Here is a 114,779-nt window from a genome sequence, read left to right as displayed (position 1 = left end):
GGCATCGGTCGTAGTAGTAGGTGCGGGGGGCGGGATCGTGCAGGGCGGCGAATGCGGACAGGAACATCGCGCGTTTCAGTTGCCTCTTGCCGCCTCTGGGCGCGCGTTCGCCGTGGATCGAGGTTCCCGACGACTTCGTCGTCGGGGCCAGGCCGGCGTAGGAGGCGAGGTGGGCGGCGCTGGGGAAGCTGGTGGCGTCACCGACGGTGACCAGCAGCACTGCGGCGGTCATGACCGCGACCCCCGGCATCGAGGTCAGGACCTTGGAAAGAGGGTGCTCCTCCAGCAGGGCTTTGATCTGGGCTTCCAGGGCCCGGCGCTGTTCGTGAACGGCGGCGAGGGATCGGGCCAGAGACGGGATCACGACGTCGAGGGTGCCCGTGCCGGGGACGACGACGGTCTGTTCGTCGAGTGCGTCGAAGACGTCGTCGATCAGCCGGGCGGCCATGCGTGGGGCCTTGGCCGGATCACCTCAACCAGCCTGCGTCGACCGGCCTTTCGCAGCGCGGCCGGAGAGCCGTAGCGTTCCAGCAGCCAGGTCACCGCGGGGTGGTCCAGGCGGGAGCCGAGGACGCGTTCCAGCGAGGGGTGGAACTGGGTGAGCAGACCGCGTATCCGGTTGGAGGTGCGGGTGGCCTCGGCCGCGAGGTCCTGGTCGAAGCCGACGAGCACGGTCAGCTCGGCGGTGATCTCATCGGTCAGTTCCAGCGATCGCAGGGTGTGCGGCATGGTGCAGGCGGCGTCCGCGATCACCGCGGCGTCCTTCGCGTCGGTCTTTGCCTGGCCCGGGTAGAGGTCGGCGATCCGCCGCATGGACAGGCCGGGCAGGTAGGCGACCTTGCAACCCGCATCCCGGGCGACGGCCAGGGGCAGGGCTCCGATCGAGGCCGGCTGGTCCACAATCACCAGCACGGTGCCGAACTTCGCGGCCAGCTTGTCGAAGACGGCGCGCAGCTTCGGCTCGCTGTTGGGCACCTGCTTGTCGAAGACCTTCTTGCCGGCCGGTGTGAGCCCGTGGCCGTGATGGGCCGTCTTGCCGACGTCCATGCCGAGGAAGACACACACGTCGATGTGGTCCAACCCGTCCTCCCGAGCGGGGTTCGTGCGGTGCTGGCCAGGGCTTCGGCGCCGTACGCGCATCCACGTTATGCAGACCTGCCGCCCGAAGACGGCCAGGCATTGCGCCTGGCCAGGCGGTAGTCGGACCTCTCATCAGCGTCTCCAACGGCACCCTCGGTGACACCACCCCCCAGGTCATCCCTTCGACAGGGGGGAACAGCCATGCCGGGCCCGGAGGCCAGCAGCCCTCTTGCGGGACCGCGAAGAAGATAACGGGGGGTGCGGTGTACCGCAGCAGAGGCGGCATGATCTTCAGGTGCTTCCGTCAGTCCTGCAGCAACCAGACCGCGGCGTCTGAGGCAGCAGTCCACCCCTGTCCAGCGGTCCTGATACCAGAAGAGGGCCTCCGGAGTCGGCGAGCGGGACCGGCTGGTCGGAGAGGTGCAGGGCTGAGCGGCTGCCGACCTGGAACGCCGCGACTTCCGGCTGGGATCTATGTGCGCGGTCGCGCTCGAGGTACTGGGCAAGCGGTGAGCGAAGCTCCTCGCCGACCCTCTGAACATCAGCGTCGATGGCGTAGTGACCATGGATCTGCAGGAGAACTTGCGCGGCATCGAGCGGCACATCGAACAGGTCCGACAAACCCCGCTCCCGACGGCACTGACGAGGAAGAGAACGGGGACGAGTCGATTGCGGTGGCATGCCTGACCGCCGCCCGCCGCTACCGTAGCCCTCAGCTTTGAACGCACCCCCGCCCGGACGCAGCGTGAGTCGACTCACAGAGCTCTTTCAGCGGTGTCGCTCCAGGGTGAGGACGGCGGCGGAGATTGACGACATTCGATTCGGGCTGCATCGAGCCTTGCGGAAGATCCGCCAGGACTTGAGTCGTGCGACGCCGCGCTCGACCGGTGCGCGTGCAGCGGAGAGCGCGCGGTTGACGGTTCGCTGGGTTGGTGTGAGGTCGCCGCCCGGCGGCCGCCTGAGGGGCGTCGTCACCCACGGGCCGGCTCCGATGTAGGCACGGTCGGCGAGGACCGGGACGCCTTGGCGTTCGCAGATCCGGATGATGCGGTGGGTGCGGGCTGCGGTCAGATCGTGGGCGCGGCCGGGCAGTGCGGGTGAGGTCCACAGCAGCCGTCCTGCTGGATCGGTCACCAGCTGCACGTTCACTCCGTGTCGGCGGTGCTTGTGGGAGTAGTCGGCCCGGCTGTCGCCGACTCGGTCGCATTCCGCGAGAGTTCCGTCGAGCAGGACGTAGCGGGGATCGGTCTCACGCAGCACCTTGAGCAGGCCCGGTGCACGGTCGGCGAGCACACTGACCACCGCGGTGGTGTAGGCGTGGGCGGTGCCCACCGAGATACCGAAGCCGCTGGCAATCTGCGCGAGGGTGTCGTGCTTGCGCAGGTACGTCAGGCCGACAAGCGCACGCTGGTGCGGCGGGAGCTTGCAGCGGCGGTCACCCTCACGGGTGACGATCAGCATCGTGACCCACTCGACGAGCTTGTGAGGCAGGTCGAGTGCGGCAGGATAGGCAACCAACGAGGCTCCTGTGCCGGTGGGTTGAGACTTCGAACACCTCCCTCAACGGCACGGGAGCCTCGGGCGTTGTGGGCACCCTCACCATCACCTGATCAGTGGCCACGCTGAAAAGGCTCACAGAGTGGCGTCTTCACTCGTGACCTGCGCGGGAATGCCCACGAAGTGCGCCTTGATCAATTGGCGCGATTGCTCGGGTGACCGGGCGCTTGGTTTCTTCATACGTTTCGGATGTGACCACCAGCGGCCTGGATGTAGATCATCCCACGCGGGCCGTGCCTGCTTGTCAAAGCGGCCGACCCCCGGATTGTGGTTGCCGAAGCCGTCGACGACAGTGTTCCAAACAGGGCGATAGTGCCGGATCATAACGCGCTCCGCGAGGCTGACGAAGGCTTCGATCGCTACGAGGTAACGCGCGTGAAAGAACTGGATATCAAGATCGCTGTCGAGCCGAGCGACTTGTTCTATGGAGTCCTTATGCTCTTCTAGGCGATCAAAGAGGGCGCGCGTTGGCGCGTTCAGATCGGTTGTGCCTTTGCGTTCCCCCTCGCGGCGAGCTTGGCCCACGTAGATAGGGGTGCCCCCAAAAGGCTTGACGATCGGCTTGTAGAGCGGATGAGGGCCCGAGTAATAGATGGCGTAGACACCGGCGCCGAGGGTGGGCGCGATGGAAGCCAGCGGCTCGATCGGGCGGCGCAGCAATTGCGCCTCGACGCTGCGGCCGAGGTTTTCCAGGTCGAGAGGGTTGTACTCTTCGTGCCGCTGTGCGCCATTCATCCAACTGGCGGGCTTGGGCTTCCTCCGTGGGGGAGCGGGAGGCGGTTCGGCCTCGAGCCAGAAGGACAGGGTGCTTGGCGTGGTCATGAGGGCTCCGGGATGTGAGCAGCGTTTGACGACGAGTGCGGCCGTCGAGTGCTCGCGTGGCTACTCGCGGTGTACACCCACGCCGCCTGGAAGCGGCTGTGGGTCGAACTGGTTGACTACGCGTCTTCGTCGGTTTCCTCGGCCTCGTCGATAGGGCCGGGGGGCTCAGCCTCTGGCGCCGTCTCGAACGACTCCGTGCCGCGGTAGTAGAGCCAGGCGCTCGGATACTCGCGGGGGCTGTCGTCGTACATGATCACGTAGCCCATCAGGGCGACGATCTGCCAGGAGTCTGGTATCTCCTTCGCGAGCAATCTGAAGACGGAGTCCGCCGTCATATCCGCTTCAGGGATCGTCACCAATCGCTGCTTGAAGAGAGGCGACTTCTGATACCTGAAGTTGTACGGAAGGCCCGTCTTCATCTCGTCCAGCAACTTCTGAAGGGTTACGACACCTGGTGTGAGCCCATCGACCGTACGTTCCAGGTCGATGGGGAAGAGCATGTCGAAGTGGTTGGCCTTGAGGACTGTGCTGTCACGATTCCGGCCAGGGTCCTTGTTGCCGAAGCCGTTGTTGTTCCATGGGATCTGGCCGGCTTCTTTGTGGTGCGTGATGAGCAGCTGCTCCGGCGCGAGGGCGGAGAAGTCCTCCGCGACGTAGAGGCAAGAGAACTCCACGTCTCGCAAGAAGATGCCGCGACGTCCGCCGATCTTGCGGAGGTGCTGACGTAGCCTGACAGGTATCGATTTGTCCGCCTTGCCCACGTAGACGAACTCGCCATTGAGGTAGAGCTGGTAGACCCCGGGCTTCTCCTTGAGGTCGTCGATGCTGTCCTCGGCCAATGGGGCCCGGTCCAGTCCCTCAAGCGCGTCCGCGAGCTGATCGCCGAGGGCCTTGGTGATGCTCAGGGTGAAGTCTCTGTGGTACTTGGCCCCGTCATCGGACTCGACTGCCGGCGTCATCCAAGCGTCCTTTCGCTCAAGTGATCACCGGCACCCTATCCGCGATCGGGAAAGCGAAGAGAAACTTCTCGCCATACCCGCAGCAAGATCGACAACTCCGCGGTATGCTTTCGCCATGCCTGATCAGCTTGGAGAGCAAACTAGGGACCGCACCAGCGTTGAGCTGTTCGCGGGCGCTGGCGGCTTGGCGCTGGGCGTTCAACGCGCGGGCTTCCGTCCGCTCCTCTATAACGAGTTCGACAAGCGAGCGGGCGAGACCCTGGAGGCCAACGGGGCCAAGCCCCGCGGCGACGAGGAACGGATCCCCAAGCCCGGCGAGCCCTGCCCCTTGGTCGTGGGCGACGTCCGAGAGCTGTCCATGGAGTACCTGCGCGACGCCGAGGTCGACGTCCTCGCGGGTGGTCCGCCCTGTCAGCCCTTCAGCCTCGGTGGCGCCCACAAGGGTACCGAGGACGCGCGCAACATGTTCCCCCAGATGTTCAGGGCGGTTCGGCAGATCAGGCCCAAGGCCGTGATCTGCGAGAACGTCCGTGGGTTGCTTCGCCCCTCGTTCAAGCGGTACTTCGACTACATCCAGCGGGAGCTGGAATTGCCTTTCGAGGAACGCGCGGACGGGGCGTCGTGGGAAGAGCACGACGAGATCCTGAAGCGACGTCGGGAGGAAGAGCCTCGCGATCCATCCGAGAGGTACGAGGTCATCATGACCCCGGTGAACGCCGCTGACTACGGCGTGCCGCAGATCAGGCACCGGGTCATCCTCGTCGCGTTCCGGGCGGACTTGAACGTCGATATCGAGGCCTTCAAGAGGGCGGTGCGTCCCCAGTACTCGGAAGAGGCGCTGATCCGCTCCATGCTGGACGGGTCCTACTGGAAGCGCCATCGAGCCATCCGGGAGGTGCCGGACCACGTTGTAGAACGCGTCCACGCGCGACTGCCGAAGGAGCTGCCGCAGGAGCTGCCGCAGGACGAGGACGGCGAGAAGAAGCCCTGGCGGACCCTTCGCGACGCGATCGCCGGAATCGATGGGAACAAGCCCCTACCCCCCGTCCCCGAGGAGCTCTTCGATCGCAAGGAGCACTACTTGGGGGGCTTTACCTACCACATCGGCTGGCCCGGTGCCCGTATCTACGACGGCCACACACCCAACGAGCTGGACAGACCGGCGAAGACGGTCAAGGCCGGCGTGCACGGTGTACCCGGTGGGGAATCGGTCATGCTCCTGGACGACAGAGAGCCGGACCCCGAAGCCCCTAACGGCTGGAAGTACAAGCACCGCTACATGACCGTTCGAGAGACCGCTCGCGTTATGACATTCCCGGATGACCACAAGCTAGAAGGCCCTCGCGGAGAGAAGATGCGGCAACTCGGCAACGCCGTCCCCGTTCTACTCGGCGAGGTCTTCGCAAAGGCCGTGGCCGCCGCCCTGGACGAGGCGGAGAGCCGTAGGTGACCGGTATGGCATCAAACGAGCCAAGCCGATGGAAGGACAAGCCGCCACCCGCCCGCGCGTGGAAGGGCCGAGAGGGACGAAGCCGTGAGGCGCTGGCGGCCGAGCAGGACCGTGCCGCTGGTGGACGGCACCGGCGCATGGTCGACCTGGGCGACGGACGCTTCGCGCGCGCTTCCATCGAGCTGAAGGTCCTCCCCAAGACACGCCGTATCCGGGCTTATCTCCGGTGGTCCGACAAGGGCCGCTCACCCGCTGAGTACGTGGGCGAGGTCGCGCACGACACACGTGGTGCCAACCTGGCTCAGGCATGGGAGATGGCGAGGGACGCCGGGCTCCTCGCCGAGGAGTCGCCGCCCGAGCGGTCCTGGGCCACTTCGCCGGCCGTCCGGTCTGTTATGAGGGGTAACCGCGGCAGGGACACCAAGCCAGAGATCCGGCTTCGCTCGCTCCTGCATCGGGCGGGCCTGCGCTATCGCGTGGGCGTCAGGCCCCTACCTCAACTGCGCAGGACGGCCGATGTCGTCTTTCCCAAAGCGCGTGTCGCGGTCTTTGTGGATGGCTGCTTCTGGCACGGCTGCCCGAAGCACCACCGACCCGCCACGAAGAACATCGATTTCTGGCGCGAGAAGATCGAGGGAAACCGCAAGCGAGATGCCGAGACTGACGGCCTCCTGCGCCAAGCTGGCTGGACGGTCCTCCGTGTTTGGGAGCACGATGACCCAGTCGACGCGGCTAACCGAGTCATCGCGGTTCTTCGCCCAGAGCGCGCGACGGCTGAACGGGCAGGGCTACAAACCATGCCCACCCAGTAGGTCCTCGACCGAGTCATCAAAACGACGCAGCACGATCCGGCCGTCCCCGTCGCTGAAGGCGAGCACCTTGGAGCCCGGGTTTAGACCGGCCTCGGCCAACAGCCCCATCGGCAACTCAACGGTTCCGTCCGCTTGGACGGTCAGCTCTGCGGGTTCGCGGATCATGCGGCTGAGTGTGCCACGCGCGACCCCTTCGCCTCCTGCCTTCCTGACTTGAGTCGCAGACCTTAAATCGTAGGAGTGCCCTCTCGGATAGCGGAGTCGGCCCGCCCCGCCCCCTATGGGTTTGACGCATGACTTCCCCCGGCCCTGACGCCCGTTGGGCAGGCCCGACCGGCAGGCCGGGCCCTTCTGCCTGCTCTCGGTCACTAGCTTGTGCTGATCGGTGGCTGACCCGCTGCGATCAGTTGATCTCCCCGAATGGATGACCTGCGGAGAACGGATCTAGCGCCGGGCTGGGCCGGCACCCGCTCGACCTTCCAACGGCATCGAGCGCCGGGGCACCCGTCCACCAGTAGCACTACCCGCAGTGCGCCCTCACTCAGCAGTCGTAGCTCTTGAGCGTCTTCGAGGCACCGGTGGCCGACTTCAGGTAGTCGTTCTCCGACTTCAAGCTCTCGTTTTCCGCCGTCGACTCCGCCAACTGCACGACCAGTCCGGCAGCCATGGACAGGAGCCCCTCGTGCTTCGTCTGGAGCTCCTCGTGCTCTTCCTGAAGCCCCTTGTACTTCCAGGCGAGGACCCCGATGGTGGTGGCAGCCAGAACGCTGGCGCCGGCCTTAACCACAACCCTGGCCTTGCCGAACCTACCTCCGGCTGGCCCGGCGCCGTCCTTGCCGATGCAAACGTGGCCCGTCTGGTGCGAGTGCTGTTGAGCCTCGCCGAGATGGTCGCTCTGATACGAGCACGATCCGCATTGGTAGTGGGTCATCAGTCGTTCCTCTCCCCCAGGGAGATGAGCTTGCCACGGGTCACCTGCTTCCGGCGACCACTTGGTCATCCTCCGTACGCCCACCGACGCTGAGGGAAGGACGCGCACCTACACGGGCGTGTGCGCCCGCTGGTTGTGGGCTATGCCGTCAACGCTCCCTGGAGGGCCCATGGCGCGCCACGGGTAGCTCGTTCAGGTATCTGGCCAGCGGGGATGCGTCGGTTCCAGGCCGAGGAGGTTGAGGAGATGGAACTGGACGCCGCGGCTAGATGACGATGATCGGCGGGTCCGTGGCGCCGACGACGCGTAGCCGCAGGCCGGAGAGATGGTAGAGATCATTTCGCTGTACGAACAGACACTCGCCGACAGCGCCCGCATCCTGGGCGAACAGCACCCCATGAGTCAGGGTATCCGGAACAACTTCGCTTACTGGCGGGAGAAGACACGATCCGAGCACGTTGATACATCGACCGATTCCTGAAGTACTCGCGAGCTCGCCCAGCTCGTCCAGCCGGCATCGCCACACCATCGAGGACTGCGAGTCCGCAGCTACCTGCATACCTAATGGGAGACCAGACGCACAGCACAGCCCTTCACCACCGCGCCATGGCTCAGGGCGCTCTTATCTCGCACCAACACTCGCCACTTCGCGGGCCTGCGACTGCTCTTCAAACCGAACGACAGTGGTTCTTCGTTCTCAGCTACACGGCCAACGGCAGCAGGGCATTGAAGAGGTTTACGCGAGTGACCTTCGTATGAGCTCATCAGCCACCACATGGAGCCAACGCGAGAGCGACCTAACCCGTCTTCCTCGCAGCAGCACGCCTGCTTCTGCATGTGACGAAGTGCCTCCAGGCGTGAGGTTGGCGGATCCGACGTACGCCAGATGTTCGTCCGCGAGCAAGACCTTGAAGTGGACACCTAGGCCAGCTTCGTCCCACGAGCAGATTTTAAGGTGACCACCGTTTGCGCCTGCGGCCTCACGCAGAATGGACACAGAGTCGACGTTGGTTTCAGAACGCTTTGGTGCGGAAACACCCAACGCCCTCGTGATCACGACCGCGCGTCCTCCGTTCGCCAACAGATCGGCCATAGCGGGCGCCAGCGCGGAGACGAAGGAGGGGTGCAGATAAGGCGCGGCCATCACCAGTCGGTCCTTGGCGCTCTCAGCGACCATGCGGAGCGTACGCTCCGTATCGAGAGGAAGCCCCGGGCCGCCGTTGTCTCGGGACATCGAGTTCAGTGACTCACGCAAGAAGGTCGGAACGGTCAAGACCAAGTCCCAGTTGTCCTCGACTGACATCGCGACCATGGCGTGGGCTTGCGCGAGAAGCAACGGTGCGGCCTCGGTAAGGCGGCCGTCTTCCCGGAGCACGCCGGCGTGGAGGAGGGCGTGGGGCACCAGGCGTTGATCCGTCACCGCGTTGGCGACCTGCTCGATCACTTTCGCCGCGGTGGCGCCGGCGGCCGCGAGACTGGTCGCGGCCGCCGTGACGCGGACAGGGTCCGCCGCTTGCTGGAGAAGGGACACAAGAGGTCTCAGTGGCTCCAGTACCCGCGCCACCGCCGCTCTTCCTCTCGTCCAGACTTAGCTGGTGTGCTCGCGGGGGAGGCGGACAGCGGCAGTGTGCCGAAGAGCAGGTTGCGGTCCAAGACGGTGTTGAACCTCGCGCAAGCGACCTCGGAGATGTGAAGGCAGGCGGCGCACGCTCCACCGAAGTCCCGCCGACACGGGGGGTCGAAGACGCAACGGGTCTCCGCGTCCAACTCACGCAACGCGTCCTCGAGGTCGAAGCGATAGACATGCTCCAGCCCGCCGAGGGTGAATTCGCTTCGAGTGTTCGCGTAGATGAGGTAGGCGCAATTTGCCGGGAAGAGGTACTCCGCCAGCGAATCGACATTTAGCCCGCACCTGCTGGCCATGGCTTTCATGGTGCGATGCGCCATCGAGTGGACGAGGCCGAGTAGCGCCCGGCTGATCGGGTTCTCGGGGGCGTTGAAGACATCGACTACCGGGTTGGCCACCGAGAAGATCCAACGCTGAGCGTCTTCCTGCGTACGCACGCCCGGATCCGCGACGAGACCGGAGTCGACGAGCCACTTCACCACGGCGAGTTTGTCCAGCTCGAACAGCAAGCCCTCGGTCTCCGTACGGACGCCATACATCGGGAACTTGCTGTCCCGGCCGGCGGGGAAGAATCGGAACTGCTGCGTAGTCTGGGTTCCCCGACGGGTCGTCGCGACCGCCTTGCTGCTGATCCTGGTGTATCCGGCGACGATGTAGGCGATCGGGAGCTCTCGCAGCAGGGTCACGTCGGCGAACCCGTAGTGGGTGAAGAGCTTGCGGTACCGCCGGTAGATGGGCTCAAGCTCAGTTCCCTCGTCGCCGTCCAGCAGCTCCTGCGACGTCAGGGGCTTGGCGTCCCAGGCCAGCCCAAGTTGACGGCACTCCTCACCGAACTCCTCAATCGTGTCTAGGTTCCGTCCGAGGGAGTCGACCTGTGCGTCCCACGCCGGCGCGTCTCCCTCCTTCTTCTTGGCCTCAGCGATGAGTTGGTTATAGAGATCATCGCCGGTCTTCAGGCCGAGCGTCGCGGCCATCTCGCGTGCTTGTTCCACGGCACCTCCCGTGGCGGTGGAGCCTCCTCCCCGTCGTAGACCTTCCGCGCCCTTGGGCAGGAGGCCAAGACTCTGAGCCACAGCGGCCGCGTACACGCGCTTGTGGGCCAGGGCACCATAGTTGCCCCGAGTCGGCGGGTTGATGACCGTGATCTGCTGTGGGTAGTAGGCCGACGTCTGTGGCACACGCATCACCTGGGGGCGACCCTCGCGACAGGTAGAACACCACTTGACGATCGGCTGGTCGGAGCGCCTTTGGCAACGACCGCACATCCAGTACCAGCGGTACGTGTTCAAGTCGCGGGTGTTGCAGAGCCGCATCGCGCCCTGGCAACCGGAGGCACACCGCGGCACCGAGAGCTCCTTCAGGTGGCCGCACTCATGCACCTCACCCCAGGAGAATTGGGCCATACCTCCATGGCTCGGCACTGCGCAGGTCGGTCCCGGGTCACTGGATCTGACGGTCTTGAAGAGGCCACACGTACGGCAGATAAAGGTGTTGGGGAAGCGCGTGGCGCGCAGGTCCTCTGCCTTCACGAGCCTGAACTGTCCGCGATCGATCGCGTGCAGCTCGCTTCCCGACCTGGAGCCGCCCTTCGCCGCGGCGGTGAACGGCAGGAGGAGGCGAGTGAGTTGCGGAGCGACCCAACCCTCGGGCACATCGAGGGCGGTCACCTGTCGGGGTTGCTGGCCGATGACCGATCCCTTGGAGGACCAGTTGTATGGCTGGCCGGGCATGTAGCGCCAGAGGGCTTGAATGTTACTGCGACTGAGCTGTTCGAAGGCCATGACGGACTCTCTGGAGAGACGTGATTGAGAACGGCTGTTGCGGCACGCTGACTTGCGCGGCTGACTACAACTCGCCGTAGATGATCAGAGGTTCCTCGATATCCCGGAGAGACCGGGGCACGGACGGGTTCAACAGGTTGGGGAGCCTGTTACCAGCCTCCGCCCGCAACGGGACCGTAGTCAGGTGTTCGTCCACCCAGGAATCGATGGCCTGCCGGTGCATCCGGTGGTAGACGCTGGTGTCGTTGATGCCGAAACCGTGACGCAGAAGTGAGACAAGCAGCTTCTTGTCGATAGCGCCGGCGTTCACGGCGTCACGGAAGGCCGTCGAGTCCGCCAACGAGCGTCGCCTCGGCGCTCCCGTAATCCAGGCACGGTCGAGCACCTGGAGCAGCCACGCCATCAATCCGCCTGGCAAGACTCGCTTGAGTACGGGTACCGACTCGCGGTTGACGGGAACCTTGTGGACGAGCCTGTCCAGGTACCTGATCCACTCGGGGTAGTAGCGAAAGACGCTGGCGTCCCGGTCGCGACTCGGGTTGATCACGTTCACGACCAGGCCCGGGTGTCGTCGCCCGACACGCGCGGACGCTTGGATGATCTCGGAGGCCTGAGTCGGGGTTCCCATGACGGCCATGACGCCGAGTCGTGAGACGTCGAATCCATGCCCGATCGCCTTCGTGGCAGCGATGATCTTGACACGCTCGGATTCGTCCTCAGGACGTTCAACCAGCCGGGTAACCGCCCCGCGAATGGCCGAGGGACTGGCGTCGCCGTTGATGATCACGAGGTTGTCACGGCTGACGAGGAGGTCACTCACCGCGGGGTCCCGGGTGAAGCTCGTCAGGTCCTCATTGCGCAGACAGTAGGTGACCAGCACCTCGTAGAGGTCTTCGCCGGCCTTTCGAGCCTCTTCGACGATGTCGGGGTCGTTGGCGTCCAGGCCGGCTTCCGCAACGACGCTCTTGGGATTGGCGCACAGGTCACGTACCCACTGGTCGTGTACGACGGCGACCTCTCGGGTGGCGGTGACCATCGTGCTCGCCCGTGAGCGCACGCCAAGGTAGCGGCGCAGTGGATCGCCAATCTCAGTGGTGGACCAGAAAGTCTCGCCCGCCTCCGGACCGTTGACGGGGAAGCGCCTCGCGTCCCGGTCGTAGAGGTGGCGGACCTGGTTCTCGTATCCCTCGATCGTCGCGGTAGCCCCAACGATCTGGAACGGATCGTTGTTCAGGTGCTCGCTGATCTTCTGAAGTAGTGACTCGTACATGCCGTCGAGAGCGCCAAGGCTCTCATCGAGCAAGTGGAGCTCGTCCGCGATCTCCAGACGCACATGCCCGAATCCCTTTGGCACGGGGAGCCGGTTCTCACGGCACCCGTACACCGCACACCAGTTGGGATTGGAGGAGTATCCGTGCTTAGGGCAGACGGAGTGAGGCCGTCCGAGCAAGATCTGGAACGCCTGATTTTGGCCGAGTTGCGCAAGTTTGTCTACAGTGCCTACAAGGACGGCGGGTGCCCGGCGATAGATATCGTCGTCCACGCCCCACACCGGCAACACCCCCGAGAGCCGACAATCGTCGTTCTCACAAATGTGACGCATGGTGTGGCTGGGATCGTCCCACCGCACCGCGAGCGGGCAGCCGCACAACGGGCAATCGTCCAGCACCCGACAGGCCTCCGCTGTCTCAGGCGACGTGGGGTCAGGCCCGTGATAGCTGTTGTTGCCAGGTTTGTAGAGCTTGTTCGGTGTGTTGCCGCCACCAACGAAGTACCCGATACCGAACGCCCCCGTGTGGCGAATGCGTGGGTCTTTCTGCCGCAGGACCTCCGCGTGCAGCACCATTTTCGCGAATCGCTCTGTTTGCTGGAGGGCCAGCAGGCGCAGGGGGAAGCGAGCCCACACCTGCGTCCCGCGCGTGACGCCGGTGTACCTGCCGTAGAACAGAGTGACCAGCATCAATCCGAGGTAGGCCTCCGACTTGCCACCACCTGTCTGGAACCAGACGATGTTGACCTCGCGGTGCTTCCTGGGATCGACCATGCCGGGGAGGCAGCCCACGATCCAGGCGATCTGGAAAGGTCGCCAGGCCGTGTACTCGTTCTCCGCGGCAGCTTTGACCACCTTATTCGCCGCCACGAAGGCGGCCAACACATCCGGGTTGGCGCGTAGGGTCTCAAGCCCAGCGCGTACCCAGCTGGCCTCCGCGCGGGCGGCCAGAGCACCCTCCTCGGCCTCAGCGCGCGCCTCGTCATTCCAACCGCGCGCCTTGTGGAGGGCATCGAGAGCGGACGCGCCCCAATTGTCCTCAACCCACACGTCGAGGAGATCCACGAGCCTCGCGACTGTCCCGATCGGATCCGCGATGAGCGAGTCGAAGGTGGTGTCAATCAGGGTCTCTCGTCCGTCGGCGTCCTTGGACTTCGTCCTGGGATGCGCGCGCCAGGTCGGTTGTTCAGCCGCGAACTCCGTACTCAGGATCGTACGTTCCCCGCGTGTCTCGCACGTGACCGGAGAGGCATGTCCGAATGCTGAGACCGTTCGCTCGTAACGATGCGACTGGGCTACCTGCTCCAGCTCGTACGGTACGACGGGCGCGTCAACGGTCGCCGAGAGGACGACCTCGTAGAGACGAGTGTCCAGGTATGCCTCGTCGTAGGGCCGATTGCCGTCGACCAACTGATCTCGCGGAGCGGGCGTGGTGTTCACGACGGCGACGAAGATCTCGTAGAAGCCGTCTACGGGCCTCACCTCGACCTCAACAGCGGCCCGATGCTCAGGTGGAGTGAGGTCATCGGGAGCCAACAAGTTCTGAGCTTCGTAGGAGGCCCACGTTCGTTCGTCGATAAGGTCGTGATCGCGTGGCAGGGAGCCAACGGGCGGGCCGGCCAGGCGCTGCCGGTAGAGCTCCCGCTGATGTCGAGCCGTCGCCGAGCGCATCGCCGTAGCGATCTCGCTCTCCCCCGCCCGAACCGAACGCGCCTCGCCTGAGACCAGGGGAATCGTGACCTTGACCGAGGTCATCGAGATCTTCGTCCACACCTGAGCCAGCGGGTATCCCGGAGTCTGGCCGTTCCCGAAGGTGGACACTCGTGTTCGCGGCGAACGAGCGGTGGCGGGGACATCGCGGGCGTGGTCCGCCGCCGCGGAGCCAAGCTCATCAGCGACGTCGGACCCGTGCGTACTCGCCTCTGTTGCCATAGACGCGCGTTGCTCGTCGACCGTTGGGTGCAGCGCGAGGAAGGCGGACGCGCTGACCTCGACGGTCAGCTCGCTTGGCAACTTCCGTACACGGAAGGTGAAACCTTGCGCGGGAGGGGTGATCTGGAGGCCGCGAAAGCCGGCGTTCGTCTCCTGGATCATCTTCGCCTCGCTCGCGAGCATGCCGAGCCACAGGCGTTTCTGAGGCTGGTCGGAGAGGCGGGTGCCGCTAGGGATTGAAGTGCCTACAGCCTGACTTACGACGCGGCGCGAGAGGCTCGCGAGTAGGGCGTCGTATCGCTGGGCAGGCGTATTGGCCGGTGCGGACGCACGGCCATGAGGGAATGCCGACATGGCGAAGCTCCTGTGGTGTGAACGGTAGGCGTATAGCCGGTTGGCCCGTCCGGGGGGAGACCCCCTCGCGTGACCCTCATGTGGTTTAAGTCGAGAAAGAGCTGAGTGCGTGACTGCGTGGCTTTAGTTGGGCGACACTCTAGCGCGACGCACTGACCGCTGTAGGCCGAACGGGCCTAACTAGTGCTTTTTTTAAGCCAGTTGAGTGACGCGCTCACTCGTCCGTTCGAGGGAGCAGGCGCCCCACCTCGTGCGCCGCGACGGTGCGCGGGCTTCGATCGACCGCCCCGACGGTATGCGCCGTCACGCTATCCAGCAGATCCGAGACACGGAGCCCCAGGTTCACGTCGATCAGCGTCTCGTTGGGGCGCGGGTCGGCCCCGCTGATTTGGGAGGACAACCAGCGTCCCGCCTTACGGTGCACGATCTGCAGCGTCTTCAACGCCCAGCCGACTCTCTCCGCCTGTGCGAGCAGTACCCGGTCCTGCACGGCGATGGCGAACCGCCGTACATCGGCCGGATCCTGCGGGCCGTTGACCTCTCCTCTCACCCATGAGCCAATCGCCTGCTCCGAGGTGATCGACGTGCCGTGCATTCGGCGGAGAATGTCGCGGTATGTCATTCCGGACCGCGCGACGAGCCTCGCTCTGCGGTGCCAAAAGTCGACCAGTACCGCCAACGGGGCATACGTGGCTGTCTCCGACAGCTTTGCAATAACCGCACCGAGAAGGTCGCGTCGTGCGTCGTGATCGACCAGGAAGATGAAATCCCCTGCGAGAAGCGACTTGGCGGCGACTCTTTGCAGCTCCATCCCTCTCCGCCGTGTCAGCACGTCGTTGGGGGCGGCAAAGAGCAGCCCGTCGCGATCCCCGCCGTGCAACTCGAAGGCCAGGACCGGCACTTCCGCCTGGGCCAAGCCGCCGACGACGCGAGTGGGGGCTGGCGCGTCATCCTCGTCGCGCCCTGGGCCACGTTCATCGACGACCCGCCGTAACAACTCTGGGATGCGCGCGTCGAACGGGTCCCACTGGCCAGTGTCGCCGGGCAACCGCGGCCAGGACATCGGCAGAACCTCGACTTCCCCAGCGAGGAGCCGCACGTCCGTCTCAGGAAGGTGTCTAGTGGAGGCGGTCACCAAGGACAGGCGTGGCGCTGAACACGTCGTCGTCTCCTCACGGATACTCCTCAACGCCGAACGTGCCCACCTAGCCTGTCTCAGTGCCCGCTGGCATTCGAAGGGGCCGGTCGTCAGTACGGACAGCAGAGGGGCGGGCGGTAGCGCCAGCAGTCCCGCTCGGGCACGCGGCAATGGCCCCGGCACCCGGATCTCACGTACATCGGACGTGTCGAGCCGTCCAGCCACGAGTTCGGCCATGGTGGCTACTCTGACCCAGTCGCCCCAGCCGAGCGGCGTCTCCAGCGCCTCGTTCATGGCGTCGACCAAGGCCACTCGTGCGGCCGAGTTGCGGACGAGCAGGAGCGATCGTCGTCCTTCAGACACACACGTGGCAGCCCAGCGAATGAGATGTGTCAGCCGTTCCTCACGTGCCGCCGCCACCAATGCGTTGGAAAGGGCGTCGGCGACCCCGAACCAGTGGCCGGCGGCCTCTCGACCGGTATGTCGAGCCAGTGCCCTGGCCGTTGATACGGCCTCGCCGAGGCGGACGGCATAGGGGCCGTGTCCAGTGTGTTTGTCGTATCTGGCTGGCGATATAGGGAGCATCGACAACGTGTTGAACAGTCCTCGTGTCCAGCGCAGTCCGTGGCCCTGTGTTATTGAGGTCTCCACACCGCTGACGGCGCTCAGGCGCGCGATGCGTTCCCACAGGGCACTCAGCGCGGTGTCCAAAGTAGAAGTCTCGCCTTCCGCCGGAGCCACGACGACAACCTCCGACCGCGAGGCATGCCGCAACACCGCCGCGCTGGTGACGAGTGGACCAGCGTTCGCGTACTGGGATGGAACATCACGGTCGAGTGCGGCCACGAGGCTCCCGGCGTCCCAGCCCCAAACGACCCCGTCCGCTTCCCGTACGTGTTCCAGCCCCGGGTCGCCAGGGTCGGCGGTGAGATAGACGAGCGGCACAGTTGCGTAGGTCACGAGGAACTTCCGGAGCTCGCCGGGAGCGACAGCCGCGCCATCGACAGCGATTCCCGAAAGGCACGCCGCCCAGCCGGATAGGCGAGATAGATCACTGACAAGGTGAAGACGCCCACCAGCATCGCGACGTGGCTTGCCGACGACTCGGGGCCGACCGTCGACACTGACCGCTGTGCGGGGTATGTAGTCAGCCAGGCGCTGATCCTTAAAGAGCAGCTGGTCGTAGAGAATGCGGGAAGCCAGATGCGGGGACACCACAGCCGCCTGGGACGTGAGTGATCGCTCGCGCATCACCGCCCCAATGAGCGCGGCGGCGCCGAGCAGCAAAGGAGCCGCCGTGCCCGGAAGCGGAAGGACTATAGCGATCGGGACGAGGCTGGCGGCCGCAGCCTCAACCGCTCTGAGAAGCTCTACGTCCAACCCTGTTGGCGAAAAGGGTAGGGCTCGCCCGCCTGTACGTCGTTTGAGGACGCCACGAGTCACCGCTCCCGCAAGACCGCCGTGATCACCCGCCATCACCGGGTCGACCGCGCTAACCATGCCCGTACCGTAGTAGCCTCCGCGCACCAATCGTGGCCCAACCACCATTTTGTCCACCGATGGATAGCCCCTCCTCGCGGTGTTCCTCCTGCCTGCCTGGGATGAACGCGACAATGCCGGCAACACGCTGACGTCGTGGGAGGAGAAGTCGACCGGCAACGCCCCATGGGAGCTGGGGACCGGGGCCATCGCCATCGCCCACGCGGCACTCGGCAACCTCGATGCCGCACGCCATCGTGCAAGCCGACTGGCGCGTTGTCAGCGCGGCGCCTCATCTGCGTATACGCGCTGGCCTGCGACGACGGCCACAAGGCTGCGCCCCGAGTACCTGGGGCAGATTTTCTGGGTGTTGGAAGGGGAATCCGCTGCGGGCAGATTCGAGATCCCCCTCCGAGCTGGCGCGATCGCATGTCAGCCTCCTGCCATTTTGCTGTGCGACGGAGTTGGGGACGCATTGGGGACGCAAGGATAGGAACAGGCTGACAAAGGCAGGGGGGTGTCGACAGAGGTCACGTCATCTGACCTGCGGAAACGCCACAGATCGGCGTAGAAACGCAAGGGCCGCCAAGATCCTCAAAGGACTCATAATCCGTCGGCCGTGGGTTCGAGTCCCACCCGCCCCACCAGCAAGTTCCCTGACCTGCGGAAACGTCTCTTCCTGGCAGGGGGATAGGGAACTCTGACTCAACGGAGAGAATCCGCTGCTCAGGGGCGCTGTTGGAAGCCGCAGAGAGTGACCTGCCCTGATCCGGGCATGGCCCCTACCTGCAGTGAGCGGTGTAGCCCGAGCGGCGCGGCCTACAGGTCGTTGGGCAGGAGCCGGAAGGCGGCGACCGCTGCGGAAGAGTTCCGTCCGTGAGGCGGCGTCATGCCGATGCGCCGAGCACGGATCACTTGGCCGGCGGTGCGGTGGGGGGGCGAGCGCCGACCACGCGAGGTCGTGCTCCTGATGACGATGCTCCGGGATGGGTGCGGTCGCCTCGCATGCCCTGGGCCGCCGCCCGCGTTGCGCCGGGGGCATCACACCGTGGATCCGCGACAGTGTGAACACCCGCTCCGCATCGCGCAGATGCTGGGCGGACAAGGCGCGCCAAGGGGCCTGCCCGATCCCCGCCCCCTTGTGCGGGCCACGGCTTGCGCGGCGGCGCTCGCGCCCGGATTCACCGTGCCGGCTGCAGGCGCCACCCTCGAGGGCCGGCGCCTGCTGAGAGTCTGCCGCAGAGCCGACCGCGCCACCGCGATCGTCGAGGCCGGTCCGCATCCTCTACTACGTTCCCATGTCCGGCTGGAAAAGGATCACTGTCTGAGGTCGATCGTGCGTACCGGCTGTCCCGTGGTCCGGGTGATGGTTTCGAAGTCGCGGTCGTAGTGGAGCAGGGTGAGGCCCGCTTCTTCGGCGGCGGCTGCGACGAGGAGGTCGACCGGGCCCGCGCTGCGATGTTCGCCCTTCGCGGTGAGCTGCTCCTGGACCACGCGGGAGCGGCGATAGATGCCGTCCGGCATCGGACACCAGACGTAGTGGGCGTCGAGTGCCGCCTTCAGTCGAGCGCGGTCCGCGGAAGAGCGGGCGGAGTAGAGGACCTCAAGTTCCGTGAGGTCGCAGATCGCGACGAGGCCGGCGGCGATCCTGTCGTCCCACTCGGCCGTGTTCTGGGCGAGGAGGACGCGGGCGAGGGCGGAGGTGTCGATGAGGTAGTCGGCGACGGTCACGGCCGGTACCGGGTCTTGTCCAGGAGGATGTCGATGTCCAGGGCTCCGTCGGCCACCAGCTGCCGGGAGTTCTCGAGTGCGCGCAGGCGCCGGTAGCGAGCGGTGATCTCGCGCAGGGCGGTGTTGATCGTGTCGCGCTTGGTGGTGGTGCCGAGTTCTCTGGCGGCTGCTTCCAGTGCCTCGTCGTCGAGGTCGATGACAGTTCGGCTCACGGCAACTCCCTGTGTACACGGCGGCGTGTATCAGTATATCTAATCGATTGTATATCGAGGGGCGGGTTCCAGCCTGCCTGATCGGTGGGCTTCTCAGCCGAAGGGCGAGGCCGGCCGAGGCCCGAGAGCAGGCGCCTCGCGCGCAGCGAGGGCGACGACCTGCCCCACGCCCGGTGCGTCTGGCGTGAAGCTCCCGACGCACTTGGCTCGGAGTACGGCGACCACCCGGCGTGCACCGTCCCCTCGCTCGGGGCCGCCCATCTCGCTGATGCGCCGTACGTCCCGCTGCTCGATGGGGTGCTCAGTCGTCGCGTGCGGCCGCACGTGTGGACTGCCGGGGCCGCGGTCTCCAAGAGCTGCCGATCCGCGGTTGAATGCCGGTGTGGCACGGAAAGTGGTGGGATTCGGCGAGGACGATCTGAGGGTGCTGGCCGGGGCTCGGTCCTTCGAGCGGGGGCTGGCGTACCTGGACGCGGTGAGTGGGCTGGAGGTGGGGGAGGGCTCGGTCACCGCCGTGGTGCAAGGTACGGATGTCTACGAGGTGGAGCTCACCCTCGGCGGGGATGACGGGATCTCGGGATGGTGCGATTGCCCGTACGGGCAGGAGGGCAACTTCTGCAAGCACTGTGTAGCGGTCGGGTTGACCGTGCTGCGGCGGGCGAAGACGATTCCGCAGCAGCGGGCCGCGGCGCGGGCACGGTCCTCCGGCTTGGCAGCGTGGCTTTCGGGGCTGTCACGCGAGCAACTCCTGGCGCTGGTGCGGGAGCAGATCGCCGAGGACCGGGAACTGCGCCGACGCTTGGAGCTGCGGGCCGCGGCAACTCGTCGTGACCTCGGTACGGTCCGGGATCGGATCATCGCGCTGATCGATCCACGGCCGTTCGCCCAGTACGGGTACATCGAGTACCCGGATGCCTCCGGGTACGGACGACAGGTCGCCGAGGCGGCGAGTGCCCTGCGCGCCTTGACCGCCGGCGGGGAGGCCGCGCAGGCTGCCGCTCTGGCCGAGGAGGCGCTGCGAGTGCTGGGAGAGACGTACGGGGAGATCGACGACTCGGACGGCGTGGTCGGGGAGGCCGCCGCCGCGGTGGCGGAGGCCCATCTGGAGGCCTGCGGGGTCGCACGCCCCGATCCGGACCGGCTGGCGGAGTGGCTGGTAGAACGTCTGCTCGCCGACGACAGCGATGTGACGGAGCTGGATCCGCTCGACTACGCCGACGTGCTGGGGCCGAGCGGACTGGCCCGCATGCGGCAGCTGGCGGCTGAGGCACTCAGGCGCAGGCCGTCCGGCTGGGCGGAGCGGTACCTGATGGAGCGCCTGATCAAGGCGGAGGGCGACGTCGACGCACTGGTCGCCCTGCACGCGCAGGACCTCGATCCGTCCGGTGCCACCCATCTGCTCATCGCCGAGGAACTGGAAACGGCGGGCCGCACGGAAGAGGCACTCGCCTGGGCCGAGCGGGGACTGCGGGACTGTGCCGCCGAGACGCACATCGACAGCCGTCTGGTCGACCATGTATGCGTCCGGTACGCGGAGACGGGGCGGGTGGCGGACGCGTTCGCGGTGCGCTGGGACCGGTTCCGTGTCGAGCGGTCCCTCGCCGCGTACCGGCAGCTGCGCTCCGCCGCCCGGGCGGCAGGCTGCTGGAAGAGCGAACGCGCGGCCGCACTGGCCGTTCTGAGCGAGGACGCCCGTCGTGAGCGCGGCCGGCCCGGCGGGCCCGTGCTGATCGACGCGCTGCTCGACGACGGCGACCTGGACGCCGCCTGGCTGGAGGCGGCCGACCGCGCGGACGATCGGCAGTGGGAGCGACTCGCCGGCCTGTCGCGCGAGACACGTCCGGCCGAGGCGCTCGGCGTGTACCTGCGGCTGGTCGAGCGGTCGAAGGAGCCGACCGGGGACCGGGCCTACGAGCGCGTGGCCGGGTTGCTCCTGGCGGCCCGTGACTGCCATCGCGCGCTGGGGACCGAGGACGCGTTCACCGGGTATCTCGCCGGCCTGCGGGCGGAACTCAAACGCCGGCGCAAGCTGATGAGCATCCTCGACCGGCACGGGCTGTGAAAGGGCTCCGGCAGAGACCTCGCCACCGTCTTCCCCGCGCGAGGCCCGCACCGGCTGCCGTGCGCCCGGCGGGAGGGGCCCCACCCCGTCAGTCGCGGGGGCGTCCGACCGTGCAGCGGAAGTCGTCCAGGCGCACGGCGGGGCGCGGTGAGTCGTCGGTGAGGAAGGCCAGGGTCCCGGCGGGGTCCGCGGTCATGCGGAGCCGGCCGTGGGTGAGCCGGCCGCTCAGGGCCACGGGGACGTCGACCACCTCCGCCCCGCGCCACTGCACCAGCGTGGCCCGCAGGGGCCGGCGCACGGGCACGGTGACGCGGCCGGCGGTGAACTCGCCGGAGACCGACCCGGGGCCCGGGGCGCGCAGCCGGAAGCGGCCGGCGTCGGCGCCGAGGTCGCCGAGTTCCTTGGGGATGCCCCACAGGGCGCGTCCGCCGGCCCGCGACGCGGGGCTGTCGACCCATACGGCCACCGCGGTGGCCCGGATCCGCCGGCGGTGCACCACCGCCGGCGCCACCAGCAGTTCCCGGTAGGCCAGTACGCCGTCGGGCCGGTAGTCGACCCAGAAGACGAGCAGCGTGCACCGGCCCCCGACGATCAGGGGCCGGGCCCCGGGCGGCAGCCGCCACCGGGGGAGCCGGTCCGGCGCGACGCGCCGGACCGAGACGTACATACGGCCGCGCAGGTGCCAGGGCTCGGGCGGGTAGGCCGGTTCCTCCATGGCGGGCCTCACTGGTCCGGAACGGTGCGGTGGACACGGGCGCGCGGCGACGGGCGCGCCTCCGCCTCCATCGTCGACCCGAACGCGGGCCCCGGGAACCCCCGCCACGCGGGCTGATCCGGCCGGTCCCCGTGCCGCGTCACCCACGGTCGCCCCGCCCGCACCGCTCGGTCCGCGCCCCGGCTGCCGCCGGCTGCTGGACGGCAGCGCCGAGGCCGCGGTCCGGTGGCGGCAGGAGGCCGCCTTCCGGGACGTCGAGCGGGCCTCGGCGGCAACGCCCCGAGGGCGGGGGCGCAGCCACCGGACGGACGTCCCCTCTCAGCTCCACCGGAGGGTCCAACCGACCGTTCCTCTTCATGGATTGACTGGTTCGCATCGGGGTACGAGCGACGATGACCAGGTACAGGGGGAGACGACTGTGACCATCCAGTACCCCGTTCCCACCGGTGCCGGCGGCGTGGCGGCACAGCTCACGGTCGCCCCGCTGGCCGGCCGGTTCGGCGTACGCGCGGTGGGGGAGGTGGGACTGACCACGCGCGGGATCTGGGAAGGCGCACTGGAGGCGGTCGTGCGGGACAGCAGCGAGGTGTGTCATCTGGAACTGGCCGCCGTGACGTTCGTGGACGTCGGCGGCGCCGGGATGCTCGTGGACGCCGTGCGACGGCTGCCCGTCGGCCGGCGGGTCGTGTTGCACCGGCCGCCGCCCACCCTGTGCCGGACACTGGAGTTGTTCTGGCCCGATCTGTCGGCGATCGAGGTGTCGATGTCATGAGTGCCGCAGCGGAGTCCTTCGCGCACCCCGCGCTGTTCTACGCCGACGAGCAGGAGTACCTCGACGGCACCCTCCCCTTCATCCGCGAGGGTCTCGCCGCGGGGCACCCGGTGGCGGTGGCCGTGCCCGGCAAGAACCTGGCGCTGATCCGGGACGGGCTCGGCGACATCGCCGGAGCGGTGCGGCTGCTGGACATGCGCGAGGCCGGCCGCAACCCCGGGCGGATCATCCCCGGAGTGCTCCGGGCGTTCGCCGACGCCCAGCCGGCCGGCCGCCGGGTGCGGATCGTCGGCGAGCCCGTCTGGGCCGGCCGCAGCCCCGCCGAGTACCCGGCCTGCGCCCAGCACGAGGCGCTGATCAACGCGGCGTTCACCGGCCGCCGGGTGACCGTGCTGTGCCCGTACGACGTCCGGGCGCTGGACGAGCGGGTGCTGGCCGACGCCCGCGCCACCCATCCCACGGTCATCGCCGCGGGCCGGGAGCGGGACAGTGCGGCGTACGACTGGCAGGGCGTCGTCGGCCGGTACAACGAGCCGCTGCCCGTGGTGCCGGACGCGCTGTGCTTCGCCTTCGCCGCCGAGACCCTGCCGGCGGCCCGGCACACCGCCACCCGGGCGGGGGCCCGGTGGGGGCTGGCCGGGACGCGGCTGGCGGACCTGGCGCTGGTCACCGCCGAACTGACCACCAACAGCGTGGTGCACGGCGGGGGTTCGGGCGTGCTGCGGGTGTGGGCCGAGGACGGGCACGTGGTGTGCGAGGTCCGCGACGCGGGCCGGCTGACCGACCCGCTGGCGGGCCGCCGTCCGGCCGCCCGCGACCAGCGCGGCGGCCGGGGACTGCTGCTGGTCAACCTGGTCGCCGACCTCGTACGGCTGCACACCGGCGAGGAGGGGACGACGGTCCGCTGCTGGTTCACCCGGTGAGCCGTCCCGCCGGGCCCGGCCGTCCGGGCGCGGCTCAGGTGTCCCGCGGGTCCCGCGGGTCCAGCGCCAGCGGCTCGATCCGGCCCTCCAGCATGGTGCCGAGGCCCTGTACGGCGCACACGTCGGGCCGTTCGGCGATGTGCACCGGCATGCCGGTGGCCTGCCGCAGCATCTGGTCGAACCCGGGCAGCAGGGCGCTGCCGCCGACCATCATGATCCCCCGGTCGGCGAGGTCGGCCACCAGGTCCGGCGGGCAGTCCCGCAGCACCCTGCCGATGCCGTCGAGCACGGCGGTCAGCGGCGTCTGGATGGCGTTCCGCACGGCGGCGGTGTCGACCCGCACACTGCGGGCCAGGCCGGTGGCGACGTCGCGCCCGTGGATCTCCGTGGAGGCCGGTCCCCGCGGGGTCAGCCCGTTGCTGGACAGGGCGAGTTGCAGCGGCCGTACCGACTGGCTCGGCAGCATCAGCTCGTGCGCGTGCCGCAGGTGCTGCACGATCGCGTGGTCCACGGCCTCGCCCCCGACCGGTATCCGGGCGGCGGTCACGATCGAGCCGAGGGAGAGCACCGCGACCTGCGTGGCGGCCGCGCCGCACACCAGGACCATGGTCGCCTCGGGCTGCTCCACCGGCAGCCCGCAGCCCACGGCGGCGGCGATGAGCGTGTCGACCAGCTCCACGCGCCGGGCGCCGAGACCGACGAGCGTCTCGACGGTGGCGCGCCGGGCGAGGGGATCGGCGTCGTGCGGCGTGCAGGCGGCGGCGCGCAGCCGCGGTTTGCGGCGCAGCGCACGGCGGACCTTCTCGCCGAGCAGGTGGCGCAGCATCCGCTGGGCCATCTCGATGTCGACCACGGTTCCGCCGGAGACCGGGCGGACGACCCGGATGTAGTGCGGGGTGCGGCCCGTCATCTTCTCGGCGAGCTCACCGACCGCGATCAGCGCCCCGGTACGGGTGTTGACGGCGGCCACCGAGGGCTGGTCCACGACGAGCCCCGCGCCCTTGACGTACACCCGCGTCCGCGCCGCACCCAGGTCGACGGCGAAGTGGCAGCGCCGCAGCTGCTCCAGACTGGCGGTCATGTCGGATCCTCCCGAGCGCACGGACCGAGGTGCCGCCGGGCGGCGGGCCTCTGGTGGCATCGTGCGCGGGGCGGGGCACCGGACGCCTTCTGGAGGGGGCCGGGCGGGGTGCGTCCGTACGGGTGGTCCTGGCGGCCGCCGGGCACGGCGCGCTTGACTTCGGCCGCTCACGGCCGGTCCCGGGCGATCTCCACCGGCTCGCGCAGGCCGCCCACCGGGTACGGGGCGCCGGCGGCCGGCGGCCCGGCCCGGGTCCGGTCGTCCGGCGCGTGGCCGACGAAGGCCGGGCCGACGCCGCGGGCGGCGCGGTCCGGGGCCTCCCCGACCGGGCCGGAGAGACCGGACACCGCCCGTTGCACGCGGCCGGCGTCCCGGTCCAGTTCCGCACGGGTCGTCAGCGGGGTGCGGCGCAGGTCCCGCACCCGGCGGCGGTCGGTGCCGGCGGCCGGGCCGGGCACGCCCTCCGGGGGCACGCCCCGCCACAGCCCCCGGACCGTCTCGGCGAACGTGTCGCCGGGCGCGCTGCGGGACTCGGCGCGACGGGCGGGGCGGGCCGGTGATCCGGACGGTCACGGGTGCGTTCGAGGTGCGGCGAGCGGGGTAACCGGAGGGACAGGCGGGCGGGGCCGCCTCCCTGGGACGGGGAGGCGGCGCCGCCGTGGTCCGCGCGCAGATCCCGCCGCGCTCAGCGGCAACGGCCCTCCGTGCCCGGGGTCGTCCGCCCGTCGGTCCGGATCACCCCCAGCTCCGCCAGGTCCTGCGGGCGCAGGCGGAGCTGACCGGCCGTCGACTCCACCTCCTGCGGCGGCCGTTTGAGGATCGCGGCGGCCAGCTCCGGGGCTATGACGGAGAAGTAGCTGTCCGGGGTGGCCCACGTGTTGCCCGGGGCGGCCAGGGCGAGCGCGCCGCCCGAGCCGCCCTCGCCGATCACCAGCGTGGTGATCGGGGTGCGGGCCGCGGCCACCGCGCCGAAGAGGTCGGCGATCGCCGCCCCCGCGCCCTGCCGCTCCGCCTCCGCGTCGTTCGCGGCCCCCGGGGTGTCCACCAGGGTCAGCACCGGGATGCCCAGCCGGTCCGCGAGCCGGATCAGCCGGGCCGCGGTCCGGTAACCGGCGGGACGGGTCGCCGTCCCGGTCTGGGCGGCGTACGCGACCGTGCGGCCCGCGTGGGTGCCGAAGCCGCACAGCATCCCGTCGTCGGTGCCGCCGCACCGGTCGCCGCTGATCTCCGCCCGGTCGGTGAAGTAGGCGTCCACGTAGCGTCCCGCGCGCGGGCGTCGCGGGGAGCGGGCACGCAGCACCGCCTCCCAGCCGGTGGCGGGCGGAGCGGTCGCGCCGAGCGGCCGGGGCGGCGGCGCCGGTTCGCCGGACGGGGCGGTCAGCAGCCGCAGCCACCGCCCCAGCACCGGCCGCAGCTCCTGCTCGGGCACGACCGCGTCGGCGGCGCCCGCCGCCACCTGCGCCTCGGCCGTGTACGCCGCCGGGTCCGCGTCGGCCGGTCGGACCCGGGAGCCGGCGAAGCCGACCTGGGCGCCGGGCAGCGCCAGGATCACGTCGGCACCGGCGCCGAGGGTGGCCCAGCCGCCGCCGGTGGTGGGGTCGCGCACCACGGCGAGCTGGGGCAGCCCGGCCGCACGGGTGAGCGCGGACTGCCGGGCCACCCGCTGGAGCTGGCTCAGCGCGACCATGCCCTCCTGCATCCGGCTGCCGCCGGTGGCGATCAGCGCGACGACCGGCAGCCGGTGGGCCCGGGCGTGGGTGTGGGCCGCTTCCAGCCGGTCGCCGGTGCGTTCGCCGAGCGAGCCGCCGAGGAAGCCGAACTCGAAGGCGATCAGGACGGCCTCGGTGCCCTCGACGCGGGCGGTGCCGCAGACCACGGACTCGTCCTCGCCGGTGCGGTCGGCGGCGCGGGCCCGCGAGGCGTCGTAGCCCTCCCAGGCCAGCGGGCCGTCGGGCCGGGACGGCCGTGCCGGGTGGGGCAGTTCGGCGAAGTCGTCGGTGACCAGGGCGAGGGCCGCGCGGGCGGAGCGGCGCTCAGGCATGGCCGCCCAGCGCCCGCTTCATGATCTTCCCCATGTCGTTGCGGGGCAGCGCGTCGAGGTGGTGCACGACCCGGGGCCGCTTGTGCGGGGCGAGCCGGCGGGCCACGTGGCCGGCCAGTTCCTCGGTGCCGGGCGGCGCCTGGGGGTCGGCCGGCACGATCCAGGCGACGATCCGCTCACCGAGGTCGGGGTCGGGCTCACCGGTGACGGCGGCCTCGCGCACCCCGGGGTGCTCCAGCAGCGCGTTCTCGATCTCACCGGCGCCGATCTTGTAGCCGCCGCTCTTGATCAGGTCGGTGGCCTTGCGGCCGACGATGCGGACCTGGCCGTCCGGGTCGCGCACCGCCATGTCGCCGGTGCGGAAGAAGCCGTCGGCGGTGAACGCGGCGGCGGTGGCGTCGGGCCGGTTGAGGTACTCGGTGAACAGGTTGGGGCCGCGCACCTGGATCTCGCCCACGGTCTCGCCGTCGTACGCCGCCAGGGGCGTCCCGTCGTCCTCCACCAGCCGCAGCTCCACACCGGGCAGCGGGACGCCGACGCTGCCGGGGCGGGCCTCGCCGTCCACCCGGACGCTGGTGTTCATCAGCGTCTCGGTCATCCCGTACCGCTCGACCACCCGGCGGCCGGTGGCGGACGTGATCCGCTCGTGGTCGTGCACGGGCAGCGCGGCCGAGCCGGAGACCAGCAGCCGCGCCCCGGCCAGCGCCTCGACCAGCTCCGGGTCGCCGGGGAGCGCCTCGGCGATGCGGTGGTACATCGTCGGCACGCCGAACAGCACGGTCGCGCCGGCGGCGAGCTCCCGGGCCACGCCCCCGGGGCTGAACCGGCCGAGGTGGCGGACCGACCCGCCGCGGCGCAGCGGGCCGAGGACGCCGAGGACCAGTCCGTGCACGTGGAACAGGGGCAGCCCGTGCACGAGCACGTCGTCGCCGGTCCACCGCCAGGCGTCGGCGAGCGCGTCCAGGGTGGCGGCGATCGCGCGGCGGGGGATCACGGCGCCCTTGGGCGGGCCGGTGGTGCCGGAGGTGTAGACGATCAGCGCGGGGGCGTCGTCGTCGGCGTCGTCCGCCGGGACGGGGCCCGCCGCCCGGACGTCGACGTCCAGACGCGGCAGGGCGGCGAGCGGGGCGGGCAGTTCGGCGCCGGGCGCGGTCAGGACGGCGTCCGGGGCGCTGTCGGCGAGGATGTGCCCGAGTTCCCCCTCACCGGACTTCGGGTTGAGCGGTACGGCGGCCACCTGGGCGAGCAGGGCGCCCACGGTGGCGACGGCGGTCTCCAGGGCCGGGGTCGCCCAGACCGCCACGCGGGCGAAGGCGCGGACCCGCTCGGCGACGGCGCCGGAGGCGGCGGCCAACTCCGCGTAGGTCAGGGAGCGGTCGCCGAAGGTCAGGGCGGGCCGCTCGGCCGGTTCGTGGCCGAGGGCCGGGAAGAGTGGGGGCACGCGTCGTACTCCTTGGGCGTCGGGTGTCGGGTGTCGGGCGTTTGATGCCGGGCGTCGGTGGTCGCCGGGTGGGCGGTCGGTGGGTGGCAGGTCGGGCTGTGGTCGGTCGGGCTGTGGTGTGCTCCGGTGGCCGTGTCCTTCCGTACAGCATCGGCCGCCGGGAGACACGCTCCGCCCGACATCCTCGCCGCTCGGCGGCGGTTGTTAGCCTGCGGGGCGGCCGATCCGAAGAACGTGCGTGCGAAGAGGTCGTGCGCGGAGGCCGTCACCAGGATGGAGAGAAGCCGTGGCCCGTATAGCCCTCGTCACCTGCCGGCCGGGACCCGAGGTCAGTACCGACCGCGATCTGCCGGTGCTGCTGGAGGCGTTGACGCGGGCCGGGGCCGAGGCGGTGGCCGTCGAGTGGGACCGGGCCGGGGTCGACTGGGGCGCGTTCGACCTCGTCGTGATCCGGTCGACCTGGGACTACAGCTGGCGGGTGGCCGAGTTCACGGCGTGGGCGGAGGCCTGCGGGAAGGCCACACGGCTGGCCAATCCGCCGGACGTGGTGCGGTGGAACGTCGACAAGCGGTACCTGGGTGAGCTGGCGGCGGCCGGGGTGCCCGTGGTGCCGACCCGGTACGCCGCGCCGGGCGAGGAGGTCGAGTTCCCCGCCGACCGGGAGTACGTCGTCAAGCCGGCCTCCGGCGCGGGCGCGCGGTTCGCCGCCCGCTACGCACCCGGCCCGCGGGACACCGCCGTACGGCACGTCCGGCGCATGCACGCCGAGGGCCTCACCGCGATGGTGCAGCCGTACGTCACGGGCATCGACGTCAGCGGGGAGCGGGCGTTGCAGTTCTTCGGCGGGCGGCTGCTGCACGCCAGCCGGAAGGGGGCCGTGCTGGCGCACGGGACGGCGTACGACGAGCGGAAGGCCGCCCACCCCGGGCTGGAGGTCTGGCAGCCGACGGACGCGGAACTGGCCGTCGCCCGGCGGGCGCTGGCCGCCGTGCCCGGCGCGCCCGAGCTGCTGTACGCGCGCGTCGACCTGGTCGAGGGGGAGGACGGACGGCCGCGGGTGATGGAACTGGAGCTGGTCGAGCCGAACCTGTTCCTGTTCCTGCACCCCGCCTCCGTCCCCCGGGTGGTGGCGGCGGTGCTGGCGGCCGCCGGGGGGTGACCGGCGGGTGCCGGGACTCCCGGCCGGGTGTCCCGGTGCCGGTCACAGCACGCGCCGGCCGCCGATCAGCGTGCGCTGGAGCAGGCCCCAGGTGAACTCGGCCGTCACCTCGTGGCGCCGGCCCTCGGCGTCCGGGGCGGAGAAGGCGAGGCCCCAGCGGCTCGGGGCCGAGCCCTCCAGGGGGCGGGCGGGGGCGAAGGCGCGGGCCGCGTCGTCGATCGTGCAGGACCAGGGGCAGAGGTCCTCCACCGTGTGCAGCTCGGCGGGCTCGGCGTCGGGCGCGCGCACCAGCCGCTCGTTCCAGACCGCGCCGCCCGGGGCGAGCAGCACCTCGAAGCGCAGGTCGGGCCAGAGCGGGACCGGCCACTGCCAGGCCTCGCAGTCCAGCTCGCCGACGCGGCGCGAGGTCGTCCACTCGGGGGCGCCGAGGATGGCCCGGTGCCGGCTCTGGGCGGCGCGGACGCGCGGTGAGCGCAGCAGCAGCTGCCAGCGCCGGTTCGCGTCCTGCATCCGCATGACGGAGACGCCCAGTTCGCGGCGGGCGTCCTCGACCAGGTCGGCGTTGTGGTCGGCCATGCGGCGCAGCAGGACCACCTGGAACTCGACGAGGGAGAAGGGGCTGGTGGGGGTGTCTGGGGAGGACGGCATGCGCACCATCGTCGCCCATACGGCCCCCTCCCGGGCGCCGTCCGCCCGGAAGGAACAGCACGGAGTTGACGTATCGGATCCGGCCGTGTAAAGGGACTTCGCCGCCGTCCACGTCGGTCTTGACGGACCCCATGTCCCGCAGGCCCGGTTCGTCCGGCGTGACGCAGCGGACGTCCATCGCGTGGGCGTGGACGTTCCCGCGGACGAGGGACGTCACGCCCCGGCTGCCGGTGTCGTCGGGCGGCAGCCGCAGGCGGGCCGTGCCGGGGCGGTCGGCTGCGGCCTGGACCACCCGGACGCCGGGCGCGGAACGGGCCGCGCCCCGCCCGGGCGGGCGACCGGCCGGTGACGGCTGCCGCCCGCAGGGGAGGCGCTGGTCTGCACCGAAGCTGGTCTGCACCGAAGCTGTTCTGCACCGGTGCGCTTCTGCGCCGAAGCTGTTCTGCACCGAGCACACCGAGGCGCTGGAGCCGTTCCAGCCATGGGTGCTGAGCGCGGGGCGGCCGCGCGGCGAGATCGGCCGGGGCGGCACTCCGTGGGGTGTCCCGCCGGGGTGTCCCGCCGACCGGGCCGGCCCATTGCCCGGGCAAACGCTCCGTGAGTAGCCTGTGTCCGCCATTCCGGCCGCATGTTGGTATTTCGAACGCACAGGGTGCGGTCGGCGGAGCCGGCCGGCACAGCACGTCACCGACGCAAGCACAGACGAAAGTCTCAGAACGCAAGGGAGGGGGCCGGCCGTGGGACGCCTCGTACCCGCCGTGACCCGGGCTCTCGACATCCTGGAGCTCTTCCTCGACGGGGACGGCACGCTCTCCGCCCCCGACATCGTGCGCCGGCTCCAGCTGCCGCGCACCACCGTGCACGAGCTGGTCACCACGCTCGCCGCCCGGTCGTACATCGTGCCGGTCCCCGGCCGGCCGGGCCGCTACCGGCTCGGAGTGCGCCCGTACCAGCTCGGCAGCCGCTACGCCGAGCAGCTCGACCTCGCCGCCGAGGGCCGGCAGGTCGCCCGGTCCGTCGCCGAGACCTGCGACGAGACGGTGCACGTGGCGATCCTGGAGGGCACGGACGTCATCTACATCGCCAAGGTCGACTCCACGCACGCCGTCCGCATGGTCTCCGCGGCCGGCCGCCGGCTGCCCGCCCACTGCACCTCCGTGGGCAAGATGCTGCTGGCCTTCCTGCCCGAGCACGAGCTCGCGGCCCGCGTCCCCGACGGCGCCCCGCTGGCCGCGATGACGCCGAACAGCATCACCGACCCGGCCTGCCTGCGCGCTGCGCTGACCGTGATCCGGCAGCGGGGCATCGCGGTGGAGAGCCGCGAGTCCAACCCGGACGTCTCCTGCGTCGCCGCCCCGGTGCGCGACCGCACCGGCCAGGTGGTGGCCGCCCTGTCCATCTCGGTGCCCATGATCCGCTGGAGCGAGGAGCGGCGCACGGAGCTGGAGCAGCTCGCCGCGAAGGGCGCGGCCGAGCTGTCGGAGCGCCTGGGCCACCGGAGCGCCTCATGACGGCCTGCGAGGTGGCGGTGCGCGCCGGGGCGGCGCTGGGCGAGGGCCCGGCCTGGGACGCCCGCGCCGGGCACCTAATCTGGATCGACGTCCTCGGCTTCCGCCTGCACACCTTCGACCCGGCCACCGGCCGCCGCACGGTGCGCACCACACCCCAGCACGTCGGCGCGGCCAAGCCCCGCGCCGACGGCGGCCTGGTGCTGAACCTGCGGGACGGGGTGGGCCTGCTCGGCCCGGACGGCGGCTTCCGCTGGCTGCACCACGAGCCGGTCCCCGGCCGCCGCGCCAACGACGCCGCGGTGGCGCCGGACGGCGCGCTGTGGGCGGGCACCATGCGGTACGACGAGGCACCGGGCGGCGGCACGCTGTCCCGGATCGCGCCCGACGGCTCGGTGGAGGTCGTCCTCGACGACGTGACGGTCAGCAACGGCACCGGCTGGAGCCCGGACGGCCGCCGTATGTACTACGTCGACTCCCCGACCCGGCGCATCGACGTCTTCGACTGCGCCGGCGGCCGGGTGACCGGCCGCCGCCCCCTGGCGGAGATCGAGGAGGGCGCGGGCCTCCCCGACGGCCTCACCGTCGACGCCGACGGCTGCGTGTGGGTGGCCCTGTGGGACGGCGGCGCGGTGCGCCGCTACACGCCGGTCGGCGTACTGGACCGGGTCCTCACCCTGCCGGTGCCCCGCCCCACGGCGTGTGCCTTCAGGGCGGCGCCGGCCTGACGGACCTGTACGTCACCACGGCCCGCACCGGCCTGCCGGCGCCGCCGCCGCTGTCGGGTTCCCTGCTGGTGGTCCCCGCCGCCGGCACGGGCCTGCCCCAGCCGGCGTGCGCGCTGTGAGCCCGGGCGCCGGCCTGATCGCAGCCACCGCTCCGCGGCCGACCGCAGGGGGGAGACGACCCCCACGAGCTGGTCGGACGCACGGCCGTGACCGCCCGGGACGTGCAGACAGCCGACCAGGTCACCAGGTGGTTCAGCTGTTGTTCACCGGGATGTTCACACTGTCGTAAACCTGGCCGTCGGCAGCATCCACCCTCCACATCTCCGCCCCGGCCGTCGGCTCCGCGTCGGCCTCGTGCGTCTCTTCGCGCATCGTTACGTTGACGAGCCACTCGCTTCGCCATGCACCGTCGCGCTTCACTGCCTTGAGCGTGAACGCCTCGACCTGATACTGAGCTTTCATCTGTGCCTTGTCGACGTTGACGTTCTGATTGGCGTGTGCCTGGGCGACCAGGCCGTCGATCACGGCGGCCTCGGCCTGCTCGGCGTCGAGTCGCGCCTTGGGAGGGTCCACGCGCGTCGGGCCGAGAGTGACGTCCACCTGGGCTATCTGGCCTGCCCTGCTCACCTGGACGTCGAGCATGCGGGGCATCAGCACGTCGTTGCGGACCCACCGGTAACTGGTCATCCAGCCGAGCTGTGCCTTCTCGCCCACCTGGTAGGTCTCGCGCGCGGACGCGTCTTCGGCCCAAGGGTAGTGGTCGCGCACGTACTGCTGGGCGATCGCGTACGCCTCTTCCTGCGTGGACGGCTTTCCGGCGCCCTTCACCGGGTACCCCATGACACTGGGACGGTCGCTGTCGACGAGGAGTACGTTCAGGTGTTCTTCGTCCGGCCACGACAGGCTGCCCGGGCTGAACGCCTGCGGGTGTTCCCTGTCCTTGCTGAGCAGATTGAAGATGATGGTCGTGCAGGACGCTTCCGAGCAAGGCTGCTCGTAGATGTGGCCCAGCTCGTAGTGGTCCCCGAACGCCTCCTCGACTTTGGCCTCGACGGCCTGGCGCTGTCCGGAGTCGGCGGCCACCAAGGTCGTGCCGTCCACGTGGGTCAGTGCGATCAGGGGACGCGCCAGGCCGGCGCCGAGGACTCCGATGACCACGGCGGCGACCGTCGACGCCTTGGCATCGGCACGCCAGTCGAGTGCACCGCGTCGCGCCAGCACCGCCGCGGCGATGACGAGTCCTGCGAGGCCGCCCAGGATGTTCATCTCGGCGTCAGCGCTGTCGCAACTGCGCCCGAGGCCGTTGACCGATGCCTGTGCGAACTCGATGGCCAGGGGCAGCGTCACCACTGCGATCAGCACGGGCGGGAAGCGCCGCACCGCCAGGAGGGCGAACAGCCCGAGCGGCACCGTCATGGCCAGGTTCCACAGCCCCTGCGTCGCGCGGAAGGGCTCCATGAGGTCGTGGTTGACGACACACTGGCGTGTGGCCGTGCCGCCGCCCATGAACGTGACGCCGAGCACGCCGGTGACGGTGGCGGTGAGTCCTCCCCACCACATGCCGTTCGGGTTGCCGAGGCGGTGGGAGAGGAGCCACGCCGCACCGCCGAGAGCGACGGCGACTAACGAGCATATGACCAGATAGCCGAAGTGGTTTTGGAAGATCGCGGTGAACACGGGAGTCCTTGGGCAGATTGGGTGCGTGGTACCGGCAGATGGGCCCCGCCGGTGACGACGGGGCCCTCGCCACCGCTTGTCTCAGCAGTGAGCGGCCGGCGTCTGGAAGTGGCCGCCGGAGTAATCCAGTAGACCGGTGCTGCTATAGCACATGAACGCCCCGGACCGGCTCCAGGACCTCTGCACGGTCTGGCCAGAACTGATGGAGAAGTAGCCGGAGTACGTGGTACCACCAGACAGGGTGTAACCAAGGCGCACGCTGACGGTGGAGCCACCCGTCTTGTCGTAGGTGGTCCATATCCGCGTCGGGTTGTTGTAGTCCTTCTTGTGGACGAGGACGCCGTTGGACAGCGTGGTGCACCGCTCGATGGGTAAACCGGTCACTGTGTAACCGTCGCTGGAGCAATAGGCGGCGGCCGAGGCCGCAGGTGCGCTGAGCAGGACGCTTCCCGCCGCCATGGCGCTGGCCAGAAGGAGGGCGCTGGTCTTGTTACGCAAGAGAGCTCCTTGAGTGCGGACATGATGATGAGCGACTCGGAGTGACACACCCGAAACGCTGAGTACATACGATCACGTACTGATCACACCTGTGGAGATCCTTTTTGGCCGTTGATGAGGTGCAGACTTCTTTTAGCTGCGCGCTGCTGGTCTTTCCCAGGGGCGCGGCGTTTGCGGGCGATCTCCAGGAAGGCCAGTCCGATGGCCTCTCGCTGGGCGCCCCTCAAAGCAGTCCTGCGGTGAAGCGGCCGTCCAGCCGCGCTGCTGCCGCTGGCAAGCGGTGCCGGACAGGCCGCCCAACAGCTGGGCTGGCTGGGCTGCCGAAGCCTGGCTGTCTGGCTGCATTTCTTCGCCGTCCCGGCGGTCGGGCTGGCTCTCGCTCGGTATCTGGCACGCAAGGCGGCGGCCGCCGGCGTGCCCACGGTGGCCACTTCGGCGGTACCCGCGCCGGCTCTGCCGCTCCTGCTCCTCCCCGGTGGACTGCTCATGACGGTGCCGCTGCTGAAGCCCTGGTACGTGGAGCGCTATGTGCTCCACAGCGTGGCCGGTCTGGCTCGGTTGATCGGTACTGTTTTCTGAGTGGCACGCCTGTCGGCGAACTGGCGCAGCGCCCGGGTGCGCTTCACCGCCGACTGTCTCGCGACACGCCGCTCAGGAGACATGAACCTCAGGACAGCCCCGCCGCCTTGCGTTCCTCGGTCGTCAGCGGTGGGGCGCCCAGCGCCGGTCTCAGCGGTCCGGCGACGGCCGCCAGCAGCACGCGCGGCGCCAGCAGCACCTGCGCGCCGCGCTCCAGGGACGTCACGTCGGTCACCCTGCGGGCCACGCGGCCGTTGCCGGTGGCGGTGTACATCAGGCGGTCCACGTACGCCGCCACCGCCCGCTCCCGCAGCGTGGGCCCGCTCCGCGTGGCCCCCGGGTAGAACACGTCCTGGCCCACGGCGAGCTCCCAGGCCGACCCGGCCGGCCGGGCCACCGCCCGCTGGGCGCGCCGGGCCAGCGCGGGCGCGCCCCACCCGTACCGCCGTACGGCGTCCCGCAGCGCCACCGCGCTCTGCGCGGCGACCGACATGCCGTGCCCGTAGACGGGGTTGAAGGCGGCGAGCGCGTCGCCCAGCACGACCAGGCCGGCCGGCCAGGCGGGCATCCGCTCGTAGTAGTGCCGCCGGTTGACCGTCGTGCGGGTGAAGGCCGGGTCGCCCAGGGGCTCCGCCTGCTCAAGGAGGTCGGCCAGGATCGGGTGGCGCAGCTCCGCGCGGGCGTAGCGCTCGAAGTCGGCCGGGTCGGTGGGGGGCTCGCCGCCGTGGGAGCCGTACAGCGTGACCAGCCACCGGCCGTCCTCGATCGGCAGCAGCACACCCCCGCGCCCGGGCTGCCCGGCGCGCGGGTCCGGCTGGACGCTGACCACGGGGAAGCCGTCCCGGGCCGCCTCGGGCGCCCGGTAGGTCCGGCTGGCGTAGGCCAGACCGGAGTCCACCTCCCGCCGCTTCGGCTCGGGCAGCCCCCTCTCCGCGAGCCAGCACGGCGTGCGCGAGCCGCGCCCGGTGGCGTCGACGACCAGGTCGGCCGGGAGGGTCCGCTCGGCCCCGTCGGCGTGCCGCACGCGCACCCCGGTGACCGCCGCGTCCGTGCCGCACAGCCCCAGCGCCTCGGTACCGTCGGCCAGTTCGATCCGGGGGCGGGCCAGCGTCCGGGCCCGTACCGTCGCGTCCAGCAGGTCCCGGCTGCACAGCAGCATGAAGTGGGACTCGTCCCAGCGCCGGAACCAGCCCCGCGGGGACAGCACGACCATGTCGGTCGTGACCCGCTGGCGGTGCGCGCCCGCGGCCGTCAGCTCCCCGGTCACCCCGGGCAGCAGCCGCTCCAGCGCCCGTACCCCGCCCGACCACAGCTGGTGCACGTGCCGCGCCTGCGGCAGCCCCTTGCGCGGAACCGCCCCGGTGGGCAGCGGGTCCCGCTCCACCACGGTGACCCGGTCGGCGACCTCCGCCAGCGCGCCGGCCGCGAGCAGGCCGGCGAGGGAGCCGCCGAGGACGACGGCGGTGGTGGGGCGTTCACTCATGGACGGACACGCTCTCTGACGATGCGGCGGCCCGGGCGCGGACCGCGTCGAGGACTTCGGGACGGCGGAGGGCCCGGGACACGGCGCCGATCTCCTGGAGCAGGTCCGTGGTGTCGGGATCGCCGGAGCCGTCGCTCTCCGGCGACCGCCGCTTGCGCTCGACGGCGTCCTGGACGGCGACGGCGGCGGCCAGCGCCTTGGCCCGGACCGGCGGATGGCCGAGGGCGAGCGCCGCCGCGTACGCCCGGCGGCCCAGCTCCTCGTCGAGGTGCCGGGACAGCGGCAGCAGCACGTCGCGGATGAACGTCTCGCGGCGGATCAGCCGCAGCTCGGGGGTGGCGCGCAGCACCACCGGGACGCCGGAGCCGCTGACCCCGCGCATCAGCACGTACAGCGGCCGCAGTTCGCGGTGGGCGAGCCGCACCCGCCAGCGGTCGTGCAGGTACTGGCCGGCGTGCGGGAGGATGAAGCCGACCGCGATCAGGATCGCGGAGAGCGCGGCGACCGGCGGTGCCAGGTGGGTGCTCAGCCAGTCCACGTCGTGCCCGGTCCAGCGGGCCACGACGGCGGTCAGCTTGGACGCGTCGAAGATCAGGTTCAGGCCGTAGCCGGCGCCCAGCAGTTTCAGTCCCCAGCGCAGCCAGGCGTCCAGCCCGTCGGTGCGCACCCACTCCCAGATCAGCTTGGACGTGATCAGCACGGCCACGCAGTGGGCGAGCAGGTAGAGCAGGATCTCCTCGCGCATGAACGGGGTGGTGGCGTAGTACGTGTCGAGGTCGCGCAGCCGCTCCTCGGGCGCGTCGGCGAGGAAGAACAGCACCCACAGCGCGACGATCACCGCCGCGTAGGTACTGATCACCCAGCGCATGGCCCGGCGGGTCCCGGCCGAGCGCCGGGTCAGCCCGTTGCGCCAGGCGATGATCAGCAGCAGGCAGGACGCGCAGAACGCGGTGAGCAGCGAGTAGCACCAGGGCGCCGAGATGTTCGGGACGCCGGTGACGCGGTTGGTCCAGGCGATGGTGGACGGCGTCACGAACACGAACACCGCGCAGGCGAGCAGCAGCAGCCCGCCGACCGCGCGCAGCAGCGGGTCGCGCCAGAGCCGGATGATGGTGGGCAGCTTGATCAGCAGGGCCGCGGTGAGGACCGCGGTGGGGATCCAGAAGGAGATGTACATCCGGCTGAGCAGCCCGGAGGGATCCGCCGCGAGCACGGCACCGGTCACCGGGCGGCCCCCCGGCGTCCGCGGTACCCCAGCGACCGCTGTACGGGGTCCGGTGCGGCGCCGGCCGCGTCGCCACCGGTGAGCACGGGCCGGAACAGCGCGGCCAGCCGGTGCCCGAACTCGTCGGCCTCGGCCTCGTCGCGCCGCCGCGAGCCGTTGCGGGCGGCCACGGTCACCGCCACGGCCCCGCCCTTCCAGCCGGGCGCGTCGGCGAGGGGGTGCGCGGCGGCCGGCCGGGCGCCGCGCCGATGGTCGTGCCCGACGTGCATGTGCCACAACTCGTGTCCCAGGATGACCAGTTGCTGAACGGCCTCGGCGCGTTCCTCGACGATGACGAGGTCGAAGTCCTGGAACTCCACCCACAGCCCGGTCACTTCGAGCTCGTCGGGGAACCGCTCGAAGCGCAGTTCCACGGGCCGTCCGCCGCGCCGCGCGCTCATCGCCCGGCACAGCGCCCGGCACAGTTCCCGTACGTCGGCCGGGGGAGCGGGCCGGTCGCGCAGGGCGGCGGCGAGCTCGCCCACCAGCGCGCGCATGGCGGAGCCGCGCCGTCGCGGCCGCAGCGCCGAGAAGTCCATCGCGCCCCCTTCCCCCGCCGGTCGGCGGGCGGTCCGAGACTACGCGGCCGGAACTGTCCGCGTCATGTGATCCCGCGACCGTAGTTCAACCAAAAACGATCAGCGGTTGCCAGAAGTCGTACGCGACCCGTGGCCGCGCGCAGCCTTCGACGACCCGGTCCCGTTCGACGTTGCGGGCGGCATCCGAAAGACGAACGACCGGGCAGCGTCACGACGAGTGAGGGCAGGGGACGACCTGGCCTGAACCCGCGGTGAAGGACGCCACCGAGCCGCTGTCCTGGAACGCGATCCGGCCGGCGCCGGACGGCCGGATCGCGTTCCAGCAGGCGTCCGGCGCGGGAACGGCCCACCGGGCCCGCGCGGGCCGCCGACGCGGTGGGCCGGCGACGCGGGGGGACGGCGGGCTCCCGGCCGGACCACAATGGGCGCATGAGGATCTCGGCACGGGCGGACTACGCGGTACGGGCGGTACTGGAACTCGCCGTGAGGCAGGGCGGCGACCCGGTGAAGGCGGAGGCCATCGCCGCCGCGCAGGACATCCCGCACAAGTTCCTGGAGGGCATCCTCGGCGACCTGCGGCGTGGGGGGATCGTCGACAGCCGGCGCGGCGGGAGCGGCGGCTACCGGCTGGCGCGCGAGGCCTCGGCGATCACGGTCGCCGACATCATCCGGACCGTGGACGGCCCGATCGTGTCGGTGCGCGGCGAGCGGCCCACCGGACTGTCCTACCGGGGCTCCGCGGAGCCGCTGCTCCCGCTGTGGATCGCCCTGCGGGCGAACGTGCGCAAGATCCTCGAAGGGGTCACGGTCGCGGACATCGCGGCCGACGCGCTGCCGGAGCCGGTGCGCGCCCTGGCGGCGGAGCCGGCCTCCTGGGAGAACCCGACCTGACCGGCGAGCCGCCGTCTACTCCCGGTACGGGCCCGACACCAGCTCCAGCGCCTCGCCGAGCCCGCCGGGCCTCGGCAGTCCCGCCGGGGCCGCGCCGGCCCACCCGGTGCCGCCGAGGACGACCAGCGGGCGGCGGCGGGCGCCCCGGGCGCCCCAGTGGGTGTCGGCGACGTGCGCCGCCAGCGGCGTGCTCGCCGTGCTGCGGGCCTGCGCCCACAGGACGACGACGGTGGGGCCGAGCCGGCGCACCGCCGTGGTGAGCGCCTCCGGCGGCACGGCCGCCCCGAACATCCGGGTGGGCACGCCGCGTTCGCTCAGGGCGGCGGTGAGGGCTTCGAGGGCGAGGGTGTGCTGCTCGCCCGGCACACAGGCCAGCAGCACCGGGCCGGGGGCGGCCGGGGGCACCGGTTCCGGCCGGGGCGGCGGGGGGTCCACCCGCCGCGTGGCCCGGCGCAGCGCGGTCGAGACGTGCCAGGACAGCAGGTGCTCGACCTCGACGTAACGGTCCCCCGAGGTCTCCCACTTGCGGCCCACCGCGTGCAGCACCGGCATCATCACGTCCTGCCAGGCGCCGACGACGCCGTGCCGCGCGACGGCGGCGGTCAGCAGGTCGTCCACCGCCGGGGCGTCCAGCCGGACGGCGGCCCGGGCGAGGCCGCGGCACTCCTGGCGCACGTCGCCCAGGGGCAGCGCGCCCGGAGCGCGCGAGCGGCCGTCGCCGTCCGCACCCCCGTCCGCGCCGCCGTCCGGGTCCCTGGCCGGGGGGCCGGGGGCGCCGGCGCCGCCGCGGGCGGCCCGCGCGGCCTCCGCGGGCGGGACCCCGGCGGACGTCAGCCGGCACATCGCCTCCAGCACGGCGACGTCCCGCGGGGACCACCGGCGGTGCCGCCCCTCGGTGCGTGTCGCCGTGCCGATGCCGTACCTGCGGTCCCAGGAGCGCAGGGTGGTGGGCGAGACGCCGAGCCGCCGGGCGAGAGCACCGGTCGTCAGGCCCATCCCGGGCACCGGCTCCCTCTCCCGTGTCATGCGCACACTGTACGGCGTGACGCCGGGTCAGCCGGGGAAACGCCCGGTCGACCGCAGCAGCCACCGGCGCTCCGCGTACGCCAGGTCGTCCCGCCACAGCCGCCCGGCGGCGGCCCGCACCAGCGGGCGCAGCGCGGGCGCCAGGGCGCGGGCCGCGGTGAAGCCCGGGCGGTCGGAGGCGGCGACGACCGCCTCGGTCACGGCGGTGCGCGGCCTGCCCCGGGCGTCCGGGCCGAGCGGCGTGGCGTGCGTCTCGACCACGGATCCGACGCCCTCGCCCTCGGTGATGCGCATCACGACGGTGCGCGGCTCCGGCGCGGTGAAGACCGCCCGGACCGGCACCACCAGCCGCCCGGCCAGCTTGAAGGACACGTCGACGGCGAAACCGTCGCCGTCGGCGCCCGCACCGGCCGGGCCCGGCGCGTCGAGGACGGTGAGGTCCACGAAGGAGTACGGGTGGAACCAGGCGCCGTGCCAGGGGTCCAGGCGGTTGGCGACCACGTCCTCCGGCTCGCAGACCCCGAAGCCGGTCCAGACGGTGCACAGGGCGCCGGCGAGCGCGGGCCGGGCGGGCACCACGGGGGCCTCGCGCGGGCTCTCGCCGCCCACGTCGTCCAGCCGGACCCACACCAGGACGCCGTCGTCGTGCGCGGGCAGGGGCTCCCAGCCCGCCCTCCCGGAGCCGTCCAGGGCCAGGCCGTGCCAGTGGCAGATCAGGGTGCCGCAGCGCACCGGGCTGTCGCCCAGCGGCGCCCCCAGGTGCGGGCAGCTGCCCGGCCCGGCCACCAGCCGGCCCGCGCGGTCGCGCCAGACGACCACCTCACGGCCCGCCACGGTCCGGGCCAGCGGCCGGTCACGGGGGACGTCGGCGGTGGCGCCGACGACGTACCAGTTGCCGGACGGCCGGGCCTGGGCCCGTTTCAGCGCGGCGGCGATCACGGCGGGCCGGGCCTCCCGCCAGGTGGGCCGCTGCCGCGTCCAGGCCACCGGGTGCCTGCGCAGCCGCAGCGGGAACCTGCCCTTCCGGCCGGCGCTCACCCGGCCTCCTCGGGAACGGTGACGGTGGGGGCGGCCGGCGGACCGGCGGGGGCCGGCGGACCGGCGGGGGCCCGCCGCGCGCGCGGCACGCCGGCCCGTGCCGCCGTCCGGGCCCGCAGGACCCGCAGCAGACCGTCGCCGGCCACCGTCAGCCGCCGCCGGAGCGGGACCACGGCACGCCGGTGCACCACCGCGTAGCCGTCCTCGGCGACGGCGTCCAGGATTCCCCCGTACAGCACGAACGCGGTGCGGATGCAGGGCCGGGCCAGCGGGTCGAGCAGGGCGATGCCGGGCGCGGCCTCCCGGTAGACGCCGCGCGTGAGGTCCTCGGCGGCCCGCAGCGCCGCGGTGATCCGGCGGTCGCCGCGTCCGGTGCGCCGGCTCCACAGCAGCAGCTCGCGGTCGGCGCCGTGCGCGGCGAGCAGGTCGGCGGGCAGGTAGACCCGCCCGCGGTCGAGGTCCTCGCCGACGTCCCGCAGGAAGTTGGTGAGCTGGAAGGCCACGCCGAGGGCCGCGGCGTGCGGGGCGGCCTCGGCGCGCGGCACCACGGTGCCGAGCACGGGCAGCATCTGCAGCCCGATCACCGCGGCCGAGCCGTGCATGTACGCGCGCAGGGCGGCGTAGTCGGCGTAGTCCGTGACGTGCAGGTCGCTGCGCATGGCGGCCATGAAGTCCGTGAAGTGCCGGTGGTCGATGGCGTAGCGGCGGGCGGTGTCGGCGAGGGCGTGCACGACGGGCTCGGCGCTGTGCCCGTCGTCGAGCCCGCGCTCCAGCCGGTCGCCCAGCAGCCCGAGCCGCCGTGCGCGGTCCTCGCGCGAGGCCTCGGGCCCCAGCGAGTCGACGATGTCGTCCGCCCAGCGGGCGAACCCGTACAGGGCGTGCACGGCCGGCCGGCGTTCGACCGGCAGCAGCCGGGTGGCGAGGAAGTAGGTCTTGCCGTGCCGCGCGTTCAGGGCGCGGCACCGGGCGTAGGCGGCGCGCAGGCCCGGGTCGGTGATGCCCGCCGCGTCCAGCTCCCGGGCGGTCACGACGCCCGCCCTTCGAGCGTCGGGCCGTGGGTGCGGCGGCGCGCGGCCGCCGGGGTGCCGCCGGTGACGCGGGCGGCGGCGAGCTTGCCGGACACCAGCACCGTCGGCACGCCGACGCCGGGCGTGGTGCCGCAGCCGGCGAGGACGGCGTTGTCCGTGCCGCGCACCAGGTTGCGGGGGCGGAAGGGGCCGGTCTGGCGGAAGGTGTGGGCGGCCGAGAACGGGGTGCCCGCCGCATGCCCCTGCGCCTGCCAGTCGGCGGGGGTGACCAGGCACTCCTCCTCGATGGCCGCGCCCAGCCCGGTCAGTCCGCGGCGTTCCAGTTCGGCGAGGATCCGGTCGCGGTAGCGGGGGGCCAGCTCCCGCCAGTCGGCCGCGTCCGGCCCGATGTCCGTGTTGGGGCAGGGGGCGAGGACGTAGTGCAGGTGGCGGCCGGGCGGGGCCAGGCCCGGGTCGGTCGCGGTCGGACGGGTGATCAGCAGGGACGGGTCGGACATCAGGTCGCCGGTGCGGGTGAGTTCGTCGAAGGTGCGGCGCCAGCGCGCGCCGAACGACAGCGTGTGGTGGGCGAGCTGGGGCCAGGTGCGGTCCGTGCCCGCGTGCAGGACGACGGCCGACGGCGCGTGCGTCAGCCGCACCGGGCGGCGGGGGGCGCGCCCCAGCAGCCGGTAGGCCACGGGCAGGTCAGGGGTGAGCACGACCGCGTCGCAGGGGATGCGGTCCTCGCCGGTGATCACCGCCGTCACCCGGCTGCCGCGCCGCTCCAGCCGGGTCACCTCCTGGCCGTGGCGGAACGTGCCGCCCGCCGCCGCGGCGGCGTCCGCCATGGCCTGCGGCAGGGCGTGCATGCCGCCGCGCGGGAAGTACACCCCGGCGACGGTGTCCATGTAGGCGATCACCGCGTACGCGGCGAGGGCGCGCCGCGGCGGCACGCCGGCGTACAGCGCCTGGAAGGAGAAGACCCGGCGCAGCCGCTCGTCGCGCAGATGGCGGCCGATGGCCGCGTCCAGCCGGCCGAAGCCGCCCAGCGCGGCGAGCCGGGCCAGGTCCGGGCCGATCAGGTCGAACGGCGAGTCGAAGTTGTGGTCGATGAAACGGCGCATCTGGGCCCGGTACAGCCGCTCCAGCCAGTGGCGCAGCCGGCGGTAGCCGGCGGCCTCCGCCGCGCCGGCGAACCGCTCCACCTCGGCCTCCATCGCGGCCCCGTCCGTGTGCACGTCCAGGGAGCTGCCGTCGGCGAACCGCGCGCGGTAGGCGGGGGCCAGCTCGATCAGCTCGACCCGGTCGGTGAGGCGCTCGCCGACCGCCGCGAACGCCTCGTCCGCCAGGTGCGGCATGGTCAGCACCGTGGGGCCGGTGTCGATCCGGTAGCCGGCCCGGGTCAGGCGCCCGGCCCGCCCGCCCGGCAGCGCGTCGCGCTCCACGACGGTGACCCGGCGTCCGGCGCCGAGCAGGTGCAGGGCGGCCGACAGGCCGGCGAGGCCGGCGCCGACGACCACCACGTGGTCGGTGGGCCCGGGCAGGGTCCGCGTCATCGGCCGGCCCCCTCGGTCCCGGCGGCCTGCGCGACGGCGTGCGGCCCGCCGGGAGGCGGCCCGGCCGCGGCCGCCACGCGCAGCAGCAGCCGTTCCAGCTCACCGGCGGCCGCCGGCTCCAGCCGGGCGCCCCTCAGGTGGCGGAGGCCGGACCGCACCAGCCCGTCGATCTTCTCCTCCACGGCGGCCCGCGCACCGGTTCCGGCCAGGACCTCCCGCACCGCGGCCAGTGCCGGCTCCGGCAGCTCCGCCTGGCCCTGCGTGCCGTCCAGCACGGCCAGGGCGCGCAGGTCGCCGGCCGCGTCGGCGCGGGCCCGGGCCACGGTGAAGAGGTAGGTGGGCTTGCCGTTGCGCAGGTCGCCGCCGGCCGGCTTGCCGGTGCGGTCCGGGTCGGCGAACAGGTCGTCGACGTCGTCGCGCAGCTGGAACGCCAGACCGACGCAGCGCCCGGCGGAGGACAGGGCGGCCGTGGTGGCCGGGTCGGCGCCGGCCAGCGCGGCGCCCAGCGCCATCGGCCGCTCCACCGAGTACAGGGCGCTCTTGAGCGTGGCGGCCCGGACCGCCTGCGGCACCGCGTGCGAACGCGTGGCCTGCCCCTGGACGTCCAGGTACTGCCCGGCCACCATCTCGGTGCGCATGTCCCGCCACAGCTCCCGCACCCGGCGGGCGCCGCCCGCCGGCACCACGGTGTCGGCGATCAGGTCGTCCGCCCAGGCCAGCGCCAGGTCCCCGGCGAGTATCGCGGTGGCCTCGCCGAGCCGTTCGGCCCGCCCGTCCGGCGCGGACCGCCGGTACTGGGCGGCGACGGAGGCGTGCAGGGCGGGCCGCCCGCGGCGCACCGGCGCGCCGTCCATCACGTCGTCGTGGGCCAGCGCGCAGGTCTGGACGAGTTCCAGGGCGGCGCCGACGCGCAGCGCCGCCCGCGCGGCGGCGTCGTCCCGCCCGCCGCAGGCGCGCATCGTCCACCACAGCAGCCGGGAGCGGAACCGCTTGCCGCCGTCCAGGGTGAAGCGGGCCACGCGTTCGGCGACGTCGCGGGCGAAGAGCGGGTCCAGCGCGGCGGCGCGGGCGAGGTTGTCGGCCAGGGTCTGCTGGAGCACCCGCCCGACGGCGGCGCCGGCGTCCCGGTCGACGGCGTCCAGCCGCCATCCGTCCGCGGCGGGGCCCGGGGCCCCGGCCGGGTGGGGTGTCGCCTCGACGTGGGGCCGGTCGGGCGGCTGCGCCCGGTGCGGGGCGCGGGCCGCCGCGTCGGCGCAGCGGTCCGTGGGGTGGCTGGCACGCATGCCGGGTCCTCTCCTCGGTGGCACGGCACTGTGTCCATGCCTTCCGCGCCGGCGGCCCGAACGGATGCGCCAAACGGGGGGCGTCACGGCGGGGCGTCACCGCGCCGCTCCTCCTGGCGTACGACCTCGGCCAGGTCCGGCAGCCGGTCCAGGCCCTGCACGGCCCGCCGCATGCGCGGGTTGTCCGCCAGCCGGGCCCGCTGCCGGTGCAGGAAGGCCCAGTAGCCGGCGGTGTACGGGCAGGCCCGCTCGCCGACGCGCTCGGTGGGCCGGTAGGCGCAGCCGCCGCACAGATCGCTCATGCGGTGCACGTAGGCCCCGCCGGAGGTGTAGGGCTTGGTCGTCATCCGGCCGCCGTCGGCGTACTGCGACATGCCGACGACGTTGGGCAGCATCACCCAGTCGTACCCGTCCACGAAGCAGCGGTGGAACCAGTCGGTCACCGCCCGGGGGTCCCAGCCGCGCTGGAGGGCGTGGCTGCCGAGCACCATCAGCCGCTGGATGTGGTGGGTCCAGCCGGTGTCGCGGACCTGCGCCAGGGCGGTGGACAGGCACCGCGCGGCGACCGCGTCGGCGTCGAGTTCGAGGAACCAGCCGGGCAGCGGCGCATGGTGCCCCAGGGCGTTGCCGTACCGGTACTCCTCGCCGAAGTACCAGTACAGGTGCCACACGTACTCGCGCCAGCCCGCGATCTGCCGGACGAACCCCTCCACGCTGTTCACGGGCGCGCTGCCCGCCCGCCAGGCCGCCTCGGCCCGCTCCACGCACTCGGCCGGGTCGAGCAGGCCGAGGTTGAGCGACGACGAGAGCAGGCTGTGGCTGAGTACCCGGTCCTCGGCGAGCATCGCGTCCTCGTACGGCCCGAAGCCGGCCAGCCGGTGGCCGGCGAACCGGCGGAGCGCGGCGAGCGCCTCCCGGCGGGAGGCGGGGAAGAGGCGCGGGCCGTCGCGGCCGACGAAGGAGATGCCCTCGTGGCGTTCCCAGCGGTCCAGGTCACGCCGTACCTCGTCGTCGATGCCGTCCTCGCGGGGCCGGTAGGGCGCGGGGGCTCCCAGGGTGCGCGCGCCGCGCGGCGGCGGCCGGCGGTTGTCGTGGTCGTAATTCCACCGGCCGCCCGCCGGCCGGTCGCCGTCCATCAGGAGCCCGTGGCCGCGCCGCACCCAGTGGTAGAAGTCCTCCTGGAGCAGCCGCCGCCCCTCCCGGCCGCCGGCCCACGCCAGGAAGTCGTCGTGCGGCACCAGGAAGCCGCGGGCCGGCAGCAGGGAGACCCCAGCGAGGGAGGAGACCAGGCGCAGCGCGGCCCGGGAGGTCGGGTGGTGCACCGTCACCTCGCCGTCGCCGACGGCCTCGCGCAGCCCCTCCCGGTAGGTCTCGGCGCGCACGTAGCGGACCCGGTCGCCGAGTTCGGCGGCCCGGTGCCGCATCGCGGAGAGCACCAGGTGCGCCTTGGCGCGGTGGAAGCGGCGGCGCCGGAAGACGGACCGGGCCTCGATCATCACGACCGGCGCGGAGCGGGCGGGCCCGCCGTCGCCGGGCGCCAGGAAGTGCGGTCCGAGCTGGTCCCCGAACAGCCAGTGCGCGGCGGTCACGGCCGTGCCCCTCAGCCGCGCTCGCGGGCCCGGCGGAACCGGGCCAGCCCTTCGGCGAGGTCGACCAGGGGCTCCGGGTAGTCGAGCGCGGCGCGCTCCGGCCCCAGCTTCCACGGCTCGTGCACGGCGGGCCCCGGCACCTCCGCCAGTTCGGGCACCCAGCGCCGCACGTACGCCCCGTCGGGGTCGTAGCGCCTGCCCTGGAGGACCGGGTTGAGCACCCGGTTGGGCCGGCTGTCGGTGCCGGTGCCGGCCACCCACTGCCAGTTGAGCTGGTTGTTGGCGAGGTCGCCGTCGACCAGGAGGGACAGGAAGTGGGCGGCGCCCACGCGCCAGTCCACGTACAGCGTCTTGGCCAGGAACGACGCGGTCAGCAGCCGGCCGCGGTTGTGCATCCAGCCCTCGTGGCGCAGCTGCCGCATCGCGGCGTCCACCACCGGGTAGCCGGTGCGGCCCTCGCGCCAGGCCTCGATCTCGTCGTGGGCCTCCGGCTCGCGGCGCCAGCGGTCGTCGTGGCCGCGGTAGTCGGCGCCGGCCGCGTCGGGCCGGGCGGCCAGCACCTGGCGGTGGAAGTCCCGCCAGGCCAGCTGCCGCACGAAGGCGTCGGCCCCGGCGCCGCCCGCCCGGCGGGCCCGGTGGACGATCTCGACGGGGGAGAGGGTGCCGAAGTGCAGGTGCGGCGAGAGCCGGGAGGTGGCGTCGCCGGCCAGGTCGTCGTGGCGGTCCGCGTAGTCGCCGACGGCCCCGTCCAGCCAGGCCGTCAGCCGCTTGCGCCCGTCCGTCTCGCCGCCGCGCGCCAGCCCCGGGGAGATGCCCGTGACCGCGCGCCGGGCGGGCGGCGGCTCGGAGCCGACGCCCCCGGGGACGTCCACCGAGCGCGGCGCGTCGAGCGGCGGGCGCAGCCTCTGCTGCGACCACCGGCGGAAGTACGGCGTGAAGACGGCGAAGTGGCCGGAGCCGGCCGGGGTGACCGCGCCGGGCGCCACGGCCGTCGTGACCGTGTCGTGCACGTGCAGCCGCCGGCCCTCGGCCTCCAGCGCGGCGCGCAGGCGCTCCTCGCGGCGGTGCGCGTAGGCGCTGACGTCGGACGCCATGTGCACCTCGTCGGCGTCGGTCTCGGCGGCCACCGCGCGGACCTCCCGCACGACGTCGCCGGAGCGCACCACCAGCCGTCCGCCCCGGGCCCGCAGCCCCGCGTCCAGGTCGCCGAGGCAGTCGGCCAGGAAGGCCGCCCGGTTCGGCACCGCGAACCCGGCGTCCGCCACGCCGCTGTCGTGGACGAACAGGGGGACCACCTGCCGGGAGCCGTCCAGCGCGGCACGCAGCGGCGGATGGTCGTGCAGCCGCAGGTCGGCGGTGAACAGGACGACGGATACGTTCATGGACGTGCTCCAGTGGCGGAAGCGGGGGACGCGGCGCGCGGCCGGCGCGGCGGGGCAGGGGAGAGCGATCCTTCGTGTCGGTGCCTCTGGGATTACTTCCACGCCGGGCGCCCGACCGGATGCGGCGTCGGGGTGGCGTACGGCGGCGGCCGGGTCCGCCGGGCCGGGCGGCGCCTTCTATAGGCTGATCAGGTGGGCACAGCGGACGCGGAGCACAGCGAGGCGGGCGGCCGGGCGCCGTCCGGGGACGGGGCGCCGGGCGAACGGCGGGACGGCGACCTGTACACCCTCGCGGTCGGGCTGCGCCGGATGCACGGGGAGATCAGCCGCGTGACCCAGCGCTTCGCGGGGGAGCGGGGCCTGCACGCGACGGACGTGCAGGCGCTGGCGGCGATCCTGGACGCCGAGGAGCCGATGACGCCGGGCCGGCTGCGCGAGTGCCTCGGACTGACCTCCGGAGCGGTCACGGCCTGCGTGGACCGGCTCGAACGCGCCGGTCACATCCGCCGGGTGCGGGAGAGCACCGACCGCCGCGTCGTCCACCTGTACTACGTCGACGACGCCCGGACCGCGGCCCGCACGCACTTCCGCCCGCTGGCCGACGCCGCCCGGTCCGCCATGGACCACTTCACCGACGAGGAGATGGCGGTGGTGTTCCGTTTCCTCGCCGTCCTCAACGACGAGCTCGCCACGGGGCAGCACGGCGGTAACTGACCGGATCCGGGGCAGACGCATCCGAGAGGCCGCCGTACCCGGAAGCACAGGCGTCGCTTACGATCGCGGCGGGCAACTATCTCGATGATTGAGATTCTTTGTCGTTGAGTTACTTTCCGGCTCACGTCACGGCTCACGTCATCGAACCGTCCGGCCCACCGCCCCCGACGCCTGGAGAACCATGTCCGTCACGCACCGGCGAGCGCGCTGGCTCGTCCCCGTCCTGCTGCTGATCGCCTGGCTCGGCATCGGCGGGGCCCTCGGTCCGTTCGCCGGCCGGCTCGGCGAGGTCGCCATCAACGACCAGGCGGCCTTCCTGCCCCGCAGCGCCGAGTCCACACAGGTCATCGCCGAGCAGCGCGCCTTCCGTCAGGCGGAGACGCTGCCCGCGATCGTCGTCTGGACCACCGACGGCGGGACCGCGGACGCCGCCCGGCCCGCGGCGACCCGCGCGCTGGCCTCGCTGGCCGGCACCCCGGGCGTGACCGGACGGCCCTCGCCCGCGCTGGTCTCCCAGGACGGCGCCGCTCTCCAGGGCGTCGTCCAGCTCCGCCCCGACCTCGACGAGGAACTGCCCGCGGCCCTGGACCGGATTCGCGCCGCGGCCGAACGGGTGCCCGGGACCACGGTCGCCCTGGCCGGTCCCGCCGCCACCCAGGCGGACCTCTCCGACGCCTTCGCCGGGATCGACGGGCTGCTGCTGGTGGTGGCCCTGGTCACCGTCCTGGTGATCCTGCTGCTGGTCTACCGCAGCCTGCTGCTGCCCTTCGTGGTCATCCTCGGCGCGGTGTTCTCCCTCGGACTGGCCTGCGCGGTCGTCTACGCGCTCGCCGACCACGACGTCGTGCGCGTCGACGGCCAGGTGCAGGGCATCCTGTCCATCCTGGTGATCGGCGCGGCCACCGACTACGCCCTGCTGCTGACCGCCCGCTACCGGGAGGAGCTCGGGCAGCGCGAGGACCGCTTCGCCGCCGTGCGGGCCGCGCTGCGCCAGTCCTGGGGCGCCATCGTCGCCAGCGCCGCGACGGTGGCGCTCGGCCTGCTCGCGCTGCTGCTGAGCGACCTGACCAACAACCGGGCGCTCGGCCCGGTCGGTGCCATCGGCATCGTGTGCGCCGTCGTCAGCGCCCTGACCTTCCTGCCCGCCGCGCTGGTCCTGCTCGGCCGGTCCGCGTACTGGCCCGCCAGGCCCCGGAGCGGCGAGCCGGCGGCCGCCACCGGCGTGTGGCGCGCGATCGCGGACCTGGTCGACCGCGCGCCGCGCAGGGTCTGGGCGGTCGCGCTGGCCGGCCTGCTGGCCTGCGCCGCCCTGGCCCCCACCCTCACCTCCAAGGGGGTCCCGCTGGACGAGATCTTCGTGGACGACGCGCCGTCCGTCGCCGCGCAGCGCACGCTCGGCGAGCACTTCCCCGGCGGCTCGGGCAACCCCACGGTGATCATCGCCGACGCCGGGCCGCTGGACCGGGTGGTCGCGGTGGCCCGCGGCACCGAGGGGGTCGCCGAGGCGGCACCCGTGACGCGCTCCGGGCGGCCGGGACAGCAGGCGTTCGTGGTCGACGGGCGGGCCCGGGTGGACGTCACCCTCACGTCCGCCGCGGACAGCGACGCCGCCAAGGACACCGTGGCGCGGCTGCGGACCGCCGTGCGGGCCGTGCCGGGGGCCGACGCGCTGGTCGGCGGCTACACCGCGCAGCAGTACGACACGCTGCGCACGGCCGAGCGGGACCGCACGCTGATCGTGCCCGTCGTCCTCGCGGTGATCTTCCTCATCCTCGTCGGGCTGCTGCGGTCCCTGCTGGCGCCCGCCCTGCTGGTGGCGACCGTGGCGCTCAGCTTCCTGGCCACCCTGGGCGTCGCCGCCCTGGTGTTCGAGCACGTCCTCGGCTTCACGGGCACCGACCCCTCGGTGCCGCTGTACGGCTTCGTGTTCCTGGTGGCGCTGGGCGTGGACTACAACATCTTCCTGATGTCCCGGGTACGGGAGGAGTCGCTGCGGCACGGCGTACGCGAGGGCATGCTGCGCGGTCTGGTCACCACCGGCGGCGTCATCACCTCCGCCGGCGTCGTGCTCGCGGCGACCTTCGCCGCGCTCGGCGTCATCCCGCTGGCCTTCCTCGCGCAGATCGCCTTCATCGTGGCCTTCGGCGTCCTGCTGGACACCCTGGTGGTCCGCTCGCTGCTGGTGCCCGCCCTGGTCCGGGACATCGGGGCCCCGGTGTGGTGGCCGGGCCGGCTCGGACGCAAGGGGTAGCCGCCCGGGCGGGGTCTGTCAGCGGGGCGGCCACGGCCCGCCGGGAGGGGTGGCCGCCCCGGCGGGGGTCGATCCGGCGTGTGCGGGGCGGCCACGGCCCGTCGCGGGGGGTGGCCGCCCCGGCGGGGGGTCAGTCCCGCGCGAGCAGGGCGGCCAGGGCCCGCAGCACCGCCGACCGGCCGCGGTCGGGCACCGTGCGCAGGGGCTCGCCCCGTACCCCCCACCGGCGCAGCAGGGCGTTGGCGGCCAGGAACCCGCTGGTCGCCGCGCGTTCCATGAGGGCGACCGGCAGACCGGTGGCGACCATGTCGCCCGCCACCACGACCGCCGGGTCCGCCGTCCGCACCCGCGGGCGGCGGTCGTAGCCGCCCACGGAGAACAGCGGGCAGTCCTCCCGCCACTCGTGGCGCCGGTCGACCACCCCGGCGTCGCGGGTCTCCGGGTACACCCGGTGCAACTGGCTCACCAGCCGTTCCTGCACGGCCGCCCGGTCGGCTCCCGGCGGGACGGCGTAGGCGTGCAGTTCGACCACCGATCCCCCGGTGCGCAGCGCCCAGCGGTGCGCCTCGCCCTCCCAGCGGTCCAGGACGCTGACGTTGTCCAGCTCCGCGTAGCCGCTGGTGCCCAGGAAGGCCGGGCGGTCGGGGTGCACCGGCCGGTCCAGCCAGAGCCGGGAGACCAGGAAGGGCGGGGCGGTGCGCAGCCCGGCGACGGACTCCCGCCAGGCCCGGTCGACCAGGTCCGGCGAGGCGGCCGCCACCTGCCGCAGCCCCGGCACGTCCGTCGCCAGCACCACCGCGTCGTACGGCCGGGTCCGCCCGGCGACGGTCACGCGCACCGTGCCGTCGGCGGCCGGGGCCACCGCCTCCACGGGGCTGGCGGTGAGGACCGTCGCCCCGCGGTCCTGGAGGTAGTCCCCGAGGGGCTCCCACAGGGCCTGCGGGAAGGGCTCCCGCGGCACGTCGAAGAGCAGGCCCTCGCTGGAGCCCAGGAAGTAGATGTGGAACATCAGCGCCAGTTCCGCCGCGGACAGCTCCCGGGGGTCCGCGAAGAAGCTGCGCGAGAAGACCTCGAAGGCGAGGTGCCGGGCGGCCGGCGGGAAACCGATGCGGTGCAGGAAGTCGTGCGCGCTGATCCCGTCCAGCCGTTCGTGGACGCCGGGGACGCGCACGTCCAGCAGCGGCAGCGCGGACCGGGCGTGCATGCCCAGCAGGTCCCGCCAGCCGAACGTCGGGCTCAGCGCGACGAAGCCCAGGGCGTTCAGCGGGGGCGTTCGCGGCACCCGGGCGAAGCTGTCGAGCAGTCCGTCGCGGTGGCGCAGCGGGTAGTCCGGCAGGGCGGTCAGCCCGTGCAGGCCCGGATCGGTGCGCCGCAGCAGGGCGCGCAGGTTGTAGTACTGGCGGAAGAAGGCGTGGAAGCCGCGGGTCATGGTGGCCGACGACCCGTCGGCCAGCCGCACCTGCCACCCCGCCAGCCGCCCGCCCAGGTCGGTCTCCCGCTCCAGCAGGGTGACCCGCACCCCGCGCTCGGCCAGTACGGTGGCCGCCGCGAGCCCCGCGATGCCGCCGCCGACCACGGCGACCGACGGCCCCGTGCCCTCGCAGCGCGGGGCGCCCCCGGGGTCCGTCAGCAGCCGCGCCTTGCGGTCCCGTCCGTGTCCGCCGTCCATACGGCCCGTCCTCCTCGTGCCGGCCCTGCTCATGCCGGCCCTGCTCATGCCGGCCCTGCTCGTGTCCGCCGCTCTGGTGTCCGGTCTGCTGGTGTCCGGCCCGCTGGTGTCCGCCGCGCTGGTGTCCGGCCCGTTCATGCCCGGCCCCCTCGCGCGGCGGGCGCCCGTGCCACGAACGTGTGCGTGATCCCCGTCTGCCAGCCCGTCGTCGGCAGCGTCCGCACCCGGATGAACCCGGCCCGCGCCAGCCGCGCCGCGAAGGCGTCCGCGGTGTCGAACTCCACGACGCTGTGCCACAGGTGCTCGTACAGGGCGCCGTTCCCGGCGCGCCGGGCCACCGGCAGGACCACGCCCCGGCACACCGCCGTCCACACCGTGCGGTGCGCCGCCCGGCCGGTCAGGGCGTACTCGTGCACCGCCAGGCGCCCGCCCGGGGCGAGCAGGTCCCGCACCTGCGCCAGGACCGCGTCCGGGTCGGCGACGTTGCGGAACAGGTACGCGGCGAACACGGCGTCGAACGGCCCGGTGACGCCCGCCCCGGCCAGCCCCTCGGCGGGCGCGTGGACGAAGCGGACCCGGTCCGGCCAGCTCTTGGCCCGGGCCTTGGCGAGCATGCCCGCCGACGCGTCCACAGCGGTGATCCGGGCGCGCGGCGCGGCGGCGAGCAGCGCGGCGGTGGAGGCGCCCGTGCCGCAGCCCAGGTCGAGCAGGCGCAGGCCGCTGCCGCCGTCCGGCAGGGCCAGCCGGCGGGCGGAGCGGCGCAGCTGGCCGTGGTAGCCGGGGTTGGCGGCGACCATCCGGTCGTAGGACGGTGCGGCGAGGTCGAACGCGGCCGACAGGTCGGCGTCGCGCAGCAGTGACATGCAGGTGCTCCTTGGTACGGCGGCGCCGGGCCGCGTCAGGGTCCGGCCGGGCGCCGGGTGAGAAAGGGCAGTTCCAGGGCGGTGCGCAGCATGGGCCGTACCGGGGTGCGCAACCCGACCGCGACGTCCTCCGGGGCGCTGGTCCGGCCGTCGAGGAAGCGCAGCAGCCGCTCCGCCGGCACCTTCTCGAACAGTCCGGTGAACAGGGCGGCCCCGTCGACCCGCCCGGTGTCCAGGGCGCGCAGCAGCACGGCGTCCATGGCGCGGGCCCGCGCCCCGTGCGGGGCCGGGACGAGCGGGGTGCGCCCCCGGGCCAGCGCCGCCGCGATCGCCCGCGTGTGGCGCTGGGTCGCGGCGAACGAGTAGCCGGTCGCGGGACGGGTCGCCCCGCCCGCCACCCCCAGGGGGAAGACGGACCGGCCGACGCGGCGCGGGAAGCGGGCGTCCGTCATCGTGATGACCCCCTGCTCGACCTCCGTGACCTCGTACGCGCCCAGGGCGAGCACCTCGTCGGCGTAGTGCGCCAGCGCCCGGTCGTAGGCGTCGTCGGCGAGGACCGCGCCGGAGAACTCGGTGTATTCGACCAGGGCCTCGCTGGGCCCGAACGGCAGGACGTAGCCGAAGGCCAGGCCGTGCGGCGGCTGCGGGGTGCGGAAGTCCATCAGGTCGGCGACGCCCGGCTCGAAGGCCGGCCGGGAGGTGCGCACGAACCAGCCGCGGAAGTGCTGCAACAGCGTGGTCCGGGCGGGGCCCGGCCGGCCCGGCGGCCGGGAGTCGAACACCCAGCGGGCCGTCAGCCGCACCGGCCGGCCCTGCGCGTCCCGCCCGTGCACCTCGGCGCCGCCGGGGCCGTCCCGGACGCCGTCGACGACGGCTTCGCGGCGCAGGCAGCCGGACCGGGCCAGCTCCGCGTCCGCCCACCGCTCGAAGTCCGGGGACCTGATCATCTTGTAGCGCAGCGGACCGGGGTCGCCCAGCACGGTGGTGCCGTCCGGACCCGTGACGCGCACACGGTCCCAGGAGGCGCGCACGACGGCGTCGTACTCGCCGCCCGCCGGCTCCCAGTAGCACCACGTGCGCGGTCCGGGGCGCAACGGGCCCCGCGGGGCGTCGACCAGAGCGACCGTCAAGGGCCGGCGGGCCCGCGTCCGCGGATCGGTGAGCCGCCGCGCCAGGGAGAGCCCCGCGGCACCGGCGCCGATCACGACGACGTCCACGCCCGCGTCCATGTCCACGTCCATGTCCACGTCCGCGTCCATGTCCGCGTCCGCGTCGCGGACGTGGGCCTGCCGCCCGTCGGCGTCTGGTACGTCTGCGTCCCGCACTGAGGCTCCCTCGCGGCCGTGCCGGTCCTGCTGCTGGTGATTCCGCGCCGGGCACCCGAGCGGGCGCCCGGCGACCGGATTCCGCCCTGCCGGGTCACGGGGTTCATGCGTTCGCAGTGCCCGTCTCCTCGCCCAGGCAGCGGGCGAGCCGGTGCAGCCCGCGGCGCGCATGGCTCTTCACCGTGCCCAGCGGCCAGCCGGTGAGGTCGGCGATCTGCGTCTGCGACAGGTCGTCGTAGAACGCCAGCCGCAGCACCCGGCGCTGCGGCGCGGACAGCTTGGCCAGTTCCGCGGCCACCACCACCCGGTCGACGGCCGCCTCCGGTTCCGCGGCCGCCCGCGCGGTCCGGGTGGCCAGCACCGACCCGGCGGCCTCGGCCAGTTCGGTGCGCCGGTAGCGGGCCGCGAGCGCGTCGGCGGTCTTCCGCCGGGCGATCCCCGCCAGCCAGGCGGACAGGGCACCGTGCTCCGGGCGGAAACGGTCCCGGCCGCGCCACGCCGCCAGGAACACCGCCTGGGTGACGTCCTCGGCCTCGCCCCGGTCCGCCAGCGAGCGGCTCGCCAGTGCGTGGACCAGCGGCCCGAACCGCCGGTAGAGCGCGGCCAGGCTCTCCTCGTCCCCGCCGGCGAACCGTGCCGCCAGTTCCTCGTCGGCGATCCGCCGTGCCTGCATCCCGAGTGCCCCCTCAGCCGAGCGGTGCTGCTGCGTCGTCCCAGGAGTCACCGTGCGTCCCACCACCGGCGGGTCTCAACTCGCAGCGTCTCTGCATCGTTTCCGCCCGCCCTCGGCACCGCCCCGGCCGCACCGGCTGGTACGCGGGCTCTTCTGACGTGCACACTGGTGGTCATGGCGACCAGTGTTCCCAGGCCCGCGTCGGCGGAACTCGCGACGGCGCTGCGGTCGCTCGGCGCCGCGGACGCCGCGCCGAGCGAGCGGTGGGAGGGGGACGCCTGGGTCGCCGACTGGGACGGTCCCGTCCGCGGCCACGACGTGTACGTGCTCGTCATGGGCGCCCGCAGCCACCCCGAGGGCGTACGGCTGATGCTGGACGACCTGACGTTCGACGACGTGCGCCCGGAGGACGTGGGGGAACTGGTGCGCGCGGCGCTCACCGGCGGCGCCCGGGTGACGCGGCGACGCGCCCTGCTGTCCCGGCGGCTCGACCTCGGCGTGCGGGTGGGGTCGCGGACCTACTCGGCGAGCGTGAGCGGTGACTCCGTGGACGACCTGCCGGCGTGGGCCGTCCCTCCGGCCGCGCGGTAGGGGGCTACAGGGCCTGTCTCTCTGCGTCGGCTACCTCACCGATCACCTCGACCAACTCGGCTGTGACATCGCCCTCGCGCCCGCCTGGCCCATCGCCACCGGCGCGATCGAGGGCGCCTGTCGTCACCTGATCGGCGACCGCCTCGATATCACCGGGAGCCCGCTGGGGTCTACCCGCCGCCGCAGCCGTCCTCATGTCCGAGCCCTGAACGACAACGGTGACTTCGGGGAGTACTGGTGCTTCCACCTCGCCCGCGAACACAAACGTTCCTATCCCACCAACGACAGCACAACTACCAACTCACGGCGGATCTCCCAAAGCTGGAACTGCACCCAACTCGGAACGGCTCGTTATCTCAGAAGTAAGTGCGAGTTCACCCTCGCATTCGAAGTGCAAGATCGCCTTTCAGTCAATGAGGCTGGACGCCCCGCCGTGTTCTCCTCCGGGTGACCAGCCTTCGAAAGCTGAGGCTCACGTTGAGTGATCATGCAAATCCGGCCGTATCTGACGCGATGCGTTAGATCACCCAACGCGTAGATCAACATCCCTGTGGTCACATCCACAACATCTCCACAGGTGATGCATCATGCGCCCACAACTGCGAAGACTCGTCACAGCCGCTCTGGCCTTGACTCTCCTGGCGTTAGCGGGTGTCGTCCCGTCCTGGGCGTCGCCTCGAGACCGGCCGCCGTCCACGGCTCCGTCGATCATCTCCCAGGCTGAGGCCCGCACGGCTGCGGAGATACCCGAACCACCCGAGGCTACGACGCTTGCCGAGCGACGCAAGCAGGTAAAGCAAGAGCGGGATGAACTCTCGCCCATGCACGACTATGCGCGCTCGCCGGGTACAAAGCCGACCGCGAAGCCGCACGGCCGGCCCAACGTGCAGCCCAACAAAGGTCCGGCGGCCGAAACCGAAGCGGCACCCTTCTCGGCGGCCGCCACCGTCGGCCCGGAATGGGTATCCATCTCCAACGGGGTCTGGCCCGGCAGCTTCTTCACAGGTGGACACCTACAGTTCGCCGAGGGTACCGGTGCGAACTACTCCGGACTGTGGATATTCATCCTGGACGAGGCCGGGAAGATCGTTCACGACTGGGAGATCGACAAGGCCACATATGACCCGGCTGGCAAGGGGATAATGGACAGCGGGGCCTGGTGCTACGGCTGGTGGCCGAGCAATCAGTACCCTGCCGACCAATGTTTCTGGTGGGCTAACACCGCGCTGGGCGGACCCCTTGAGGACGGCAAGAAGTATTACGCCTGGATTTACACCAAGGGTACGGACGGTACGTGGGATCCCTACGGCACCACCTCGCCGCTGATCGAGGCGTTCTATACCCCGGACATTCCAGGTGCGCAGGCGGGCATCTGCTCTTGCTATGCGCAGGCGCACCGTGCCGACCCGGTTAACACGGCGACCGGCATGTTCTATGAACAGCTCACTGATGCCTCGATGGTGGGTCCGGGTGTGCCGCTGAACTTGGAGCGCACCTACCGCTCGGACTCGACCGCCACCGGACTTTTGGGGCGTGGCTGGGCCACACCCTTCGACGCGCGACTGGTTGTTGCCACCGGCAAGGTGACGTACCGGGCGGACGACGGAGCGTCGTTCGTGTTCTCACAGGCCAGTGACGGCTCCTACAAAACTCCCGCAGGTTCGATGGCCAAGCTGGTCAAGGGCACCAGCACCTACACGCTCACCACGCCGGACCACATCAAACGTACCTTCGACAGCGCAGGTGTGCTCATCTCTGTGGTCGACATGGCAGGCAAGGGACTGAGCCTGACGTACGCGTCCGGCAAGCTCGCCTCCGTCAAGGACGCCGCCGGCCGCACCACCACCTTCACCCCGGGCGCCGACGGATTGCTGTCCAAGGTGAGCCTTCCGGACGGCACATCGGTGTCATACGGCCACACCGACGGTCTGCTGACATCGGTGACCGACCCGGCCGGGAAGACGTCCTCCTACGCGTACGACGCGGACAAGCGGCTTTCCTCATACACCGACCCGGCGGGCGGCAAGGTCGCCAACACCTACGACAGCGCGGGACGCGTCACGTCGCAGACGGACCAGAACGGCAAGACAACCACGTTCACCTGGGACAGCAGCACTGGTTCGGCGCACACCACAGCCCCCGACGGCGGGGTGTGGACCGATGTGTACGCCGCCAACGTCCTGATGGAGACGATCGACCCGTACGGCGAGAGCATCAGCTACGACTACGACCGCTATCTGCGGCCCATTTCCATCACCGACCAGCGCGGCAACACCACGGAGATGACGTACGACAGCGCCGGGCGGATGCTCACCCGCAGCGCACCGTCGGCCCTGCCCTATACGGAGAGCTGGACCTACGACACCGCGGGCAACATCACCAGCCACACCGACGGCCGTCTCAACACGACGACATACACATACAACACCTCCAACCAACTGACCGCGACCACCGACCCCCTGGGCGGCAAGACCGTCTACACCTACACCCCGCTGGGTGCCATCGAGACCGTGACCACGCCGCGCGGCAAGGTCACCACCTACGGCTACGACACCGCCGGCAACCGCACCTCGGTCACCACACCGCTGGGCGAGAAGACGACATTCACGTACGACAAGACCGGCCGAATCCTGTCCCAGACCGACCCGCGCGGCAACGTCTCCGGCGCCGACCCGGCCGCCTACACCACGAAGTACGCCTACGACGGACGCGGGCTGCTCAGCTCGGCCACCGACCCGCTGGGCCGCACAACAACTTACGAGTACAACGGCGCCGAGCAGCTGACCTCGGCTGAGAATCCCGCGGGCGCTGTCGTCATCTACGCCTATGACAATGCCGGGCACGTGACCAAGGCGACCGGTCCCTCCGGTAAGTCCGTCACCCGCACCTACGACGCGAGCGGGCGCCTCGCCTCCGAGACTGACGCGGCGGGCGGCAAGATCACCTACACCTACGACAAGGTGGGCCGCCTGCTCACCACCGTCTCGCCGCGCGGCAACGTCTCCGGCGCCGACCCGGCCGCCTACACCACGAACTACACCTACGACGCGGCGGGCAACCCCGTCACCGTCACCGGCCCGACCGGTGCGACGACCACGACCACCTACGACGCGGTCAACCGGCCATCGACGGTCGCCGACCCGCTGGGCCGCACCACCGCCTACACCTACAACGCCAACGACAGCATCACCAAAGTCACTGACGCCGCTGGCAAGACGGTCTCCTCGACCTACGACAAGAACAACCGCCTCGCCAGCAGCACCGACCAACTCAGCAAGAAGACCACCTACGAATACGACGCCGACGGCAACCTGCTCAGCACCACCTCCCCGCTCGGCCACAAGACAAGCTGGACATACGACAGCGACGGCCGCCAGGCCACCACGGTCGACGCCCGCGGCAACGCCACCGGCGCCGACCCGACCCAGTACACCACCACCTACGGCTACGACCCGGCCGGCAACCAAACCACCGTCACCGACCCGCTCGGCGGCGTGACCACCACCGCATACGACGCGGTGAACAACGTCGTCAGGCAAACGGACGCCGACAAGCGCGCCACCGGCTACGACTACGACGGGCTCGACCAGCTGACCAAGGTCACCGCTCCCGGCGGAGCCGTCACCACCTACACCTACGACACGGTCGGCAACCTCACCCAGCGCACCGACGCCAACAACCACGTCACCACCTACGGCTACGACGCAGCCAGCCGCCCCACCTCGGTCACCGACCCACTGGAACGGCAGACGACCTACGGCTACGACGCCGACGGCAACCTGACCAAGAAGACAACACCCCGCGGATCCACGCAATACACCTACGACCCGCGCGGCCTGCTCACCAAGATCGACTACTCCGACTCCACCCCCGACGCCACGTTCGGCTACGACGCCGCCGGGCAGATGACCGCCCGCGCGAACTCCAAGATCTCCGAAGACTTCGTCTACGACGCGGTCGGCAACCTCACCAAGACCCGCGGCTTCGCCTACACCTACGACGCCGTCGGCCAGATGCTCACCCGCAAGTACTCCGACGGCAGCACGATCGCCTACACCTACGACAACGACGGCCGCACCGCCACCATGGCCGCCGACAGCAAGACCACCACGTACACCTGGGACCCGGCCGGCAACCTCACCAGGTCGGCACTGCCCAACACCGGGACCGAAGACCGCACCTACGACCGGGCCGGCCGCCTCACCGCCGTCACCTCCACCAAGGCGAGCACCACGGTCACCAAGACCGCGCTCACCCTTTCCCCAGCGGGCCTGCCCACCCACGTCGACGTCACCCGGGCCAGCGTCGGAACCGGCGGCTACGACCTCACCTACGACACCGCCGGCCGTCTCACCTCCGGCTGCTACCCCCAGCCCTGGGTCACCGGCTGCGCCGCAAGCCGCACCACCTCCTACACCTACGACAAGGTCGGCAACCGCCTGACCTCCGCCTTGGGAACCGCCTCGACCAGTTACACCTACGACGCGGCCGACCAGCTCACCTCGACCACGACCGGCACCACGACCACGGCCTACGGCTACGACACCGAAGGCAACCAGACCAAAGCGGGCGACGAAACCTACACCTACGACCTGGCCGGTCAGATATCGGCGGCCACCGTCGCCGGCGCCTCCTACACCTACGACCACGACGCCAGCGGCAACCAGGTCGCCACCCTCCAAGGCGGCACGGTCACCAACCGAACCCAGTGGGACCCCAACGCCCCCCTGCCGATCCTGGCCACCGAGTACGACAGCGCCTGGGCCATCAAGCAGTCCTACCGCTACGACCCGCTCGGCCAGCCCACATCCACCAGGACGGGCGCCGGCGCTCTGTTCTACTACCACCACGACACCCAGGGCTCACCGGTCGACGTCGCCAACAGCACCGGCACCCTCTACCAGCGCTGGGCCTACGACCCATTCGGCACCCGCGTCCTGAACACCACCACCAGCGGCGCCCCCGCGAGCACCCCGTCCTACACCGGCGCCCGCTACGAGACCACCACCGGCAACCTCGACCTCCACGCCCGCCAGTACGACACCGCCACCGCCCGCTTCACCCGGCCCGACCCGGCCCCCCGCGGCGGGGCGACACCGTACGTCTCGCCATACGCCTACGCCGACAACGTCCCCACCCTGCTGACCGACGCCAGTGGTCTGACCCCGGACGACCCCAACAACGACAGCGTGGACAGCGTCGGCGAAGCGCTCGGCATCTTCGGTGACGCCTTCGTTGACGTCGTCAAGTCACCCTTCGTGTTCCTCGGGGACGCCCACGACGCATTCACCGGCGAGAACGGCGGCGCCGGCGCCTTCGTCGACAAGTACCTGCCCGTCCGCCCCGCCTACCGCCTCTACCGCGCCGAAGACATGCTCCGGCAACAGGGCTGCGACGCCCTCGCCGACCTGTACGCCGAGGCAGCGGAGGAACTGACCCAACAGATCGCACTCGTAGGAATCGGAGGACTTACCGGGTGGCGACGCGCTGCGGTAGCGCCCGAGCTGCGTGGGCACGATGTTCCCACACATGGCAAGGGCGTCGGTCCGGCAGCGGAGCGGCTCCCTGGGGGGCGCCCGGACGGCCAGACCGTCATCGCGGGCCACGGCTGGTACGTTCGTGGCACCGGAGATACGCAGATGCCAAGCGGCACATGGGGCTACTTTTACGTAGAGGACGGTATCGGCCTCCGGCAGTCCACTGGACTCGCAGTCGAACAGGGCAAAAAGATCAAACCCACGGAGATCGTCGGCCCCGGGAAGACCTTGCCGAACTACACCGTGGCCCCTGGGCACGACCTCAAGATGATGAACGGATCGATCACCGTGAGCAAAGACACGCTCCTCAGTGACATCCTCAAACCGAACATGGGGCCAGTACATCTGGCGATCTGCCGCAAGCACTGCGACCCACGGCGCTGAGGAGTAACGCATGACCTACTACCCCGATCTGACGCGCTACTCCTACGACGTGTCGGACCACACCATGCTCAACGTCGGCTGGCTGGCCCGCGGGCGACCCTTCCGCACAGGCATCGTGAACGAAAGAGTGGTGGAGGCGTTGGCGATTCTCAGCGCCGCCTACGACAACCACATGCGCGGCGTCCACTTCTGTGAGTTCTGCACCAGCGCCCGGCCTGTCGTGCTCGGCGGCCCCGCCCTGGACACGGAAGTGTGGCTCGGATCGGCTGAGATCAGGGTGCGGGGAACCGACGGCACGGCCTATGCGGCACCCAATCTGGTGATCCACTACATCGCGCAACACCGATACTGTCCGCCCGAGCAGTTCTGCCGCGCGGCGACTGAGACGGCCGGTGTCGAAACCCTCGATGAGTTGATCCTGCCCGACTGAGTAACGCGGTAGGTGGGCCTTCGCGTGCGGACGCCCACCTACCCGAAAGTGCAGCGGCGGCGCAGGGTGCTCAGCCACTGTCCCAGGCGCATCGGGGACAGCGGGTACTGGCCGCCTACGATGGGCCGGTGACCGAGACACTGCCCTCTGTGGGCATTGACCTCTTCGACGTGGAACGACTGGTACTGGCCGAAGCTGCGGAGCCGTCGCTGTCGTCCCGGGACGCTGAGGCCCGAGACCGCGCGTGGACATGGCGGTCCGGGCCAACCCCGCTCTTCTCGACGGGCCTGTGGTGGCGTGTGGGGGACTGGAGCGGACGGGCCCGGGCATCCTGCGCCTGTCGTGGGTGCGTGTGACCTACCGGCACTACGCCTTGCGCCGGGTCCCGGGCGCGACCGCGTTGCCCTCCCTGTTCGTGAACATCGTCCAGCCCACCACTGACGGCCGTGTGCTGGCAGTGAGGATGTCGCCCTCCACAGCCGCCCCGGGCCGGTGGCAACTGCCGGGAGGGTCTGTCGAGCCTCCCCAGGGCGGGGAGGTCCTGGACGAGCCGGCACTGGCCGGGCAGGCCGCGCGGGAGCGGTCGGAGGAGTTGGGGATCGGCGCGGGTGCCGAACATTTGAAGCTGTGGGTCGTCACCCGCGGCGAGAACGGCAGTGTCGGCCTGACCTACCTCGCCCCGGCCCTCTCCGAGGCGGCGCTGCGGGCGGAATTCGCCGCCGCGGCGGAAGCCGACCGTCGCCAGGGGCGCGCCCCGGAGCTCGAGAAGATGGCCTTGGTGCGCTCACCGGGTGAGCTGGCCGCCCTGGTGGGTCCGCACGCGGACTACCTGCGGCCGATCGTCCGCCGCTACTTCGGGTGCCTGTGAGGTCCGAGCCGGCGGCGCTCAGCCGTTGGTGAGGAAGTCCCGTCCGCGTTCGTCGAGCTCGGCCAAGCACAGCAGGCCTCGAGCCCGGAAACGGGCCAGGTCGCTGCGCATGCGGGCAACGGCCTTGCGGGTGCGGACGGAGCGGACGCCGCCCATGTGGTCGATGGCACGGTGCCAGGTGGCGCACGCCTGCTCGATGCTGCCGCGCTTGAGGTGCATCTCGGCGCCCGCGACCAGGTCGATTCAAGGCGGGAACCGTGGAGATCACCCCCACCCACATCGAAGGCCGAGTGATCCTCACGCGGCGCCAACTCGCGGTCTGGTACGCCGACGGCTACCGGTCCACTACCTCAGCCCGCATGGCCGGAATCCACGCCGTCTCGGAGAAGGCACTCGCAGGACTCGTGCGCAGCACCGCCCAGTTCGAACCCTGGCTGCCCGACCACTTCTAAGTGCTCCCCGATCGGAGTGCGGTTCTTCTGTCACGATCGCGGCCGACCACCGTCGTGCGAGTTGTCAGACAAGTCGTGGGAACACCACATGTTCAAGCTGGAACTGGTAGGCGCGATCGTGCAGCCGGCTGGTACGCCAAGCTGGAGGTACCCGCGACGATGGCTTTCGGCGGGGCGATGTCATGGCCCGTCTGGTGGTGCCTCAGCGGCCGCGGTGCAGTTAACCCAAAAGCATGATTTCGATCGCGATTACCGCACTAGACACGCAAAAAGAGTTCAGAATCATTCATTATCTTCCCAGGTGGCGCCAGTAGGTGCCAGCTCTAGCTCCGAGCCTGGAGGCGGTACACATGACAGTGGGGCAGATGCGATTCGGTGCGTCTCAGGACGCCGGTAGCGACCAGACGAATCTGAAAGGCGCGACTGACGTTCCCCTGTCGGTTGTTTTCAATAAACTGAATTATGACCAAACAGGTACGAATTCCAGGGCTTTTCTAGGTGTCGGCCAGGTAGGAGTAAACGGGAACACCCTTATGGGCTACGGGGTGTTGGGTTCTAGCCACGTTGCCGGTGACCAATCGACAGGTGTGGTCGGCATCGGATTTGCTCTTAACAACACCGGCGTGATTGCTCAAGCGCACACGGGGACATCGGCCTACGGGATCTGGGCGAAGAGCATGGAAGGCTATGCGGGAGTCTTCGACGGGAAAGTCTTCGTAGGGGGTTTTTTGACGAAGGCCGCCGGAGGGTTCAAGATCGACCATCCGCTAGATCCAGAGAACAGGTACCTGGTCCACTCCTTCGTCGAGTCGCCCGACATGCTAAATGTCTACTCCGGCAACGTCGAGACGGACGACAAGGGCGGCGCAGTCGTAACGTTGCCCGGCTACTTCGATGCGCTCAACCAGGACTTCACCTACCAACTGACGAGCATTGGTCGATTTACACAGGCAATCATTTCCGAGGAGATTCACGAAAACCGATTTTCAATCAGAACCGACAAACCCAATATCAAGGTATCATGGCAAGTCACTGGAGTGCGCAAAGACCCCTACGCCAGTCAGAACCGAATCGTGCCGGAAGAGGACAAACCCGCGGAGGAGCGAGGACTGTACCTGCACCCGCAAGCGTACGATCAACCACGCAGCCGTCACATCCACTACGAGCGCGAACGCGCACATGAGGAATCCCAGGCGACGTTGAACGACCAGGCAAGAGAGTTTTTGAAGGAAGCGCAATCGTAGTCCGGTAGCTCGCCAGCCAAATTCAACGTTGTCGTACGTGCTGCCGTGGGCCACTCCCAGCAGCACCTTTCGAGATGTTCGACTGCGGCAACCGGCACGATGTCACCCAGCTACTGCCCGCAGTCCCGCCGATCCGCGGACTGCGGGGTCGCCCCCGCCGCTGGCCCCGGCGGCTGTACGCCGACCAGGGCTACGACTTCGACAAGTACCGCCGCCTGCTGTGGAAACGTGGCATCAAGCCCATGATCGCCCGACGCGGCGCCGCCCACGGATTCGAACTGGGCAAGGTCCGCTGGGTGGTCGAGCGCGCCTTCGCCTGGCTGCACCAGTTCAAGCGACTCCGCATCCGCTAGGAGCGACGCGCCGACATCCACCAGGGCCTGCTTGATCTGGCCTGCAGCCTCATATGCCTCCGCCGCCTACGAACCTCAATTCTGAAACGATCAGTAAGTCGGGTAGCCGGGTCATGGCAACGCGACCCGGCTACCCGACATAGTCTCGGCCGCGATGAACAGACGGCGGCGGAAGAAGTCGGCCACGCGCCTCGTCGCGGCGGCGGACTCCGGTGACCTCGCCGCGGTGCGCGCCGCGCTGCGGGCCGGGGCGGACCCGGGTGCGCCCGACGCCGAGGGCACCACCGCCCTCTACGCGGCGTCCGTCCAGGGTGCCACGGACGTCGTCGGCGCCCTGCTGGCGGCCGGCGCCGCGCCCGACGCCGAGAGCGCGGGCACCGGCGCGGAGGGCACGTCGCTGTGCGCGGCCGCGTGCTGGGGGCACACCGGGACGGTCCGCGCCCTCCTCGCCCACGGCGCGGACCCGGACCTCCGCGAGGACGGCGGCACGGGCCTCACGCCGCTGGAATGGGCGCTGCGCGGACAGCACGCGGGCACCGCCGAGGTGCTGCGCGCCGCGGGCGCGGCGGTCACTTCGGCAGGCGGCTGAGGAAGTCGCCCCAGGCGGCGGGGGAGAGGGACAGGTGCGGCCGGGGGTTCTTGGAGTCACGGACGTGGACGGTGGCGGGGGTGAGGGCGACTTCGACGCAGTCGCCGTCACCGCCGCTGCTGTAGCTGGACTTGCGCCAGGAGAACGCGACTTCGACGCAGTCGCCGGAAGCACTGCTGCTATAGCTGCTCTTGAACCAGGCCAGTTCGGACGTGCTCATAGGTCTCCTCGCATCCGCTGCAACAGGCTCACGGAGTCCTGCATGGTGAGAGCCTGTGAACGCATCCTGGCATACCGCCTCTGGAGCACGCTGACCACTTTGCGGTCGGTGATCAGCTGGCCGCTCTCCTGCCCTTCAACGTAGGCGAACCACTTGTTCTCCGGCGTTTCCAGCAGCTGGAAGAGACCTTGCAGCCCGGTGTGGGTTTCCTGAACCAGAGGCATGATCTGGATCTCGACGTTGCGCAGCTCCGCCAGCCCCAGTACGTGTTCGACGAGCTCGCGGGTCACTGCAACACCGCCTGTGCGTCGCAGGAACGTATGCTCCTCGATGATGAAGCTGAACGCGGTGTTCGGCCGTTCGCGCAGCAACTGCTGTCGCACGGAACGGGCGGCCCACCGCTCCTCGACCTGAGCGTCGTCCAGGGGCGGCACGTGGTCGACGGCCATTGCCCTCGAGTACGCCTCGGTCTGCAACAACCCAGGGATCATGCGGCATTCGTACGTGCTCAGCGCGATGGCCACCTGCTCCAGCCGTGCCCACTGCCGGAACCAAGCCGCCAACCCCGGCTGTCGCCCCAGATGCACCGCCGCCCTGCGCAGCGCACCGGTGTTGCCCAGTGCCCCTTCCGCCCCCTCCACGAAACCCGGGTCCGGCATCCGCCTGCCCAGTTCCACGGACGCGACGGTGTGCTTGGAGTAGCCGACCAGCGCCCCCAGTTCCTCCCGGCTCAGCCCCGCGTGCTCGCGCAGGGCCTGGACCACCGCCCCGAACGCCCGCATGCTGTCCGACGACTCCGGTTCGCCGCCCGTCCCGCCCACGCCCTCGACCACCATCGGTCACCTCCCGCACCCATGGTCACGGTCGGTCACCGGTACCGTCCAGTCCGTGACCGCGTACGCTGCGCCGGAGTACGCGCCCCGCACCTGGGCAATCGCCGCCTCGGGGCGCCACATTGGCCTCATGACCGCACCCTCGGCCCCCCACCGGCCGATTACCGTACGTATGTTCAGCCAGCGTCTGAGCTCCACCCCGCGAGGCGCCCGCCTCGCCCGCCACCTCGCGGAGCACCAACTCGCCCTCTGGGGCATCCCGTATGACTCGGACACCTCCGAGGCCGTCGCCGTCGTCGTCGCCGAGCTGGCCGCGAACGCCGTCACCCACGGCCGCGTGCCCGGCCGGGACTTCGAGCTGCGACTGTCGCTCGTGCCGCACGGAATCCGGATCGAGGTCGCCGACACCCGCAGCGCGCCCCGCCCGCCCGGACCCGGTGACGTGCGGCATCCGCACCCGCTGGCCGAGTCGGGACGGGGCCTGGTGCTCGTCTCGGCGCTGGCCGACCGGTGGGAGGTGGTGGACCGCGCGCCCGGCAAGACCGTGCGGGCCGACATCGATTTCCGTGCGCGGCAGTGACGCGCACGGGGTGGCGAGGCTACCCGGCCTGTCCCATCCCCGCCGCGTCCGGCCAGCCGGTGGTGCCCGGCCAGCCGGTCGCGGCGGCCGGGGACAGGCCCGGGGCCACCGGGGCGCCCGGGCCCGTGGTGCCCCGGACCTGGGCCGCGGTGAGTCCGCCGCGCGCGGGCACACCGGGCGGGGTGGGCGCGGGATAGGGCATCGGCCGGGGAACCCCTTGAGCCACGGCGGGCTGGGGCATGAGCGGCTGGGCCACGGCGGGCTGGGGCATCACCGGCTGGGGTGTCGCGGGCTGGAGGGCCGCGGGCCTGAGTGCCGCGGGCTGCGGCAGCACCGGCTCGAACAGCGCCGGTTCGACCAGTGCCGGCTCGACCGGGGCCGGCTGCGGGACCCGCGGGAGCGGCTGCTGCTGTGGCTGCGGGAACGACTGGGCCGCCGCCGGCATCGGGACGCCGGCGCCGGTGCCCGGGGTGGCTGCCGGGCCCGGCGCACCGGCGCCGACCGCACCGACGGGAGCGGCGGCGGCGACGGCCTGAGCGGCAAGGCCCCGCACACCGGTCCCGTTGGTGGCACTGACCAGCCGGTCCACCGCCGCCGTGCCCGAGCTGTAGCCGGTCCCGGGGCCCGGCTCGGGCACGGCGGCCCCCCTCCTGGTCCCGTAGAGCACCTGTTCCAGGCCGGACACCAGGCGACGCACATCCACCTGGGGGCGCACCACGAGCCGCAGGAAACGGCTGGAGGATCCGATCGTGTCGCCGCACTCGCGGACCAGGATCCGGTGCTCGGTGAGCAGCCGGTCCCGGACCACGGTGCCCTCGGCGCCCACGGGCAGGCGCACGAAGAGGAAGTTGCCCTGCGAGGGGTAGACGGTGAGGCCGGGGAGGGCGGCGAGCTGGCCGGCCATGTCCAGCCGGTCCCGGCGGACCTGCTGGAGGCTGTGCGCGTACTCCCGGCCGTGCTCCCTCAGCATGAACACCACGTGCTCGGCGAAGGAGTTGAGGTTCCACTTGGGCAGCATGGAGCGGATCCGGCCCGCCAGGGCCGGGTTGGCGACCAGGTAGCCGAAGCGGATGCCGTGCAGGCCGAAGTTGGTGCCGAGGCTGCGCAGCACGACGACGTTGGGGCGGATCAGCGCCTCCTGCACGACGCTCGGTTCGGCCTCCGCGTCGGCGAACTCCAGGAACGACTCGTCGACGACGACCAGGTCCCGGTCCGCCATCGCGTCCATGAACTGCACGACCGCGTGCCGGTGCAGGAAGCCGCCGTCGGGGTTGTTGGGGTTGCTGACGACGGCGACCCGGGTGCCGCGGGCCCGGACGAAGTCGGCGTACTGGGCGAGGTCGAGGGCGAAGCCGCCGGACTCCTGGAGCGGGAACATGTCGACCCGCTTGCCGGTCTCCATCGGCTGGTCGGTCCAGCGGCCGAAGGTCGGGACGGGGACGGCGAGGGACTCCCGGACCAGCAGGTGGTCGATCCAGGTGATCAGCTCGGTCGAGCCGTTGCCCATCGCCACGCACTGCGGCGGGAGCTGGAGCAGACCGCACAGTTCGGCCGTGATGGTGTCGGCGCTGCTCGGGTAGTGCGTGATGATCTCCCGCAGCCGGGCCGCCAGCTCGTCGAACATGGCCGGGGTGGGGAAATAGGGGTTGCAGGGGACGCGGAAGTCCACCGGGCCGGCCCCGTCGCCGCCCTCGCGCGCCGGCGCCGCCATCGACGGGCTGTGCGCCGCGGTGCTGCGGAACAGCGAGGTGACGTCGCCGGCCAAGGGAACCTCCGAACTCAAGGGTGGCCCGTGCGGGGGGAGCACGGGCCACCCTTGAGTACGGAGGCGGACGGGCCGCCGTTCAACGGGCGTGAAGAAATCGTGTTCTCACGCCCCGAAGGAGTGGACGGTGGCGAAGCGGTACCGTCAGAACGCGAGGTGCGGCGGGGCCCCGGATGACTTACGAACCGACCTTGCGCTTGTTCCACACGTCGAAGCCGACCGCCGCCAGCAGCACCAGGCCCTTGATGACCTGTTGCCAGTCGGTGCCGATGCCGACGAGGTTCATGCCGTTGTTCAGCACGCCCAGGACCAGACCGCCGATGATCGCGCCGAGCACGGTGCCGACACCGCCGCTCATCGACGCGCCGCCGATGAACGAGGCCGCGATCGCCTCCAGCTCGAAGTTGAGGCCCGCCTTGGGCGAGGCCGCGTTGAAGCGGGCGGCGAAGACCAGACCCGCCAGGGCGGCGAGCATGCCCATGTTCAGGAAGACCAGGAAGGTGACCTTCTTGTCCTTCACGCCGGACAGCTTGGCGGCGGGCAGGTTGCCGCCGATGGCGTAGATGTGCCGGCCGATGATGGCGTTGCGCATCACGTAACCGAAGCCGACCAGCAGTACGCCCAGGATCAGCAGCACAATCGGGGCACCCTTGTAGCTGGCCAGCAGCAGCGTCACCACCAGCACGGCCGCGCCGAGCGCGACCAGCTTGAGCAGGAACAGGTTGAGCGGCAGCACGTCCAGCGCGAACTCCTGCTGGCGCCTGCGGTCGCGCAGCTCCTGGAGGACCACGAAGGCGATCAGCGCGAAGCCCAGCAGCAGGGTCAGGTTGTGGTAGTTGGTCTCCGGGCCGGCCTCGGGCAGGAAGCCGTTGGCGACCTTCTGCAGGCCCTCCGGGAACGGGCCGAGGGTCTGGCCCTCCAGGAAGATCTCGGTCAGACCGCGGAAGATCAGCATGCCCGCGAGGGTGACGATGAACGAGGGTATGCCGCCGTAGGCGATGAAGAACCCCTGCACCGCGCCCGCGACCGCGCCCATGGCCAGGCACAGGATCACGGCGACCGGCCAGGGCAGGTCGTTGCGGACCATGAACACCGCGGCCATCGAGCCGATGAACGCCGTCAGCGAGCCGACCGACAGGTCGATGTGGCCCGCGATGATGACGAGCATCATGCCGATCGCGAGGATCAGGATGTAGCTGTTCTGCAGCACCAGGTTGGAGACGTTGCGCGGCAGCAGCAGGTCGCCGTCGGTCCACACCGCGAACAGCACGACGATCAGGCCGAGGGCGATCAGCATGCCGTACTGCCGCATGTTGCGGCGCATCCCGTCCAGCAGCAGCTGGAGCAGGCCGTCGCCCGCGCCCGCTCCGCCCTTGCCCGGCGGCGCGGGTGACGGGGTCCTGGCGGTCACATCCGTGCTCATCGCGTTACCTCTTTGTCCTTCGTCATCTGACGCATCAGCGTTTCCTGTGAGGCCTCGGCCCGCGAGAACTCACCGGTCAGCCGGCCCGCGGCCATGGTGTAGATGCGGTCGCACATGCCGAGCAGCTCCGGCAGCTCGGAGGAGATGAAGACGACCGCCTTGCCCTGGGCGGCCAGTTGGTCGATGACCGTGTAGATCTCGTACTTGGCGCCGACGTCGATGCCGCGCGTCGGCTCGTCCAGGATCAGCACGTCCGGACCCGCGAAGATCCATTTGCTGAGGACGACCTTCTGCTGGTTGCCGCCGGACAGCTTGCCCACCGGCTCGAAGACGGTGGGCGCCTTGATGTTCATGGAGGTGCGGAAACCCTCGGCGACCTGCCGCTCCTCGTGCTCGTCGACCACGCCCCGCCGGGCGACCTTGCGCAGGGCGGTCAGCGAGATGTTCCGGTTGACGGTGTCGATGAGGTTCAGGCCGTAGTGCTTGCGGTCCTCGGTGACGTAGGCGATGCCGTGCCCGACGGCGTCCGCCACGGTCCGCGTACGGATCTCCCGGCCGTCCTTGAGGACCGTGCCGCCCGCGTACCGGCCGTAGGCGCGTCCGAAGACACTCATCGCCAGCTCGGTGCGGCCGGCCCCCATCAGGCCCGCGATGCCGACGATCTCCCCGCGGCGCACCGACAGCGACACGTCGTCGACCACCTTGCGCTGCTGGTCGATCGGGTGGTGCACGGTCCAGCCCCGGATCTCCAGGGCGGGCGCGGCGCCCGCCTCCGGCTGGTGCGGGGTGCGCTCCGGGAAGCGGTGCTCCAGGCCCCGGCCGACCATCCCGCTGATGATCCGGTCCTCGGTGGTCCCCGGGTCCTGCACGTCCAGCGTCTCGATGGTCCGCCCGTCGCGCAGGATGGTCACCGAGTCGGCGACCCGGCGGATCTCGTTCAGCTTGTGCGAGATGATGATCGAGGTGATGCCCTGGTTCTTCAGCTCCAGGATGAGGTCCAGGAGTTTGCCGCTGTCCTCGTCGTTCAGGGCGGCGGTCGGCTCGTCCAGGATGAGCAGCTTCACCTTCTTGGACAGGGCCTTGGCGATTTCCACGAGCTGCTGCTTGCCCACGCCGATGTCCGCGACCCGGGTGTCCGGGTGGTCGGACAGCCCCACCCGGCGCAGCAGTTCGGTGGCGTGCCGGAGGGTCTCGGTCCAGTCGATCAGCCCGCGGGTGGCGTGCTCGTTGCCGAGGAAGATGTTCTCCGCGACCGACAGGTAGGGCACCAGGGTCAGCTCCTGGTGGATGATCACGATGCCGTGCTGCTCGCTCGCCCGGATGTCCCTGAACCGGCAGACCTCCCCCTCGAAGAGGATCTCCCCCTCGTAGGTGCCGTGCGGGTGGACGCCCGAGAGGACCTTCATCAGGGTCGACTTGCCGGCGCCGTTCTCCCCGCAGATGGCGTGGACCTCGCCCTGCCGGACGGTGAGCGTGACGTCCGACAGCGCCTTGACGCCGGGAAAGGTCTTGACGATCGAGCGCATTTCCAGGACGGGTCCCGCCATGGTCGTGCCTTCCAATCCCTTGGTGTGGCGGTTTACTTGAGGTCGCTTGCCTTGATGTAGCCGGAGTCGACGACGGTCTTCTGGTAGTTGGCCTTGTCGACGCTCACCGGCTCCAGCAGGTACGCGGGCACGACCTTGGCGCCGTTGTCATAGGTCTTGGTGTCGTTGACCTCGGGCTTCTTGTCGTTGAGCAGGGCGTCGACCATGTTGGAGGCCACCTTGGCGAGCTCGCGGGTGTCCTTGTAGACGGTCATCGACTGCTCGTCGGCGATGATCGACTTCACCGAGGCGACCTCGGCGTCCTGGCCGGTGACGATCGGCAGCGGCTTGCTCCCGGAGCCGTAGTCGTCGGACTTGAGCGCGGACAGGATGCCGATGGAGATGCCGTCGTACGGCGAGAGCACCGCGTCCACCCGCTGGGACTTGTACGCCGAGGTGAGGATGTCGTCCATGCGCTTCTGCGCGGTGCCGCCGTCCCAGCGCAGGGTGGTGACCTGGGTCAGCTCGGTCTGGCCGGAGCGGACGACGAGCTGCTTCCTGTCGATGTAGGGCTGAAGGACGTTCATCGCGCCCTGGAAGAAGTAGCGGGTGTTGTTGTCGTCGTTGGAGCCGGCGAACAGCTCGATGTTGAACGGGCCCTGCTCGCCGTCCGTCAGGCCGAGCTTGTCGACGATGTAGGTGCCCTGGAGCTCGCCGACCTTCTCGTTGTCGAACGAGGCGTAGTAGTCGACGTTCTCGGTGCCGAGTATCAGGCGGTCGTAGGAGATGACCGGGATGTTCGCGTCCTTGGCCTGCTGGAGGACGTTGTTCATCGACTTGTTGTCGATGGCCGCGACGATCAGGGCCTGCACGCCCTGCGTGATGAGGTTCTCGACCTGCGAGACCTGCTGGTCGGGGTCGTCCTCGCCGTAGACCAGCCTGGTCTCGTAGCCCTTGGACTCCAGGTCCTGGACGACGTAGTTGCCGTCGGCGATCCAGCGCTCGGAGGACTTGGTCGGCATCGCGATGCCGATGGTGGCCCCCTCGGCGCCGGCCGGGTCCTCCTCGCTGCCGCCCTCGCCGCTCTGGCCGCAGGCGGAGAGGGTCAGGGCGAGGGAGGCGGCTGCGGCGGCGAATACGGCTCTGCTACTGCGCATGATCATCATCCTTGATGTGTGCGGGGAGGAACCGAGTGAAGGTGTGTGGGATTGTGCGCGACTGTGTCGCCTTCTGTGAAGCCGGTTTTCCGGAACGTTATGACGAGAGCGCGAATCTGCTCAGTTCGCCGGGCAGCCGGGAGCCGAGCGGCGCCATGTCACCGTCCGCTCCGTGCCGGGCCAGCAGGTCGAGGGCGAGCCGTCCGCGCCGCACCCGCTCCTTGGCGGTGGCCAGGGTCAGTTCCCGCAGGTGGTGCCCGTAGGGGTAGATCCCGGGCGCCTTGGACAGCCCGAACTTCAGATAGAGCGGGGCGCCGCGCCGGATCAGCTCGGCGACCTCGTACATCCGCACATAACCGCCCAGGTCGTCGGGGGCCTCGATGTACATGTCCATGGGGGCGCCGGAGACCCGGCGGATGTCGGTGAGGTGGTCCAGCGTCAGGTCGCTGGGCACGTTGACGGAGTCGGCGCCGAGCCGCTCGTACACCGCGAAGCTCGCCGGGTTGACCGGCCCGATGAGCGCCGAGACCTTCAGTGTGGTGTCGGCCGGGAGGATGCCCCGGGCGCGCGCCCGGTGCAGCGTCCACAGCACGCCCTCGTCCGCGACGAGCAGGCACTTCACGCCCAGCCCGGTCGCGCGCACGGCGTCCTCGACGCACCCCGCGACGGCGTCGTGGCCGCGGGCCCGCGGCCCGGCGCCCCGGGAGTCGCTGCGGGTCGACCCGCCGATGTCCCAGGTGCCGCGCGGGCCGGTGAACAGGCAGAGCTCGATGCCGCGGACGGCGGTCGCCTCGACCATCTCGGTGATCTCGGCGTCGGTCAGCATCCACACCCCGCTGCCCTGGCTGATCCGGTGGACCGGCACGTCCAGGCGCGCGGACTCCGCCAGGACGACCGCCAGCGCCTCGGGACCCTCGCACGAGGGGATCTCGGTACGCCAGCGGCCACCGCCGGGGAAGGTGTGCGGTGAGGCGTCGGCGGGGTCGAGGGCGGGCGCGCCCAGGCCGAGCGCGGCCAGCGCCTGCTCACCGGGTCGGCGGGCCGCCGGGGTGGAAGTGTCGGTCACGAGCTGTCCTTCGTGTTCGATATGTCGGACGAGGTCCGCGGCAGTGCGGATGCGAAGGCAGGGGTGCGTCGGTCGGCGGCCGCCAGGCCGCCTCCGCACAGGCAGGCCCTAGTGCCGCGGCGGGCGGCGTTCACCCGGGCGAACGTCGCCCGCCGCGGCACTAGGGGCGGAGCAGTACCTTGCCGACGCCCGGGTCGCCGGCCCCCACCAACTCGATGGCCCGCGAGAACTCGGTCAGCGGCAGCTGGTGGGTGACCAGCGGCACCGGATCCAGCAGCCCGGCGCCGAACACCCGCACCGCGTGCGCCCAGGCGTCCGGCGGTGCCCCGAAGACGGTGTGCACCTCCAGCTGCCGCACCACCAGATCCGTGGGGTCCAGGCCCTCGGCGCCCGGGGCCGGGATGCCCGTCAGCACCAGCCGGCCGCCGCGCCGCAGCAGCGCGGCGGCGCCCCGGGCGGCGTCGGCGGACCCGGCCGTCTCGATCACCACGTCGACGTCGCCGGGCAGCGGCTGGTCCTTGGTGCGGAAGTCGGTGGCGCCGAACTCCCGCGCCATGGCGGCGCGGTCCGGGCGGGCGCCGACGACCAGCAGCTCGGCCGGGGAGGCGGCCCGCAGGAACTGCACGGCGAACATGCCGAGCGTGCCGGTGCCGACGACGGCGACCCGCTCACCCGGCAGGGCGCGGGCCTTCAGGGCCGCCGCGGCGACGCAGGCCGCCGGTTCCAGCAGGGCGGCGGCGGTCAGGTCGGCGTCGTCCGGGAGGACGTGCAGCAGCCGGGCCGGGAGGGTGAGGGTGGCCGCCATGGCGCCCGGCTGGGTGAAGCCGGTCTCCTCGTACCCGTGCGTGCACAGGGTGGTCTCGCCGGCGTGGCAGCGGTCGCACACCTGGCAGTTGCGGAAGCCCTCCCCGACGACCTTGCGGCCGACCAGCGCCCCGGGGACACCCGGACCGGTCCCGGTGACCGTCCCGGACCACTCGTGGCCCGGGACGAGCGGGTAACGGACGTACCCCTCGGGCCGGTTGCCCTGGTAGACCTCGCGGTCGCTGCCGCAGATGCCGACGGCGTGCACCCGGATCTGCGCCTCCCCGGGGCCGGGCGGCCGGGGGGTGTGCGCGACGAGCCGGTGCTCGCCGGGCGCCTCGACGACGACGGCGGTGCTCACCGCTGCGCGCCCTCGGGCCTGCGCCGCTCCCAGCCCTCGGCCCACAGGTCGAAGCGCGCCTGCTGCTGCGGGAACTCGGCGGCCGCGTCGGTGTCCAGCTCGACGCCGAGGCCGGGCGCGTCGGAGAGGTGGAAGCAGCCGTCCTCCGGGTTCACCTGGGGCGCGCCCTTGACGACCTTCTTGATCTCCGCGTCGGCGAAGTCGTTGAAGTGCTCAAGGATCTTGAAGTTGGGGGAGGTGAAGCCGACCTGGAGGGACGCGGCGGTGAGCACCGGCCCGCCGACGTTGTGCGGCGCGACCAGCATGTAGTGGGTCTCGGCGGTGGCGGCGAGCTTGCGGGTCTCCCAGATGCCGCCGACGTGGCCGACGTCCGGCTGGACGATGTCGACGGCCTGGCTCTCGAACAGCTCGCGGAACTCGGTCCGGTCGTGGATCCGCTCACCGGTGGCGACCGGCATGTCGACCTTGGCGGCGACCTTCTCCAGGGCCTTGAGGTTCTCCGGCGGGACGGGCTCCTCCAGCCAGGCCGGCTCGAAGGGCGCCAGCTCGCGGGCGAGCCGGACCGCGGTGGCGGGGGAGAAGCGGCCGTGCATCTCCAGCATCAGCTCGGCCTCGGGGCCGATCGCGTCCCGGACCGCCTCGACGAGGGAGACGGCGTAGCGGGTCCGTTGGTGGTCCAGCTCGAAGTGGCCGGTGCCGAAGGGGTCGATCTTCAGCGCCCGGTAGCCGCGCGCCATGACCTCCCGGGCGGCCTCGTGGTACGCCTCGGGCGTGCGCTCCGTGGTGTACCAGCCGTTGGCGTACGCCTTGACCCTGTCGGTGACCCTGCCGCCCAGCAGCTGCCACACCGGCACGCCCAGGGCCTTGCCCTTGATGTCCCAGCAGGCCGTCTCGATCACGGCGATGCCGGACATCACGATCTCGCCGGCCCGCCCGTAGTCGCCGTACTTCATGCGGCGGACCAGGTCTTCCACCGCGAACGGGTCGGAGCCGAGAACGTGGTTGGCCTCGGCCTCCTTCAGGTAGCCGAGCAGCGCGTCGGTGTGGCCCAGCATCCGGGTCTCCCCGACGCCGGTGACGCCCTCGTCGGTGTGCACCTGGACGTAGGTCAGGTTGCGCCACGGCGTCCCGACCACGTGCGTGCTGATTCCGGTGATGCGCACGGCAGTTGCCTCTCGTGAACGTTCGGCCCTGTTCGATATTTCGTCATACGTTCGAAATGCTGGCGTGACAGTAAGGAGGCGGCGGCGGGGTGTCAACGGGTCCGGCGGGCAACGGTTCCGAGACGCTCGCGACCGGTTTCGGGGTAATGCGCGCGGCTTGCCCGTGTGGCGCCACGCCGGAAGAAGTTGTTCCGCACAGAACATTCACGGCGTCGCCTATGAACGTTACCGATCGAAAACTTAGCCTTCCCGCGTCATGGACTACTGCCTCCCGTGCCGACGGCACCTGAACGGCGCCGTCACCTGCCCGGGCTGCGGCACGCCGGCCGAACAGTTCCACGCGTACGCGGAGGAGACCGTCGTGCCCGCCGTCGTACGGACGGACGTGCAGGCCGACATGCGGACCGGCGTGCAGGCCGACATGCGGGCCGACGTGCGCACGGACGTCGTCACGGTGGTCCGGCCGGCGGGGCCCGGCGAGTTCCACGCCGCCGCCCACGAGCCCGACGAGGACCCCGACGAGGACCCCGGCGAGCGCGACGGCGACCGCCCCGGGCGCGGGTCCCGGCGCCACCGGCCCGAGGTGAGCCGTCGCGACCGCAAGGCCGCGGCCCACCGCCGCCGCCGGCGCCGCACCCTGCTCGTCGCGGCCGGGTTCGTGCTGGCCGCCGGCGCCCTGAGCCTGGCCGAACTGGGCCTGGACGCGACCGGATCGGCGCCGCGGCCGCCGGCGGCCGGCGACCCCTCGGCCGACGGCGGGGCCGAGGCCGAGTCGGACGAGACGGCCGACCCGCTGACCGGCGCCGCCCCGGACGCCGCCCCGGGGAAGGGCACGGCCTCCCCGGGCGCCTCGGACTCGCCCTCCCCGTCGGCGTCCGCCTCGGACGAGGACGAGCCGGACGGCGAGGAGTCGGCGAGCCCGGCCGGGACGGACGCGGCGTCCCCGTCGGACGGCCCGTCGCCCACCGACCCGGCGGCCCCGCCCGCACCGGTGCCGACACCGACGCCGACGGCGGACCCGACGACCGCGGAACCGGCCCCGGAGCCGTCCCCCACCAAGACCTGCGACCGGTTCCTGTGGTGGTGCACCTAGGAGGCGTCCCGCCCCGCGGACCGGTGGCCGGCCGGCGGCCGCCCGCCGGAACCCGGCGGCGGGGCGCCGGCTTCGCCCAGCGGTGAGGAGGGCACGGGCGTGCGGGAACGCGCTGTGTCCCGCGCCTGTACAAGCGGCTCCGGCGGGCGTATGCCAAAAGAGGAGGCCGGCCCCCGTCGTCACGTGACCCGGGCCCCGGTCTCGGCCTCGGGTCCCCGGCCGACTGCCGAGAGCACCTCCCGCACACCCTGGAACGCCCCCCACGGTCCGGAAGTTCAGGAGTCTCCCCCATGAAGCCAGCAGGCTCTGCGTCAACCACCCTTCTCGCGGCGCTGACAACGTTATCCGCGGGCCTTGTCGTCGGCGGGACGCCGGCCACCGCCTCGGCGGCACCCGCGGCCGTGTGCAACAGGTACTGCGATGCGAGGGACCCGTCACTGAGCCCTCAGGACCGCGTGGCCGTGACCGCCGGCACCGCCTCCCGGACCATCGCCCTGCACTTCGACGACGCCGACGCGATGGGCTGGGCGTCCATCGACAACGGCGGTCCGGGTGACCGGGTGTGGCTGGACCGGTCCATGGACGGCGGCCGGACCTGGGCCTCGGGCAGCCGCCTGGGCGACACCACGGTGCCGGCCGGGAACCGGGGCTGGCGGACCCAGATGTACAACGTCGACGACTGGAACACGCGGGAGGTCGGTGCGCTCAGGGCCTGCGGACAGCCGGCGGGCGGCGCCATCGCGTGCACGCCCTGGGCCCGGACCACCTGGAACGCGGGCAGCAGGAGCACCGCGGCCGCCACCGCGCTCATGATGTCCTTCGACCGCGACAGCAGGCTCTTCGGCGGCAACGGCTGGTGGACCGGCGCCAACGCGCTCACCGCGGTCATCGACAACATCCGGGTCAGCGGGATGGGCAGCTACGCCTACGCGATCGCCGAGACCTACGACAGGCACCTCGGCGCACAGCAGGGCCAGTTCCGCAACGATTACCTGGACGACACCGGATGGTGGGGCCTGGCCTGGATCAAGGCCTACGACCTGACCGGCGACCGCCGCTACCTCGACACCGCGAGGGTCGACGCGGACCACATGAACGCGAACTGGAACAGCACCTGCGGCGGGGGCGTCCGGTGGAGCACCAACGGGAACTACAAGAACGCCATCACCAACGAACTCTTCCTCCAGCTGAACGCGGCGCTGCACAACCGCCTCCCCGGCGACACCACCTACCTGGACCGGGCGAGGCGGGTGTGGACCTGGTTCCGCGGCAGCGGCATGATCAACGCCGACCGGATGATCAACGACGGCCTCGACGACGCCTGCGCCAACAACGGCCAGCCGACCTGGACCTACAACCAGGGAGTCGTCCTGGCCGGGCTGACCGAGCTGTACCGGGCGACCGGCGACTCCGCCCTGCTCTCGACCGCACGCACGCTGGCCGACGCCTCCACCGTCAACCTCCAGAGCGACGGCGTGCTCCGGGAACCGCGCGAGAGCGACAGCTGCACCGGTGACGGCTCGTCGTTCAAGGGCGCCTACGTGCGGGGACTGGGCGAACTCAACCGCCAGTTGCCGGACCGTCCCTACGCCGCGACGATCAAGCGTTGGGCCGACAGCGCATACAGCCGCAACCGCAACGCACTCGACCAGTACGGACCGCACTGGGCCGGGGGCAGTGGCACGCCCGACTACGGCTGCCAGCAGAGCGTCCTCGACCTCCTCAACGCCGACCACGGCGGCTGAGCGCCGACTACGGCGGCTGAGACGGCCACCGGGACCGGGCGGAAGATCCGCACCGGCGGCCGGGACCGGGCGGAAGATCCGCACCGGCGGCCGGGACCGGGCGGAAGACCCGCGCCGGCGGCCGGGATCGGGCGGAAGATCCGCGCCGGCGGCCGGGACCGGGCGGAAGATCCGCACCGGCGGCCGGGACCGGGCGGAAGACCCGCGCCGGCGGCCGGGATCGGGCGGAAGATCCGCGCCGGCGGCCGGGACCAGGCGGAAGACCCGCACCGGCGGAACCGGCGGGGGCGGGGCACGGCGGCATCTCACCGGGGGGAGGTGCCGCCGTCCGGCATTCCACGCCGGATGCGCGCGGCTGTCCTGTGTCCGGGAGCGCAATGCCGCAACCCTCGTTTGGGTTGCCGGACCGGTCCGACGGCGTTTTGGGCCCGGAGCCCAGCGCCGTCCGTCCGGCCCGGGCTCCCGGCCCAATGCTCCGGGGTGGCAATCGTGAAATCTGTTGCCGCACGGCCCGAACGGGTCGCCGTACGAGTCCGCGGAGCGGGTTGCGCACCGCGGGCCGCCCCACCCTGCCGACGCCGTCCGGCAGACGATCACCCGTAGGAGACGACCATGTCGCACGCTCACGACAAGCACGCTCCCGCCCTCCTGCGCCGAGCAGTTCTCGCCGGGGGTGCCGGACTGGCGGGTGCGGGGCTGATGGCCTCCCCCGCCTCCGCCGCGGCGCCCTCCCCCGGCTCGGCGTCCGGCGCGAGGGACCTGGCCGTCCAGAAGGAGATCGAGACCGTCGTGCTTACCGAACGGTGGGCGCGCGACATGGCGCGCTGGGACGTCATGGCCGAGCAGTTCCACCCCGACTCGCTGGTCGACATCTCCTGGATCCGGGCCGACGGGCCCGAGTTCGTCCGCCTCTCCCGGCAGAGCTTCGAGGCCGGCGGACGCAGCTGTCACGTCCTCAGTCCCGTGCTGATCCAGGTCAACGGCGACCGTGCCACCGCGGACACCGGGGTGGTCATCGCCGGACGTCTCAGCGTGGGTGGTGTGGGCCTGTTCCTCACCGCCTACAGCCGGATCGTGGAGCGACTGGAGAAGCGCGGGCGGGACTGGCGCATCAGCGAACTGAAGTGCGTGTACCAGTTCGACTACCTGACGCCGGAGAACCCGGACGACACCGTCGCTCTCGACCCGGACCGGCTGGCCCGCTACCGGTCGTCCTACTCGGCACTGTCCTACTGGGTGGAGGAGACGCGGGGCGCCGCCGCCGTCCGCGACGACCTGCCCGGGGTCGACCGGCCCGAGACGATCGCGGAGCTGTACGACGCCAACAGCGCCTGGCTCGCCCGGGGCCGCTGAGCGTCACCGACGCCAAAGCGTCGAGGGCACGCGCCTCGGCCCGACGGCCCGCCCGGTGCGCAACGGGCCCGGCCCGGTCGGCGGACACCCCCAGGGACGTCTCGCCGATCACGCCGGGCCCGCGGCGCCGGTCCGTCCCGGTCGGCGCCTAGGCCCTTTCCCGAACCAACGACGCAGGCAGCACGGCCGTCGTGCCTAGTCCCACCAGAACGACCAGGAAGTCCGTCCCATGAGGTCCATCGCATACTCGGGAAACGGTGTGGGCGGGTCGTCGACGATGTTGTTGGCGGTCGAGAGCACGTGTTCCAAAGCGAGCAGGTTCGCGTGCTCTGCTTCGACGGGTGGCCTCGCGACTGATACGTGCAGCTCGCTGCCGAACACCGCCATGACCCGGGCGCCGAAGCGGTCCTCCCAGCTCCGCAGGAGTGCACACAGCAGAGGCAGCGGTGCCTCCGCGGACCAGCCGATCGACGCCAGGGCGTCGCTGCTGCGATGGGCAGGGACAAGAACGAGCCGACACTCGTCCAGCCCGAACTGCCCCGTCTCGATGAACCAAGACAGCAGGCTTGCCGCCGCTTCCTCGGGCTTCAGGTCTGCGGACGCAGCCGGCATCTGCGGTGCCAGGCCGGGCCACTGCTCGAAGGGCGGCCCGGGGTCGTGTGGCCATGGTTCGACTCCCTCAGGCGCTGGGGCCGGTGTCGGGTCCATCCAGAAGGGCAGCCTCCTGCGCCGGTACTCGGCGAAGTCCGTGGCCAGCACCTCCTCCAGGCGGACGGCATCGACGTGGTCCAGGCCGAGCGGCCTTCCCAGGGCATCGGGCCAGCACAGGAGCGGAACCAGGCCACGGGCTTTCTGCTCGCTCAACAGGCGAGGCCACAGCTGATCGACGTCTTGAGGAAATTCGTCAGAGACCCACACGCGTGTGGGGCCGGAAGACAGGAACCGGCCGGGAGGCAGACCATCGGGCAGGACAAACGACATGGTCGCACCGTAGACCGTGGTGCTGACAGCGCGGCTACCCGCAAGGCACAAAGACTCCCCGCCAGCAGTGATCCAAACGAATTGCCCTAGGGGGAGGGGGTGGACGCACCGTTCCCCGCGGCCGGCCTGATCCGGAAGGCCGGTTCCGGCCCGGGTGCGCGGCCGCCGGACGCGGTCCCCTTCGCCCAGCCCTCCAGCAGGTCCGCGAATCCGGCCGACCGCTCGGCCCAGTCGAGTTCGGCCAGCGCCGCCGCCCGGCCGCACGCGGCCGCGTCCAGGCGCAGCCGCGGCTCGGTGCGCAGCCGCCGTACCGCCCGCGCGGCCGCCGCCGGGTCCCCGTAGGGGACGACCAGGCCGCAGCGGTGCCGCCGCACCAGGCCGGCCGCCAGCGGGTTCGGCGTGGTGACCACGGGCACGCCGTGGGCCATGTACTCGACGACCTTGGTGGGCCGCGAGTGACGGTAGTTGGGCTGGTCGTGCAGCAGGGAGAGGCCGGCCAGGGCACCGGAGAGCCGGGCCAGGGCGAGGTCGTTGGGCAGGTAGCCGTGCCAGTCCAGGACGCCCGCGCGGCCGGCCTCGGCGAGGGCGTCCCGCACGTCCGCGTCGGCCGGGCCGATCACCTCCACCCGCACCTCCGGCGCCAGCAGCCGCGCCGTCTCCACCAGGTCCAGCGCGCCCCGCGCCCGCGACAGGTGCCCCAGGTAGACGACCCGGTCGGTGCCGGGCGGCGCGGGCGGCGCGGCCGGCACGGTGGGCAGGTTCGGCACGACGGGATGCGCACGGCGGAACCGGTCCTGGTAGGCCTCCTCGGCGAGCAGCAGCCGTACGTGCCGCTCCGCCAGGCGTTCCGCCGCCCGTACCGCCACCCGCAGCGGTGGCCGCAGCGCCGCCGGCAGCCAGCGCTTCATCGTCAGCGCCGCCGCCGTGTCCTCGTGCACGTCCCACACGGTCACCGGCGCCCGCCCGGACCGCCGCCACCGGCGCAGGGTGCCGGGCAGGGCGAGCAGCAGCTCCGGGTCGTGCAGCAGCACCACGTCCGCCTCCGGCCCGCGCCCGGCGAGCAGGGCGCGCGCCGCGCGCAGCGCCGCCGCGCGGTCGCGGCCGGCGGCCCGGGGCAGGTCCACGCCCTCGACACCCGGGCGCGGCACCACCCCGCGCGCCCCGAACGGAGCGGCGTACACCACCCGGTGGCCGCGCTCGGTCAGCGCGGCGATCTCCCGGTGCAGGATCCGCGCGTCCTCGGGATGGTGGACGACGGTGACCACGAGTATCCGCATCAGAGCAGCACCTTTCGGCTCCGCCCGGCCCGCTACAGCACCTCGACCCCGGGCCGGAAGATCCGCCCCCGGGTGTCGAACAGCAGGCGGGCCGCGTCGGCCAGGGCGGGCAGGTCGTAGGAGGAGTGGTCCTGGAGCAGGATCGTCAGGTCGTGCCCGGACGCGGCGGCCGCCGGGTCGTCGACGCGGGGGACCGGCACGCCGTCGACGCGCCAGTCGGTGACGTGCGGGTCGTGGAAGGAGACCTCGGCCTGCCGCTGCCGCAGCAGCCGGGCCACCGGCACGGCCGGGCTCTCCCGCTGGTCGGCGACGTCGGGCTTGTAGGTGACCCCGAGCAGCAGCACCCGGGAGCCGTGCAGCGGCCGGCCGGCGGTGTTGAGCAGGTCCTGGGCGCGCCGCACGACGTACTCGGGCATCCGCCGGTTGATCTCCTGGGCCAGCTCCACGAACCGGAACTCGTAGCCGAGCGACGAGCGCACCTTGTACGACAGGTAGTTCGGGTCGATGGGGATGCAGTGCCCGCCCACCCCGGCGCCCGGCCGGAAGGCCTGGAAGCCGAACGGCTTGGTGCTCGCGCAGCGGATCGCGTCCCACAGGTCGACGCCCAGCTCGTGGCTGATGACGGCGAGTTCGTTGACGAGGGCGATGTTGACGTGCCGGTAGGTGTTCTCCAGCAGCTTGGCCATCTCGGCCTCGCGGGTGCCCCTCGCCTGCACGACCGTGTCGACCAGCTTGCCGTAGAAGGCGACCGCCCGGGCGGCGCAGGAGGGGGTGCAGCCGCCGACCACCTTGGGGGTGTCGCGCAGTCCGTGCCCGGTGTTGCCCGGGTCGATGCGCTCCGGCGAGAAGGCGAGGGCGAAGTCCTCCCCGGCCCGCAGCCCCGACCCCCGCTCCAGCAGCGGCCGGACGACCTCCTCGGTGGTGCCCGGATAGGTGGTGGACTCCAGCACGACGAGCCGGCCGCGCCGCAGCCGGCCCGCCAACGCCTCGACGGCGGCGGTGACCGCGCTCAGATCGGGCCCGCCGTCCCCGTTGAGCGGGGTCGGCACGCAGATCACCACGGTCTGCGCGCGGGCCAGGCAGTCGTCGTCGGTGTACGCCAGGAAGCCCGCCGCCAGCATCCGGCGGACGTCCTCGTCGGAGACGTCGTCCACGTGGGAGCGTCCGGCGTTGAGCCCGGCGACGACCCGCGGGTCGCGGTCCAGGCCCACGACTTTCAGGCCGACGGCCGCCGCCTCCCGGGCGAGCGGCAGTCCGACGTATCCCAGCCCGACCACCGCCAGTTCGGCGGTGGGGGCTATGTCCGGTTCCCCGGGCGATTCGGTCTGCTGGACCTGCATAGGGCTTCACCCCTGCCTTGTCGCGGGACCTGCCGGTCCGCCTCTCAAGCGCAGCCGAGGGTGCGGTACGCCTCGCGGGTGGTCTCGGCGACGCACGTCCAGGTGCGGTCGCGTGCGACGGACTCGCGGGCGGCAGCTCCCCATTCGGCTCGGCCGTTTCGACTGTAAAGCAGGAGTTCGATCGCATCTGCCCAAGCTTGTGGGGATTGCGGGGGGACGAGGTGCCCGGTCGCCCCCGGCTGGACGAGCTCCCGCAGCGCGGGTACGTCACTGGCCACCACCGGCAGCCCGCTCGCCATCGCCTCGACCGGCTTCAGCGGCGTCACCAGCCGGCACACCCGCGCGTCGGTGCGCGGCACCGCGAACATGTCCAACACCGCGTGATAGAGCCGGACTTGGGCGTGCGGCACCCGGCCGGTGAACACCGCGGTCCCGTCGTCCAGGCCCAGCCGGCCGGCCAGCCGCAGCAGCGCCGCGCGCTCCGGTCCGTCGCCCACGACCAGCAGCCGCAACGGCACCCCGCGGCGCCTCAGCTCGGCACCCGCATGGAGCAACGTGCCGATTCCCTCGTGTGGCGTAAGGCTGCTGACCGTGCCGACCACGAAGTCGTCCGGCGCGATGCCCAGCCGGGCCCGCAGCGGCGCCCCGTCCGGCAGCGGGGCCAGGAACCCCTCGTCCACCGCGTTCGGCACGAGCCGCACCCGCTCCTCGGGCACGCCCCGCGCCACGATCTCCGCCTTCATCGCCGCGCCCAGCGTCAGCACCAGGTCCGCCTCGCGCATGCAGTGCGTCTCCAGCTCGCGGCGGGCCCGGTAGGCCGGGTCGGCGGGGGTCCGTCCCGGCGCCTGGGTCAGCCAGGTGTCCTCCAGGAAGCCGCGCACCTCGTAGACCACCGGCAGCCCGTAGGCCGCGCGCAGGGCCAGCGCCACCCGCCCGTTGCCGTGGTCGGTGGCCGGGTGCAGCACGGCGGGCCGCAGCCGCTCCACCAGCCGGCCGGCCAGCTCGGCGTTGCGGGCCAGCCCCGCCGCCTGCCCGTACGGCAGCCACGGCGGCAGCAGCCGGTGCTGCGGCACCCCGCCCACCGTCTGCACGGGCCGGGCGTCGAGCACCCCCTGCGCCACCGGGAAGCCGATCCGGGTCACGACGTGCGGATCGAGCCCGGCGGCGCGCTGCGCCTGGGCGATCTGCTGGGTGCGCACGGTGTAGCCGGCGTGCTTGAACGGCAGCCCGTTGGTGACCAGGTGCAGCACCCGGCCCGGCACCGGCCGGACCGTCCGGGCGGGCGGCGGGGGCACCCGTACCCCGGATGGAGCAGCGGCCGGACCGGCCGTGCGGGCCCGGCCGGCGAGCCGCCGTTCCAGCGGCCGGGCCCGGTGCCGCACGGGCGCCGGCAGCAGCCGCACCCCCAGCAGGGCGGCCCTGAGGGGGTCTTGGCGCAGCTCGCCCCACGCCACGGATGCGGCCAGACTGAGCGCACGGAGGATATGACGCGACATGCCGTCACGTTAGGCGGCGAGAGCGGAGAAAGTACGACATGAACGGCCGCATACTTCACGTCGTCGGCACCCGACCGAACTTCGTCAAGGCCGCCCCGGTCGTCGCCGCACTGCGCACGGCGGGCTGCGACCAGGTGCTGGTGCACACCGGTCAGCACTACGACGAACGGATGTCGGACATCTTCTTCCGGCAGCTCGGGCTGCCCGAGCCGGACACCGATCTCGGCGTCGGCTCCGGCAGCCACGCCCGGCAGACGGCCGGCCTGCTGGTCGCCCTGGAGGGCGAACTGACCGCGCGGGACCCCGCCCTCGTGATGGTCTACGGGGACGTCAACTCCACGCTGGCGGCCGCCCTGGCCGCCGCCAAGCTGGGCCTGCCGGTGGCCCACGTGGAGGCGGGCCTGCGCAGCTTCGACACGGCGATGCCGGAGGAGGTCAACCGGCGGCTGGTCGACCAGCTGGCCGAGCTGCTCTTCGCCACCAGCCCGGAGGCGGTGGGCCACCTCGCCCGGGAGGGCGTCGCACCGGGCCGGATCCATCTCGTCGGCAACCCCATGATCGACACCCTGCTCACCCACCTGGACCGCTTCGACCCGGCCGCCGCCCGGTCCGCCCACGGGCTGCCCGGGCGCTACGCCGTGGTCACCCTGCACCGCCCCGCCAACGTCGACGACCCCGAGGCGGCGAGGGCGGCCGCCCGCGTCCTCTCCGAGGCGGCCCGGCTCGTCGACCTCGCCGTGCCCCTGCACCCGCGCGGCCGGGCCGCGCTCGGCGCCGCCGGCCTGGACGGCGCACCCGGCGTCCACGTCCTGGACCCGCTGGGCTACGTCGAGTTCATGAGCCTGGTGCGCGGCGCGGCCGCCGTCGTCACCGACTCGGGCGGGGTCCAGGAGGAGACCACCGTCCTGGGCGTGCCGTGCCTGACCCTGCGCACCACGACCGAGCGCCCGGTCACCGTCAGCCACGGCACCAACCGGCTGGTCGGCCACGCCGAACTGGTCCCCGCGCTGCGCAAGGTGCTGGACGGCGGGCAGCCGGCGCCCGACGAGGGCCCACCGCTGTGGGACGGGCGGGCCGGCGCCCGGATCGCCGCCGAGGTCACCCGCTGGCTGGACCACCGTGTCTGAGGCCACCCGCGTCCACTGGGACACCCGCCACCGCGTGCACGACGACCTCGCCTCCGGCGGCCACACCGGCCTGGACCGCGCGGGCAACGAGATCTTCTACGCGGTGCGGCTCGGCGCCCTGCTCCCGCTGATCGGCGACGTGTCCGACGGGGCGGCCCCGCTGTTCGTGCTCGACGCGGGCTGCGGCAAGGGGCACTTCGCCCGCGCGCTGGCCCGCTGCGGCCACCGCGTCGACGCCTTCGACGTGAGCGAGGAGGCCGTCGCCCACGCCCGCGCCCGGGGCGGCGGCCCGCGCTGGGCCGTCGCCTCCCTCGACGAGTGGCGCAGCCCCTGGCCGTACGACGTCGTGCTCTGCGTCGACGTGCTCTTCCACCTGCTCGACGACGCGGAGTGGGCGGCCGGCCTGCGCAACCTCGCCTCGCTGGTGCGGCTCACCGGACGGCTGATCCTCACCGACGAGGACCCCGGGACCCGCCGGCCGCGCGGCGAGCACATCCTGCACCGCCCGGCCGCCGAGTACACCGGGCTGCTCGCACCCCTCGGCCTGCGGCACACGCTGTTCACCCCCTACGGCTTCCGCGAGAACGAGGTCGGCTTCCACGTCTTCACGAGGACCCGCTGATGCGCCTGACCGATCTGCTCCACCCCCACCTGGACGGCGTCACCACCGTGGTGGACGCCACCGACGGCGGGCTCGACCTGGAGCCCTACCTGCACCTGCCCGGCGACGTCGCCCTGCACCACGGCGAACGGGACGTCGGCGCCGGCGAGCTGGTGATCGTGTCCTACGGGCCCGACCCGGCGCTGCACGGCACCGAGACCGACTGCCTCGCCGTCCTGCGGCGCATGCGCCCCGGCGGCCGCGGCCTGGTCCTGTTCGGCCACCGCGGGCCCGAACTGCCCTACCACCCCGTCCTCGACGCCCTGGTGGCCCACCGCTGCCAGGTACTGCGCGCCGCACCGCTCGACTACGCGCACCTGCACGCGGGCGCGGTGTTCGCGCGCACCGACGAACTCCTGCCGCCGCACGACTGGTTCGGCCGGCCCGTCCCCGCGGAGGGCTTCGCCACCGCGCTGCGGATGGCCGACGAGTACGTCTTCGGCGACCTGGTCTCCCGCACTTTGCGCGCCCGGCTGCTGGACCTGGAACGCGAGGCCGAGGAGGCGGAACGCGCCCGGGGGCCCGTCCCCGAGGACGGCCTCGCCGAGCGCCTGGCCGCCGCCGTGCGGGAGAAGGAGCACCTGGCGGCCGCGCTGAACGGGGCCCGGGAGCGGCTCGGCCTGATGCAGGCCCGGGTGGCCATGCTGGAGGGCTCGACCTCGCTGCGGGTGGGCCGCGCCCTGGTGTCGGCGGCGCGCTCGCCCCGGCACGAGGCGGCACGGCTGCCGCGGGAGCTGTACGGGCTGTGGCGCCGGCGGACCAGGCCGCGGGCCGTGTCCGCCACGGCGGCACCGCGCGCGGCCGTGCGGGAGGCGGTGCCCGACGGGCGGCTGCACCTCGCCCACCGCGCCTTCGCCTCGGCACCCCGCGACCGGCTGGTGATCGCCGGGGTGCTCACCGGGGCCACCGCCGCCGACCTCGCGGCCGACGCCGTGGTCAACCGGGTGCTGCCGCACGACGGACGGCTGGTGGTGCGGCGCACCGACCCGGACGCCCTGGTCGTCCAGCTGAGCGCCTGCACGGGCGAGGGCCCCTGGGCGCACACCGGCACCGGACTCGCCCCCGACCTCGACCGGAGGCTGGCCGAGGTGCTCACCGAGACCCGGGCGGCGGGCCGTTCCTGCGTGCTGTGGCGGGACGGCCCGGCCTCGGCGGCCCCCGGCCTGACCCGGCTGCCCTGGGACGCCGTCCTGGACGCGGACCCCGGGGTCCGGCTGGCCGGCCTGGACCCGGCGGCGGTCGGCCGGCAGCGGCTGCGCGAGGTGTTCCGGGCGGACAGCACCCGGGTGCGCCTGTCGCAGCTGGCCCGCCGGATCGGCGGCCCCGACCCGCTGGAGCAGCGCCGCGTCGCGGTGCTGGCCGACCCGCGGGACCGGGCCGACGTCGCCCGGCTCGCCGCCCAGGTGCTGTGCCAGAAGCACCGGCCCGCCGAGGTCGTCGTGCCCGACCCCGCCGGACTCGACGAACTCACCGCCGCCGGGGTGGCCGTACGCACCGGCGAACCGCTCGCGCCCTGGGTCGCCGACTGGACCGACCTCGCCGAGGACCGGCCGGACACCCTGCTGCTGGACCTGATGTGCGCGCAGGAGTACTCCGGCGCCGACGCGGTGGGCAGCACGCCCGCCGCCGACGACTACACCTTCGTCCCCGAACTGCGCCCGCTGCTGGTGCGCCGTTCGCTGCTGATGTCCGGCGCGCCGCCCGAGACCTGGGCGCGCCGGGGACACCGCCTGTTCGCCTGGTGCGGGAAGGAGCCGACATGAGCCGGACACCGAACGCGCTCGTCTACGGTGACGTCGACCTCAATCTGATCGACGGCTCCGCCGTCTGGGCCCAGTCGACGGTGCAGGCACTGTCGCGGGCGGGCTGCCGGACCCGGCTCGTGCTGAAGGCGCCCGTGCGGACCGGGCGGCTGATCGACCCGCTGACCGGGCTGCCCGGTGTCACGGTGGTCCGCCCCGCCGAGGACCGGCTGCTGCCCGGACAGGCCGACCGGCCGCTGTCGCCGGTGCAGGCCTCCCAGGTGCTGGCCCGGCTCGACGAGGACGAGCCGTGCGACCTGCTCGTGCTGCGCGGCCGCCGGCTGGTCGGGCGGGTGGTGGCCGACGGCCGCTTCGCGGGCCGGATCTGGGCCTACCTCACCGACATCCCGCAGTCGGCCGCCGAGATGACCGAGGGGGCCCGCGCGGAACTCGTCCGGATCGCCGAGGCCTCCCAGCGCCTGCTGTGCCAGACCGAGGAACTGCGCTGCCTGCTGGAGTCCTGGGTGCCCCAGGCCTGCGGCAAGTGCGTGCTCAGCCCGCCCGCCGTCCCCGAGCCGGACTTCCCGGTGCCCGCACACGAGCGCCCCCACGAGCCCTTCCGGCTCGTCTACACCGGCAAGTTCGCGCCGCTGTGGAACACCCTGCCCATGACCCGCCTGCCGGCCCTGCTCGCCGAACGGGGCGTCCGGGCGGAGCTGCACACCGTCGGCGACAAGATCCACGACGACCCCTCCCGCCCGGACTTCCGGACCGCCATGGCCCGGGCGCTGGACGCCACCCCGGGTGTCGAGCACCACGGAGGGCAGCCGCGCGAGGAGGCCATGCGCATCGCCGCCGACTGCGACCTCGGCCTCGGCTGGCGCGGGCCCGCCCTCGACGCCAGCCTCGAACTGTCCACCAAGGTGCTGGAGTTCGGCGCGCTCGGGCTGCCCGTCGTGCTCAACCGCACCCCCGCCCACGAGGCGCTGCTCGGCCCGGACTACCCGCTGTACGTGTCCGGGCGCGCCGCACTGGACGACGCCGCCGAGGCGGTCGTGCGGGCCGTGCGCGAGCCAGGGGCCCGGCGCCTGGCCGCAGACCGCTGCCGCGCCGCCGCCGCCCGGTACACCCTCGACGCGGCCGCCGACCGCTGGCGCGCCCAGCTCGGCCAGGTCTTCCCCGCGGCCCCGGCCGCCGTGGCCGCCCGGCCGCGGCCCCTGCGGCTCGGTGTCGCGGGGCACGACCTGAAGTTCCTCACCCGGCTGCTGGACCACTTCCGTACCGTGCCCGGTATCGAGGTGCGCGTCGACGCCTGGCCGGCGCTCGCCCGCCACGACCCGGCCGCCGGACGCGCACTCGCCGACTGGGCCGACGTCGTGGTCGTCGAGTGGTGCGGCCCGGCCGCCGTCTGGTACAGCCGGCACAAACGGCAGGGCAGCCGGCTGATCGTCCGGCTGCACCGCTTCGAACTGGACGCCGAGTGGCCCGCGCAGGTCGACATCGACGCCGTCGACCGGGTGATCTGCGTCAGCGCCTACTACGCCCGCCGCACCCTGGCGGTCACCGGCTGGCCGGAGTCCAAGGTCACCGTCATCCCCAACTGGGTGGACACCGACCAGCTCGACCGCCCCAAGGCACCCGGCGCCCGCTTCCGGCTCGGCATGATCGGCATCGCGCCCAGCCGCAAACGCCTGGACCTGGGCCTCGACGTGCTGGAGGCGCTGCGCGCCCGGGACCGCCGCTGGCACCTGTCGGTGAAGTCCAAGCCGCCCTGGGAGTACTGGTGGATCTGGAACAAGCCCGAGGAGCGCGCGCAGTACGACGCCGTCCTGCGCCGGGTGCAGACCTCGCCGCTGCTCGACGGCGCGGTCGTCTTCGACGACTTCGGGGCGGACGTGGCGAGCTGGCTGCGGCGGGTCGGGAACGTGCTGTCCACCAGCGACGACGAGAGCTTCCACCTCGCCCCCGCCGAGGGCATGGCGTCCGCCGCCGTCCCCGCGCTGCTGCCGTGGACCGGGGCGGACGAGATCTACGACCGGCGGTGGATCCACCAGGACCCGGCCACGATGGCGCAGGCCCTCGCCGAGCTCGACGAGGAGGGCTGGCGGGACGCCGGGCAACTGGCCCGCGCCCAGGTGCGGGAACGGTTCTCCCTGCACCGGGTGGCCCAGGACTGGACGGAGCTGCTGGTCCGCGACTGACGCCCGGCCCGTACGCCGGCGCCCGCGACGGCCGGCCGGGGCCGGTGTCAGTCCGTGCCGCCGACCATCCGCTGCAACAGGTCCCGCAGCGTCAGCCGCTCCTGCTCGCTCAGCCCCGCCAGCGGCTCCCGGGCGAAGCGCAGGGACTCGCGCAGGCTGCGGGCCACCCGGCGGCCCTCGTCCGTCGCCGCCGCCAGCTTCACCCGGCGGTCGGCCGGGTCCGGCCGCCGTTCGGCCAGGCCGCGCGCCTCCAGGCGGTCGACGATGCCCGTGACGTTGGACGGCTCGCACTTGAGCCGGTGGGCCAGCTTGCGCATGGGCAGCGGCTCCAGGCAGAGCAGGCCGAGCAGCTTCGCCTGGGCACCGGTCAGCGCGTGCTCGGCGGCGGCCTCCTCGTACTCCTCGTGGTAGCGGGCCACGACCGAGGCGATCAGGTCCACGACCTCCAGGGTCAGCGCGTCGGGGCGGGCGGGGTGCGGTGCGGCCATGGTTCTCAGGGTACCCGGTTACTTGACAGCGTGAAATGTTCAAGCGCATCGTTGTTTCAGGTGCTGAAATAATGTCGGCGCCGGCGGCCCGGCCCGTGTCCGCCCCGCAGTGAGGAAAGGCGCTCCCCCCATGACCGACACCCCCGCCCTCCCCGCCGTCCACCGCGAGTGGCACCTGCTCAGCCGCCCGGTCGGCCGGCCGGAGCCCGGGAACTTCGCCCTGGTCGAGGCCCCGCTGCCCACGCCGGGCGAGGGCCAGGTGCTGGTGCGCAACCTGTACGCCTCCGTCGACCCGTACATGCGCGGCCGCATGAGCGCCGCCAAGTCCTACGTCGCCCCCTTCGAGCTGGGCAAGGTCATGCAGGGCGGCGCGGTCGGCGAGGTCGTCGCCTCGCGCGCCGAGGGCATCGCCGTCGGCGACCACGTCCTGCACTTCTTCGGCTGGCGCGAGTACGCCGCCGTCGACGCGGCGCACGCCGTCAAGGTCGACCCGCGGGCCGCGCCCCTGTCCGCGTACCTCGGCGTGCTCGGCATGACCGGGCTCACCGCGTACGCCGGTCTGCTGCGCACCGCCGCCCTCAAGGCGGGCGACGCGGTGTTCGTCTCCGGGGCCGCCGGCGCCGTCGGCAGCCAGGTGGGGCAGATCGCCAGGCTCAAGGGCGCCTCCCGGGTCGTCGGCTCGGCCGGGTCCGCCGAGAAGGTGAAGCTGCTCGTCGAGGAGTACAAATTCGACGCCGCCTTCAACTACAAGGACGGGCCGGTGGGCGAGCAGTTGCGCGCCGCCGCTCCGGACGGGATCGACGTGTACTTCGACAACGTGGGCGGCGACCACCTGGAGGCGGCCATCGGCTCCCTCAACCGCGACGGGCGCGTCGCGGTCTGCGGCATGATCTCCGTCTACAACGACACCGAGCCCGCCCCCGGGCCGCGCAACCTCGCCCGTCTCATCCAGACCCGCGGCCGCATCGAGGGCTTCCTGGTCGGCGACCACTACGACCTCCAGCCGCAGTTCGTGGCCGAGGTCGGCCCCTGGGTGGCCTCGGGCGCCCTCAAGTACCGCGAGACCGTCGTCGAGGGCATCGACAACCACCTGGAGGCCTTCCTCGGCGTCCTGCGCGGCGACAACACCGGAAAGATGATCGTCAAGCTCTGAGCCCGGAGCGGGGGCGCGGAGCCCGGCGGCCCGGCGGTCAGCCGCGGAAGGCGACCTCCGGGTGCTCCGGTGACGGGCCGTCCAGCAGGGGCTGCGCGGTGCCCTTCAGATGGAGGTCGAGGAAAGCCCCCAGGTAGGCGCGCGTGATCTGCTGCGACCGCTCGCCCGACAGGGGCTCCTCCGGCGGCAGGAGCCCCAGCTGGTCGCCGAGCACGGGTACGTCGGTGAAGGTGAAGTGCCCCGAGCCGGCCACCTTCAGCCAGCGCTTCCAGCCGTCCAGGCGCGGCCAGCCCTCGACCCAGGAGCTCTGGTCCTCCCCGTCGGCACCGACCAGCAGGAACGGCCGGCCGTCGAGACCGCCGTCCGGCACCAGCCCGAAGAGGCCGCCGTCCAGGTCGGCGCCCGCCCGTATCCGGCGGTCGCCCGCCATGGCGGGCACGGCGCTCGCCCCGCCGATGGAGTGGCCGGCCATGCCGATCCGCGCCGGGTCGATCAGGCCGGCGTGGCGCCAGGCCGGGTCGCGGGCGTCGGTCAGCCGGTCGAGCAGGAAGGACACGTCCCGGGCGCGGCCCCGGGCCACGTGCGCGTACCCGGTGACGGGGGCCTGCTCGCAGGCCGCGCAGGTGAGCAGCCGCCCGCCGGGGAACGCCGTGCCCACCGACTCGTAGGCGTGGTCGACGGACGCCACCACGTAGCCCCGGCTCGCCAGTTCCTCGGCCAGCAGCGTGAGGGTCGAGCGGTTGACGGTGAACCCGGGGGAGAGCACGACCAGCGGGAACGTGCCGCGCACGGGCGGTGCCCCGGTGCGCGCGTGGGTGCGGGTGCCGGCCAGGGTCCGGGCGGACACCGCCTCGGCCAGCCCCCGGTCGGTCAGGAAGGCCTGCGCCTCCCCGGTGGTCATGTACGGCGCGGTCCGCCCGTGCCCGGCACGGGCCGGGTAGTACAGCGACACCATCAGCTCCCGCGCCCCCGCCTGCGGCGTCCAGGGGTCGGGCCGGGACGGGTCCACCAGGTGCAGGGTGTCGCGTCCCACGGCCATCGGGCCGGTGGGCTGCGGGAGTTCGAGGCGTACGTGCTCCGCCGCGCCGGCCGGTGCGGGCGCGGCGTGCGTCGCCCCCGAGCCGAGCAGCGCGAGGGACAGGCCGAGTAACGCGGCGGCGGTGCCGCGGGTCAGTCGATGCATGCCGCCGAGGCTAGGCCGCGGAGATCACCGGGTGCGTCCTCCTGCGCGGTGACCCCGTCCCTCACTCCCGGGAGGGAGACCGGGCACCGGCGTACCCCCTGGGACCTACGGGACGGGACAGCCCCGCCCGGCCTTCCTCGGCCCTCCGTCGTGCGGTGCCTTCCGTCCGACCCGCGGCGACATCACCGTGACGCTCGTGCGACGGCACTCGTTGCGCACGGCGAAGGCCGCACCCCTGGACGTGGGGTGCGGCCTTCACCCGTGGTCAGGCCATGGCGGCCCGGTGCACCGCCCGCACGAACCGCTCGTTCTCCGGCGCCGCCCCGCCCGGGAACGCGCAGCGCCGCCGCGTGTACCCGTACGCCAGCCCGCTGCGCGGATCGGCGAAGGCCTGCGCACCGCCCGCCCCGCTGTGCCCGAAGGCGCCCGCGCCCAGGAACGGGTACCAGTTCTCGGCCGTCGCCTGGAAGCCGAGCCCGTACGCCTTGTGGGACCGGGCCACCAGGTCGTATCCCACGGAGTGGATCTGGCCGACCTCGGCGACCGTGTCCGGCTTCAGCAGCGGCGGGCGCCCGGCCACCGCGCTGATCGCCGCCGCGTACATCCCCGCCAGTCCGCGCGCGGCGGCCACGCCGCCCGCCGACGCCGGGCCCTTGGCGCGCACCAGCCGGGAGTTGGCGTGGTCCACCAGCTCACCGCTCTCGCCGGTGTGCGTGTTGAACGCGATCGAGGTGAGCGTGTGCGGCCCGGCCGGCTGGGCGTCCAGGACGGCCCGCTGCTCGGGCGTGGGCAGCATCGGCTGCACGGACCGGAAGCGGACCTCCTCGGCCGCGGGCAGCCCGAGATGGAAGTCCAGCGCGTACGGGGCGCGCACCCGCTCCTCGTACACCTCCTGGAGGGTGCGGCCGGTGGCCCGCCGGACCACCTCGCCGGCGAGCGCGCCGATCACCAGCGCGTGGTAGCCGAACGCCGTGCCGGGCCGCCAGAACGGCCGCTGGTCCGCGAGCCGCTCCGAGACGACCCGGTCGTCCGCCAGCTCCTCCGGCGTGAACCCGGAGTCGAGCCCGATCAGCCCCGCCCGGTGCGTGAGCAGCTCGCGCAGGGTCAGCGCGCCCTTGCCCTCCGCGGCGAACTCCGGCCAGTAGTACGTCACCTTGCGGTCCAGTTCCAGCGTGCCGTCCTGGACGAGGAGCGCGACGACGAGGTGGGCGGCGCCCTTGGTGGACGAGAAGACGCCGTACAGCGACTCGGCCGAGACGCCGTCCGGGCCCGCCCACAGGTCGACGACCCGCCGCCCGTGCACGTAGGCGCACAGCTGCCCCTCGTAGTCCGCCCGCTCCCGTGCCACGAACGCGGCGAACTCCGCGCGCACCTCCTCGTAACCGTCGGCGACGGTGCCGTGGATCTCCTGCGTCATCCGATCTCCTCTACCTCCTCGGCCGTCCGCATGCTCGCGTGTGTGCCGTGGTCTGCCTGGCCGCCAAGGTGAACCATGCCCGCCCGACCTGAGCGAATACCCCTCCGAGATGATCACGGAAGAGTGGTTCCGGTTCTCGCGGAGGCCGTTCCCGTGGAACGCACGCGCACCTCCTCCGGGTTCCTGAGGCGGGTACGGCGGGTGTACCCGGTCGACTCAACCGCCCCGAGGGGGACTTGGTGTCGCCGATACGTGCCGTTGCCCCGGATGGCGCACGCGGGCCCGCCGGGCCCGCCCGGATACAGTGCCCCCATGCGCGATCTAGGGGCGGGTTTCAGCTATCTCCTGAAGGGCCAGCGGTGGGTGGCCCGGCACGGCAAGCAGTACGGCTTCGGGCTGCTCCCGGGCCTGATCACCCTGGTGCTCTACGCCGGCGCCCTGGTGGCGCTCGCGCTGTGGGGCGAGGACGCCGTCGCCTGGGCGACCCCCTTCGCCGACGACTGGTCCAGCCCCTGGGGCGGTCTGTTCCGCGGCTTCCTCACGGCCGTCCTCTTCGCCCTCGCCCTGCTGCTCGCCGTCCTCACCTTCACCGCGGTCACCCTGCTGGTCGGCCAGCCCTTCTACGAGGCCCTGTCCGAGTCGGTCGACCGCGACGTCGCCCCGGACGGCACCGCGCCCGTCTCCGGCCTGCCGCTCCACCGGGAGCTGTGGATCTCCGCCCGCGACAGCCTGCGGATCCTGGTCCGCGCCGCCGTCTGGGGCGTGCTGCTCTTCGCCCTCGGCTTCGTGCCGGTGGCCGGTCAGACGGTCGTCCCCGTGCTCGGCTTCTTCGTCACCGGCTTCTTCCTCACCGAGGAGCTCACCTCCGTCGCCCTGCAGCGGCGCGGTGTCGAACTCCGTGACCGGCTCGCCCTGCTGCGCTCCCGCAAGACGCTGGTCTGGGGCTTCGGCACGCCCCTCGGCCTGGCCTTCCTCGTCCCCTTCGTCGCCGTCCTGCTGATGCCGGGCGCGGTCGCGGGCGCCACGCTGCTCGCCCGCGACCTGCGCGGCGAGGAGATCACCGAGGGCACCGGTCCCGCCGGGGACACCGGGGACACCGGGGACACCGGGGGAGCCGGGGACGGGGACCGCGAGTTCACCCGGTGACGGCGGCGGTCACGATCGCCCGTACCCGCGCGACGACCTCCAGCCGGTCGCGGACGAACCCGGGGTCGGCGACCTCGGTGGTGCCGCCCGCGCCGAACCGCCGGGCGGGCGTGTGCACATGCCCGCCCGGCAGCGTGCCGCGCAGCCCCAGCCGGTCCCGCGGCAGCGTCGCCCGGTAGGCGGTCCCGTCGGTCCGGCGGGCCCGCGCGGGCGAGCGGGCCCCGTCCAGCGCCGCGGCGAACGCCGGGGCCGCACCGGCGAGTCCGGACCGCCGCGGGATCTCCTGCGGCACGGCCCGTTCCAGCCGCTGCTCCTCGACGGTGGTGACCGCCGGGGCGGCCGGCGCGGGGGCGGCGAGCCCGGCCCCGGGGCGAGTCCGAGCGAGGCGAGGCGAACGCGGCGGTGCGGCACGGCGGTTCGGGCCCTTCCGGCGCGGTGGGCCGCGGTATCCCGTGACGGGAGGGGCCGCGCCACGGCGCGCGGGGCCGAGACGACCGACTCGCGGGCGTCGGTGAAGGGTTCGTACGAGATCCAGGCGCGCCGCTCGATCGCGGGCCGCGGGATCACCCTGGCGACTACCGTCTGAACCAGGGCGATTCGTCCCACGAGCAGCCCCGGTCCGGGACCTGACGGCCGGACCGGGGCTCGTGCGTGCCGGGCCGGCGCCGCCGTCAGCCCCGCACCGAGAACCCGTACACCGTCTCCGACCGGTACACCTCACCCGGCCGCAGCACCGTGCTGGGGAAGCCGGGACGGTTCGGCGAGTCGGGGAAGTGCTGCGTCTCCAGGGCGATGCCCTCCCCGGGCGCGAACGGCCCGCCCAGGTGGTCGCCGGTGTACAGCTGGAGCCCCGGCTCGGTGGTCGCCACCGTCAGCACCCGCCCGGACGCCGGGTCGGACAGCTCCACCGCCTCGACCGGCGCCGCGGTCACGCCCTTGTCGAGCACGTAGTTGTGGTCGTACCCGGAACCGACCTTGCGGGCCGTCCGGAAGTCGAACCGGGTGCCCTGGACCGGGGCGACGCCCGTCGGGATCAGGTCGTCGTCCACCGGCGTGTACCGCCCGGCGGCGATCCGCAGCTCGTGCCCGCCCGCGTCGCCCGAGCCGCTCAGGTTCCAGTACGCGTGGTTGGTCAGGTTGACCACGGTCGGCGCGTCGGTGACCGCCTCGTACGCGATCCGCAGCGCGCCGGACGCGTCGAGCCGGTAGGTCGCCGACACCTCCAGCCGCCCCGGGAAGCCCTCCTCGCCGTGCGGGCTGACCCGGCTGAGCCGCACGCCGTGCGCGACCGGCGTCCCGTCCCACACCCGCTTGTCGAAGCCGCGCTCACCGCCGTGCAGCGAGTTCGGCCCGTCGTTGCGGGCGAGTGCGTACGTCCGCCCGTCGAGCGGGAAGCGGCCGTCCGCGATCCGGTTGGCGTACCGGCCGGCCAGGGCGCCCAGGTACGGCTCGGGGTGCTCCAGATAGCCGTCCAGCCCGCCGAACCCGAGCACCACGTCCGCGGTCCGCCCGTACCGGTCCGGCACCTGAACCGACTGCACGATCCCGCCGTAGGACAGCACCCGCACCCGCACGCCCGCCCGCTCCAGGGTCCATCGGTGTACCGCCGTGCCGTCGGGAAGTGTGCCGAAGTGTTCAGTCATGAGCGAAACTCTAAGGCTTCTCGGCGGTGATCCTCCGATACGCGATCTCCGCCAGCCGGGCCTGGCCGTTCTTGCTGGGGTGGAACCAGTCCCAGGGGCTCAACTGCGCGGTGCCGAAGCGGTACGCGAACACCGCCCCGCCGTCGTACCGGCAGCGCTCGTCGGCCCCGCAGACCTCCGCCAGCACGGCGTTGTAGTCCCGCACCCGCTGCTGCACCGTCGCGCGCCGTTGTTCGGCCGCGGCGTCCAGGGCGTCCGCGTCGCCCAGCATCGACGGGCAGATCCCCAGCTTCCACACCTGCCTGCCCAGCGGGTTCGTCCGGCCCTCCGACCACAGCCGCAGCAGGTTCGGGATGCTCGCCACGTACACCTGGGTCTTGGGCAAGGCCTTGCGCAGCGTGCGCAGCGCCTCCTCGAAGTCGGCCCGGAAGTCCTCGACCGGCGTCATCGCCGCCGTGGAGGACCGGCAGGCGTCGTTCGCCCCCGTCATCACCGTCACCAGCTCCGGCGCGTGCGCCACCGCACGCTCCATCTGCGCCGGGAGGTCCGCCATCGCCGTCCCGCTCACCGCGTGGTTCCAGCTGCGCGTGGCGGCCCGGGTGCCCAGCAGCCGCACGGCGACGCTGTCCACCTCGGGACTGCTGCCGGTCGCCCAGGACACCTCCGGACAGTCCGTCAGCACCCCGCAGGCGTCGAACCCGCGGGTGATGGAGTCGCCGACGGCGGCGACGGAGGCGGGACTGCGGTCCCACACCACCGCCGGGGCCGCCTCGGCCCGCTGCCGGCCCAGGCCGGCCTCGTCCGGCGCGTCGCCGCCCACGGCGTCGCAGCCGGCCAGTCCCAGTACGGCCGCCGTGAGCACGGCCACCGCGGTCCGCACCCGCTGTCCGGTCTTCCGCATCGCCCGCCGGCCCCCTCGCTCGCTTTCCTTGGCCCCCTCCATACAACGCGCGAAGGTTCCCGGCCGCGCGCTGTGGGACGGGTCACGCCCGTACAAGCGTCCCCCCGGGTGAATGGCGGGAGTTTCCGGGCAGTGGGACCGACGGTACGTCACACTCCCCGCCCTGCCGCACGGTAGCCTCGCCATCAGCGTGGCCGACCGGCCACCGACGCCCTGCCAGCCGCAACACGCCCGCTCAGCCCGGAGGTCCCGGTGACGACACGTGGAGTCCTGTACGTGCACTCCGCGCCGCGCGCGCTGTGCCCGCACGTCGAGTGGGCCGTCGCCGGGGTGCTCGGCACGCGCGTCAGCCTCGACTGGATCCGGCAGCCGGCCGCGCCCGGCACCTGGCGCTCGGAGTTCTCCTGGCAGGGTGAGCCCGGCACGGCGTCCAAGCTGGCCTCCGCGCTGCGCGGCTGGCACCTGCTGCGCTTCGAGGTCACCGCCGAGCCCTGCCCCAGCGCCGAGGGCGAGCGCTACAGCTGCACCCCCGACCTGGGCATCTTCCACGCCGTCACCGGCATCCACGGCGACATCCTGATCCCCGAGGACCGTCTGCGCGCGGCCCTGGTCCGTGCCCGGCAGGGCGAGACGGACCTGGAGGCCGAGATCGCCAAGCTCCTGGGCAAGCCCTGGGACGACGAACTGGAACCCTTCAGGTACGCGGGCGAGGGAGCCCCGGTCCGCTGGCTGCACCAGGTGGTCTGAACACCTCGGTCGGCGACATCCGCGGGGGCGACGCCCCGGGGACGCGGGGAACTGCGCGGCCGGCCCCCACAGCCCCGCCCCCGGCGCACCGCACGAAGCGCAACGGCGATGGCCCGAACCCCCGCGAGGGGTCCGGGCCATCGCCGTGAGGCGGGGATCACACCGTCCGGAACGCCAGCACCACGTTGTGCCCACCGAACCCGAACGAGTCGTTGAGGGCGGCGATACGGCCCTCGACGGGCAGCTTCCGCGCCTCGCCGCGCACCACGTCCGCGTGGGCCTCGGCCTCGGGGTCGAGGTTCTCGACGTTGATGGTCGGCGGAGCCACCCGGTGGTACAGCGCGAGCACGGTCGCGACCGTCTCGACACCGCCCGCGCCGCCGAGCAGGTGCCCGGTCATCGACTTCGTCGCGGACACCGCGATGTGGTCGGTGTCGTCACCGAACACCTTCCGCAGCGCCTTCAGCTCGGCGATGTCACCGGCCGGCGTCGACGTCGCGTGCGCGTTGACGTGCACGATCTCGGCCGGGTCCAGGTCGGTCCGGTCGAGCAGGTTCTGCAGGGCGTGCGCGATGCCGCGGCCCTCGGGCTCGGGCTGCACGATGTCGTGGGCGTCGGCGGAGATGCCCTGCCCGACCGCCTCGGCGTACACCCGCGCACCGCGCCCGGCGGCGTGCTCGGCGGACTCCAGGACGACGACACCGGCGCCCTCACCGAGGACGAAGCCGTCCCGGGCCACGTCGTAGGGACGGGACGCGCCCTGCGGGTCGTCGTTGTTCTTGGACATCGCCATCATGTTGCCGAACGCGGCGATGGGCAGCGGGTGGATCGCCGCCTCCGTGCCACCGGCGACGACGACGTCGGCGCGGCCGGAGCGGATCATCTCGATGGCGTAGCCGATGGCCTCGGCGCCCGACGCGCACGCGGAGACCGGGGTGTGCACGCCCGCCCGGGCGCCCACGGCCAGCCCCACGTTCGCGGAGGGGCTGTTCGGCATCAGCATCGGGACGGTGTGCGGGGAGACGCGGCGTACGCCCTTCTCCTTGAGCACGTCGTACTGGTCCAGCAGGGTGGTCACCCCGCCGATGCCGGAGGCGATGACGGTGCCGAGCCGGTCCGGGTCGACCTCGCCGCCCTCACCGGCCTTGGCGGTGAAACCGGCGTCGGCCCAGGCCTCCTGCGCCGCGATCAGCGCGAACTGCGCCGAGCGGTCCAGGCGGCGGGCCTGCGGCCGCGGGATGGTCTCGGTGGGCTCCACCGCGACCGGTGCGGCGATCCGGACCGCCTGCTCGGCGGCCCACTCCTGCTCCAGGGGCCGGACACCGGAACGTCCGGTGACCAGGCCCTCCCAGGTAGAGGCTGCGTCGCCACCCAGCGGTGTGGTTGCGCCGATACCGGTGACGACCACGGTGCGATTGGTCGGGCTCACGGGAATTCTTTCTCCAACGGATACGAGGATTCGGCGGCGCCACCGCCGGGTGGCGGGGCCGGGGCATCCGGCCCAGGGGCCTCAGGACTGGTGCTTGAGGATGTACTCGGTCGCGTCGCCCACGGTCTTGAGGTTCTTGACGTCGTCGTCCGGGATCTTCACGTCGAAGCGCTCTTCGGCGGCGACGACGACCTCGACCATGGACAGCGAGTCGACGTCCAGGTCGTCGGTGAAGGACTTGTCCAGCTGGACGTCCTCGGTGGGGATCCCGGCGATCTCGTTCACGATCTCCGCGAGACCGGCGACGATCTCTTCCTGAGTGGCGGCCATGTCAGGCGCTCCTTCGTAGTGTTCCAGAGGGTGTGGCGGTGCGGCGACCCGTGCCGGACCGCGAGGGCCCGGCACGGAGTGCCTAGGGGAGAGTAACGACCGTCGCTGCGTACGCGAGACCCGCCCCGAATCCGATGACGAGCGCGGTGTCGCCGCTCTTCGCCTCGCCGGTCGCCAGGAGCCGCTCCATCGCGAGCGGGATCGAGGCGGCTGAGGTGTTGCCGGTGGTGCGGACGTCACGGGCGACCGTGACGGACTCCGGCAGCTTGAGTGTCTTCACCATCGAGTCGATGATCCGCTCGTTGGCCTGGTGCGGAATGAAGACGTCCAGGTCGGCGGCGCTGATGCCGGCCGCGTCCAGCGCCTGCTGAGCGACCTTCGCCATCTCGAACACGGCCCAGCGGAAGACCGCCTGGCCCTCCTGCGTGATGGCGGGGAACCGCTCGACCTCGCCGGCCCGGTAGTCCGTCCACGGCACGGTCTGCCTGATGGTCTCGGACTTGTCGCCCTCCGAGCCCCAGACCGTGGGGCCGATCGCGGGCACCTTCGACGGGCCGACGACGACCGCGCCGGCCCCGTCGCCGAACAGGAAGGCCGTCGCCCGGTCCTCCAGGTCGGTCAGGTCGCTCAGCCGCTCGACGCCGATCACCAGCACGTACTCGGCGCTGCCCTCGACGATCAGGCCCTTGGCGAGGGTCAGGCCGTAGCCGAAGCCCGCGCAGCCGGCCGAGATGTCGAAGGCCGCGGCCTTCGCCGTGCCCAGCTTGTCGGCGATCTCCGTGGCGACGGCCGGGGTCTGCCTGAAGTGCGTGACGGTCGAGACGATCACCGCGCCGATCTGCTCGGCGGAGATCCCGGCGTCGGCGATCGCCTTGCCGGAGGCCTCGACCGACATCGCGGCGACCGTCTCCTCGTCGTTCGCCCAGTGCCGGGTCTCGATGCCGGAGCGCGAACGGATCCACTCGTCGGACGAGTCGATCGTCTCGAGGATCACCTCGTTCGGCACGACCCGGGTGGGCCGGTAGCCGCCCACGCCGAGGATCCGCGCGTACGGGGCGCCCTTGCTGGGCTTGATCTTCGACATGTCGCAGTCGGCTCCTTCGGGGGCTTGTGCAGGCGTCAGGCGTGCTCGGCGATGAGCTCGCGGGCCGCGTCGAGGTCGTCGGGGGTCTTCAGGGCCAGCGTCCGCACACCGGGCAGGGCGCGCTTGGCGAGACCGGTCAGGGTACCGCCGGGGCACACCTCCAGCAGCGCGGTGGCACCGAGCTCCTGGAAGGTCGCCATGCACAGGTCCCAGCGGACCGGGTTGGCGACCTGGCCGACCAGCCGCTCGACGACCTCGGCGCCGGAGGCGACGACCCGGCCGTCCTTGTTGGAGACGTAGGCGGTCTTCGGGTCGGCGGGCGCCAGCTCCCGGGCGGCCGCGGCCAGCTTGTCCACCGCGGGTGCCATGTGGTGGGTGTGGAAGGCCCCGGCCACCTTCAGCGCGACGACCTTGCGCACGCCCTCCGGCTTGTCCTCGGCCAGCGCGGCGAGCTGCTCCAGCGTGCCCGCGGCCACGATCTGCCCGGCGCCGTTGACGTTCGCCGGGGTCAGGCCCAGCTTCTCCAGGTGCGGCACGGTCACCTCGGGGTCGCCGCCGAGCAGCGCCGACATCCCCGTCTCGGTGACCGCGGCGGCCTCGGCCATGGCCAGGCCCCGCTTGCGGACGAGGGGCAGCGCGGCGGTGTCGGTGAGGACGCCGGCGAAGGCGGCGGCGGTGATCTCACCGACGCTGTGGCCCGCGACCGCGCCCGGCGCGATCTCGGAGATGTCACCCAGTGCCGCGGCGGAGAGGAGACCGGCGGCCACGAGCAGCGGCTGCGCCACCGCGGTGTCGCGGATCTCGTCCGCGTCGGCCTTCGTGCCGTAGTGGGCGAGGTCCAGTCCGATGGCGTCCGACCAGGCGGCGACGCGGTCGGCGGCGCCGGGCAGTTCGAGCCAGGGAGTCAGGAAGCCGGGCGTCTGAGCGCCCTGGCCGGGAGCGACGAGTACGAGCACTCTCACACTCTCTCTTGGTTACGGGCACGGCCGCCCGTGAGGACAAGGACGAAGAACGGGAGGGGGTTTTGTGGGCCCCCGACAAAAGACTAGGGCTGGGGATCCCCGTCGACCAGACGCCCCAGGATCAGGGCGATGCGCAGCGTGAAAGCCGACCGTACATCGGAGGGTGACCAGCCGGTGACGTCAGTCACACGTCGGAGCCGGTAGCGCACGGTGTTGGGATGGACGAACAGCATCCGGGCGGCCCCTTCCAGGCTGCTCGCCTGTTCGAGATAGACGCTGAGCGTCTCCAGGAGCGCGGAGCCCGCCTCCTCCAGCGGTCTGTAGATCTCCTCCACCAGTTGCTCGCGCGCGCTCGGGTCCCCGGCGATCGCGCGCTCCGGCAGCAGGTCGTCCGCCAGCACCGGCCGCGGCGCGTCCTGCCAGGCGGAGCACGCCTTCAGACCCGCGGCGGCGGCCTGCGCGGACCGGGTCGCGGCCAGCAGGTCCGGCACGATCGGCCCGGCGACGACGGGACCCGCGGCGTAGGGGCCGATCAGCGACTTGGCGACGGCGAGCGGACTGTCGCTGCCGCCCGCGATGACGACCAGCCGGTCCCCGAGCACACCCGTCAGCACCTGGAGCTTGGCATGGCGTGCCGCGCGCCGGATGGCGTCCACGGTGAGTTCGGAGTCGCCGTCGGGGGCCGTGCCCAGCACCACGCACACGTGCTCCGGCGCGTTCCAGCCCAGCGCCGCCGCCCGCGACACCGCGCCCTCGTCGGCCTCCCCGCTCAGCACCGCGTTCACGACCAGCGACTCCAGCCGCGCGTCCCAGGCGCCCCGCGCCTCGGCGGCCTGGGCGTAGACCTGGGCGGTGGCGAAGGCGATCTCCCGCGCGTACACGAGGAGCGCCTCGCGCAGGGTGCCCTCGTCGCCGGGGGCGGCGACCTCGTCGATCGCGCTCTCCATGACCTCGATGGTGGTGCGCACCAGCTCGACGGTCTGCCGCAGGGTGATCGCCCTGGTCAGCTCGCGGGGGGCGGTCCCGAAGACGTCCGTGGAGATCGCCTGCGGGGCGTCCGGGCGCCGGAACCACTCCGTGAACGCGGCGATACCGGCCTGCGCGACCAGCCCGATCCAGGAACGGTTCTCCGGCGGCATGGCCCGGTACCACGGCAGCGTCTCGTCCATCCGCGCGATGGCCTGGGCGGCGAGACTGCCGGAGGACTTCTCCAGCCGCTTCAGGGTCGCGGAGTGCGGATGGACGCCGTGCGAGGCGGTACGGGCGAGGCGGGTTTCTGGTTCGGGCACGGGGACAAGACTGCCTTATCCGGACGCGGACACGTGTCGCCGGGTGGCGGTGAGGGCCCCGCCGGGGCTGGTCGGAGCCGGTCGGCGGGCGGGCGGGCGCACCGCCGCGGGCGGCCCGCGGCCGGGGGCGGCGGGCAACGGCGCCGCCTCGGCGGCGCCCCGGGACGGCACGGGAGGCGACGGGGCGCGGCGGTGGTGGGCGACGCGGTCACCGGCCGGTGCGGGCGGGTCTACGGTGGGGTGCGTGATGGACGTACGGCGCGCCGCTGAGCGCTACCCCGGAGGCGACCCGGAGGCCGGCATCGAGTCGCGGCACGCCTTCTCCTTCGGCCCCCACTACGATCCCGGCAACCTGCGCTTCGGTGCCCTGATCGCCTGCAACGAGGAGCGCCTGGCCCCCGGCGCCGGTTTCGCCGAGCACCCGCACAGCCACACCGAGATCGTCACCTGGGTCGCCGAGGGCGAGCTGACGCACCGCGACTCGGCGGGGCACGAGACGCTCGTCCGCGCCGGGGACGTGCAGCGCCTGAGCGCCGCGTCCGGCGTCCGCCACGTGGAACGCAACGACGGCGACCGGCCCCTGACCTTCGTGCAGATGTGGCTGGCCCCGCTCGCACCGGGCGGCGACCCGGCGTACGAGATCGTGCCCGGCATCGCGGACGCGACGCCGTACGCCGTCCCGGAGGCCGGCGCCATGCTGCACGTGCGCCGTCTGGCGCCGGGCGAACGCACGGCCGTCCCCGACGCCCCGTACGTCTACGTCCACGTGGTGCGCGGCGACGTCGCCCTGGGCGCCGAGCGCCTGGGCCCCGGTGACGCGGCCCGCCTCACCGACCCGCAGGGCGCGGAGGCGGTGGGGGTGACACCGGCGGAGCTGCTGATGTGGGAGATGCGGGAGATGCGGGAGAGGGCCTGACGGCCGCCGTCAGGCCGTCCGGGCCTCCGCCAGCACCGCGTCCGTGAACGCCGGCCACGCCTCGACCGCCCAGGGCCCGAACGCCCGGTCCGCCAGCGCGACGCAGGCCAGTCCCGCGTCCGGGTCGACCCAGAGGAACGTACCGGACTGCCCGAAGTGGCCGAACGTCCGCGGTGACGACGAGCCGCCCGTCCAGTGCGGCGACTTGGCGGCGCGGATCTCGAAGCCGAGCCCCCAGTCGTTGGGGTTCTGGTGGCCGTACCCGGGGAGCACGCCCTTGGTGCCCGGGTACTGCACGCTCATCGCCTCGGCGACCGTGCGCGGGTCGAGCAGCCGCGGCGCCTGGACCTCGGCGGCGAACCGCAGCAGGTCCTCCACCGTCGACACCCCGTCCTTCGCGGGCGAGCCCTCCAGGGTGGTGGACGTCATCCCCAGCGGCTCCAGCACCGCCTGCCGCAGGTACTCGGCGAACGGGATGTCCGTCGCCTTGGCGACATGGTCCCCGAGCTGCTCGAACCCGGCGTTGGAGTACAGCCGCCGCTCGCCGGGCGGCGCCGTCGCCCGGTGCTCGTCGAAGGCCAGCCCCGAGGTGTGCGCCAGCAGGTGACGCACCGTCGACCCGGGCGGGCCGGCCGGCTCGTCGAACTCGGCCGCGCCCTCCTCGTGGGCGACCAGCACGGCGTACGCGGCCAGCGGCTTGGTCACCGAGGCCAGCGGGAACCGCCGCCCGGCCGGCCCGGCCACCCCCAGCACCGTTCCGTCGGCCCGTACCACCCCCGCCGCAGCGGTGGGCACCGGCCAGCTGTCGATCAACGCCAAGCTCTGCAAGGACATGCCCCGACCTTAGTCCCGCTCACGGCGGCGGCCGCAGGAAGGGGTCCCCGGCCCGCGCCGGGGCCCGGCGGCGCTTTCCGGCCATGTTTGCCTTGAGCGCACTCCAAGGTCATAGCGTGGAGCGCATGACGGTGATGCAGACCACGGCAGCAGCCACCGAAGAGGCCCGCGAGAAGTCCCACGAAGAGGCCCGCGAAAAGGCTCACGAAGAGGCCCGCGAGGAGGCCCTCACCCGCACCGACATCTGCTCCGCCCCGCCCCGCCGGCCCCCGCGCCCCGACGGTCACGACCGCTACACGATCAGCGAGGTCGCCGCCTTCACCGGCCTGTCGGCGCACACCCTGCGCTGGTACGAGCGGATCGGCCTGATGTCCCACATCGACCGGTCGCACACCGGCCAGCGCCGCTACAGCAACCGCGACCTGGACTGGCTGGACCTCGTCGGCAAGCTCCGGCTGACCGGCATGCCGGTCGCCGACATGGTGCGGTACGCCGAGCTGGTGCGCGAGGGCGACGGCACCTTCGCGGAACGCCGCGAGCTGCTGGAGACCACCCGCCGGGAGGTGCTGGAGCGCGTCGCCGAGCTCCAGGACACGCTCGACGTGCTCGACCGCAAGATCAGCTCATACGCCGGCGACGGCCGCGCGCTCGCCGCGCACGAAGGGGAAGGAACCCGATGAACGACCACCGCACGATCCCGACGGCACGGCTCGGCGCCGGCGGTCCCGAGGTCGGTGTGCAGGGCCTCGGCTGCATGGGCATGAGCTTCGCCTACGGCCCCTCCGACGCCGGCGAGTCCCGGGCGGCGCTGGAGCGGGCGCTGGAGCTGGGCGTCACGCTGTACGACACGGCGGACGCGTACGGCGCGGGCGAGAACGAGCGGTTCCTCGCGCCGTTCTTCGCGGCGCACCGCGACGAGGTCGTGATCGCGACCAAGTTCGCCCTGTCGATCCCGCCGGACGACTCGACCCGCCGGGTCATCCGCAACGACCCGCCGTACATCCGCCAGGCCGTCGAGGCGAGCCTGGAGCGGCTCGGCGTGGACGTGATCGACCTCTACTACATGCACCGCCGGGATGTGAACGTGCCGATCGAGGAGACGGTCGGTGTGATGTCCGAGCTGGTCCGCGAGGGCAAGGTCAAGCAGCTGGGCCTGAGCGAGGTCACCGCCGCGGAGCTGCGCGCCGCGCACGCCGTGCACCCCGTGGCCGCCGTGCAGTCGGAGTGGTCGCTGTTCAGCCGGGACATCGAGGCGAAGGTCGTACCGGCCGCCCGGGAGCTGGGCGTCACCCTGGTCCCGTACTCGCCGCTCGGCCGCGGCTTCCTCACCGGGTCCTTCGTCGACGCCGAGCGGGACCTCACCGCCGACGACTTCCGCCGCGGGCAGCCCCGGTTCACCGGCGCCAACGCCACGGCCAACGCGGCGCTGCTGGCACCGGTCCGCGCGGTCGCCGAGGCGCACGGCGCCTCGCCCGGGCAGATCGCCCTGGCCTGGGTCCACCAGCAGGCGGCCGTCCACGGCCTCCCGGTCGTCCCGATCCCCGGCACGCGCAGGCCGGGCCGCGTCGAGGAGAACACGGCGGCCACCCGGATCACGCTGACACCGGACGACCTCGCCCTGCTGGAACCGGTGGCATCGAAGGTGGCGGGCGACCGCTACGCCGACATGACCTTCACGTCGGCCGGCCGGGAGTAACCCCGCAACGCCGGGCCCGCGTCCCACCTCGGGGGCGCGGGGCCCCCGGCCCGCCCCCGCCCCAGTTCGTCGCCGGGCCGGGAGTGAGTCCGCAACGCCGGGACCGCGTCCCACCTCGGGGGTGCGGGGAACTGCGCGACAGGCCTCCACCGGCCCGCCCCCGTCCCCGCGCCCCGCCCCGGCAGGACGCAGGCAACGCTGGGACCGCGTTCCACCTCGGGGGCGGGGGGAACTGCGCGACAGGCCTCCACCGGCCCGCCCCCGTCCCCGCGCCCCGCCCCGGCAGGACGCAGGCAACGCTGGGACCGCGTTCCACCTCGGGGGCGGGGGGAACTGCGCGACAGGCCTCCCCCGGCCCGCCCCCGTCCCCGCGCCCCGGCAGCACAGCCCGGCAGCCGCTACAGCTCGGCCAGCAGCTCGGCCTTCTTCACGGAGAACTCCTCATCGGTGACCAGCCCGGCCCGGTGCAACTCCCCGAGGTGCCGAATCCGCTCCGCGACATCCGCCGGATCCCGTCGCGGAGCGGCAGCCACCGGCACCACCGCCCCCGCGGACCGCACCCGCACCGCGTCCAGCACCGCCGCCGCGAACGGCAACGACTCGTGCACCGGCCCGTACCCCAGCCCGAAGACCACCGCCGCCGGATCCTGGTCGGCCTGCGCCGGCCGCTCCCCGGCGTCCCGCCGCAGCAGCCGCAGATGCCCCTCGAACACCTCCGGCGACCGCCACTCCACCCCGCTCAGCTCCTCGACGGCGAACGTCTGGTCCCCGGCCTTCCACTTCGCCGACGACGCCCCCGTCCAGAACCACCGGAACGCCACCGACGACCCGTCGAACGAGGCCTTCCCGTCGTACGCCTTGAACTGCAACGGCGGAGCGGGCGCCGGCACGAGACGCCGGTCCGCCGGCCCCGGTCCGGCCAGCTGGGCCCGCAGCTCCTCGGCGTAGTACTCGGCCAGCGTCTCCCGCTCGGCGGGCAGCACCAGCCGGTAGGGGTCGCTGCTCTCCTTCAGCTGTCCGGCCGCCGCCTCGATCAGCGGATCCGCCCCCGGCCGCGGCTCCGCGCGCAGCACGACGGTCCCGCGCCGCCCGGGGGAGAGCGTCACCCCTTGCAGCGCGGCCAGCGGCACCCGCCGCTCGCCGAGCGCCTGGAGCAGCTTAGGTGCTCGAATCCCCCGTTCGTAGCGGATGAGCACGGAGTCGGACTCGAACTCCCAGGCGGCATGAAATCCGGCCAGTACGTCACCCATGCGGCTCATCGTATGCGGCACGCGCTCTTTCGTCCCCTCCCCGCACGCACCGCAGTTCCTGCGCCTCTACGCGCGTCCGGCCGCCGTCGCGCCGGACAAACCCACCCGGCACGTGCCGGTGTCGTCGGCGCAGTCCACCGCGCGGTACGCGCCAACCCCGATCGCGGCGAAGTTGGCGAGGCTGCCCGTGCCCGGTTCGAAGTAGCCGGCGTGCCCGTGCGCGCCGCGCGCCGACAGCACACGCGCCCCGAACGCCGTGGAGACCGGGTCGGCGCCGTGCCCCAGCCCGCCGAACTCCAGGTAGGGCACGTCCTGGATCCAGTCGTCGGCGTCCCGCATCGCCCAGACCCGGGCGGAGGTGCGCAGCTGCGAGGCGGTGGCGACGCGCATGCCGGGGCTGCCGGCCACCGCCATGTCGGCCACCCGGCCGGGCAGCGCGGGGGCGGCGACGCCGCAGACCACGGAGCCGTAGCTGTGGCAGAACAGCGACACCGGCGCGTCCCCGGGCAGCGCGCGCACCAGCGCGTCCAGCCGGACCGCGCCGTCCTCGGCGCGCATCGCGGTGGCCGACTCCACGCCGAGGCCGCTGGGCGCGGTGTAGTCGGCCCAGGCGATCACGGCCGTGCGCGTCGCGGGGGCGGCGGCGCGCTCGGCGGCGTGCAGGGACTTCGCCATGCCGACCGGAGCGGCGTAGCGGCGGTGGGTGCGCTGGAAGGTGAGCAGGTCGGTGTCGGCGCCGGGGATGACCACCGAGACCCGCTCGGCCCGGTCCAGGTCGCCGAAGACCTCGGCGACCCGGCCCGCGCCGTCCGGGTCGAAGGCGAGGATGTGCCGGTCGGCGCGCATCAGCGAGGCGAAGCGGTGCATACGGCGGCCCGCCTCGTGCTGCCCGGCGGGACTGAGCCGGTCGTCGGCCGTGCGGTCGCGCTCGATGGCGCGGGCCTGGCCGAGGGCGATGCGGTTGGCCAGGTAGCGCAGCCGGACGGGGGCGCCGTTCATGTTGCCGACCGCCAGCGGATAGCGGCGGGCCAGCAGGGCGCGCTGCCCCTTGGTGAGCGAGGCGAAGAAGGCGGCGAGCCGGGCGGGTGCGGCGTCCGGGGCCGGCAGCCGCTGCCCGGCGACGCGGCCGTGCTCCCAGGCCGAGCGGGAGGCCTGGAGCGGGCCGGCCGACCGGTGGTTGCGCAGGGCGGTCCAGCCGGTGGTCGCCAGCATCACGAACACCACGGCCAGCGCGAGCAGGGCGCGCCAGACGTTGAGCGAGGGGGAGGTGTCGAAGGAAGTCACTGGGAGGACACATTAGGAGAACGGAAGGATCTCACGTGACCGGTGTGTCGCGGATCACGTTTGAGGAAGGTCACCTGATCGCACCGGGGGACGACCGCGCCGCGCCCCGTCTCACCGGCCCGTCCCGCCCGCCGGCCGGCGCCCCGCTCAGCGGCTCCGCCAGTCGCCCGCCAGCGCCGGTCCCACCTGATCGAGGTACGCGCTCGTCAACGCGCGCATCGCCTCCAGGCCGGCGTCCGGCTGCGCGCCCCACAGCCGTTCGGTGACCCGCAGCACCCCGCTGAAGACCGCCACCGCCACCCGCGGCCGGGGATCGGTGTCCACGTCCAGGCCCTCCCGCTCGGCGATCAGCCGCGCGATCTGCTCCTCCGTCTCCGCCGACCGGCGCAGGTGCGCGGCGAGCAGGACGGGCGTCGACTCGATCACCCGGTACATCCGCACGTACACCTCGACCGGTGCGACCGCCTCGATGACCTCGCTGATCCGGTCCCAGCCGTCCAGCACCGCCCGGCTCAGCGCCGCCATCGGCGGCTCGTGCGCGGGACGGGCGCGCACCATCTCCACGAAGTGCGCCACCGTCATCGCCTCCAGGGCGAGGGCGGCCTCCTCCTTGCCGGAGAAGTGACGGAAGAAGGTGCGCTGGGAGACGTCGACGGCGGCGGCGATCTCGTCCACGGTGGTGCGGTCGTAGCCGCGGGTGGTGAACAGTTCCACGGCCGCGCGCAGCAGCGCGTCCCGGGTGCGCTGCTTCTTGCGTTCGCGCAGGCCCGGGCGCGGCCCTGCCCCCGTGGTGCCGAGCGTGTCCATGAGCCACTCCTGCGCGCCGTTCCGCCTGGTCAGGCAAGGCCTGAATGTCGTGACAGTTACCGACTAGTGAATTGGTTTGTCAACTGTCAGTGGCTGTCACTAGCCTCGAACGCATGACTAGTCAGACCACCATCGACACGACGGGGCCGGGGGACGGCACGCCCGCCGCCTCGTCGGACCCGACGCCGGTCAAGGGCCTGCGCGGCCATCCCTGGCTCACCCTCATCACCGTCGCCGTGGGCGTCATGATGGTGGCCCTCGACGGCACCATCGTGGCCATCGCCAACCCCGCCATCGCCACCGACCTCAAGGCCACCTGGGCCGAGGTCCAGTGGATCACCAACGCCTACTTCCTGGCCCTCGCGGTCTCCCTGATCACCGCGGGCAAGCTCGGCGACCGCTTCGGCCACCGGCAGACCTTCCTGATCGGCGTGGTCGGCTTCGCCGCCGCCTCGGGGGCCATCGGCCTGTCCGACAGCATCGCCGCGGTCATCGTCTTCCGGGTCTTCCAGGGCCTCTTCGGCGCCCTGCTGATGCCGGCCGCGCTCGGCCTGCTGCGGGCCAGCTTCCCGGCCGAGAAGCTCAACATGGCGATCGGCATCTGGGGCATGGTCATCGGCGCCTCCACCGCGGGCGGCCCGATCCTCGGCGGTGTGCTGGTCGAGCACGTCAGCTGGCAGTCGGTGTTCTTCATCAACGTCCCCGTCGGTGTGCTCGCCCTGGTCCTCGGCGCGCTGATCCTCATCGACCACCGCGCGCAGAACGCGCCGCGCTCCTTCGACGTGCTCGGCATCGCCCTGCTGTCGGGCGCGATGTTCTGCCTGGTCTGGGCCCTCATCAAGGCGCCCGCGTGGGGCTGGGGCGACGGCCGGACGTGGACCTTCATAGCCGTCTCGGTCCTGGGCTTCGTGTTCTTCGCCGTCTGGCAGCAGCGGGTCCGCGAGCCCTTGATCCCGCTCGCCCTGTTCCGTTCGATCCCGCTCTCCGCGGGTGTCGTCCTCATGGTCCTCATGGCCATCGCGTTCATGGGCGGCCTGTTCTTCGTCACGTTCTACCTCCAGAACGTGCACGGCATGAGTCCGATCGACGCCGGTCTGCACCTGCTGCCGCTCACCGGCATGATGATCGTCGGCTCGCCGCTCGCCGGCGTGATGATCACCAAGTTCGGCCCGCGGCTGCCGCTGTCCCTCGGCATGGCGTGCACCGCGCTCGCCATGTACGGCATGTCCACGCTGGAGAAGGACACCGGCAGCGGCGTCATGTCGCTCTGGTTCGCCCTGCTCGGCCTCGGCCTCGCGCCGGTCATGGTCGGCGCGACCGAGGTCATCGTCGGCAACGCGCCGATGGAGCTGTCCGGTGTGGCCGGCGGCCTCCAGCAGGCGGCGATGCAGATCGGCGGCAGCCTCGGCACGGCCGTCCTGGGCGGTGTGATGGCCTCCAAGGTGGACGGCGACCTGGCGGGCAACTGGGCGGACGCGGGTCTTCCGCCGCTGACCCCGGCGCAGGAGGCGCAGGCCGCCGAGGCGGTCCAGCAGGGTGCCGCCCCGGTGCCGCCGGGCACGCCGGACGCCATCGCCGCGAAGATCACGGACGTCGCCCACGACACCTTCATCTCCGGCATGAGCCTGGCGTCGCTGGTCGCGGCCGGGGTCGCGGCGGTGGCGGTGCTGGTCGCCCTGCTGACCAAGCGCGGCGTGAACGCGGAGGCGGGCGCGGGCGGCGTGCACATCTGACGGTGCGTCACCTATCCGGGTGACAGTCCTGAAGTCCCCTCACATCCGGCTCGCGCCGCAGGTCACAGTGGGTCAAGCCCTCCGTACGGCATGGTCGTGCGGTACCGCCGTACGGCGACGAGGGCGGCCGGGGCTGCGGCGCGCTGCCGGAGGGGGGCGGCGCGCCGGCAGACCGGCAGGTAGGGAACGCGCGGCGGGGGTACCCGGCTCATCGACCCGAACGAACGGCTCGGTTCGAGGAGTTGATGAGCCGACGGCCGGTTTCGGACACGGTTACCGGCTGTTCTGAGCCGGGGGGAGTGAGGAGGGGCCTCCGGCGTCACGCCGGAGGCCCCGCTCATGACTCCCCGCATGCCGGGGCCCACCTCAGGCCGAGGTATCCGTCACGTCGGCGGCCCCTCGTCGGGCTTCCTCACCGTGACCGCTCCTCTGCGGCTCCGCTCCGAGGGCCGGCTCCGGCACCGGCTCCGCTCCGAGGGCCGGCCCTGGCGCCGGCTCCGCTCCGAGGGCCGGCTCCGGCACCGGCTCCGCTCCGAGGGCCGGCTCCGGCACCGGCTCCGCTCCGAGGGCCGGCCCTGGCGCCGGCTCCGCTCCGAGGGCCGGCC

96 protein-coding genes and 5 pseudogenes (1 of these 101 only partly in view) are annotated in these 114,779 nt (G+C 72.3%); 37 read left to right on the top strand and 64 right to left on the bottom strand.

Annotated elements, in window-relative coordinates; all coding sequences use genetic code 11:
• The 4 genes and pseudogenes from ACFF45_RS03270 to ACFF45_RS03255 all read right to left on the bottom strand — a co-directional run.
• A pseudogene (locus tag ACFF45_RS03270) lies at positions 1-1,047 on the bottom strand (IS110 family RNA-guided transposase) (it extends 125 nt beyond the left edge of the window).
• 801 nt (positions 1,048-1,848) lie between these two features.
• Positions 1,849-2,598: a transposase family protein gene (locus ACFF45_RS03265; protein ID WP_381341585.1), complete on the bottom strand. Its 750-nt coding sequence runs from the start codon at positions 2,596-2,598 to the stop codon at positions 1,849-1,851.
• A gap of 114 nt (positions 2,599-2,712) precedes the next feature.
• Positions 2,713-3,459: an Eco29kI family restriction endonuclease gene (locus ACFF45_RS03260; protein ID WP_381341582.1), complete on the bottom strand. Its 747-nt coding sequence runs from the start codon at positions 3,457-3,459 to the stop codon at positions 2,713-2,715.
• A gap of 116 nt (positions 3,460-3,575) precedes the next feature.
• Entirely contained in the window at positions 3,576-4,418 is an 843-nt protein-coding gene (locus ACFF45_RS03255) for a GIY-YIG nuclease family protein (protein WP_381341580.1), read from the bottom strand.
• Between the two features lie 115 nt (positions 4,419-4,533).
• On the opposite strand from ACFF45_RS03255, the gene ACFF45_RS03250 reads away from it, so the two are divergent.
• Both ACFF45_RS03250 and ACFF45_RS03245 read left to right on the top strand, forming a co-directional pair.
• Positions 4,534-5,868: a DNA cytosine methyltransferase gene (locus ACFF45_RS03250; protein ID WP_381341577.1), complete on the top strand. Its 1,335-nt coding sequence runs from the start codon at positions 4,534-4,536 to the stop codon at positions 5,866-5,868.
• Positions 5,869-5,873: 5 nt separating this feature from the next.
• Positions 5,874-6,680, top strand: coding sequence for a very short patch repair endonuclease (locus ACFF45_RS03245; RefSeq protein WP_381341575.1), 807 nt, complete (start codon positions 5,874-5,876; stop codon positions 6,678-6,680).
• Here the strand turns inward: ACFF45_RS03245 and ACFF45_RS03240 are convergent.
• The 9 genes from ACFF45_RS03240 to ACFF45_RS03200 all read right to left on the bottom strand — a co-directional run bounded on the left by ACFF45_RS03240 (position 6,657) and on the right by ACFF45_RS03200 (position 19,135).
• Positions 6,657-6,845 carry a hypothetical protein gene (locus tag ACFF45_RS03240; protein WP_360836694.1) on the bottom strand — a complete coding sequence of 63 codons (189 nt, stop codon included), beginning with the start codon at positions 6,843-6,845 and terminating at the stop codon, positions 6,657-6,659. The genes ACFF45_RS03245 and ACFF45_RS03240 overlap by 24 nt on opposite strands.
• Positions 6,846-7,221: 376 nt before the next feature.
• Positions 7,222-7,611 (bottom strand): hypothetical protein, encoded by a 390-nt coding sequence (locus tag ACFF45_RS03235; RefSeq protein WP_381341573.1) that lies wholly within the window; start codon positions 7,609-7,611, stop codon positions 7,222-7,224.
• A gap of 265 nt (positions 7,612-7,876) precedes the next feature.
• Positions 7,877-8,005 carry a hypothetical protein gene (locus ACFF45_RS03230; RefSeq protein WP_381341571.1) on the bottom strand — a complete coding sequence of 43 codons (129 nt, stop codon included), beginning with the start codon at positions 8,003-8,005 and terminating at the stop codon, positions 7,877-7,879.
• Positions 8,006-8,347: 342 nt separating this feature from the next.
• Positions 8,348-9,142: a phospholipase D-like domain-containing protein gene (locus tag ACFF45_RS03225; protein WP_381341569.1), complete on the bottom strand. Its 795-nt coding sequence runs from the start codon at positions 9,140-9,142 to the stop codon at positions 8,348-8,350.
• A gap of 8 nt (positions 9,143-9,150) precedes the next feature.
• Positions 9,151-11,019, bottom strand: a complete 1,869-nt coding sequence (locus ACFF45_RS03220; RefSeq protein ID WP_381341567.1) for a DUF8724 domain-containing protein — start codon at positions 11,017-11,019, stop codon at positions 9,151-9,153.
• A 64-nt stretch (positions 11,020-11,083) separates the two neighbouring features.
• Entirely contained in the window at positions 11,084-14,575 is a 3,492-nt protein-coding gene (locus ACFF45_RS03215; protein ID WP_381341564.1) for a P-loop NTPase family protein, read from the bottom strand.
• A 214-nt stretch (positions 14,576-14,789) separates the two neighbouring features.
• Entirely contained in the window at positions 14,790-17,372 is a 2,583-nt protein-coding gene (locus ACFF45_RS03210) for a DISARM anti-phage system protein DrmE domain-containing protein (protein ID WP_381341561.1), read from the bottom strand.
• Between the two features lie 1,137 nt (positions 17,373-18,509).
• Positions 18,510-18,923 carry a PIN domain nuclease gene (locus ACFF45_RS03205; RefSeq protein ID WP_381341558.1) on the bottom strand — a complete coding sequence of 138 codons (414 nt, stop codon included), beginning with the start codon at positions 18,921-18,923 and terminating at the stop codon, positions 18,510-18,512.
• The gene (locus ACFF45_RS03200; protein ID WP_381341556.1) at positions 18,920-19,135 is read right to left on the bottom strand and encodes a type II toxin-antitoxin system VapB family antitoxin; all 216 of its coding nucleotides are present in this window, start codon (positions 19,133-19,135) and stop codon (positions 18,920-18,922) included. The genes ACFF45_RS03205 and ACFF45_RS03200 overlap by 4 nt, the downstream gene beginning before the upstream one ends.
• A gap of 382 nt (positions 19,136-19,517) precedes the next feature.
• On the opposite strand from ACFF45_RS03200, the gene ACFF45_RS03195 reads away from it, so the two are divergent.
• Positions 19,518-21,197, top strand: coding sequence for an SWIM zinc finger family protein (locus tag ACFF45_RS03195; protein WP_381341553.1), 1,680 nt, complete (start codon positions 19,518-19,520; stop codon positions 21,195-21,197).
• An 88-nt stretch (positions 21,198-21,285) separates the two neighbouring features.
• Here ACFF45_RS03195 and ACFF45_RS03190 read toward each other — a convergent pair whose 3' ends face one another.
• A complete protein-coding gene (locus tag ACFF45_RS03190; protein WP_381341550.1) occupies positions 21,286-21,912 on the bottom strand; it encodes an acetoacetate decarboxylase family protein in 627 nt (208 codons plus the stop codon).
• A gap of 418 nt (positions 21,913-22,330) precedes the next feature.
• Here ACFF45_RS03190 and ACFF45_RS03185 point away from each other — a divergent pair, with 418 nt between their 5' ends.
• Positions 22,331-22,684 carry an STAS domain-containing protein gene (locus ACFF45_RS03185; protein ID WP_381341547.1) on the top strand — a complete coding sequence of 118 codons (354 nt, stop codon included), beginning with the start codon at positions 22,331-22,333 and terminating at the stop codon, positions 22,682-22,684.
• The gene (locus ACFF45_RS03180; RefSeq protein WP_381341545.1) at positions 22,681-23,607 is read left to right on the top strand and encodes an anti-sigma factor RsbA family regulatory protein; all 927 of its coding nucleotides are present in this window, start codon (positions 22,681-22,683) and stop codon (positions 23,605-23,607) included. Before ACFF45_RS03185 ends, ACFF45_RS03180 begins: the two co-directional genes overlap by 4 nt.
• 34 nt (positions 23,608-23,641) lie before the next feature.
• Here ACFF45_RS03180 and ACFF45_RS03175 read toward each other — a convergent pair whose 3' ends face one another.
• From ACFF45_RS03175 to ACFF45_RS03160, 4 genes and pseudogenes are all read right to left on the bottom strand, one after another.
• Complete coding sequence (locus ACFF45_RS03175) at positions 23,642-24,688, bottom strand: rod shape-determining protein (RefSeq protein ID WP_381341543.1); 1,047 nt, start codon at positions 24,686-24,688, stop codon at positions 23,642-23,644.
• 167 nt (positions 24,689-24,855) lie between these two features.
• Positions 24,856-25,209, bottom strand: a pseudogene (locus ACFF45_RS03170) (BTAD domain-containing putative transcriptional regulator); the annotation flags it as partial.
• 164 nt (positions 25,210-25,373) lie between these two features.
• A complete protein-coding gene (locus ACFF45_RS03165; RefSeq protein ID WP_381341540.1) occupies positions 25,374-26,729 on the bottom strand; it encodes a carboxyl transferase domain-containing protein in 1,356 nt (451 codons plus the stop codon).
• Positions 26,722-28,170, bottom strand: a complete 1,449-nt coding sequence (locus tag ACFF45_RS03160) for an acyl-CoA synthetase (protein ID WP_381341537.1) — start codon at positions 28,168-28,170, stop codon at positions 26,722-26,724. Before ACFF45_RS03160 ends, ACFF45_RS03165 begins: the two co-directional genes overlap by 8 nt.
• Before the next feature lie 286 nt (positions 28,171-28,456).
• Between ACFF45_RS03160 and ACFF45_RS03155 the strand changes: the two genes are divergently transcribed.
• A complete protein-coding gene (locus tag ACFF45_RS03155; protein WP_381341534.1) occupies positions 28,457-29,329 on the top strand; it encodes an ATP-grasp domain-containing protein in 873 nt (290 codons plus the stop codon).
• Positions 29,330-29,371: 42 nt separating this feature from the next.
• On the opposite strand, the gene ACFF45_RS03150 is transcribed toward ACFF45_RS03155, so the two are convergent.
• The gene (locus ACFF45_RS03150) at positions 29,372-29,977 is read right to left on the bottom strand and encodes a hypothetical protein (protein WP_381341531.1); all 606 of its coding nucleotides are present in this window, start codon (positions 29,975-29,977) and stop codon (positions 29,372-29,374) included.
• Between the two features lie 737 nt (positions 29,978-30,714).
• Here ACFF45_RS03150 and ACFF45_RS03145 point away from each other — a divergent pair.
• Positions 30,715-31,488, top strand: coding sequence for an IclR family transcriptional regulator (locus tag ACFF45_RS03145; protein ID WP_381341528.1), 774 nt, complete (start codon positions 30,715-30,717; stop codon positions 31,486-31,488).
• Positions 31,485-32,332, top strand: a pseudogene (locus ACFF45_RS03140) (SMP-30/gluconolactonase/LRE family protein). The gene ACFF45_RS03145 and the pseudogene ACFF45_RS03140 overlap by 4 nt, the downstream one beginning before the upstream one ends.
• 133 nt (positions 32,333-32,465) lie before the next feature.
• Here the strand turns inward: ACFF45_RS03140 and ACFF45_RS03135 are convergent.
• The gene (locus ACFF45_RS03135) at positions 32,466-33,890 is read right to left on the bottom strand and encodes a VanZ family protein (protein ID WP_381341525.1); all 1,425 of its coding nucleotides are present in this window, start codon (positions 33,888-33,890) and stop codon (positions 32,466-32,468) included.
• A gap of 81 nt (positions 33,891-33,971) precedes the next feature.
• Complete coding sequence (locus ACFF45_RS03130) at positions 33,972-34,388, bottom strand: hypothetical protein (RefSeq protein ID WP_381341523.1); 417 nt, start codon at positions 34,386-34,388, stop codon at positions 33,972-33,974.
• 423 nt (positions 34,389-34,811) lie between these two features.
• Between ACFF45_RS03130 and ACFF45_RS03125 the strand changes: the two genes are divergently transcribed.
• Positions 34,812-34,967, top strand: a complete 156-nt coding sequence (locus tag ACFF45_RS03125) for a hypothetical protein (protein ID WP_381341521.1) — start codon at positions 34,812-34,814, stop codon at positions 34,965-34,967.
• Positions 34,968-35,055: 88 nt separating this feature from the next.
• Here ACFF45_RS03125 and ACFF45_RS03120 read toward each other — a convergent pair whose 3' ends face one another.
• Genes ACFF45_RS03120 through ACFF45_RS03110 form a run of 3 tightly spaced genes read right to left on the bottom strand, consistent with a single transcriptional unit; the run spans position 35,056 to position 38,253 of the window.
• The gene (locus ACFF45_RS03120; protein ID WP_381341518.1) at positions 35,056-36,450 is read right to left on the bottom strand and encodes an FAD-dependent oxidoreductase; all 1,395 of its coding nucleotides are present in this window, start codon (positions 36,448-36,450) and stop codon (positions 35,056-35,058) included.
• Positions 36,443-37,675, bottom strand: coding sequence for an MAB_1171c family putative transporter (locus ACFF45_RS03115; protein WP_381341516.1), 1,233 nt, complete (start codon positions 37,673-37,675; stop codon positions 36,443-36,445). The genes ACFF45_RS03120 and ACFF45_RS03115 overlap by 8 nt, the downstream gene beginning before the upstream one ends.
• Complete coding sequence (locus ACFF45_RS03110) at positions 37,672-38,253, bottom strand: toxin-antitoxin system, toxin component family protein (RefSeq protein WP_381341513.1); 582 nt, start codon at positions 38,251-38,253, stop codon at positions 37,672-37,674. Before ACFF45_RS03110 ends, ACFF45_RS03115 begins: the two co-directional genes overlap by 4 nt.
• Before the next feature lie 429 nt (positions 38,254-38,682).
• Between ACFF45_RS03110 and ACFF45_RS03105 the strand changes: the two genes are divergently transcribed.
• On the top strand, positions 38,683-39,144 hold the full coding sequence (locus ACFF45_RS03105; protein WP_381341510.1) for an RrF2 family transcriptional regulator: 462 nt from the start codon (positions 38,683-38,685) through the stop codon (positions 39,142-39,144).
• A gap of 15 nt (positions 39,145-39,159) precedes the next feature.
• Here the strand turns inward: ACFF45_RS03105 and ACFF45_RS03100 are convergent, their stop codons facing one another.
• The 7 genes from ACFF45_RS03100 to ACFF45_RS03070 all read right to left on the bottom strand — a co-directional run bounded on the left by ACFF45_RS03100 (position 39,160) and on the right by ACFF45_RS03070 (position 48,025).
• Positions 39,160-40,170 carry a MerR family transcriptional regulator gene (locus tag ACFF45_RS03100; RefSeq protein WP_381341509.1) on the bottom strand — a complete coding sequence of 337 codons (1,011 nt, stop codon included), beginning with the start codon at positions 40,168-40,170 and terminating at the stop codon, positions 39,160-39,162.
• A gap of 27 nt (positions 40,171-40,197) precedes the next feature.
• Positions 40,198-41,208 (bottom strand): Rieske (2Fe-2S) protein, encoded by a 1,011-nt coding sequence (locus ACFF45_RS03095; protein WP_381341506.1) that lies wholly within the window; start codon positions 41,206-41,208, stop codon positions 40,198-40,200.
• A complete protein-coding gene (locus tag ACFF45_RS03090) occupies positions 41,205-42,236 on the bottom strand; it encodes a phytoene/squalene synthase family protein (protein WP_381341503.1) in 1,032 nt (343 codons plus the stop codon). The genes ACFF45_RS03095 and ACFF45_RS03090 overlap by 4 nt, the downstream gene beginning before the upstream one ends.
• On the bottom strand, positions 42,233-43,771 hold the full coding sequence (locus ACFF45_RS03085) for a phytoene desaturase (RefSeq protein WP_381341501.1): 1,539 nt from the start codon (positions 43,769-43,771) through the stop codon (positions 42,233-42,235). Before ACFF45_RS03085 ends, ACFF45_RS03090 begins: the two co-directional genes overlap by 4 nt.
• The gene (locus tag ACFF45_RS03080) at positions 43,768-45,054 is read right to left on the bottom strand and encodes a polyprenyl synthetase family protein (protein WP_381341499.1); all 1,287 of its coding nucleotides are present in this window, start codon (positions 45,052-45,054) and stop codon (positions 43,768-43,770) included. Before ACFF45_RS03080 ends, ACFF45_RS03085 begins: the two co-directional genes overlap by 4 nt.
• Before the next feature lie 83 nt (positions 45,055-45,137).
• Positions 45,138-46,643, bottom strand: a complete 1,506-nt coding sequence (locus ACFF45_RS03075) for a cryptochrome/photolyase family protein (protein WP_381341496.1) — start codon at positions 46,641-46,643, stop codon at positions 45,138-45,140.
• Positions 46,644-46,654: 11 nt separating this feature from the next.
• Positions 46,655-48,025 (bottom strand): cryptochrome/photolyase family protein, encoded by a 1,371-nt coding sequence (locus ACFF45_RS03070; RefSeq protein ID WP_381341493.1) that lies wholly within the window; start codon positions 48,023-48,025, stop codon positions 46,655-46,657.
• Positions 48,026-48,217: 192 nt separating this feature from the next.
• Here ACFF45_RS03070 and ACFF45_RS03065 point away from each other — a divergent pair, with 192 nt between their 5' ends.
• Entirely contained in the window at positions 48,218-48,739 is a 522-nt protein-coding gene (locus tag ACFF45_RS03065) for a MarR family winged helix-turn-helix transcriptional regulator (RefSeq protein WP_381341490.1), read from the top strand.
• Between the two features lie 181 nt (positions 48,740-48,920).
• A complete protein-coding gene (locus ACFF45_RS03060) occupies positions 48,921-50,990 on the top strand; it encodes an MMPL family transporter (RefSeq protein WP_381341487.1) in 2,070 nt (689 codons plus the stop codon).
• Between the two features lie 130 nt (positions 50,991-51,120).
• On the opposite strand, the gene ACFF45_RS03055 is transcribed toward ACFF45_RS03060, so the two are convergent.
• The 4 genes from ACFF45_RS03055 to ACFF45_RS03040 form a co-directional block, all read right to left on the bottom strand.
• A complete protein-coding gene (locus ACFF45_RS03055; RefSeq protein WP_381341706.1) occupies positions 51,121-52,707 on the bottom strand; it encodes an FAD-dependent oxidoreductase in 1,587 nt (528 codons plus the stop codon).
• A gap of 86 nt (positions 52,708-52,793) precedes the next feature.
• Positions 52,794-53,522 (bottom strand): methyltransferase, encoded by a 729-nt coding sequence (locus ACFF45_RS03050; RefSeq protein WP_381341485.1) that lies wholly within the window; start codon positions 53,520-53,522, stop codon positions 52,794-52,796.
• Positions 53,523-53,557: 35 nt separating this feature from the next.
• Positions 53,558-54,751 (bottom strand): lycopene cyclase family protein, encoded by a 1,194-nt coding sequence (locus ACFF45_RS03045; RefSeq protein ID WP_381341703.1) that lies wholly within the window; start codon positions 54,749-54,751, stop codon positions 53,558-53,560.
• Between the two features lie 199 nt (positions 54,752-54,950).
• Positions 54,951-55,520 (bottom strand): RNA polymerase sigma factor, encoded by a 570-nt coding sequence (locus ACFF45_RS03040; protein WP_381341482.1) that lies wholly within the window; start codon positions 55,518-55,520, stop codon positions 54,951-54,953.
• 174 nt (positions 55,521-55,694) lie between these two features.
• Here ACFF45_RS03040 and ACFF45_RS03035 point away from each other — a divergent pair, with 174 nt between their 5' ends.
• The 5 genes and pseudogenes from ACFF45_RS03035 (at position 55,695) to ACFF45_RS03015 (ending at position 63,330) form a co-directional block, all read left to right on the top strand.
• Positions 55,695-56,111 (top strand): hypothetical protein, encoded by a 417-nt coding sequence (locus ACFF45_RS03035; protein ID WP_381341480.1) that lies wholly within the window; start codon positions 55,695-55,697, stop codon positions 56,109-56,111.
• A gap of 7 nt (positions 56,112-56,118) precedes the next feature.
• Positions 56,119-56,477 (top strand): annotated as a pseudogene (locus tag ACFF45_RS03030) (hypothetical protein); the annotation flags it as partial.
• Between the two features lie 455 nt (positions 56,478-56,932).
• Complete coding sequence (locus ACFF45_RS03025; protein WP_381341477.1) at positions 56,933-62,032, top strand: DUF6531 domain-containing protein; 5,100 nt, start codon at positions 56,933-56,935, stop codon at positions 62,030-62,032.
• A 10-nt stretch (positions 62,033-62,042) separates the two neighbouring features.
• The gene (locus tag ACFF45_RS03020; protein ID WP_381341475.1) at positions 62,043-62,462 is read left to right on the top strand and encodes a DUF7919 family protein; all 420 of its coding nucleotides are present in this window, start codon (positions 62,043-62,045) and stop codon (positions 62,460-62,462) included.
• Positions 62,463-62,712: 250 nt separating this feature from the next.
• A complete protein-coding gene (locus ACFF45_RS03015; protein ID WP_381341701.1) occupies positions 62,713-63,330 on the top strand; it encodes an NUDIX domain-containing protein in 618 nt (205 codons plus the stop codon).
• A gap of 18 nt (positions 63,331-63,348) precedes the next feature.
• Here the strand turns inward: ACFF45_RS03015 and ACFF45_RS03010 are convergent, their stop codons facing one another.
• The gene (locus tag ACFF45_RS03010; RefSeq protein ID WP_381341473.1) at positions 63,349-63,549 is read right to left on the bottom strand and encodes a hypothetical protein; all 201 of its coding nucleotides are present in this window, start codon (positions 63,547-63,549) and stop codon (positions 63,349-63,351) included.
• 38 nt (positions 63,550-63,587) lie between these two features.
• Between ACFF45_RS03010 and ACFF45_RS03005 the strand changes: the two genes are divergently transcribed.
• From ACFF45_RS03005 to ACFF45_RS02990, 4 genes and pseudogenes are all read left to right on the top strand, one after another.
• Complete coding sequence (locus tag ACFF45_RS03005) at positions 63,588-63,782, top strand: hypothetical protein (protein ID WP_381341470.1); 195 nt, start codon at positions 63,588-63,590, stop codon at positions 63,780-63,782.
• A 350-nt stretch (positions 63,783-64,132) separates the two neighbouring features.
• The gene (locus ACFF45_RS03000) at positions 64,133-65,026 is read left to right on the top strand and encodes a hypothetical protein (protein ID WP_381341467.1); all 894 of its coding nucleotides are present in this window, start codon (positions 64,133-64,135) and stop codon (positions 65,024-65,026) included.
• Positions 65,027-65,115: 89 nt separating this feature from the next.
• A pseudogene (locus tag ACFF45_RS02995) lies at positions 65,116-65,454 on the top strand (transposase); the annotation flags it as partial.
• 79 nt (positions 65,455-65,533) lie between these two features.
• Positions 65,534-65,968: an ankyrin repeat domain-containing protein gene (locus ACFF45_RS02990; protein ID WP_381341465.1), complete on the top strand. Its 435-nt coding sequence runs from the start codon at positions 65,534-65,536 to the stop codon at positions 65,966-65,968.
• On the opposite strand, the gene ACFF45_RS02985 is transcribed toward ACFF45_RS02990, so the two are convergent.
• Together ACFF45_RS02985 and ACFF45_RS02980 are read right to left on the bottom strand one after the other, a co-directional pair.
• Positions 65,949-66,188: a DUF397 domain-containing protein gene (locus ACFF45_RS02985; RefSeq protein ID WP_381341462.1), complete on the bottom strand. Its 240-nt coding sequence runs from the start codon at positions 66,186-66,188 to the stop codon at positions 65,949-65,951. The genes ACFF45_RS02990 and ACFF45_RS02985 overlap by 20 nt on opposite strands.
• Entirely contained in the window at positions 66,185-67,024 is an 840-nt protein-coding gene (locus ACFF45_RS02980; RefSeq protein ID WP_381341460.1) for a helix-turn-helix domain-containing protein, read from the bottom strand. The genes ACFF45_RS02985 and ACFF45_RS02980 overlap by 4 nt, the downstream gene beginning before the upstream one ends.
• Before the next feature lie 127 nt (positions 67,025-67,151).
• Here ACFF45_RS02980 and ACFF45_RS02975 point away from each other — a divergent pair, with 127 nt between their 5' ends.
• On the top strand, positions 67,152-67,601 hold the full coding sequence (locus tag ACFF45_RS02975; RefSeq protein WP_381341457.1) for an ATP-binding protein: 450 nt from the start codon (positions 67,152-67,154) through the stop codon (positions 67,599-67,601).
• A gap of 19 nt (positions 67,602-67,620) precedes the next feature.
• Here ACFF45_RS02975 and ACFF45_RS02970 read toward each other — a convergent pair whose 3' ends face one another.
• The 7 genes from ACFF45_RS02970 to ACFF45_RS02940 all read right to left on the bottom strand — a co-directional run bounded on the left by ACFF45_RS02970 (position 67,621) and on the right by ACFF45_RS02940 (position 76,866).
• Positions 67,621-69,366: an aminotransferase class I/II-fold pyridoxal phosphate-dependent enzyme gene (locus tag ACFF45_RS02970; RefSeq protein WP_381341454.1), complete on the bottom strand. Its 1,746-nt coding sequence runs from the start codon at positions 69,364-69,366 to the stop codon at positions 67,621-67,623.
• A gap of 178 nt (positions 69,367-69,544) precedes the next feature.
• Positions 69,545-70,789, bottom strand: coding sequence for a multiple monosaccharide ABC transporter permease (gene mmsB / locus ACFF45_RS02965; protein ID WP_381341451.1), 1,245 nt, complete (start codon positions 70,787-70,789; stop codon positions 69,545-69,547).
• Entirely contained in the window at positions 70,786-72,336 is a 1,551-nt protein-coding gene (mmsA, locus tag ACFF45_RS02960; RefSeq protein WP_381341448.1) for a multiple monosaccharide ABC transporter ATP-binding protein, read from the bottom strand. Before mmsA ends, mmsB begins: the two co-directional genes overlap by 4 nt.
• A gap of 32 nt (positions 72,337-72,368) precedes the next feature.
• Positions 72,369-73,472 carry a multiple monosaccharide ABC transporter substrate-binding protein gene (gene chvE / locus ACFF45_RS02955; RefSeq protein ID WP_381341446.1) on the bottom strand — a complete coding sequence of 368 codons (1,104 nt, stop codon included), beginning with the start codon at positions 73,470-73,472 and terminating at the stop codon, positions 72,369-72,371.
• A 97-nt stretch (positions 73,473-73,569) separates the two neighbouring features.
• Entirely contained in the window at positions 73,570-74,538 is a 969-nt protein-coding gene (locus ACFF45_RS02950) for a hypothetical protein (RefSeq protein ID WP_381341443.1), read from the bottom strand.
• A 160-nt stretch (positions 74,539-74,698) separates the two neighbouring features.
• Positions 74,699-75,703 (bottom strand): zinc-dependent alcohol dehydrogenase, encoded by a 1,005-nt coding sequence (locus ACFF45_RS02945; RefSeq protein ID WP_381341440.1) that lies wholly within the window; start codon positions 75,701-75,703, stop codon positions 74,699-74,701.
• Positions 75,700-76,866 carry a mandelate racemase/muconate lactonizing enzyme family protein gene (locus tag ACFF45_RS02940; protein WP_381341437.1) on the bottom strand — a complete coding sequence of 389 codons (1,167 nt, stop codon included), beginning with the start codon at positions 76,864-76,866 and terminating at the stop codon, positions 75,700-75,702. Before ACFF45_RS02940 ends, ACFF45_RS02945 begins: the two co-directional genes overlap by 4 nt.
• 256 nt (positions 76,867-77,122) lie before the next feature.
• Between ACFF45_RS02940 and ACFF45_RS02935 the strand changes: the two genes are divergently transcribed.
• From ACFF45_RS02935 to ACFF45_RS02925, 3 genes are all read left to right on the top strand, one after another.
• Positions 77,123-77,959: an SCO2400 family protein gene (locus tag ACFF45_RS02935; protein ID WP_381341435.1), complete on the top strand. Its 837-nt coding sequence runs from the start codon at positions 77,123-77,125 to the stop codon at positions 77,957-77,959.
• A 290-nt stretch (positions 77,960-78,249) separates the two neighbouring features.
• Positions 78,250-79,704 carry a glycoside hydrolase family 76 protein gene (locus ACFF45_RS02930; protein WP_381341433.1) on the top strand — a complete coding sequence of 485 codons (1,455 nt, stop codon included), beginning with the start codon at positions 78,250-78,252 and terminating at the stop codon, positions 79,702-79,704.
• 612 nt (positions 79,705-80,316) lie between these two features.
• Positions 80,317-81,057, top strand: a complete 741-nt coding sequence (locus ACFF45_RS02925) for a nuclear transport factor 2 family protein (protein ID WP_381341430.1) — start codon at positions 80,317-80,319, stop codon at positions 81,055-81,057.
• 195 nt (positions 81,058-81,252) lie between these two features.
• Here the strand turns inward: ACFF45_RS02925 and ACFF45_RS02920 are convergent, their stop codons facing one another.
• From ACFF45_RS02920 to ACFF45_RS02905, 4 genes are all read right to left on the bottom strand, one after another.
• On the bottom strand, positions 81,253-82,038 hold the full coding sequence (locus ACFF45_RS02920; protein WP_381341428.1) for a DUF4253 domain-containing protein: 786 nt from the start codon (positions 82,036-82,038) through the stop codon (positions 81,253-81,255).
• 86 nt (positions 82,039-82,124) lie between these two features.
• Entirely contained in the window at positions 82,125-83,315 is a 1,191-nt protein-coding gene (locus ACFF45_RS02915) for a glycosyltransferase (protein ID WP_381341425.1), read from the bottom strand.
• Positions 83,316-83,347: 32 nt separating this feature from the next.
• On the bottom strand, positions 83,348-84,655 hold the full coding sequence (locus ACFF45_RS02910; RefSeq protein ID WP_381341423.1) for a nucleotide sugar dehydrogenase: 1,308 nt from the start codon (positions 84,653-84,655) through the stop codon (positions 83,348-83,350).
• Positions 84,656-84,699: 44 nt separating this feature from the next.
• Positions 84,700-86,151, bottom strand: a complete 1,452-nt coding sequence (locus ACFF45_RS02905) for a glycosyltransferase family 4 protein (RefSeq protein ID WP_381341420.1) — start codon at positions 86,149-86,151, stop codon at positions 84,700-84,702.
• A 38-nt stretch (positions 86,152-86,189) separates the two neighbouring features.
• Here ACFF45_RS02905 and wecB point away from each other — a divergent pair, with 38 nt between their 5' ends.
• Genes wecB through ACFF45_RS02885 form a run of 4 tightly spaced genes read left to right on the top strand, consistent with a single transcriptional unit; the run spans position 86,190 to position 91,882 of the window.
• Positions 86,190-87,278 (top strand): non-hydrolyzing UDP-N-acetylglucosamine 2-epimerase, encoded by a 1,089-nt coding sequence (wecB, locus tag ACFF45_RS02900; RefSeq protein ID WP_381341418.1) that lies wholly within the window; start codon positions 86,190-86,192, stop codon positions 87,276-87,278.
• Complete coding sequence (locus ACFF45_RS02895; RefSeq protein ID WP_381341415.1) at positions 87,271-87,900, top strand: class I SAM-dependent methyltransferase; 630 nt, start codon at positions 87,271-87,273, stop codon at positions 87,898-87,900. The genes wecB and ACFF45_RS02895 overlap by 8 nt, the downstream gene beginning before the upstream one ends.
• Entirely contained in the window at positions 87,900-89,702 is a 1,803-nt protein-coding gene (locus ACFF45_RS02890; protein ID WP_381341412.1) for a hypothetical protein, read from the top strand. The genes ACFF45_RS02895 and ACFF45_RS02890 overlap by 1 nt, the downstream gene beginning before the upstream one ends.
• On the top strand, positions 89,699-91,882 hold the full coding sequence (locus ACFF45_RS02885; protein WP_381341409.1) for a glycosyltransferase: 2,184 nt from the start codon (positions 89,699-89,701) through the stop codon (positions 91,880-91,882). Before ACFF45_RS02890 ends, ACFF45_RS02885 begins: the two co-directional genes overlap by 4 nt.
• 47 nt (positions 91,883-91,929) lie before the next feature.
• Here ACFF45_RS02885 and ACFF45_RS02880 read toward each other — a convergent pair whose 3' ends face one another.
• Positions 91,930-92,370 (bottom strand): MarR family winged helix-turn-helix transcriptional regulator, encoded by a 441-nt coding sequence (locus ACFF45_RS02880; protein ID WP_381341407.1) that lies wholly within the window; start codon positions 92,368-92,370, stop codon positions 91,930-91,932.
• Positions 92,371-92,500: 130 nt separating this feature from the next.
• Here ACFF45_RS02880 and ACFF45_RS02875 point away from each other — a divergent pair, with 130 nt between their 5' ends.
• Positions 92,501-93,523: an NADP-dependent oxidoreductase gene (locus ACFF45_RS02875; RefSeq protein ID WP_381341404.1), complete on the top strand. Its 1,023-nt coding sequence runs from the start codon at positions 92,501-92,503 to the stop codon at positions 93,521-93,523.
• 37 nt (positions 93,524-93,560) lie between these two features.
• On the opposite strand, the gene ACFF45_RS02870 is transcribed toward ACFF45_RS02875, so the two are convergent.
• Both ACFF45_RS02870 and ACFF45_RS02865 read right to left on the bottom strand, forming a co-directional pair.
• Complete coding sequence (locus ACFF45_RS02870; RefSeq protein ID WP_381341402.1) at positions 93,561-94,706, bottom strand: alpha/beta hydrolase family protein; 1,146 nt, start codon at positions 94,704-94,706, stop codon at positions 93,561-93,563.
• 265 nt (positions 94,707-94,971) lie between these two features.
• Positions 94,972-96,123, bottom strand: coding sequence for a serine hydrolase domain-containing protein (locus ACFF45_RS02865; RefSeq protein WP_381341399.1), 1,152 nt, complete (start codon positions 96,121-96,123; stop codon positions 94,972-94,974).
• Positions 96,124-96,435: 312 nt separating this feature from the next.
• On the opposite strand from ACFF45_RS02865, the gene ACFF45_RS02860 reads away from it, so the two are divergent.
• Entirely contained in the window at positions 96,436-97,269 is an 834-nt protein-coding gene (locus tag ACFF45_RS02860; RefSeq protein ID WP_381341396.1) for an EI24 domain-containing protein, read from the top strand.
• On the opposite strand, the gene ACFF45_RS35720 is transcribed toward ACFF45_RS02860, so the two are convergent.
• The 3 genes from ACFF45_RS35720 to ACFF45_RS02845 are packed head-to-tail and all read right to left on the bottom strand — an operon-like array spanning position 97,259 to position 99,813.
• Entirely contained in the window at positions 97,259-97,990 is a 732-nt protein-coding gene (locus tag ACFF45_RS35720; RefSeq protein ID WP_512701180.1) for a PA0049 family protein, read from the bottom strand. The two genes, ACFF45_RS02860 and ACFF45_RS35720, sit on opposite strands and share 11 nt — an antisense overlap.
• Positions 97,941-98,912, bottom strand: coding sequence for an aldose epimerase family protein (locus ACFF45_RS02850; protein ID WP_381341392.1), 972 nt, complete (start codon positions 98,910-98,912; stop codon positions 97,941-97,943). The genes ACFF45_RS35720 and ACFF45_RS02850 overlap by 50 nt, the downstream gene beginning before the upstream one ends.
• Before the next feature lie 10 nt (positions 98,913-98,922).
• Positions 98,923-99,813 carry an SGNH/GDSL hydrolase family protein gene (locus ACFF45_RS02845; protein WP_381341390.1) on the bottom strand — a complete coding sequence of 297 codons (891 nt, stop codon included), beginning with the start codon at positions 99,811-99,813 and terminating at the stop codon, positions 98,923-98,925.
• Positions 99,814-100,065: 252 nt separating this feature from the next.
• On the opposite strand from ACFF45_RS02845, the gene ACFF45_RS02840 reads away from it, so the two are divergent.
• The gene (locus ACFF45_RS02840; protein WP_381341387.1) at positions 100,066-100,560 is read left to right on the top strand and encodes a DUF3145 domain-containing protein; all 495 of its coding nucleotides are present in this window, start codon (positions 100,066-100,068) and stop codon (positions 100,558-100,560) included.
• Between the two features lie 157 nt (positions 100,561-100,717).
• Here ACFF45_RS02840 and fabF read toward each other — a convergent pair whose 3' ends face one another.
• The 5 genes from fabF to ACFF45_RS02815 form a co-directional block, all read right to left on the bottom strand.
• Complete coding sequence (gene fabF / locus ACFF45_RS02835) at positions 100,718-101,989, bottom strand: beta-ketoacyl-ACP synthase II (RefSeq protein WP_381341384.1); 1,272 nt, start codon at positions 101,987-101,989, stop codon at positions 100,718-100,720.
• Positions 101,990-102,070: 81 nt separating this feature from the next.
• Positions 102,071-102,319 (bottom strand): acyl carrier protein, encoded by a 249-nt coding sequence (locus tag ACFF45_RS02830; protein WP_141312265.1) that lies wholly within the window; start codon positions 102,317-102,319, stop codon positions 102,071-102,073.
• A gap of 82 nt (positions 102,320-102,401) precedes the next feature.
• Positions 102,402-103,403 carry a ketoacyl-ACP synthase III gene (locus tag ACFF45_RS02825; RefSeq protein WP_381341381.1) on the bottom strand — a complete coding sequence of 334 codons (1,002 nt, stop codon included), beginning with the start codon at positions 103,401-103,403 and terminating at the stop codon, positions 102,402-102,404.
• Between the two features lie 35 nt (positions 103,404-103,438).
• Complete coding sequence (locus ACFF45_RS02820) at positions 103,439-104,359, bottom strand: ACP S-malonyltransferase (protein WP_381341379.1); 921 nt, start codon at positions 104,357-104,359, stop codon at positions 103,439-103,441.
• An 89-nt stretch (positions 104,360-104,448) separates the two neighbouring features.
• Positions 104,449-105,654: a PucR family transcriptional regulator gene (locus ACFF45_RS02815; RefSeq protein WP_381341376.1), complete on the bottom strand. Its 1,206-nt coding sequence runs from the start codon at positions 105,652-105,654 to the stop codon at positions 104,449-104,451.
• Positions 105,655-105,901: 247 nt separating this feature from the next.
• Between ACFF45_RS02815 and ACFF45_RS02810 the strand changes: the two genes are divergently transcribed.
• On the top strand, positions 105,902-106,570 hold the full coding sequence (locus ACFF45_RS02810) for a pirin family protein (protein ID WP_381341698.1): 669 nt from the start codon (positions 105,902-105,904) through the stop codon (positions 106,568-106,570).
• Positions 106,571-106,579: 9 nt separating this feature from the next.
• Here the strand turns inward: ACFF45_RS02810 and ACFF45_RS02805 are convergent, their stop codons facing one another.
• Positions 106,580-107,404, bottom strand: coding sequence for a serine hydrolase domain-containing protein (locus ACFF45_RS02805; RefSeq protein ID WP_381341373.1), 825 nt, complete (start codon positions 107,402-107,404; stop codon positions 106,580-106,582).
• Between the two features lie 125 nt (positions 107,405-107,529).
• Between ACFF45_RS02805 and ACFF45_RS02800 the strand changes: the two genes are divergently transcribed.
• Positions 107,530-108,084, top strand: a complete 555-nt coding sequence (locus ACFF45_RS02800; RefSeq protein ID WP_381341370.1) for a MerR family transcriptional regulator — start codon at positions 107,530-107,532, stop codon at positions 108,082-108,084.
• A complete protein-coding gene (locus ACFF45_RS02795) occupies positions 108,081-109,100 on the top strand; it encodes an aldo/keto reductase (RefSeq protein ID WP_381341368.1) in 1,020 nt (339 codons plus the stop codon). Before ACFF45_RS02800 ends, ACFF45_RS02795 begins: the two co-directional genes overlap by 4 nt.
• A 398-nt stretch (positions 109,101-109,498) precedes the next feature.
• Here ACFF45_RS02795 and ACFF45_RS02790 read toward each other — a convergent pair whose 3' ends face one another.
• The 3 genes from ACFF45_RS02790 to ACFF45_RS02780 all read right to left on the bottom strand — a co-directional run bounded on the left by ACFF45_RS02790 (position 109,499) and on the right by ACFF45_RS02780 (position 112,441).
• Positions 109,499-110,350 (bottom strand): DUF4429 domain-containing protein, encoded by an 852-nt coding sequence (locus ACFF45_RS02790; protein ID WP_381341365.1) that lies wholly within the window; start codon positions 110,348-110,350, stop codon positions 109,499-109,501.
• A 66-nt stretch (positions 110,351-110,416) separates the two neighbouring features.
• Positions 110,417-111,634 (bottom strand): alpha/beta hydrolase, encoded by a 1,218-nt coding sequence (locus ACFF45_RS02785; RefSeq protein WP_381341363.1) that lies wholly within the window; start codon positions 111,632-111,634, stop codon positions 110,417-110,419.
• Between the two features lie 147 nt (positions 111,635-111,781).
• A complete protein-coding gene (locus tag ACFF45_RS02780; protein WP_381341360.1) occupies positions 111,782-112,441 on the bottom strand; it encodes a TetR/AcrR family transcriptional regulator in 660 nt (219 codons plus the stop codon).
• Positions 112,442-112,554: 113 nt separating this feature from the next.
• On the opposite strand from ACFF45_RS02780, the gene ACFF45_RS02775 reads away from it, so the two are divergent.
• Together ACFF45_RS02775 and ACFF45_RS02770 are read left to right on the top strand one after the other, a co-directional pair.
• Positions 112,555-114,174, top strand: coding sequence for a DHA2 family efflux MFS transporter permease subunit (locus ACFF45_RS02775; RefSeq protein WP_381341358.1), 1,620 nt, complete (start codon positions 112,555-112,557; stop codon positions 114,172-114,174).
• 417 nt (positions 114,175-114,591) lie between these two features.
• Positions 114,592-114,779 (top strand): hypothetical protein (locus tag ACFF45_RS02770; protein ID WP_381341355.1); only part of this gene is annotated, 188 nt, incomplete at its 3' end.

The organism is Streptomyces cinereospinus (assembly GCF_042430725.1).
GTDB lineage: Bacteria > Actinomycetota > Actinomycetes > Streptomycetales > Streptomycetaceae > Streptomyces > Streptomyces cinereospinus.
The sequence above is the reverse complement of the archived record's forward strand: the minus strand, read 5'-3'. Positions and strand labels throughout refer to the sequence as shown.

Excerpts from the sequence above, each read along its gene's own strand:
- ACFF45_RS03165 (WP_381341540.1), bottom strand. The coding sequence starts at position 26,729 with ATGCCTGAGCGCCGCTCCGCCCGCGCGGCCCTCGCCCTGGTCACCGAC.
- ACFF45_RS03010 (WP_381341473.1), bottom strand. The coding sequence starts at position 63,549 with ATGCACCTCAAGCGCGGCAGCATCGAGCAGGCGTGCGCCACCTGGCAC.
- ACFF45_RS02850 (WP_381341392.1), bottom strand. The coding sequence starts at position 98,912 with ATGACTGAACACTTCGGCACACTTCCCGACGGCACGGCGGTACACCGA.
- ACFF45_RS02920 (WP_381341428.1), bottom strand. The coding sequence starts at position 82,038 with ATGTCGTTTGTCCTGCCCGATGGTCTGCCTCCCGGCCGGTTCCTGTCT.
- ACFF45_RS03100 (WP_381341509.1), bottom strand. The coding sequence starts at position 40,170 with ATGACACGGGAGAGGGAGCCGGTGCCCGGGATGGGCCTGACGACCGGT.
- ACFF45_RS02825 (WP_381341381.1), bottom strand. The coding sequence starts at position 103,403 with ATGTCGAAGATCAAGCCCAGCAAGGGCGCCCCGTACGCGCGGATCCTC.
- ACFF45_RS02980 (WP_381341460.1), bottom strand. The coding sequence starts at position 67,024 with ATGGTGGTCGAGGGCGTGGGCGGGACGGGCGGCGAACCGGAGTCGTCG.
- ACFF45_RS02795 (WP_381341368.1), top strand. The coding sequence starts at position 108,081 with ATGAACGACCACCGCACGATCCCGACGGCACGGCTCGGCGCCGGCGGT.
- ACFF45_RS03180 (WP_381341545.1), top strand. The coding sequence starts at position 22,681 with ATGAGTGCCGCAGCGGAGTCCTTCGCGCACCCCGCGCTGTTCTACGCC.
- ACFF45_RS03020 (WP_381341475.1), top strand. The coding sequence starts at position 62,043 with ATGACCTACTACCCCGATCTGACGCGCTACTCCTACGACGTGTCGGAC.
- ACFF45_RS03015 (WP_381341701.1), top strand. The coding sequence starts at position 62,713 with ATGGCGGTCCGGGCCAACCCCGCTCTTCTCGACGGGCCTGTGGTGGCG.
- ACFF45_RS03025 (WP_381341477.1), top strand. The coding sequence starts at position 56,933 with ATGCACGACTATGCGCGCTCGCCGGGTACAAAGCCGACCGCGAAGCCG.
- ACFF45_RS02775 (WP_381341358.1), top strand. The coding sequence starts at position 112,555 with ATGACTAGTCAGACCACCATCGACACGACGGGGCCGGGGGACGGCACG.
- ACFF45_RS02860 (WP_381341396.1), top strand. The coding sequence starts at position 96,436 with ATGCGCGATCTAGGGGCGGGTTTCAGCTATCTCCTGAAGGGCCAGCGG.
- ACFF45_RS03070 (WP_381341493.1), bottom strand. The coding sequence starts at position 48,025 with ATGAACGTATCCGTCGTCCTGTTCACCGCCGACCTGCGGCTGCACGAC.
- ACFF45_RS02905 (WP_381341420.1), bottom strand. The coding sequence starts at position 86,151 with ATGTCGCGTCATATCCTCCGTGCGCTCAGTCTGGCCGCATCCGTGGCG.
- mmsB (WP_381341451.1), bottom strand. The coding sequence starts at position 70,789 with ATGAGCACGGATGTGACCGCCAGGACCCCGTCACCCGCGCCGCCGGGC.
- ACFF45_RS03245 (WP_381341575.1), top strand. The coding sequence starts at position 5,874 with ATGGCATCAAACGAGCCAAGCCGATGGAAGGACAAGCCGCCACCCGCC.
- ACFF45_RS03045 (WP_381341703.1), bottom strand. The coding sequence starts at position 54,751 with ATGGACGCGGGCGTGGACGTCGTCGTGATCGGCGCCGGTGCCGCGGGG.
- ACFF45_RS02975 (WP_381341457.1), top strand. The coding sequence starts at position 67,152 with ATGACCGCACCCTCGGCCCCCCACCGGCCGATTACCGTACGTATGTTC.
- mmsA (WP_381341448.1), bottom strand. The coding sequence starts at position 72,336 with ATGGCGGGACCCGTCCTGGAAATGCGCTCGATCGTCAAGACCTTTCCC.
- ACFF45_RS03055 (WP_381341706.1), bottom strand. The coding sequence starts at position 52,707 with ATGAGCAGGGCCGGCATGAGCAGGGCCGGCACGAGGAGGACGGGCCGT.
- ACFF45_RS03120 (WP_381341518.1), bottom strand. The coding sequence starts at position 36,450 with ATGAGTGAACGCCCCACCACCGCCGTCGTCCTCGGCGGCTCCCTCGCC.
- ACFF45_RS02910 (WP_381341423.1), bottom strand. The coding sequence starts at position 84,655 with ATGCAGGTCCAGCAGACCGAATCGCCCGGGGAACCGGACATAGCCCCC.
- ACFF45_RS03085 (WP_381341501.1), bottom strand. The coding sequence starts at position 43,771 with ATGACGCGGACCCTGCCCGGGCCCACCGACCACGTGGTGGTCGTCGGC.
- ACFF45_RS03080 (WP_381341499.1), bottom strand. The coding sequence starts at position 45,054 with ATGCGTGCCAGCCACCCCACGGACCGCTGCGCCGACGCGGCGGCCCGC.
- ACFF45_RS02800 (WP_381341370.1), top strand. The coding sequence starts at position 107,530 with ATGACGGTGATGCAGACCACGGCAGCAGCCACCGAAGAGGCCCGCGAG.
- ACFF45_RS02880 (WP_381341407.1), bottom strand. The coding sequence starts at position 92,370 with ATGGCCGCACCGCACCCCGCCCGCCCCGACGCGCTGACCCTGGAGGTC.
- ACFF45_RS03220 (WP_381341567.1), bottom strand. The coding sequence starts at position 11,019 with ATGGCCTTCGAACAGCTCAGTCGCAGTAACATTCAAGCCCTCTGGCGC.
- ACFF45_RS03050 (WP_381341485.1), bottom strand. The coding sequence starts at position 53,522 with ATGTCACTGCTGCGCGACGCCGACCTGTCGGCCGCGTTCGACCTCGCC.
- ACFF45_RS02990 (WP_381341465.1), top strand. The coding sequence starts at position 65,534 with ATGAACAGACGGCGGCGGAAGAAGTCGGCCACGCGCCTCGTCGCGGCG.
- ACFF45_RS02885 (WP_381341409.1), top strand. The coding sequence starts at position 89,699 with ATGAGCCGGACACCGAACGCGCTCGTCTACGGTGACGTCGACCTCAAT.
- ACFF45_RS03175 (WP_381341543.1), bottom strand. The coding sequence starts at position 24,688 with ATGACCGCCAGTCTGGAGCAGCTGCGGCGCTGCCACTTCGCCGTCGAC.
- ACFF45_RS02865 (WP_381341399.1), bottom strand. The coding sequence starts at position 96,123 with ATGACGCAGGAGATCCACGGCACCGTCGCCGACGGTTACGAGGAGGTG.
- ACFF45_RS02830 (WP_141312265.1), bottom strand. The coding sequence starts at position 102,319 with ATGGCCGCCACTCAGGAAGAGATCGTCGCCGGTCTCGCGGAGATCGTG.
- ACFF45_RS03110 (WP_381341513.1), bottom strand. The coding sequence starts at position 38,253 with ATGGACTTCTCGGCGCTGCGGCCGCGACGGCGCGGCTCCGCCATGCGC.
- ACFF45_RS02985 (WP_381341462.1), bottom strand. The coding sequence starts at position 66,188 with ATGAGCACGTCCGAACTGGCCTGGTTCAAGAGCAGCTATAGCAGCAGT.
- ACFF45_RS02890 (WP_381341412.1), top strand. The coding sequence starts at position 87,900 with ATGCGCCTGACCGATCTGCTCCACCCCCACCTGGACGGCGTCACCACC.
- ACFF45_RS03040 (WP_381341482.1), bottom strand. The coding sequence starts at position 55,520 with ATGCAGGCACGGCGGATCGCCGACGAGGAACTGGCGGCACGGTTCGCC.
- ACFF45_RS03105 (WP_381341510.1), top strand. The coding sequence starts at position 38,683 with ATGAGGATCTCGGCACGGGCGGACTACGCGGTACGGGCGGTACTGGAA.
- wecB (WP_381341418.1), top strand. The coding sequence starts at position 86,190 with ATGAACGGCCGCATACTTCACGTCGTCGGCACCCGACCGAACTTCGTC.
- ACFF45_RS02810 (WP_381341698.1), top strand. The coding sequence starts at position 105,902 with ATGGACGTACGGCGCGCCGCTGAGCGCTACCCCGGAGGCGACCCGGAG.
- ACFF45_RS03260 (WP_381341582.1), bottom strand. The coding sequence starts at position 3,459 with ATGACCACGCCAAGCACCCTGTCCTTCTGGCTCGAGGCCGAACCGCCT.
- chvE (WP_381341446.1), bottom strand. The coding sequence starts at position 73,472 with ATGCGCAGTAGCAGAGCCGTATTCGCCGCCGCAGCCGCCTCCCTCGCC.
- ACFF45_RS02780 (WP_381341360.1), bottom strand. The coding sequence starts at position 112,441 with ATGGACACGCTCGGCACCACGGGGGCAGGGCCGCGCCCGGGCCTGCGC.
- ACFF45_RS02930 (WP_381341433.1), top strand. The coding sequence starts at position 78,250 with ATGAAGCCAGCAGGCTCTGCGTCAACCACCCTTCTCGCGGCGCTGACA.
- ACFF45_RS03240 (WP_360836694.1), bottom strand. The coding sequence starts at position 6,845 with ATGATCCGCGAACCCGCAGAGCTGACCGTCCAAGCGGACGGAACCGTT.
- ACFF45_RS02935 (WP_381341435.1), top strand. The coding sequence starts at position 77,123 with ATGGACTACTGCCTCCCGTGCCGACGGCACCTGAACGGCGCCGTCACC.
- ACFF45_RS03000 (WP_381341467.1), top strand. The coding sequence starts at position 64,133 with ATGACAGTGGGGCAGATGCGATTCGGTGCGTCTCAGGACGCCGGTAGC.
- ACFF45_RS02845 (WP_381341390.1), bottom strand. The coding sequence starts at position 99,813 with ATGCGGAAGACCGGACAGCGGGTGCGGACCGCGGTGGCCGTGCTCACG.
- ACFF45_RS03035 (WP_381341480.1), top strand. The coding sequence starts at position 55,695 with ATGGCGACCAGTGTTCCCAGGCCCGCGTCGGCGGAACTCGCGACGGCG.
- ACFF45_RS02925 (WP_381341430.1), top strand. The coding sequence starts at position 80,317 with ATGTCGCACGCTCACGACAAGCACGCTCCCGCCCTCCTGCGCCGAGCA.
- ACFF45_RS02870 (WP_381341402.1), bottom strand. The coding sequence starts at position 94,706 with ATGCATCGACTGACCCGCGGCACCGCCGCCGCGTTACTCGGCCTGTCC.
- ACFF45_RS02875 (WP_381341404.1), top strand. The coding sequence starts at position 92,501 with ATGACCGACACCCCCGCCCTCCCCGCCGTCCACCGCGAGTGGCACCTG.
- ACFF45_RS02790 (WP_381341365.1), bottom strand. The coding sequence starts at position 110,350 with ATGGGTGACGTACTGGCCGGATTTCATGCCGCCTGGGAGTTCGAGTCC.
- ACFF45_RS03150 (WP_381341531.1), bottom strand. The coding sequence starts at position 29,977 with ATGCCGTCCTCCCCAGACACCCCCACCAGCCCCTTCTCCCTCGTCGAG.
- ACFF45_RS02805 (WP_381341373.1), bottom strand. The coding sequence starts at position 107,404 with ATGTCCTTGCAGAGCTTGGCGTTGATCGACAGCTGGCCGGTGCCCACC.
- ACFF45_RS03060 (WP_381341487.1), top strand. The coding sequence starts at position 48,921 with ATGTCCGTCACGCACCGGCGAGCGCGCTGGCTCGTCCCCGTCCTGCTG.
- ACFF45_RS03215 (WP_381341564.1), bottom strand. The coding sequence starts at position 14,575 with ATGTCGGCATTCCCTCATGGCCGTGCGTCCGCACCGGCCAATACGCCT.
- ACFF45_RS03250 (WP_381341577.1), top strand. The coding sequence starts at position 4,534 with ATGCCTGATCAGCTTGGAGAGCAAACTAGGGACCGCACCAGCGTTGAG.
- ACFF45_RS03255 (WP_381341580.1), bottom strand. The coding sequence starts at position 4,418 with ATGACGCCGGCAGTCGAGTCCGATGACGGGGCCAAGTACCACAGAGAC.
- ACFF45_RS03235 (WP_381341573.1), bottom strand. The coding sequence starts at position 7,611 with ATGACCCACTACCAATGCGGATCGTGCTCGTATCAGAGCGACCATCTC.
- ACFF45_RS03190 (WP_381341550.1), bottom strand. The coding sequence starts at position 21,912 with ATGGAGGAACCGGCCTACCCGCCCGAGCCCTGGCACCTGCGCGGCCGT.
- ACFF45_RS02915 (WP_381341425.1), bottom strand. The coding sequence starts at position 83,315 with ATGCGGATACTCGTGGTCACCGTCGTCCACCATCCCGAGGACGCGCGG.